The organism is Caulobacter sp. GW821-FHT09A05, from assembly GCF_059418465.1.
This window is the reverse complement of record NZ_JBWKPX010000001.1, coordinates 1-109,997: the sequence shown is the minus strand read 5'-3', so window position 1 is coordinate 109,997 and position 109,997 is coordinate 1. Positions and strand designations below refer to the sequence as shown.

Annotated in this window: 114 protein-coding genes, 2 tRNA genes and 2 pseudogenes (1 of these 118 running past the window's edge); 63 read left to right on the top strand and 55 right to left on the bottom strand. The window is 69.4% G+C overall.

The window, feature by feature from the left end; all coding sequences use genetic code 11:
- On the top strand, positions 1-684 hold the 3' portion of the coding sequence (locus AC07NX_RS00590) for a sugar-binding domain-containing protein (protein WP_494638184.1). Its footprint begins 2,463 nt before the window's first position; 684 of the gene's 3,147 nt are visible here — the last part of the coding sequence; its start codon lies beyond the left edge, outside the window; its stop codon occupies positions 682-684.
- Positions 685-697: 13 nt separating this feature from the next.
- Positions 698-1,936, top strand: coding sequence for a pectate lyase family protein (locus AC07NX_RS00585; RefSeq protein WP_494638182.1), 1,239 nt, complete (start codon positions 698-700; stop codon positions 1,934-1,936).
- Here the strand turns inward: AC07NX_RS00585 and AC07NX_RS00580 are convergent.
- On the bottom strand, positions 1,924-3,864 hold the full coding sequence (locus tag AC07NX_RS00580; protein WP_494638180.1) for a hybrid sensor histidine kinase/response regulator: 1,941 nt from the start codon (positions 3,862-3,864) through the stop codon (positions 1,924-1,926). The genes AC07NX_RS00585 and AC07NX_RS00580 overlap by 13 nt on opposite strands.
- Before the next feature lie 257 nt (positions 3,865-4,121).
- Between AC07NX_RS00580 and AC07NX_RS00575 the strand changes: the two genes are divergently transcribed.
- Complete coding sequence (locus tag AC07NX_RS00575) at positions 4,122-5,660, top strand: hypothetical protein (protein ID WP_494638178.1); 1,539 nt, start codon at positions 4,122-4,124, stop codon at positions 5,658-5,660.
- 28 nt (positions 5,661-5,688) lie between these two features.
- Positions 5,689-6,177, top strand: a complete 489-nt coding sequence (locus tag AC07NX_RS00570; RefSeq protein ID WP_494638176.1) for a hypothetical protein — start codon at positions 5,689-5,691, stop codon at positions 6,175-6,177.
- Positions 6,178-6,284: 107 nt separating this feature from the next.
- Here AC07NX_RS00570 and AC07NX_RS00565 read toward each other — a convergent pair whose 3' ends face one another.
- The 7 genes from AC07NX_RS00565 to AC07NX_RS00535 form a co-directional block, all read right to left on the bottom strand.
- A complete protein-coding gene (locus tag AC07NX_RS00565) occupies positions 6,285-7,100 on the bottom strand; it encodes a DUF1521 domain-containing protein (RefSeq protein ID WP_494638174.1) in 816 nt (271 codons plus the stop codon).
- Between the two features lie 119 nt (positions 7,101-7,219).
- Entirely contained in the window at positions 7,220-8,029 is an 810-nt protein-coding gene (sctT, locus tag AC07NX_RS00560; protein ID WP_494638172.1) for a type III secretion system export apparatus subunit SctT, read from the bottom strand.
- Entirely contained in the window at positions 8,029-8,301 is a 273-nt protein-coding gene (sctS, locus tag AC07NX_RS00555; protein ID WP_051963481.1) for a type III secretion system export apparatus subunit SctS, read from the bottom strand. Before sctS ends, sctT begins: the two co-directional genes overlap by 1 nt.
- Before the next feature lie 10 nt (positions 8,302-8,311).
- Positions 8,312-8,974 (bottom strand): type III secretion system export apparatus subunit SctR, encoded by a 663-nt coding sequence (gene sctR / locus AC07NX_RS00550; protein ID WP_477035587.1) that lies wholly within the window; start codon positions 8,972-8,974, stop codon positions 8,312-8,314.
- A gap of 6 nt (positions 8,975-8,980) precedes the next feature.
- Positions 8,981-9,970 carry a FliM/FliN family flagellar motor switch protein gene (locus tag AC07NX_RS00545; protein ID WP_494638170.1) on the bottom strand — a complete coding sequence of 330 codons (990 nt, stop codon included), beginning with the start codon at positions 9,968-9,970 and terminating at the stop codon, positions 8,981-8,983.
- The gene (locus tag AC07NX_RS00540) at positions 9,967-10,620 is read right to left on the bottom strand and encodes a response regulator transcription factor (RefSeq protein WP_494638168.1); all 654 of its coding nucleotides are present in this window, start codon (positions 10,618-10,620) and stop codon (positions 9,967-9,969) included. The genes AC07NX_RS00545 and AC07NX_RS00540 overlap by 4 nt, the downstream gene beginning before the upstream one ends.
- Entirely contained in the window at positions 10,617-11,702 is a 1,086-nt protein-coding gene (locus AC07NX_RS00535; protein WP_494638166.1) for a sensor histidine kinase, read from the bottom strand. Before AC07NX_RS00535 ends, AC07NX_RS00540 begins: the two co-directional genes overlap by 4 nt.
- Before the next feature lie 92 nt (positions 11,703-11,794).
- Here AC07NX_RS00535 and AC07NX_RS00530 point away from each other — a divergent pair, with 92 nt between their 5' ends.
- Together AC07NX_RS00530 and AC07NX_RS00525 are read left to right on the top strand one after the other, a co-directional pair.
- Positions 11,795-12,025, top strand: coding sequence for a hypothetical protein (locus AC07NX_RS00530; protein WP_494638164.1), 231 nt, complete (start codon positions 11,795-11,797; stop codon positions 12,023-12,025).
- An 18-nt stretch (positions 12,026-12,043) separates the two neighbouring features.
- Positions 12,044-12,703: a hypothetical protein gene (locus AC07NX_RS00525; RefSeq protein ID WP_494638162.1), complete on the top strand. Its 660-nt coding sequence runs from the start codon at positions 12,044-12,046 to the stop codon at positions 12,701-12,703.
- Between the two features lie 2 nt (positions 12,704-12,705).
- On the opposite strand, the gene AC07NX_RS00520 is transcribed toward AC07NX_RS00525, so the two are convergent.
- The 12 genes from AC07NX_RS00520 to AC07NX_RS00465 are packed head-to-tail and all read right to left on the bottom strand — an operon-like array spanning position 12,706 to position 23,418.
- Positions 12,706-13,368 (bottom strand): hypothetical protein, encoded by a 663-nt coding sequence (locus tag AC07NX_RS00520; RefSeq protein ID WP_494638160.1) that lies wholly within the window; start codon positions 13,366-13,368, stop codon positions 12,706-12,708.
- On the bottom strand, positions 13,365-13,844 hold the full coding sequence (locus AC07NX_RS00515; protein WP_494638158.1) for a hypothetical protein: 480 nt from the start codon (positions 13,842-13,844) through the stop codon (positions 13,365-13,367). The genes AC07NX_RS00520 and AC07NX_RS00515 overlap by 4 nt, the downstream gene beginning before the upstream one ends.
- On the bottom strand, positions 13,841-15,154 hold the full coding sequence (locus AC07NX_RS00510) for a FliI/YscN family ATPase (protein ID WP_494638156.1): 1,314 nt from the start codon (positions 15,152-15,154) through the stop codon (positions 13,841-13,843). The genes AC07NX_RS00515 and AC07NX_RS00510 overlap by 4 nt, the downstream gene beginning before the upstream one ends.
- Entirely contained in the window at positions 15,151-15,747 is a 597-nt protein-coding gene (locus tag AC07NX_RS00505; protein ID WP_494638154.1) for a FliH/SctL family protein, read from the bottom strand. The genes AC07NX_RS00510 and AC07NX_RS00505 overlap by 4 nt, the downstream gene beginning before the upstream one ends.
- Complete coding sequence (locus tag AC07NX_RS00500; RefSeq protein ID WP_494638152.1) at positions 15,744-16,334, bottom strand: hypothetical protein; 591 nt, start codon at positions 16,332-16,334, stop codon at positions 15,744-15,746. The genes AC07NX_RS00505 and AC07NX_RS00500 overlap by 4 nt, the downstream gene beginning before the upstream one ends.
- Positions 16,331-17,071 carry a type III secretion system inner membrane ring lipoprotein SctJ gene (sctJ, locus tag AC07NX_RS00495; RefSeq protein ID WP_494638150.1) on the bottom strand — a complete coding sequence of 247 codons (741 nt, stop codon included), beginning with the start codon at positions 17,069-17,071 and terminating at the stop codon, positions 16,331-16,333. The genes AC07NX_RS00500 and sctJ overlap by 4 nt, the downstream gene beginning before the upstream one ends.
- A gap of 11 nt (positions 17,072-17,082) precedes the next feature.
- Positions 17,083-17,478 (bottom strand): hypothetical protein, encoded by a 396-nt coding sequence (locus AC07NX_RS00490; RefSeq protein ID WP_494638148.1) that lies wholly within the window; start codon positions 17,476-17,478, stop codon positions 17,083-17,085.
- A 25-nt stretch (positions 17,479-17,503) separates the two neighbouring features.
- On the bottom strand, positions 17,504-17,809 hold the full coding sequence (locus AC07NX_RS00485) for a hypothetical protein (protein WP_494638146.1): 306 nt from the start codon (positions 17,807-17,809) through the stop codon (positions 17,504-17,506).
- Positions 17,810-17,835: 26 nt separating this feature from the next.
- Complete coding sequence (locus AC07NX_RS00480) at positions 17,836-18,978, bottom strand: SctD/MshK family protein (protein WP_494638144.1); 1,143 nt, start codon at positions 18,976-18,978, stop codon at positions 17,836-17,838.
- 5 nt (positions 18,979-18,983) lie between these two features.
- Entirely contained in the window at positions 18,984-20,894 is a 1,911-nt protein-coding gene (gene sctC, locus AC07NX_RS00475) for a type III secretion system outer membrane ring subunit SctC (protein ID WP_494638142.1), read from the bottom strand.
- A 13-nt stretch (positions 20,895-20,907) separates the two neighbouring features.
- A complete protein-coding gene (locus AC07NX_RS00470; protein ID WP_494638140.1) occupies positions 20,908-22,917 on the bottom strand; it encodes an FHIPEP family type III secretion protein in 2,010 nt (669 codons plus the stop codon).
- A 21-nt stretch (positions 22,918-22,938) separates the two neighbouring features.
- A complete protein-coding gene (locus AC07NX_RS00465; protein ID WP_494638138.1) occupies positions 22,939-23,418 on the bottom strand; it encodes a lytic transglycosylase domain-containing protein in 480 nt (159 codons plus the stop codon).
- Positions 23,419-23,902: 484 nt separating this feature from the next.
- Between AC07NX_RS00465 and sctU the strand changes: the two genes are divergently transcribed.
- From sctU to AC07NX_RS00440, 5 genes are all read left to right on the top strand, one after another.
- Entirely contained in the window at positions 23,903-25,075 is a 1,173-nt protein-coding gene (sctU, locus tag AC07NX_RS00460) for a type III secretion system export apparatus subunit SctU (RefSeq protein ID WP_494638136.1), read from the top strand.
- On the top strand, positions 25,072-25,452 hold the full coding sequence (gene fliO / locus AC07NX_RS00455) for a flagellar biosynthetic protein FliO (RefSeq protein ID WP_494638134.1): 381 nt from the start codon (positions 25,072-25,074) through the stop codon (positions 25,450-25,452). Before sctU ends, fliO begins: the two co-directional genes overlap by 4 nt.
- Before the next feature lie 98 nt (positions 25,453-25,550).
- Positions 25,551-26,189 carry a hypothetical protein gene (locus AC07NX_RS00450; protein WP_494638132.1) on the top strand — a complete coding sequence of 213 codons (639 nt, stop codon included), beginning with the start codon at positions 25,551-25,553 and terminating at the stop codon, positions 26,187-26,189.
- A 100-nt stretch (positions 26,190-26,289) separates the two neighbouring features.
- Positions 26,290-27,045 (top strand): DUF6683 family protein, encoded by a 756-nt coding sequence (locus AC07NX_RS00445; protein WP_494638130.1) that lies wholly within the window; start codon positions 26,290-26,292, stop codon positions 27,043-27,045.
- 74 nt (positions 27,046-27,119) lie between these two features.
- Positions 27,120-27,617 carry a hypothetical protein gene (locus tag AC07NX_RS00440; RefSeq protein ID WP_494638128.1) on the top strand — a complete coding sequence of 166 codons (498 nt, stop codon included), beginning with the start codon at positions 27,120-27,122 and terminating at the stop codon, positions 27,615-27,617.
- A 3-nt stretch (positions 27,618-27,620) separates the two neighbouring features.
- On the opposite strand, the gene AC07NX_RS00435 is transcribed toward AC07NX_RS00440, so the two are convergent.
- From AC07NX_RS00435 to AC07NX_RS00425, 3 genes are all read right to left on the bottom strand, one after another.
- A complete protein-coding gene (locus AC07NX_RS00435; protein ID WP_494638126.1) occupies positions 27,621-28,157 on the bottom strand; it encodes a hypothetical protein in 537 nt (178 codons plus the stop codon).
- Positions 28,154-28,759: a hypothetical protein gene (locus AC07NX_RS00430; protein WP_494638124.1), complete on the bottom strand. Its 606-nt coding sequence runs from the start codon at positions 28,757-28,759 to the stop codon at positions 28,154-28,156. Before AC07NX_RS00430 ends, AC07NX_RS00435 begins: the two co-directional genes overlap by 4 nt.
- 226 nt (positions 28,760-28,985) lie before the next feature.
- Positions 28,986-30,731, bottom strand: a complete 1,746-nt coding sequence (locus AC07NX_RS00425) for a LysM peptidoglycan-binding domain-containing protein (RefSeq protein WP_494638122.1) — start codon at positions 30,729-30,731, stop codon at positions 28,986-28,988.
- A gap of 147 nt (positions 30,732-30,878) precedes the next feature.
- On the opposite strand from AC07NX_RS00425, the gene AC07NX_RS00420 reads away from it, so the two are divergent.
- The 12 genes from AC07NX_RS00420 (at position 30,879) to AC07NX_RS00365 (ending at position 42,838) form a co-directional block, all read left to right on the top strand.
- Positions 30,879-31,817, top strand: a complete 939-nt coding sequence (locus AC07NX_RS00420) for a Tle-like phospholipase domain-containing protein (RefSeq protein ID WP_494638120.1) — start codon at positions 30,879-30,881, stop codon at positions 31,815-31,817.
- Positions 31,818-31,835: 18 nt separating this feature from the next.
- Entirely contained in the window at positions 31,836-32,729 is an 894-nt protein-coding gene (locus AC07NX_RS00415; RefSeq protein WP_494638118.1) for an ankyrin repeat domain-containing protein, read from the top strand.
- Between the two features lie 187 nt (positions 32,730-32,916).
- On the top strand, positions 32,917-33,318 hold the full coding sequence (locus AC07NX_RS00410; RefSeq protein WP_494638116.1) for a helix-turn-helix domain-containing protein: 402 nt from the start codon (positions 32,917-32,919) through the stop codon (positions 33,316-33,318).
- A gap of 290 nt (positions 33,319-33,608) precedes the next feature.
- A complete protein-coding gene (locus AC07NX_RS00405; RefSeq protein WP_494638114.1) occupies positions 33,609-33,908 on the top strand; it encodes an STAS domain-containing protein in 300 nt (99 codons plus the stop codon).
- Positions 33,905-34,270 (top strand): response regulator, encoded by a 366-nt coding sequence (locus AC07NX_RS00400; protein WP_494638112.1) that lies wholly within the window; start codon positions 33,905-33,907, stop codon positions 34,268-34,270. The genes AC07NX_RS00405 and AC07NX_RS00400 overlap by 4 nt, the downstream gene beginning before the upstream one ends.
- Entirely contained in the window at positions 34,267-36,255 is a 1,989-nt protein-coding gene (locus tag AC07NX_RS00395; protein WP_494638110.1) for a chemotaxis protein CheA, read from the top strand. Before AC07NX_RS00400 ends, AC07NX_RS00395 begins: the two co-directional genes overlap by 4 nt.
- Positions 36,256-36,269: 14 nt before the next feature.
- On the top strand, positions 36,270-36,770 hold the full coding sequence (locus AC07NX_RS00390) for a chemotaxis protein CheW (protein WP_494638108.1): 501 nt from the start codon (positions 36,270-36,272) through the stop codon (positions 36,768-36,770).
- 17 nt (positions 36,771-36,787) lie between these two features.
- A complete protein-coding gene (locus AC07NX_RS00385) occupies positions 36,788-38,581 on the top strand; it encodes a methyl-accepting chemotaxis protein (RefSeq protein ID WP_494638106.1) in 1,794 nt (597 codons plus the stop codon).
- Positions 38,582-38,626: 45 nt separating this feature from the next.
- Complete coding sequence (locus AC07NX_RS00380; RefSeq protein ID WP_494638104.1) at positions 38,627-40,315, top strand: methyl-accepting chemotaxis protein; 1,689 nt, start codon at positions 38,627-38,629, stop codon at positions 40,313-40,315.
- Positions 40,315-40,803 carry a chemotaxis protein CheW gene (locus AC07NX_RS00375; protein WP_494638102.1) on the top strand — a complete coding sequence of 163 codons (489 nt, stop codon included), beginning with the start codon at positions 40,315-40,317 and terminating at the stop codon, positions 40,801-40,803. The genes AC07NX_RS00380 and AC07NX_RS00375 overlap by 1 nt, the downstream gene beginning before the upstream one ends.
- 70 nt (positions 40,804-40,873) lie before the next feature.
- Entirely contained in the window at positions 40,874-41,734 is an 861-nt protein-coding gene (locus AC07NX_RS00370; protein WP_494638100.1) for a CheR family methyltransferase, read from the top strand.
- 3 nt (positions 41,735-41,737) lie between these two features.
- Positions 41,738-42,838: a protein-glutamate methylesterase/protein-glutamine glutaminase gene (locus AC07NX_RS00365; protein ID WP_494638098.1), complete on the top strand. Its 1,101-nt coding sequence runs from the start codon at positions 41,738-41,740 to the stop codon at positions 42,836-42,838.
- Between the two features lie 266 nt (positions 42,839-43,104).
- On the opposite strand, the gene AC07NX_RS00360 is transcribed toward AC07NX_RS00365, so the two are convergent.
- From AC07NX_RS00360 to gph, 4 genes are all read right to left on the bottom strand, one after another.
- Entirely contained in the window at positions 43,105-44,883 is a 1,779-nt protein-coding gene (locus AC07NX_RS00360; protein ID WP_494638096.1) for a hypothetical protein, read from the bottom strand.
- Positions 44,884-44,966: 83 nt separating this feature from the next.
- Positions 44,967-46,889, bottom strand: a complete 1,923-nt coding sequence (locus tag AC07NX_RS00355; protein WP_494638094.1) for a hybrid sensor histidine kinase/response regulator — start codon at positions 46,887-46,889, stop codon at positions 44,967-44,969.
- 214 nt (positions 46,890-47,103) lie between these two features.
- Positions 47,104-47,178 (bottom strand) — tRNA-Val (locus AC07NX_RS00350).
- A gap of 46 nt (positions 47,179-47,224) precedes the next feature.
- A complete protein-coding gene (gph, locus tag AC07NX_RS00345) occupies positions 47,225-47,956 on the bottom strand; it encodes a phosphoglycolate phosphatase (protein ID WP_494638092.1) in 732 nt (243 codons plus the stop codon).
- 69 nt (positions 47,957-48,025) lie between these two features.
- On the opposite strand from gph, the gene glmU reads away from it, so the two are divergent.
- From glmU to AC07NX_RS00295, 10 genes are all read left to right on the top strand, one after another.
- A complete protein-coding gene (gene glmU / locus AC07NX_RS00340) occupies positions 48,026-49,417 on the top strand; it encodes a bifunctional UDP-N-acetylglucosamine diphosphorylase/glucosamine-1-phosphate N-acetyltransferase GlmU (RefSeq protein ID WP_494638090.1) in 1,392 nt (463 codons plus the stop codon).
- Positions 49,414-50,094, top strand: coding sequence for a ribose-5-phosphate isomerase RpiA (gene rpiA / locus AC07NX_RS00335; RefSeq protein WP_035071070.1), 681 nt, complete (start codon positions 49,414-49,416; stop codon positions 50,092-50,094). The genes glmU and rpiA overlap by 4 nt, the downstream gene beginning before the upstream one ends.
- Positions 50,095-50,172: 78 nt before the next feature.
- Positions 50,173-51,567, top strand: a complete 1,395-nt coding sequence (gene gor / locus AC07NX_RS00330) for a glutathione-disulfide reductase (protein WP_494638087.1) — start codon at positions 50,173-50,175, stop codon at positions 51,565-51,567.
- Positions 51,564-52,826, top strand: coding sequence for an O-antigen ligase family protein (locus tag AC07NX_RS00325; RefSeq protein ID WP_494638085.1), 1,263 nt, complete (start codon positions 51,564-51,566; stop codon positions 52,824-52,826). The genes gor and AC07NX_RS00325 overlap by 4 nt, the downstream gene beginning before the upstream one ends.
- An 84-nt stretch (positions 52,827-52,910) precedes the next feature.
- Positions 52,911-54,290, top strand: a complete 1,380-nt coding sequence (locus tag AC07NX_RS00320; RefSeq protein WP_494638083.1) for a class II 3-deoxy-7-phosphoheptulonate synthase — start codon at positions 52,911-52,913, stop codon at positions 54,288-54,290.
- 219 nt (positions 54,291-54,509) lie between these two features.
- Positions 54,510-55,319, top strand: a complete 810-nt coding sequence (locus AC07NX_RS00315) for an aspartyl protease family protein (protein ID WP_494638081.1) — start codon at positions 54,510-54,512, stop codon at positions 55,317-55,319.
- 46 nt (positions 55,320-55,365) lie between these two features.
- Positions 55,366-57,156, top strand: a complete 1,791-nt coding sequence (locus tag AC07NX_RS00310) for a long-chain-acyl-CoA synthetase (RefSeq protein ID WP_494638079.1) — start codon at positions 55,366-55,368, stop codon at positions 57,154-57,156.
- Between the two features lie 225 nt (positions 57,157-57,381).
- Complete coding sequence (locus tag AC07NX_RS00305) at positions 57,382-58,485, top strand: class I SAM-dependent methyltransferase (protein WP_494638077.1); 1,104 nt, start codon at positions 57,382-57,384, stop codon at positions 58,483-58,485.
- 205 nt (positions 58,486-58,690) lie between these two features.
- On the top strand, positions 58,691-59,047 hold the full coding sequence (panD, locus tag AC07NX_RS00300; protein WP_035071061.1) for an aspartate 1-decarboxylase: 357 nt from the start codon (positions 58,691-58,693) through the stop codon (positions 59,045-59,047).
- A 2-nt stretch (positions 59,048-59,049) separates the two neighbouring features.
- Positions 59,050-59,511: a hypothetical protein gene (locus AC07NX_RS00295; RefSeq protein WP_494638074.1), complete on the top strand. Its 462-nt coding sequence runs from the start codon at positions 59,050-59,052 to the stop codon at positions 59,509-59,511.
- 175 nt (positions 59,512-59,686) lie between these two features.
- On the opposite strand, the gene AC07NX_RS00290 is transcribed toward AC07NX_RS00295, so the two are convergent.
- Positions 59,687-60,442: an SIMPL domain-containing protein gene (locus AC07NX_RS00290; protein WP_494638072.1), complete on the bottom strand. Its 756-nt coding sequence runs from the start codon at positions 60,440-60,442 to the stop codon at positions 59,687-59,689.
- A 197-nt stretch (positions 60,443-60,639) separates the two neighbouring features.
- On the opposite strand from AC07NX_RS00290, the gene AC07NX_RS00285 reads away from it, so the two are divergent.
- Positions 60,640-60,715: transfer RNA gene (locus AC07NX_RS00285), tRNA-Ile, on the top strand.
- Positions 60,716-60,843: 128 nt separating this feature from the next.
- On the opposite strand, the gene AC07NX_RS00280 is transcribed toward AC07NX_RS00285, so the two are convergent.
- Together AC07NX_RS00280 and AC07NX_RS00275 are read right to left on the bottom strand one after the other, a co-directional pair.
- On the bottom strand, positions 60,844-61,341 hold the full coding sequence (locus AC07NX_RS00280; protein ID WP_494638070.1) for a hypothetical protein: 498 nt from the start codon (positions 61,339-61,341) through the stop codon (positions 60,844-60,846).
- Positions 61,342-61,383: 42 nt separating this feature from the next.
- Positions 61,384-62,262: a 3-keto-disaccharide hydrolase gene (locus AC07NX_RS00275; protein ID WP_494638068.1), complete on the bottom strand. Its 879-nt coding sequence runs from the start codon at positions 62,260-62,262 to the stop codon at positions 61,384-61,386.
- Positions 62,263-62,330: 68 nt separating this feature from the next.
- On the opposite strand from AC07NX_RS00275, the gene AC07NX_RS00270 reads away from it, so the two are divergent.
- The gene (locus tag AC07NX_RS00270) at positions 62,331-63,839 is read left to right on the top strand and encodes an ethanolamine ammonia-lyase subunit EutB (RefSeq protein ID WP_494638066.1); all 1,509 of its coding nucleotides are present in this window, start codon (positions 62,331-62,333) and stop codon (positions 63,837-63,839) included.
- Positions 63,836-64,642 (top strand): ethanolamine ammonia-lyase subunit EutC, encoded by an 807-nt coding sequence (eutC, locus tag AC07NX_RS00265; RefSeq protein WP_494638063.1) that lies wholly within the window; start codon positions 63,836-63,838, stop codon positions 64,640-64,642. The genes AC07NX_RS00270 and eutC overlap by 4 nt, the downstream gene beginning before the upstream one ends.
- Here the strand turns inward: eutC and AC07NX_RS00260 are convergent.
- Together AC07NX_RS00260 and AC07NX_RS00255 are read right to left on the bottom strand one after the other, a co-directional pair.
- A complete protein-coding gene (locus AC07NX_RS00260) occupies positions 64,593-65,576 on the bottom strand; it encodes an AEC family transporter (protein WP_494638061.1) in 984 nt (327 codons plus the stop codon). The two genes, eutC and AC07NX_RS00260, sit on opposite strands and share 50 nt — an antisense overlap.
- A 123-nt stretch (positions 65,577-65,699) precedes the next feature.
- Positions 65,700-66,272 carry a DUF2939 domain-containing protein gene (locus AC07NX_RS00255; RefSeq protein ID WP_494638059.1) on the bottom strand — a complete coding sequence of 191 codons (573 nt, stop codon included), beginning with the start codon at positions 66,270-66,272 and terminating at the stop codon, positions 65,700-65,702.
- A 279-nt stretch (positions 66,273-66,551) separates the two neighbouring features.
- Here AC07NX_RS00255 and AC07NX_RS00250 point away from each other — a divergent pair, with 279 nt between their 5' ends.
- Positions 66,552-67,511 (top strand): glucokinase, encoded by a 960-nt coding sequence (locus AC07NX_RS00250; RefSeq protein ID WP_494638057.1) that lies wholly within the window; start codon positions 66,552-66,554, stop codon positions 67,509-67,511.
- Positions 67,512-67,519: 8 nt separating this feature from the next.
- On the opposite strand, the gene AC07NX_RS00245 is transcribed toward AC07NX_RS00250, so the two are convergent.
- Positions 67,520-68,728 carry a hypothetical protein gene (locus AC07NX_RS00245; protein ID WP_494638055.1) on the bottom strand — a complete coding sequence of 403 codons (1,209 nt, stop codon included), beginning with the start codon at positions 68,726-68,728 and terminating at the stop codon, positions 67,520-67,522.
- A 173-nt stretch (positions 68,729-68,901) separates the two neighbouring features.
- The gene (locus AC07NX_RS00240; protein ID WP_494638053.1) at positions 68,902-70,119 is read right to left on the bottom strand and encodes an NADP-dependent isocitrate dehydrogenase; all 1,218 of its coding nucleotides are present in this window, start codon (positions 70,117-70,119) and stop codon (positions 68,902-68,904) included.
- A gap of 199 nt (positions 70,120-70,318) precedes the next feature.
- On the opposite strand from AC07NX_RS00240, the gene AC07NX_RS00235 reads away from it, so the two are divergent.
- Positions 70,319-72,844, top strand: coding sequence for an ATP-binding protein (locus tag AC07NX_RS00235; RefSeq protein ID WP_494638051.1), 2,526 nt, complete (start codon positions 70,319-70,321; stop codon positions 72,842-72,844).
- Between the two features lie 105 nt (positions 72,845-72,949).
- Complete coding sequence (locus AC07NX_RS00230; protein ID WP_494638049.1) at positions 72,950-74,617, top strand: glycosyl hydrolase family 28-related protein; 1,668 nt, start codon at positions 72,950-72,952, stop codon at positions 74,615-74,617.
- A 72-nt stretch (positions 74,618-74,689) separates the two neighbouring features.
- On the opposite strand, the gene AC07NX_RS00225 is transcribed toward AC07NX_RS00230, so the two are convergent.
- The gene (locus tag AC07NX_RS00225) at positions 74,690-75,703 is read right to left on the bottom strand and encodes a serine hydrolase (protein WP_494638047.1); all 1,014 of its coding nucleotides are present in this window, start codon (positions 75,701-75,703) and stop codon (positions 74,690-74,692) included.
- Positions 75,704-75,806: 103 nt separating this feature from the next.
- Here AC07NX_RS00225 and AC07NX_RS00220 point away from each other — a divergent pair, with 103 nt between their 5' ends.
- The 9 genes and pseudogenes from AC07NX_RS00220 to AC07NX_RS00180 all read left to right on the top strand — a co-directional run.
- Complete coding sequence (locus AC07NX_RS00220) at positions 75,807-76,604, top strand: RNA methyltransferase (protein WP_035071034.1); 798 nt, start codon at positions 75,807-75,809, stop codon at positions 76,602-76,604.
- Positions 76,605-76,679: 75 nt separating this feature from the next.
- Complete coding sequence (locus AC07NX_RS00215; protein ID WP_035089068.1) at positions 76,680-77,789, top strand: S-(hydroxymethyl)glutathione dehydrogenase/class III alcohol dehydrogenase; 1,110 nt, start codon at positions 76,680-76,682, stop codon at positions 77,787-77,789.
- Positions 77,790-77,956: 167 nt separating this feature from the next.
- Positions 77,957-78,790, top strand: a complete 834-nt coding sequence (gene fghA / locus AC07NX_RS00210) for an S-formylglutathione hydrolase (RefSeq protein ID WP_494638044.1) — start codon at positions 77,957-77,959, stop codon at positions 78,788-78,790.
- Positions 78,791-78,869: 79 nt separating this feature from the next.
- The gene (locus AC07NX_RS00205; RefSeq protein ID WP_494638042.1) at positions 78,870-79,358 is read left to right on the top strand and encodes a hypothetical protein; all 489 of its coding nucleotides are present in this window, start codon (positions 78,870-78,872) and stop codon (positions 79,356-79,358) included.
- Positions 79,359-79,542: 184 nt separating this feature from the next.
- Positions 79,543-80,160 (top strand): 30S ribosomal protein S4, encoded by a 618-nt coding sequence (gene rpsD / locus AC07NX_RS00200; protein ID WP_035071025.1) that lies wholly within the window; start codon positions 79,543-79,545, stop codon positions 80,158-80,160.
- Between the two features lie 250 nt (positions 80,161-80,410).
- Entirely contained in the window at positions 80,411-80,728 is a 318-nt protein-coding gene (locus tag AC07NX_RS00195; RefSeq protein WP_035071023.1) for a zf-TFIIB domain-containing protein, read from the top strand.
- 15 nt (positions 80,729-80,743) lie between these two features.
- Positions 80,744-81,673 (top strand): zinc metalloprotease HtpX, encoded by a 930-nt coding sequence (htpX, locus tag AC07NX_RS00190; protein ID WP_494638039.1) that lies wholly within the window; start codon positions 80,744-80,746, stop codon positions 81,671-81,673.
- Positions 81,674-81,788: 115 nt separating this feature from the next.
- Entirely contained in the window at positions 81,789-82,133 is a 345-nt protein-coding gene (locus tag AC07NX_RS00185; RefSeq protein ID WP_494638037.1) for a DUF8776 family protein, read from the top strand.
- Between the two features lie 71 nt (positions 82,134-82,204).
- Positions 82,205-82,351: pseudogene (locus AC07NX_RS00180) on the top strand (hypothetical protein); the annotation flags it as partial.
- 31 nt (positions 82,352-82,382) lie between these two features.
- Here AC07NX_RS00180 and AC07NX_RS00175 read toward each other — a convergent pair.
- The gene (locus AC07NX_RS00175) at positions 82,383-83,537 is read right to left on the bottom strand and encodes a serine hydrolase domain-containing protein (RefSeq protein ID WP_494638035.1); all 1,155 of its coding nucleotides are present in this window, start codon (positions 83,535-83,537) and stop codon (positions 82,383-82,385) included.
- Positions 83,538-83,613: 76 nt separating this feature from the next.
- On the opposite strand from AC07NX_RS00175, the gene AC07NX_RS00170 reads away from it, so the two are divergent.
- Entirely contained in the window at positions 83,614-83,979 is a 366-nt protein-coding gene (locus AC07NX_RS00170) for a hypothetical protein (protein ID WP_019848483.1), read from the top strand.
- Positions 83,980-84,039: 60 nt separating this feature from the next.
- Here AC07NX_RS00170 and AC07NX_RS00165 read toward each other — a convergent pair whose 3' ends face one another.
- The 5 genes from AC07NX_RS00165 to AC07NX_RS00145 form a co-directional block, all read right to left on the bottom strand.
- Positions 84,040-84,456 (bottom strand): acyl-CoA thioesterase, encoded by a 417-nt coding sequence (locus AC07NX_RS00165; protein WP_494638033.1) that lies wholly within the window; start codon positions 84,454-84,456, stop codon positions 84,040-84,042.
- Positions 84,453-84,932 carry a hypothetical protein gene (locus AC07NX_RS00160; RefSeq protein WP_494638031.1) on the bottom strand — a complete coding sequence of 160 codons (480 nt, stop codon included), beginning with the start codon at positions 84,930-84,932 and terminating at the stop codon, positions 84,453-84,455. Before AC07NX_RS00160 ends, AC07NX_RS00165 begins: the two co-directional genes overlap by 4 nt.
- Entirely contained in the window at positions 84,929-85,282 is a 354-nt protein-coding gene (gene grxD / locus AC07NX_RS00155; RefSeq protein WP_035071016.1) for a Grx4 family monothiol glutaredoxin, read from the bottom strand. The genes AC07NX_RS00160 and grxD overlap by 4 nt, the downstream gene beginning before the upstream one ends.
- A gap of 77 nt (positions 85,283-85,359) precedes the next feature.
- Positions 85,360-86,256: an aldo-keto reductase family protein gene (locus AC07NX_RS00150; protein ID WP_494638029.1), complete on the bottom strand. Its 897-nt coding sequence runs from the start codon at positions 86,254-86,256 to the stop codon at positions 85,360-85,362.
- Between the two features lie 5 nt (positions 86,257-86,261).
- Positions 86,262-86,498, bottom strand: a complete 237-nt coding sequence (locus AC07NX_RS00145) for a BolA/IbaG family iron-sulfur metabolism protein (RefSeq protein WP_012287488.1) — start codon at positions 86,496-86,498, stop codon at positions 86,262-86,264.
- Between the two features lie 158 nt (positions 86,499-86,656).
- Here AC07NX_RS00145 and AC07NX_RS00140 point away from each other — a divergent pair, with 158 nt between their 5' ends.
- Entirely contained in the window at positions 86,657-87,598 is a 942-nt protein-coding gene (locus AC07NX_RS00140) for a M20/M25/M40 family metallo-hydrolase (RefSeq protein WP_494638026.1), read from the top strand.
- A 64-nt stretch (positions 87,599-87,662) separates the two neighbouring features.
- On the opposite strand, the gene AC07NX_RS00135 is transcribed toward AC07NX_RS00140, so the two are convergent.
- Positions 87,663-87,866: a hypothetical protein gene (locus AC07NX_RS00135; protein ID WP_494638024.1), complete on the bottom strand. Its 204-nt coding sequence runs from the start codon at positions 87,864-87,866 to the stop codon at positions 87,663-87,665.
- A gap of 149 nt (positions 87,867-88,015) precedes the next feature.
- Positions 88,016-88,825, bottom strand: a complete 810-nt coding sequence (locus AC07NX_RS00130) for an SDR family NAD(P)-dependent oxidoreductase (RefSeq protein WP_494638022.1) — start codon at positions 88,823-88,825, stop codon at positions 88,016-88,018.
- A gap of 124 nt (positions 88,826-88,949) precedes the next feature.
- Between AC07NX_RS00130 and AC07NX_RS00125 the strand changes: the two genes are divergently transcribed.
- On the top strand, positions 88,950-89,453 hold the full coding sequence (locus tag AC07NX_RS00125) for a winged helix-turn-helix transcriptional regulator (RefSeq protein WP_494638020.1): 504 nt from the start codon (positions 88,950-88,952) through the stop codon (positions 89,451-89,453).
- A gap of 229 nt (positions 89,454-89,682) precedes the next feature.
- On the opposite strand, the gene AC07NX_RS00120 is transcribed toward AC07NX_RS00125, so the two are convergent.
- Entirely contained in the window at positions 89,683-90,558 is an 876-nt protein-coding gene (locus tag AC07NX_RS00120; RefSeq protein WP_494638018.1) for an oxidoreductase, read from the bottom strand.
- Positions 90,559-90,667: 109 nt separating this feature from the next.
- Here AC07NX_RS00120 and AC07NX_RS00115 point away from each other — a divergent pair, with 109 nt between their 5' ends.
- Entirely contained in the window at positions 90,668-91,588 is a 921-nt protein-coding gene (locus tag AC07NX_RS00115; RefSeq protein ID WP_494638016.1) for an AraC family transcriptional regulator, read from the top strand.
- A 54-nt stretch (positions 91,589-91,642) separates the two neighbouring features.
- On the opposite strand, the gene AC07NX_RS00110 is transcribed toward AC07NX_RS00115, so the two are convergent.
- On the bottom strand, positions 91,643-91,999 hold the full coding sequence (locus AC07NX_RS00110; protein ID WP_494638014.1) for a hypothetical protein: 357 nt from the start codon (positions 91,997-91,999) through the stop codon (positions 91,643-91,645).
- A 12-nt stretch (positions 92,000-92,011) separates the two neighbouring features.
- On the bottom strand, positions 92,012-94,225 hold the full coding sequence (gene purL, locus AC07NX_RS00105; RefSeq protein ID WP_494638012.1) for a phosphoribosylformylglycinamidine synthase subunit PurL: 2,214 nt from the start codon (positions 94,223-94,225) through the stop codon (positions 92,012-92,014).
- Here purL and AC07NX_RS00100 point away from each other — a divergent pair.
- The 4 genes from AC07NX_RS00100 (at position 94,194) to AC07NX_RS00085 (ending at position 95,793) form a co-directional block, all read left to right on the top strand.
- Positions 94,194-94,559, top strand: a complete 366-nt coding sequence (locus tag AC07NX_RS00100) for a type II toxin-antitoxin system VapB family antitoxin (RefSeq protein ID WP_494638010.1) — start codon at positions 94,194-94,196, stop codon at positions 94,557-94,559. The genes purL and AC07NX_RS00100 overlap by 32 nt on opposite strands.
- Positions 94,556-94,951, top strand: coding sequence for a type II toxin-antitoxin system VapC family toxin (locus AC07NX_RS00095; RefSeq protein WP_494638008.1), 396 nt, complete (start codon positions 94,556-94,558; stop codon positions 94,949-94,951). Before AC07NX_RS00100 ends, AC07NX_RS00095 begins: the two co-directional genes overlap by 4 nt.
- The gene (locus tag AC07NX_RS00090; RefSeq protein WP_494638006.1) at positions 94,948-95,544 is read left to right on the top strand and encodes a peptidylprolyl isomerase; all 597 of its coding nucleotides are present in this window, start codon (positions 94,948-94,950) and stop codon (positions 95,542-95,544) included. Before AC07NX_RS00095 ends, AC07NX_RS00090 begins: the two co-directional genes overlap by 4 nt.
- Positions 95,545-95,628: 84 nt before the next feature.
- Positions 95,629-95,793, top strand: a complete 165-nt coding sequence (locus tag AC07NX_RS00085; RefSeq protein ID WP_494638004.1) for a hypothetical protein — start codon at positions 95,629-95,631, stop codon at positions 95,791-95,793.
- Between the two features lie 66 nt (positions 95,794-95,859).
- Here the strand turns inward: AC07NX_RS00085 and AC07NX_RS00080 are convergent, their stop codons facing one another.
- Positions 95,860-97,770, bottom strand: coding sequence for a CocE/NonD family hydrolase (locus tag AC07NX_RS00080; RefSeq protein WP_494638002.1), 1,911 nt, complete (start codon positions 97,768-97,770; stop codon positions 95,860-95,862).
- Between the two features lie 171 nt (positions 97,771-97,941).
- Here AC07NX_RS00080 and AC07NX_RS00075 point away from each other — a divergent pair, with 171 nt between their 5' ends.
- Entirely contained in the window at positions 97,942-98,202 is a 261-nt protein-coding gene (locus tag AC07NX_RS00075) for a type II toxin-antitoxin system VapB family antitoxin (protein ID WP_494638000.1), read from the top strand.
- Complete coding sequence (locus AC07NX_RS00070; protein WP_494637998.1) at positions 98,202-98,597, top strand: type II toxin-antitoxin system VapC family toxin; 396 nt, start codon at positions 98,202-98,204, stop codon at positions 98,595-98,597. The genes AC07NX_RS00075 and AC07NX_RS00070 overlap by 1 nt, the downstream gene beginning before the upstream one ends.
- Before the next feature lie 166 nt (positions 98,598-98,763).
- Here the strand turns inward: AC07NX_RS00070 and purQ are convergent, their stop codons facing one another.
- The 3 genes from purQ to purS all read right to left on the bottom strand — a co-directional run bounded on the left by purQ (position 98,764) and on the right by purS (position 100,514).
- On the bottom strand, positions 98,764-99,426 hold the full coding sequence (gene purQ / locus AC07NX_RS00065) for a phosphoribosylformylglycinamidine synthase subunit PurQ (RefSeq protein ID WP_494637996.1): 663 nt from the start codon (positions 99,424-99,426) through the stop codon (positions 98,764-98,766).
- A 246-nt stretch (positions 99,427-99,672) separates the two neighbouring features.
- Positions 99,673-100,158, bottom strand: a complete 486-nt coding sequence (locus AC07NX_RS00060; protein WP_494637994.1) for a DUF3291 domain-containing protein — start codon at positions 100,156-100,158, stop codon at positions 99,673-99,675.
- A 116-nt stretch (positions 100,159-100,274) separates the two neighbouring features.
- Entirely contained in the window at positions 100,275-100,514 is a 240-nt protein-coding gene (gene purS, locus AC07NX_RS00055) for a phosphoribosylformylglycinamidine synthase subunit PurS (RefSeq protein ID WP_494637992.1), read from the bottom strand.
- Positions 100,515-100,531: 17 nt separating this feature from the next.
- Here purS and AC07NX_RS00050 point away from each other — a divergent pair.
- Positions 100,532-100,615, top strand: a pseudogene (locus AC07NX_RS00050) (hypothetical protein); the annotation flags it as partial.
- 88 nt (positions 100,616-100,703) lie between these two features.
- Here the strand turns inward: AC07NX_RS00050 and purC are convergent.
- Positions 100,704-101,462, bottom strand: coding sequence for a phosphoribosylaminoimidazolesuccinocarboxamide synthase (gene purC, locus AC07NX_RS00045; RefSeq protein ID WP_035070989.1), 759 nt, complete (start codon positions 101,460-101,462; stop codon positions 100,704-100,706).
- A 291-nt stretch (positions 101,463-101,753) separates the two neighbouring features.
- Here purC and AC07NX_RS00040 point away from each other — a divergent pair, with 291 nt between their 5' ends.
- Positions 101,754-102,071 (top strand): DUF1476 domain-containing protein, encoded by a 318-nt coding sequence (locus tag AC07NX_RS00040; RefSeq protein WP_132088472.1) that lies wholly within the window; start codon positions 101,754-101,756, stop codon positions 102,069-102,071.
- Between the two features lie 242 nt (positions 102,072-102,313).
- On the top strand, positions 102,314-102,733 hold the full coding sequence (locus tag AC07NX_RS00035; protein WP_035070987.1) for a DUF1842 domain-containing protein: 420 nt from the start codon (positions 102,314-102,316) through the stop codon (positions 102,731-102,733).
- Between the two features lie 72 nt (positions 102,734-102,805).
- On the opposite strand, the gene AC07NX_RS00030 is transcribed toward AC07NX_RS00035, so the two are convergent.
- Positions 102,806-104,821, bottom strand: a complete 2,016-nt coding sequence (locus AC07NX_RS00030) for a M13 family metallopeptidase (RefSeq protein WP_494637989.1) — start codon at positions 104,819-104,821, stop codon at positions 102,806-102,808.
- A gap of 140 nt (positions 104,822-104,961) precedes the next feature.
- On the opposite strand from AC07NX_RS00030, the gene AC07NX_RS00025 reads away from it, so the two are divergent.
- Entirely contained in the window at positions 104,962-105,216 is a 255-nt protein-coding gene (locus AC07NX_RS00025; RefSeq protein ID WP_494637987.1) for a type II toxin-antitoxin system Phd/YefM family antitoxin, read from the top strand.
- Positions 105,213-105,599 (top strand): type II toxin-antitoxin system VapC family toxin, encoded by a 387-nt coding sequence (locus tag AC07NX_RS00020; protein WP_494637985.1) that lies wholly within the window; start codon positions 105,213-105,215, stop codon positions 105,597-105,599. Before AC07NX_RS00025 ends, AC07NX_RS00020 begins: the two co-directional genes overlap by 4 nt.
- Here the strand turns inward: AC07NX_RS00020 and AC07NX_RS00015 are convergent.
- The 3 genes from AC07NX_RS00015 to AC07NX_RS00005 all read right to left on the bottom strand — a co-directional run bounded on the left by AC07NX_RS00015 (position 105,583) and on the right by AC07NX_RS00005 (position 109,678).
- Positions 105,583-106,083: a DNA-deoxyinosine glycosylase gene (locus AC07NX_RS00015; RefSeq protein WP_494637983.1), complete on the bottom strand. Its 501-nt coding sequence runs from the start codon at positions 106,081-106,083 to the stop codon at positions 105,583-105,585. The genes AC07NX_RS00020 and AC07NX_RS00015 overlap by 17 nt on opposite strands.
- A gap of 169 nt (positions 106,084-106,252) precedes the next feature.
- Positions 106,253-107,563: an adenylosuccinate lyase gene (gene purB, locus AC07NX_RS00010; RefSeq protein ID WP_494637981.1), complete on the bottom strand. Its 1,311-nt coding sequence runs from the start codon at positions 107,561-107,563 to the stop codon at positions 106,253-106,255.
- A 78-nt stretch (positions 107,564-107,641) separates the two neighbouring features.
- The gene (locus AC07NX_RS00005; RefSeq protein ID WP_494638592.1) at positions 107,642-109,678 is read right to left on the bottom strand and encodes a family 43 glycosylhydrolase; all 2,037 of its coding nucleotides are present in this window, start codon (positions 109,676-109,678) and stop codon (positions 107,642-107,644) included.
- Positions 109,679-109,997: the final 319 nt, after the last annotated feature.

The following is a 109,997-nucleotide window of genomic DNA, read 5'->3' as shown; positions in this document are numbered from 1 at the left end:
CGCATCGGCGTCTCGGGCGTCGCCCGCAGCCTGCGCGACCAGCTGGCGGCCGTGCCGGGCCTCGTCCTCGAGAACTTCAAGCCGGGCGTCCGCTACGACGGCATCATCGCCTCGGGCCTGAAGAGCGACGAGATCGTCCGCCGCCAAGTCGGGGAACAGACCGGCCTGGAGGCCCAGCCCAAGAAGGGCGACAAGCCCGTCGTGATCCTGGGCGAGCTGCCGTCCGAGGTCCTAGCCGCGGTCAAGGCTGGCGCGCCGCTGCTGGCCATGGTGCAGGAGGACGGCCTGGCCGAGGGCGTGGCCAGGCAGCTGTCCGGCCTGGGCCTGTTCGACTACGCCGGCCAGGTGGGCGGGCTGCGCGCGCCCTGGATGGGCAACTGGAACTATGTCCGCGCCCATTCCACCTTCGCCGGCCTGCCGGTCGACCGGGGCCTGAGCGTGCTGCACCAGGTCGAGGGGCAACCGTCCAACGGCTTGCTGATCGATGGCCCGAAGGGCGAAAGGGCCGGGGTCGAGGTGATCGCCGCCTACAGTCGCGACCATGACCGCAGGAACGGCGCGGCCAGCTTCATCGCGCGCAGGGACGGCATGCGGGTGCTGGTGCATCGGTTGCCGGACATGGCCGGCCCGTTGCAGCGGCGCTGGCTGGCCAACGCCGTCGACTGGCTGACGCGCGGATCTTGAGGAGGCTGACGTGATGGGTGTGACCAGGATCGGGCGACGGGCGCTGCTGGGCGGCGCCCTGGCGCTTCCGACGTTCGGCGTGGCGACCGCGGCGCCCAAGCCGCGGATGTTCGAACGCCTGGGCTGGGCCAGCGGCACGCCCGGCGGCGACGGCGGAACGGTCATCCGGGTCACCACCTTGGCTGGCTCCGGCCCGGGCTCGTTCCGCGAGGCGCTGGCGGCCAAGGGTCCGCGCACCGTGGTCTTCGACGTGGCCGGCGTCGTCGACCTGGGCCGACAGGGTCTCAAGGTCACCGAACCCTTCCTGACCATCGCCGGCGAGACCGCGCCGTCGCCCGGCGTCACGCTGATCAAGGGCGGCCTGGCGATCGAGACCCACGACGTCATCGTCCGCCACCTGCGGGTGCGGGCGGGCCGCGACGGCGCGGCCTCGCGCAGCGGCTGGGAGGTCGACGGCATCACCTGCTGGAAGGCCCATGACGTGATCGTCGACCACTGCTCGATCAGCTGGGCCACCGACGAGAACCTCTCGGCCTCGGGGCCGCGCTTCACGGGCGGCGAGGACCCGAAGGGCTGGCGGGAGGGGACCTCGCACCGGATCACCTTCAGCAACAACATCGTCGCCGAGGGCCTGTCGAACGCCAGCCACGTCAAGGGCGAGCATTCCAAGGGCAGCCTGATCCACGACAACGCCACGCAGGTGCTGATCGTCGGCAACCTCTACGCCCACAACCGCGAGCGCAACCAGCTGTTCAAGGGCGCGGTCGAGGCCGTCTCCGTCAACAACCTGGTCTATGATCCGGGCACGCGGGCCATGCACTATGCGCTGAACGCCTCGGAATGGGTGGGCCACGCCTGGCGCGCCGGACGCCTGGCCCTGGTCGGCAACGTGGTCAAGGGCGGCGCCTCGACCGATCCGAAGCTGCCGTTCCTGATCGTCGAGGGGCAGGGCGACCTGGATCTCCATGCGCGCGACAACCTGGCGATCTATGCCGACGGCCGCGAGATGCCGCCCGTCCGCGTGCTGCCGACCGCCCCCCTGCCAAAGGTCAGGCTGCTGGACAGGCCGCCGCTATGGCCAGAGGGATTGCAGGCGATCGACGCCCGGCGGGTCGAAGGCAAGGTCCTGGCCAACGCCGGCGCCCGGCCTTGGGATCGTGATGCTGTCGACCGCCGTATCGTCCGGGAGGTCCGCGAGGGAACCGGTCGGGTGATCGACGACGAGAAGGAGGTCGGCGGCTATCCGCGCTGATCCGGCCGCGAGGCCAGTATCGCCAGCAAGCCGTCGATCGAATAGGGCTTGCGCACCAGCGGAAAGCCCTGGGCGCCCTGTTCGGCGATGACGTGGCTGTAGCCGCTGGTCAGCACGATCTGCAGGTCGGGCCGCTGCCGCTGAATCATCTGGGCCAGTTCCAGGCCATTGATGCCGGGCATGACCACGTCGGTGAACACCAGGTCGAAACCGTTGGGGTCGTTGTTCAACTGCTTCAGCGCGGCTTGTCCGTCGCCGACCCAGGTGACCGCCTGGCCCAACTCCTTGAGAAGGCCCGCCGCGAACTTGCCGACCCCCTCGTTGTCCTCCACCAGCAGCACCCGCCGCCGCGGAACGTTCGACGCTTCCGACAGGTCGCCGGTGGGGGCGGAAACGGTCGGCGCCTGTCCGTCGGCGCTGGGCAGGTAGAGCGTGAAGGTCGTGCCGACGTTCAGCTGGCTCCTGGCGTCGATTTCACCGCGCGACTGCTTGGCGAAGCCGTAGACCTGGCTGAGGCCCAGGCCCGTGCCCTTGTCGACCGGCTTGGTGGTGAAGAAGGGCTCGAAGATCTTCTGCAGCGTCTCGGGCGACATTCCCTCGCCGTCGTCGGAGATGTCGACGGCGACGAACGTCCCGGTCGCGCCGGCGTGGCCCCGAACCGCGGGGACGCCGCCGACGGTCCGCGCGCCTATCCTGATCGTTCCGCCGCGCGGCATCGCGTCCCGGGCGTTGATGACCATGTTGAGGATCGCGGTGTCGAACTGGGTGGGATCGGCTTCCACGACATGCTCGACCTCGGCCAGGTCGTTCTGGATGGTCACCGACGAACCGATCATGCTGCCGATGATCCGCTGCAGGCCCCTCAGGCGCGTGCAGACGTCGAAGACCTCGGGCTGGAGGGGCTGGCGGCGGGCGAAGGCCAGAAGCTGCCCGGTCAGGGTTGCGGCCCGTTCGGCGGTCTCGGCGATCGCCTCGACATAGCGCACGCGCTTCTCTTCGGAGATATTCGGCCGCCGCAGGAAGTCGGCCGAGGCGCGGATCACGGTCAGCAGATTGTTGAAGTCGTGGGCGACGCCGCCGGTCAGCCGTCCGATCGCTTCCATCTTCTGGGCCTGGACCAGGGCCGCGCGCGAGCGTTCGAGTTCCTCCTCGGCGCGGCGCTTTTCCGTGATGTCGCGGGTCACCTTCGCGAAGCCCAGCAACTTGCCGGTTTCGTCGCGGATCGGATCGATCAGGACGCTAGCCCAGAACCGTTCACCGTTCTTGCGGACGCGCTGGGCCTCGCCGGAGAACTTGCCCTCGCGCAGCGCCGTGGCCAGGGCCTTCGCCGGCGCCCCGGCGTCACGGTCCTCCGGCGTATAGAACAGGGAAAAGTGGCGACCGATGATCTCGGCGGCGGCGTAGCCCTTGATGGCCTGCGCGCCCGAGTTCCAGTTGGTGATGTTGCCCTCGGGGTCGAGCATATAGATGGCGTAGTCCTTGACGCCCTGGACCAGGAGCCGAAAGCGCTGTTCGCTTTCGTATAGCGCCCGGTCGGCCGCGCGCTGCTCGGAGACGTCGCGCGTGATCTTGGCGTAGCCGATCACCTCGCCGTCTTCGATCACCGGGTCGATCACCACGTGGGTCCAGAACCGCGTGCCGTCCTTGCGAACGCGCCAGCCTTCGGACTCGAACCGGCCATCGGTCGCCGCGGTGTGCAACGCACGCTCGGGCAGGCCCGCCGCGCGGTCCTCCTCTGTGTAGAAGGTCGAGAAATGTCGGCCGATGATCTCGTCGGCGGTATAGCCCTTGAACAGCTGGGCGCCGGTGTTCCACGTCGCCACGCGGCCATCAACGTCGAGAAGATAGATCGCGTAGTCCTTCACCGCGTCGACCAGCAACTGGAAGCGGTCGGCTTGCGCCAGGTCGGTCACGCGACGAGAGAGCATTAAGTCCGACATACAAAGCATTAAGTCCGACATACCTGGAAGCGCTGGTGTTGGAAGTGGAACCCCACCGCTCCCGATGAGTTCCGTGAGGCGAGGATATCGCCGGCGCCGACCATCGCGCGCTGCGCCGTCGCGCGCAACCTGACGGCGCGACCGCTCATCACCGCGACTAGGGAATTCCCTAGCTGGCGATCGTGACCCCCACGGTCGAAACTCCAGGCGCCGCCGAGGTTGGCGGCCAGTCAGGAAGTTTCGCCATGCTCGACGCCGCGTCCTCGACCACGGTTCGCCAGGCGCCCCCGCCGCCGCCGCCCTCGCTCCAGCCGTCCAAGGACGCGGTCGACACCGTCCACAAGGCGATGGAAAGCGGCTTCTTCAACCCGATCACCAACGGTGACGTGAAGAACGCGGTCGGCGCCTTGAAGGATCTGGACGCGACCAATGCCCGGGCGGCGATCAGCGAGCTGGCCAAGGACGGCGGGCTCGACAAGCTGGTCTCCGAGATCAACGACGGCAAGAGTTTCGGCCTGGGCGGCCTGTCGGCCGACGAGAAGCGCGACTTTTTCGCCGAGATGGCCAAGGACCTGGGCGGGGCCGAACTGAAGTCGCTGTCGGACGCCTTCGCCAAGGCGGGCGGCGACTATCACGGCAAGGCCGACGTGGAGGCCCTGGGCAAGGCCATCGCCACCCACGCCACCGCCGACGCCAAGCTGGACTACGTCAAGGCGCAGGCCGGCTCGACCCTGGACCACGCCGCCGACACCACCAGCCCGTTCACCCTGGGCGGCTCGATCCGGGTGACCAGCCATGGTGACGCCGAGGCCGCCGCCGTGGGCCAGGTGCTGGCCAGCCTCAAGGGTAATCCGGCCGTCGCCGAGCAGGCGTTCAAGGCCCTCAGTCCCGAACAACTGCGCGGTGTGCTGTCCGCGTCCATCCACCGCGAGGAGATGGACACCACGACCGTCTCGATGGGCGGCGCGGCGCACAGCAACAGCACCACGCTCGACACCTCGACCTACAAGGCGATCCTGGAGGCCGGGGCCCAGTCGACCGACGCCGACTTCAAGGCCAAGCTCTTTGCCGAAGGCTCGGCGGTGCTGAAGGAGGTCCCGCAGCAGAACCTGCTGCTGGGTGTCAGCGTCATGGACCGCGACGCGGCCACCCGGACCATGGCCGAGGGCCTGACCGCGGTGCTCAGGAGCGACGTGTCGGGGGTGATGCGCGAACTGTCGTTCAACGCCGAGACCCGCGATGGCACGGCCTTCGCCACCTACGCCAAGCAGATGCTCAACGACAAGCAGACCGAACCGCTGGCCGACATGATGCAGCAGTTGCAGGTGGGCGGGACCAAGAACGAGAACCCGATCAACCGGTTCGAGGCCACCGAGCAGGTCACCCTGCCCAACGGGACCAAGGTCGACCGCTATGAGAACGCCACGGCCTTGGGCCACTATGCGGGCGGGGTGCAGGCCGCCGCCGCCTCGATCACCACCGACCGCAAGGAACAGGCCGAGCTGCTGAGCGCCGTGCTCAAGAGCGGCCTGACGATCATCGACAAGTCGGGCGTGGGCGGCCGGGGCGTGGGCACGGCCGCGGCGGTGGCCAAGGAGTGGGTGACCATCGGCACGAACGCCGCGCTCAAGGCGATCCAGGACGATCCTTCGGCCGCCGGAAAGGCCCTGGACCTGGCCGCCGTGCCGACCGACCGCAACACGGGCGAGGAGGCGGTGGGCAGCAATTCCAAGAGCGCCTACAACACCGCCTTGGACACCGTCGTGCGGCAGGCCAAGCCCTGACGCCGCGACTCGTCGACGTCGAGGCCCGATGACGCGATCGACCGCCTTCGCCCCGCCCTTGCTGGCGGCGGCCTTCGCCACGATCCTGGGCCTGGCCGCGTGCGGCCGGGCGCCGGCGGTGCGGACCCCCGCGCCGCCGGCGCAGTTCGTCGACGCCCGCACCCTGCCCCTGAGCCAGGCCTCGGCCGGCGATTACGATCGCGTGCTCGAAACGGGCCTGGCCGCCGAGCCGCAGATCTGGCGCACGCCGAACGTCAGCACCAAGGTTTATCGCGCTCCCGTCGGGCTGGGGCGTGAGGCGATCGCCGCCTACTATCGCAAGGCCGCCGCCGAGGGCGGCTGGGTCGCCGACCCCGCCTTGACGCCGCCCGCGCGGTCCGCCCTGGCCGGGCAGTACTGGTCGTTCGGCTACAAGGCCGGGACCCGCCGGTTCATGGTCGCCGGAGTCGAGCCGGGCCCCGCCCTGGCCCCGCCGCCGGCGGGCCTGCCGGTCGTGGTGCGCACCAGCGCGGACTAGAGGGCGCGCCGAGCCGCTGCTTCACCGGCAGGACCTGTCTTTCGGACACGAAAAAGTCCCGGACCCGCGTGAGCGGATCCGGGATCGGACGCGGTCTCGGCGAGGGTTCAGAACCGGGCCGCGTTCACCAGGGGCAGGGCTGCGAAGGGCTTGGCCGCGACGGTCGCGGCGACGTCGGTGTCCGCCTTGACCAAGGCGCCCAGCAGCCAGCCGGTGAGCATCAGCCCGAGGGTGGCGTTGAAGGCTTCCAGCGCCTCGCGCAGGCCCTCGGCGCCCGGCTTGGTCAGGTTGAAGTCGGCCTGGCCGACGGCGGCGCCGGTGATCGAACTGGTCCAGCCGCTGCTGGCGCCGTCGTTCTCGTTGATCACCAGGCCGTCATCATGGGCCGCGTCGAGGGCGTAGCCGTCGCCGCCCAGCGAGACCGTCAAGTCGCCCTTGGTCTGCTCGCTGACCCCGTCGATCACCAAGGCCTGATCGCCGCGCGTGACGACGATCTGCTCGGCGTAGGTCATGTTGTTCCATTTGGAGGTTTCGGTGTTGATCGTGATCTTCGTCCCGTTTTCGAGCACGAAGGTGGTCGTGCCCCAGAAGTCCCCGACCTGCTTGCCATTGTAGCTGACGTGGGGGTCGCCCCAGATGCGGGTGGCGTTGCCGTCGGCGTCGCGGATGACGACCTCGGAGCTGGCCTCGTTGATCGACAGGGTGTTGCCGTCGCCCAGGTCGATCTCGGCCTTGCCGCTCTCGGGCATGGCGGCGGTGAACTTCGGCTGGCTGGGCGCGGCCTGGAAGGCGCCGCCGGCCATCAGGCCGAGCGTGAACTGCATGGCCCCGAACGTGCGCAGGCCCTGGCCCATCTGAGCGCCGATCTCCGTCAGCAAGCTGGCGTTCACGGCGGTCGCCAAGGCCGTGTTGATGCTGGTCATCCTTCAACCCCTGTCCAATCGTGCCGGCCGCGTCCTGCGGCCTCGATCGACAGTTGGCTCCAGACGCGACGGCCCCGCTAGCTGGGGCGTACCCCATCAGGGTATTCCCTAGCGGCGCTTCAGAGCGGCTTCCCCGACATCGCCCGCAGCGCCTGCAGGACGGTCGAGGGCCGCGCGCCGATCTCGTTCAGCAGCAGCTGGACCAGGCCGGTCAGCATGGCCAGGACGACCGCCGTGGCGATCCACGACTTGATGGCCAGGCCCAGCGAGAAGACGTTCAACTGCGGGGCGTAGCGGTTGATCAGGCCCAGGCCTCCGTCGACCAGGTAGAGGATGGCCAGGGCGGGGGTGGCCAGCATCACCGCCAGCACCATCAGCCGCGAGAACTCGCCCTCGAACAGCGACAAGCTGCGCAGGGACAGCACCGGCGTCAGGCTGCCGATCGGCCAGACCGCGTAGCTGTCCAGGACCGTGCCGACCAGCAGCAGCAGCCCGCCGGAGAACATGAAGACGAAATTGGCCAGCCGGGCCAGGAACTCGCCGTTCAGCGAGGTCTGGTGGCCGCTCAGCGGATCGACGACCTGGGCCATGGTCGCCCCGACCTTGGCGTCGATGATCTGGCCGGCCGCCTCGAAGGCCCACAGCATGGTCCCGAAGAAGAAGCCGATCACCACCCCGATCAGCGCCTCCTTGCCGAAGATCAGGATCCACTGGACGGTCGGCAGGTCGCTGTGGGCGATCTGCGGCTGCAGGGTGACGACGATCACCCCGAAGGCCAGAAAGATCGAGTTGCGCACCAGGGCCGGTACGGTCTCGGGCGACAGCAGGGGCAGCAGCATGAACGCCGCGGCGATCCGCGTGGCGCCCACGGCCAGCACCAGGGTGTTGGCGAAGATCGCGCTGAGCCAGTCCGGCGCCGTTTCCGGCATCAGCGGCGGACCATGGCCGGGAACTCGGTGAACACCCGGTCGCCGAACCGGTAGAGCGTGCCGCCCAGCAGGCTTGCGGTCAGGAAGATCGTCAGCACGATGGCGAAGAACTTGGCGGCGTACTGCAGGGTCTGCTCCTGCAGCTGGGTGGCCGACTGGACGATGGCCACGGCCACGCCGACCACCGAGGCGGCGACGATCGGCGGGGCCGACAGCATCAGCACCATCCACAGGGCCTGGTTCACCAGCTCGATGGCCTGGGCGTTCATCATGGGAAGCTCCTCAGGTGTAGGATAGGACTAGGCCGTGAGCCAGCTTCACCCAGCCGTCGATCAGCACGAACAGCAGCAGCTTGAAGGGCAGGGACACCGTCGTCGGCGACAGCATCATCATCCCCATGGCCAACAGGATGTTGGAGACCACCAGGTCGATGATCAGGAAGGGCAGGAAGATCAGGAAGCCGATCTGGAAGGCCGCCGCCAGCTCCGAGACGGTGAAGGCCGGCACCACCACGATGAAGTCGCGCTGGGTCATCGTCCGGGCCTTCTCCGGCCCGTTGATGCGCTGGGCGGTCTTCAGGAAGAAGGCCCGCTCGCGCGGCGTCGAGTGCTTCATCAGGAAGGCGCGCAGCGGCTCCTTGGCCTTGTCGGCGTAGGTGAACAGGGCCTGGGTGTCGCTGCTGACGGCGGCCACGGGTTTGACGCCCTGGTTGGCGGCGGCCATCTGCTGGCCGACCGGATACATCACGTAGAGGGTCAGGATCAGGGCCAGGCCGTTGAGCACGATGTTGGGCGGCACCTGCTGCAGGCCCAGGGCGTTGCGCAGCAGGCTGAGGGTGACGACGATCTTGGTGAACGAGGTGACCATCACCGCCACGAACGGCGCCAGGGCCAGCAGGATGACGGTGATGAGGGCCGAACCGGGCGTGAACGACGACAGGTCCATCCGGGGTCAGGCTCCCGTCGCCAGTTGTTCGATCAGCACGCCATAGGCCTCGCCCACGGCCACCAGCTTGCCGGTGGCGATGGGATGGTCGCCGGCCAGCAGCACGGCGCGGGTGTCGCGCGCCGAGCCGCCCAGCATTACCGTCGAGCCGGGGCGCAGGCCGGTCAGCTCCGACAGCGGCAGGCTGACCTCGCCCAGCATCACCCGCAGGGCGACGGGCAGGTCGGCGGGGGCGAAGGGCGGGATGTTGGGACCGGGGGCATCGGCCGGCTGGACGGCGGCGTCCATGGGTGGCGCGGTCATGGCGCTGTCCTCCAGGGTGATGACGGTGAAGCGGCGGTCGGCGGGGTCGAAGCGGCCGACCAGCCGGCGGTCGGGCAGGACCAGGCGCGCGTCGCCCGGCTGCCGGGGTCCCCAGGCGGTCAGCACGATGTCCCCGGTCCGCAGGGCGGCGACGCGGGCGGCGGTCACCGTGGCGGCGTCCAGCACCAGGCGGCAGGCGATGGGCGCGGCCATGTGGGCGCCGTCGGCGGAAAGGTCGATTGCAGGAGCCGGCCAGGCGGCGGGCGCGTCGGCGGCGACGTGCAGGACCAGGCGGCTCGGCGCCGCCTCGGCCTCCCGCGTCACGTCCAGGGCGATGGCGACGCCCGCCTCGGGAGGCTGGCCGGAGATATCGCTGGGTTCGAGGTTCAGGCCCGTAGCCGCCTCGATCGCGGCCAGCACCGGTTCCAGGCGGTCCAGGGCGACCAACAGAGCGGCGTCGTCCGCGGGGGCGAACGGCGCGCCGTCCAGCGCGACGACCGCCAGGCGGGGAGCGTCGGGCTCCTGGCCGCACAGGATCCACGAGCCGGGCGGCGGCTCGACCAGGCTGGCGGCGATGCGCAGGCCGGGGGCGGGGAGGGCGGACATTACCGCCAGGGCGCGGTTGCGGGCCGCGACCTCGGCGGGGTCGAAGGTTTGCAGATCCTGGACCAAGGGGGCCGCGAGCACGGTCATGCGTCGCCGTCCGTCGTGCCGGTGATGGCCATGCGGACCAGTTCGGTCAGGCTGGCCGCCTCCATCTTGGTCATGATCCGCGAGCGGTGCAGCTCGACGGTCTTGGGGCTGATGCCCAACTCGTAGGCGATGATCTTGTTGACCCGGCCGGCGACGACCAGGGCCATCACTTCCCGCTCGCGCTCGGTCAGGCTGGCGACGCGGCGGGCATAGAGGTCCTGGCCGGGCGTGGTGGCGGGGCGCAGGCGGGCGAAGGCCAGGCCCAGGGCCTCCTCCAGCGCCGCCTCCTGGAAGGGTTTCTCCAGGAAGGTGATGGCGCCCTTCTTCATCGCCTCCACCGCCAGGGGCACGTCGGCGTGGCCGGTCATGAAGATCACTGGCCGCTCGCAGCCCCGCGCCTTGACCGCGTCCAGCAGCTCCAGCCCGGACATGGTCGGCATGCGCACGTCGAACAGCAGGCAGGCGTCGGCGGGAGGATCGCCGGCGTCGAGGAAGGCCTGCGGATCGTCGAAGGTCCTCACCTCGTAGCCCAGGCTCTCCAGCCACCAGGCGGCCGACTGGCGGAACTCGCCGTGGTCGTCGACCAGGCAGACCGCGCCGAGGCTGCGCGGCGGCTCCGAACGGGACGCGGCGGCGTCTTGAACGGTCATGGTTCATCCTCCCGGCGCGCCGTCGGCAGCGCGATGTGGAACACGCTTCCCCCCGAAGACTTGGGCCCCCCTTCCTCGCGGGTGTGCCAGAGGCGGCCGCGATGCAGCTCGATGATCGAGCGGCAGATCCCCAGCCCCACGCCCATGCCGCCGGGCTTGGTCGAGAAGAACGGCGAGAACATCCGGCCCGCCGCCTCTTCCGAGACGCCGGGGCCCGTGTCGGCCACGGTCAGTTCGACCATCCGCGTCGAGCCCTCCAGGCGGCGGCCGGCGATGGCCAGGCGGCGGGGCTGGGGCTCGCCCCGCATGGCGTCCAGGCCGTTGCGGGCCAGGTTGACCAGCACCTGCTGGATCATCACCGCATCGCCCAGCACCGGCGGCAGGTCGTCGTCGAACAGGGCCTGGGCCGAGACCCGGTCGCGGGCGATCTCCCAGTCCAACAGGTCCAGGGTGGCGCGGGCCAGGCGCGGCAGGTCCAGGGGCTCGACCTGGGGCTGGCGCTGCTCGACGAAGGAGCGCATGCGCTGGATCACGCCCGAGGCGAACAGCGCCTGGTCGGCGGCCTTGTCCAGGGCCTCGACGCCGTCGGCCACAGTCAGGGCGTCGCGTGACAGTCTTGCCTTCAGGCCGCGCACGATATTGGCGATCGAGCCGATCGGCTGGTTCAGTTCATGGGCGATCATGGTGGCCATCTCGCCGACCGACATCACCCGCGAGGTCAGCAACAGGCGTTCGCGATCGGCCAGGCGGCGGGCCTCGGCCTCCTGGCGCTCGGCGGCGTCGGACAGCTTCAGGTACAGCCGTCCGCCGAGGCCGCGGCCCGGCCGGACCTCCAGAACGGTCTCGCCGCCCTCCAGCGACAGGGGCGCGGTCTCGCCGCGGCCCGCCGCCTCCAGCGCGGCGTCCAGGGCGGGCGGGGCGACGTCGCCGGGCGAGACCTCGGGCATCAGCCGGGCGAAGGCGTCGGTGCGCCAGACCAGACGCGGCGGCGCGCCCTCGAACGCTCCGACCGCCAGGTCCAGCGCGGCGAAGGCCGCCTCGGCCGGATCCAGGTCCGGCGCGTGCAGGCGCAGCGCCCTCATGACCGGCCCCCTGCGACGGGCGGTCTCACTAGGGAAAACCCGAATGGCGTCCGCGCGTTCTCAGCCGTATCCAGGGTGCGAAGGAGTCCGCCATGTCCACCATCCGCATCGACGCCAACGCCGTCTCCGGCGTCTGGGCCCGGGGCCTGGACAGCGCCTCGCCGTCCGCCGCCGGTCGCCAGGGCCAGGCGTTCGGGGACTTCTCGGCCTTCTCGCGCCAGGAGGGGGCCCTGAGCCTCTCCGCCACCCATCGCGACCTGGACGACACCGCCCGCGCGGTCAGCGATCGCCTCACCGACACCCGCGACAACGGCTTCGGCTGAGGCTAGCTTCCCGGCGTCATGGCCGAACGCATCCTCAAGGCCGAACCGGACTGGTTCGGCGCCGCCCAGGCCCTGGTCGAGGGGCTGCAGGCGCAATCCACCCTCGACGGCCGGGTCGACGTGCTGGAGCGCGTGTGCCTGGACCTGGGCGAGGCGCTGTACCCCGGCTTCGCCAAGCTGCTGGCCGCCGTCGACCACTTCGGCGACCGTGACGTCAAGGTCCTGGTCGCCGACGCCCTGGCCCAGGCCCTGATGACCGCGCGCCTGCCCTCGACGCGGCTGCCGGCCTGGGGCGCGGGCGGCTTCGCGGGGCTGGGACTGGACGGTCCGCTGCGCACCAACAGCCGCAATGTCGGGCCGCTGGAATTCCTCTGCGTGTGGCTGGTGCGCGACGTCAGCGACGAGGCCCTGGGCGGCGAGGCCTTCGAGACCGCCGCCACCTATCTGATCGACCTGGTCTCGGCCTCGCCCCGGGCCGCCGCCCTCTATGTCGACAAGCTGCGCGCCGACGCCGGCGACCCGACCGAGGGCCTGCACAACGCCCAGACCCGCCGGCTGATCGAGACCCTGGCCGAGCGCTGGGCGGCCGGCGACGCGCCCGCCGAGGTGGCGCGCGCCGTGGCCCGCGCGGCCGAGGCCGACCGGGGCGCCACGCGCTGGGGTCTGCCGCCGCGCTGACATCAGCCCACCTTCGGGATCAGGCGTTCGAAGTCGCCGTCGTCCGCCTCGACCTGCAGGTCGGCCAGGGCCAGGCCCCGCACCTCCAGGCGCTTGCGCAGGGCTTCCAGCGCCTTGGTCACCTCGGGCGTGGCGTTGGGGTGGGCGGCCAGGATCAGGGACAGCGAGCCGTCCGCGCCGCGCGCCAGTCCCAGGCCGGTCAGCGGCGAGCCGCGATCGGCCAGACCCATGGCCACGCCCTTGGAGGCATTGCCCCCGGCCGCCAGCCACGCCTTCTCCATGGCCGCGGCGAAGGCCTCGATCTCCGCGCCCGTGGCCCCGGCCGGCAGCTGGACGACGACGGGTTCGGCCGCGCCGTAGGCCGCCGCGCCGGGCGCCCCGACGCCCTCGACCGGCGCCTTGTCGGCCGAGGCGAGGTCGGCGCCCTTGAAGTCGTGGGCGGGGCCGAACAGGGCGGACAGGTCGCCGCCGTCCTCGGTCCTGTCCTCGTCTTCGCGTTCGGCGCGGGACGCCGGCTGGCGGGCCACCGGCGCATGACGCTCGGCGGCCCGTTGCAGGGCGGCGTTGAACTCGGCGCCGCGCCACGGCGTGGCCGGTTCGCCGGCGGAACGGTGCTGGGGCGTGGTCGAACGCTCGGGGGGCGAGACGTCGCGGGTGGTGGTCATCGCGTGGCCCTCCGGACGGATTGTTCCTCGGTCTCTTGCTGCTGGCGCTCGTCGCGCCAGGCCAGCAGGGCCGAGCGGGCGCGGTCGCGCTGGCCGTTCATCGCCTCGAACCGGCCCTGGGCGCGCACGAGCAGGCGCAAGGCCGCCTCGAGACCCTCTCGCGCCAGCTGGACGGCCCCGCGTTCCTGGTCGCGCTGTTCGACGTCGCGGTCTCGGGCGTCGACGACCATCTGGCGGCGAGCCAGGGCGGTCTCGACCATGGCGGCCGAGCCGGACAGGCCTTCGGCGAACCAGGCGTCGAGACGGGCCAAGGCGGCGTCGTGGGCGGCGATGGCGCGTTCGCGGGCCGCCAGGGCGTCCTCGGCGAGGGCCAGGGCGTCGCGGGCGGCGACGGCCTCCAGGCGGGCGACCTCGACCCGCCGTTCGCGCAGGCGGACCACGGGGGTCAGGATGTCCAGCTGACGGCGCGGGTTCATGCGGCGGCCTCCGCCAGGGCGGCGAAGGCGTCGGGGAGGGCGACGCGCTCGTGCGGGCCCTGGCGCAGCAGGGCCTCGATCGCCGGCCGCTTGGCGATGGCGACGTCGGCCAGCGGATCGCCGCCGGCCTTGTACTCGCCGATCTGCAGCAGGAATTCGATGTCCGCGTACTTGGCCATCCAGCCACGCACCCTGGCGGCCTGGGCCTGATGCGCGGTCGAGGTCACGCGTGGGAAGACCCGGCTGAGGCTGGCGGCGATGTCGATCGCCGGATAATGGCCGGCCTGGCCCAGCTTGCGCGACAGATAGATGTGGCCGTCGAGGATCGAGCGGACCTCCTCGCCGACCGGGTCGCCGCCGTCCTCGTCCTCGACCAGTACGGTGTAGAAGGCGGTGATCGCCCCGCCTTCGGCCGCGCCCGCCCGCTCGAACAGGCGCGGCAGTTCGGCGAAGACCGAGGGCGGGAAACCCCGGCGCACGGCCGGTTCGCCCACCGACAGGCCGATCTCGCGCAGGGCGCGGGCGAAGCGGGTGACGCTGTCCATCTGCAGCATGACCTTGCGGCCCCGGGCCCGGAAACCCTCGGCGATGGCGGTGGCGACGTGGGCCGCGCGCACCCGTTCCATGGCCGGCCGGTCGGAGGTCGAGACGATCACCACCGAACGCGCCAGGCCCTCGGGACCCAGGCAGTCGTCGAGGAACTCGCGCGCCTCCCGCCCGCGTTCGCCGATCAGGGCGATGACGTTGACGTCGGCCTGGGCGTGGCGGGCGAACATGCCCAGCAGGGTCGACTTGCCGCCGCCGGCCATGGCGAACACGCCCACCCGCTGGCCCTCGCCGGTGGTCAGCAGGGTGTCGACGCTGCGCACCCCGGTGGCGAAGACGGTGTCGATCGGCGCGCGCGCCAGGGGATTGGGGGCCTCGCCATAGACCGCCTGCGGGCGCAACGGCCCGGCGATCGGGCCCAGGCCGTCCAGGGGCTCGCCATGGGCGTCCAGCACCCGGCCCAGCAGGCCGTCGCCGACGCCGATCTCGCTGCGGCGCGGGCCGGCCAGAACCTCGGCGTCGATCGACAGGCCTTCCAGACGGGTCAGCGGGGTCAGGATGGCCGCGCCGTCCTGGAAGCCGACCACCTGGGCCTTCACGCGGCCGCCATTGGCGCGGTCGACGATCTCGCACTCCTGGCCGATGCGGGCGTCCAGGCCCGTGGCCCGGATCGTGGTGCCGAACGCCTGGACGACCCGGCCGCGCCGCTCGACGGTGCGGGCATGGCGCAGGGCGTCGCGCAGGACGGCGTCGGGCGCGTTCATGTGGCGGCCTCGTCACGGGCGGCGAACACGGTCTCCAGGGCGCGAAGCTGGACTTCGAGCCCGGCGTGGGTGCGGCCCGATGGGGTGTCGAGCACGCAGTCGCCAGCCGCTAGGTCCGGATCGCCCTGCACCTCGATCCGAGCGCCGATCGGCCACAGGTGGCGGCTGACGGCGCCGACCGCCTCGGGCGCGACGCGGACGCCGATCGGCTCTTCCGGCAGCAGGTCGCGCGCGGCCTGCTCGGCCAGGGCGGCCAGCACCTCCTGCGGGGCGAGGCCGGCGGCGATGCGGCGAACGATGTCCAGGGCCAGGGCGGCGGACGAGGCGCGCAGACGGGCCCGCTCGGCCTGCAGGGCGTTGTGCACGCCGGCCAGGGTCTCGGCGGTTTCGCGCGCGGCCTTGGCGAGGCCTGCGGCGTGGCCCTGGACGAAGCCGTCGGCGACGGCGGCCTCGCGGACGGCCTGGCGATGGGCCTCGAGTCCGGAGACGATCTCGGCGGCCTGGGCCAAGTGGGCGACGTCCTCGCGGCGCAGGATCGGGTCGTCGGTCAGCAGGACCGCGGAGGGGGCGGAGGCGAGCAGCAGGTAGCTCATGCGGCCGCCTCCTTCTGGCCGGCCTCGAGAGCCAGCAGGCTTCCGCGCGCCGCGTGCAGGGCGGCCTGGCCGACGGCGGCCGGCAGCGGCCAGGGCTGGGCGTCCAGCAGGTGGGCCAGGCGGATCGACAGGGCGGGGCGGTCGGCGAGTTCGGACAGCAACACCGCCGCGCCCAGGTCGCGCAGGCCCTGGTCGCTGGCCAGGGCGGTGTCGCAGGGCGAGGGCGGAACCAGGCCGGGCAGGGTGGCCAGCACGGCGTCAAGGGTCGCCTCGCCCAGCAGGCGCGCCAGGCGGGCCAGCACGCGGCCGTCGATCGTGCGGCGCAGGGCCGGCGCGCAGGCCGTGGCTCCGGCCAGGTGGACGAACAGGTCGCGGCGCCCGGCCGGCCAGGACGCCCAGTCGGGGAGGGCGGCCACATCAGCGAAATCGACCGCGGGGGCAGGACCGCGTCCCGCCCGCTCGGCCAGCCTACGCGACAGGCGGCGCGCCCGGGCTCCCAGGTCGACTTCGAACCCGGCCGGCGCGCCGGCGGCGTCGAGCACGCGCGCCTGGGCGACGATCCGGGCTCGGGCGTCCGCGCCGCTCATGCCGCCGGCCTTTCAGGCTCGACCGCGCGCAGGCGGGGCCGGGGCTTCTTCTTCGGACGGCGGGTCAGCAGGTAGGCGCCCACCCCGCCCACGGCCAGCACCACGGCGATGGCCGGCACGGTCAGGGACTTGACGGCGGAGGGCTGGGCCTGGGTCATCACCGGCCGGGCCGGAAACATCACCACCGTCACCTTGTCGTAGGGCAGGCCCTCGATCGAGTTGGTGACCAGCGCCTTGATCGAGCCCACCTGGCCCGACAGGTCGACGTCGGGATTGTGGCGGATGAACACCGAGGCCGAGGACGGCTTCTGGGTCTCGGCCAGCGGATCGGCCTCGGGCACGGCGATGTGCACCCGCGCCTGGACCACGCCGTCGATCGACGAGATGGTCTGGCTCAGTTCCTGGCTCAGGCCGTACATCAGCCGGGCCCGCTGCTCCATCGGCGAGGAAACGAAGCCCTCCTTCTTGAAGACGTCACCCAGGCTCTCGAACTTGTCGCGCGGATAGCCCTGGTCGTGCAGCACGGCCACGGCGGACGAGAACTGCTCAGGCCGGGTCTTGAGGGTCCAGACCTTGCCGTCCTTGGTGCTCTTGGCGGCCGAGACGCCGGCGTTCTGGAGCACGGCGACCATCTCGTTGGCCTCGCGTTCGGAGAGATCGCCGTAGAGCTCCTTCTCGGCGCAGGCCGAGAGGAGCAGCGACGCCGCGGCCAGGGCGGCCATGAGGCTCCTGCGCATGGCTCGCCTCCTCAGGCCTGTTGCCGGAACAACTGCTGCAGGCCGTCGGACGTGCGGTTGGCGATGTTCGAGGTCAGCTGGCAGTTGAACATGAACTCATGGCACTGGACGGTCAGGCCGATCATCTCGCCGGGCGTGATCGCCGCGCCCTTGGCCTCGGCGGCCTTGGCGTGGGCCGCCAGGTTCGAGGCCTGGCCGTTGACGAACTCCAGCTGGTTGAAGATGCCTTTCATGGCCGGAGCCAGGGCTTCCGGCCCGCCCAGCCCCGAGGGGGCCTGGGCGCCGGCCACGTGCAGCGCGTTCTGGAACTGGACCGCGTCGGTCAGGGTCGCGCCGTAGCCGACCTGGGTGACCTGGGCTTCCTGCGGGGCGGCCAGGGCCGCCGCCGAAACGGGATCGAAGGACATGACGTCTCTTTCGACTGAAGGGCCGCTAGTTCTTGCGGGCCATGGTTTCGAGGGCCCGGCCGACGCTGTCGACCGAGGTGGATTCCGAATTGGCCATGAAGTTCATGCGCAGGCTCTCGGCGGTGAGCATGGCCATGACCGAGGGCTTGTCCTCGCCGCCCGGGCCGATCTGCTCGGCCAGCTCGGTGATCTTGACCGCCTGGGCGTCGAGGGTCTGGCCCCAGGCGTGGGCCATGGCCTCGAACCAGGTGCCGGGGCGGTTCTTGTTGTTCGTGCCCTGGAGGGTGGAGGCCAGGGAGAGGTTGCCAAACCCCTGGATTTCGTCGGCCATGGTCGTTCTCCTTCTCGGGTTGGATTTCAGAACATCAGCTTGGTCTGGGCGCCGCCCTTCTCGACCGTCACCGCCTGGCTCTCGACGGCGACGATGCGGTCGCCGGTCGGCAGCATCGCGCCGGCGAAGTAGCGGGCGCCGTCGGCGGTGGCGACGTAGCCGGCCTCGCCCCCGACCACCGACACCACGCGCTTGCCGGGACCTTCGTCGAACACCTTGCCGAAGCGGTCGCCGCCGCCGTCGGCGCGCGAGATGTCGAGGGCGCGCAGGCCGCGGACGTCGGTCAGCGCCACGTTCCGCACCTTTGCGACCTCTTCGGCGGGACCGGTGACCTGCACCTGGACCCGCGCCAGGCCGTTGGGCCGGGCGGTGGCGGCCAGGCCGTTGGCCATGAACACGTCCTCGACGTTCTGGGCCAGGGACTCGCTGGTCTGCACCTCGATGCGGGCCGGCACCTCGCGGGCGTCGACGATCTGGCGCAGGCGGTCCTTGTCGGCCTCGCGGTTCAGCACGCCGGCGATCACCAGCTTGTCGCCTTCGCCCGGCTTGACCGCGAGGGCGCCGTAGCCCTCCTCGCGCAGCAGGGCGTGGACCTGGCTGGCGCTGGCGTGGCGGCCGTTCCAGATCGGGGCGTTGGCGGCCGCGTAGGTCACGCAGGCCAGGGCCGCGCCGAACACCAGGCCGGGCACGAGGTGCGGCGTGCCGCGCACGAGGGCCAGGCCGCGGTCGAACAGGCGGCGGGCGATCGTCTCGCCATAGTCGTGGTCGAGGTCGGTCAGGTCGTGGGCGGCGCCGGGCGGGGCGGTGGTCAGCAGCCGCTCGGCCTCGGCCCAGCGGGGACTGCCCTCCAGCCCGATGGCCACGGCGTTGTCGCCGATCAGCAGCGGCACGTAGAAAGGCAGAACCGCCTTGCTGGGCGCGACCAGCAGGTGGCCGAGCATTTCGGCGCGGCCTTCCAGGATCTCGAGGTCGGCGGCGTCCTCCCGCGCCGTCAGCCGTGCGCGGACCCCCTTGGCGCTGGGGTCGCGCAGCACGATGTCGGCGTCGAAGCCGTGGCCGAGATCGACCGGCTCGCCGTCGTCGAGCCGAGCGGAGGCGCCCCGCGCGCGGCCGGCCAGCACCTTGAGGACGAGGGTTTCCGAGGAGGTTTCGAGGGCTGTGTCGAACATGGCGCCTAACTCGGGTTGGGGATGGGTTGCATCGTGCCGCTCGGCGGCGGCGCCGGCGGCGTGGCGGGAGGCTGAGCCGCGCGGCTGGTCCTGGCCGCGCGCGGCGGCTTCTTGCGATCGACGGGCAGGGGCGGGGCCGAAGGCAGGGGAGCGTTCTCGAAGCCCGAGGCCGGGGCGTCGTAGCGCAGGCCCGCCTGGGTCGTGGACCGCGCCGCGCCGATCGAGGCCAGGCGGGGCGTGATCAGGAACATCCGCTCGAGGCGGCCGCTGCTGCGCGACTGCACCTTGAACAGGTTTCCCAGGCCCGGAATGCTGCCCAGCACGGGGATCTTGTTGGAGCCGGTGGTGTCGGCCTGAACCGTCATGCCGCCCAGCAGCAGGCTCTGGCCCTCGACGATCAGGGCCTGGGTGTTGAGCGCCGAGCGTCGGACCACCGGAATGTTGTCGACGCTGGCGTTGGTCAGCGAACCATCCTCGATGCTGACCAGCATGCGGATCCGGGTCTGGTTGTTGTCGCGCGTGACGTGCGGCGTGACCCGCAGGGTGGTGCCGCTGCTGACATTGAACAGGTCGACGTCGCGTTCGCCGGCCAGGCGGACATAGAAGTCGCGGGTGTTCTGGAACACCGCCTCGACGTTCGACAGGGTGACGATCTGGGGCCGCGAGACCACCCGGGCCACGCCCTCGGTCTCCAGGGCGTTCAGCCGGGCCGAGAAATAGTCGCCGTTGCCGATGATGGTCGAGGCCACCAGGCCGGCGGCCGACTTGGGCGAGGTGGCGCCGCGCACCAGGTTGCTGTCTTCCAGGCCGGCCGGCGCGTTGGGGCCGCGGCCGAACTGGACGCCGCCGTTGCCGTCGTCGAACCGCCAGTTGATCCCCAGGTCGCGGGCCTTGGTGGTGTCGATGTCGATGATCGCCGCCTCGATCTCCAACAGCTGCGGCTCGACGTCGAGGGCCCGGACCAGTTCCTCGTAGGCCGACATCCGTTCGGCCACGTCGCGGACGATGACGGCGTTGAGGCGAGAGTCCGCCTGGATCCGGACCGGGTTCTGCGGCGAATAGACGCCGGTCTGCTCGTTGGCCAGGGGCATGCCCAGAGTGCCCTGGTCGTTGGCGTAGCCCGGGCCGGCGGGATTGGGCGTGCCCAGGGTCGCCAGGCCCTGGCCGCGCAGACCCTGGACGGCGGCGGGGATCAGGTTTTCGCTGCGGGCGCTGGCGCCGGCGCGTTCATTGGGATCGGAATTGACCAGCGAGCGCACGATCGAGGCGACGCCGGGAATGGTCACCTGCTTGGAGCCCACCGTCAGGTTCACGTCGTCGGCCCAGCCGTAGCGCAGGTAGAACACGCGGTACTGCAGGGTCGGCGAGGCCGCCTCGGCCTGGGCCCCGCCGCGCGCCAGCTCGTCGATCTGCTGCAGGAAGCGCGGCGCGCCCGAGGCCAGCAGCATGTCGCCCGTGGCGCGCAGGGTGTTGCGGCTGTCCAGCATGCCCAGCTGCCGGGCCGCCCGGTCGACGCGTCGCGAGGCCGAGGCCGAGATCGGAAAGCTGCGGCTGGACAGCTGCGAGGCGGTGTAAACATAGGCCGCGCCGCCGTCGTAATAGGTGACCAGGTCGAAGGCCTTGGCGACGTCGGCGTCGATTTTGGCGGCCGGCCCCTTGAAGACGCCGTTGATCGTGCCGGCCACCGAGGACGAGATCACCACCGGCACGCCGACCTGGTTGTAGAAGTTCTGCAGGAACTGGCTGATCGGCTGTTCGCGCGCCGTCAGGTCCACCATGCGCGCGCCCAGGGGAACCTCGCCGGCGACCGCGGCGGGCGGCGGGATCAGCAGGGCGGCGCCGAGGCCGGCCGCGAGGAGGGTCTTTCGCCAGGAGCCTTGGCTGGCGGCGGTGGCGTAGTCCGGTCGTAGGCGCATTCCGTCTCCAGGTTCAGGCCGCCGCGGGCGCGGATTGGGGCGGTTCGGGATCGTTCGGCACGACGGTCAGCGGCTCGCGCGGGAAGGCGACGCGACCGACGATGTCGAGCTTCAGGGTGGGCAGCAGCTCGTGGAACGACAGCACGCCCAGGTCGAAGCGGGCGGGCTCGACCAGCTTGCGCACGTGCCGGCGCAGGTCGATGGCGGCCAGCAGGACGGGCGCCTGGGTGTCGTCGACCTTGGCCAGGATGGCGTCGATGATCCGGCGCGACATCTCCGGATCCAGCGCCAGCTGTTGGGCGCCGCCGCCGGTGCGGATCGCCTCGCGCAGGTGCTGTTCCAGCGGCGGCTCCAGCACGACCGCCCGCAGGGCGCCGTCCGGGGCGTAGCGATGGCTGATCTGGCGGCGCAGGGCCACCCGCGCGAACTCGGTCAGGGCGAACGGATCCTTCTCGCGCTGGCCGGCGTCGGCCAGGGATTCCAGGATGTCGCGCAGGTTCCGCAGCGGCACCTCCTCCTCGGCCAGGCGGCGCATGACCTCGGCGATGCGGGCCAGGGGCAGGGCGCGGGCGGCTTCCTTGACCACCTCGGGATAGTCGGCGCCGGCCCGGTTCAGCAGGGTGCTGGCCTCCTGGATGCCGACGAACAGGCCGGTGTTGCGGCGCAGGGCCTGGCGCACGGCCTCCTGCAGGGCGGACAGGTCCGACGGGTCGGCCAGTTCGCCCGCGCCGATCGGCGCCTCGAAGGCCAGCAGCCGCCAACGGGCGGGGCCGGCGGGTTCGCCGTAGTGGAACGAGGCGCGGGGCAGGGCGACGCCGAGCCGGACCTCGAAGCCTTCGAGCACCTCCTCCAGGGCCTGGGCCAGGACCGCGCCCTCGTGGCGGCGCACGCCGTCGCCGTCCAGCTCCAGCAGCAGGGGCACGATCGGCTGGGCGTCGAGGGTCCGGGTCTGGGCGGCGACCGGCGGGGCCTTGGTCTCGTCGGCCAGGACCCGGCCGGGCAGGAACCGCTTGGTCAGCCTGGACCGCAGGTCGACGTCCAGCAGGGCCCCGGTGACCAGCGCCACGCCGCCCAGCAGCAGGAACACCGGAGCCGGGAATCCGGGGATCAGGGCCATCAGCCAGCAGATGCCGCCCGACACCAGGAAGACGCGGGGCTTGGCCGCGAACTGCTTGCGCACCGCGTCGCCCAGGTGGCTGTCGCTGTCCTCGTCGGTGGTGCGGGTGACGATCAGGCCGGCGGCCATGGCGCCCAGCAGGGCGGGGATCTGGGTGACCATGCCGTCGCCGATGGTCAGGATCGAGTACTTGTGGATCGCCGCGCCGAACTCCAGCCCCTGCTGGATCATGCCGATGGCCAGGCCGCCCAGCAGGTTGATCACCACGATGATGATGCTGGCGATGGCGTCGCCCTTGACGAACTTCATGGCGCCGTCGAGGCTGCCGTGGAGCTTGCTCTCCATCTCCAGCACGCGCCGGCGGCGCTTGGCCTCGTCCTTGTCGATCATGCCCGAGCGCAGGTCGCTGTCGATCGACAGCTGCTTGCCCGGCATGGCGTCCAGGCTGAAGCGGGCGGCCACTTCGGCGACCCGTTCGGCGCCCTTGGCGATGACGATGAACTGTACGACGGTGATGATCAGGAACACCACCAGCCCGACCACCAGGTTGCCGCCGGCCACCAGGGAGCCGAAGGTGTCGATGATGTGGCCGGCATGGCCCTCGATCAGGATCATCCGCGTCGTGGCGATCGACAGGGCCAGTCGATACAGCGTGGTGATCAGCAGCAGGCTGGGAAAGACCGAGAACTCGACGATGGTCGAGATGTAGATCGCGACCAGCAGCAGCATCACCCCGAAGCAGATGTTGACGGCCACCAGGGTGTCCAGCGCCAGGGCCGGCAGCGGCAGGATCATCAGCCCGACGATGGCCACCACGCCGGCGACCAGGAACAGGTCGCTGAACCGCGCCACAAGGCCCTGGTCGGGGCGGCGCTGCAGGCGCTTGAGATAGGATTCGACGCTCATCGCTTGGGCCCTTCGTCCCGCCTACTGGCTGCCGCGTGCCGAAACGAGGGCGTGGTACCGGCCCATGACGCTGGTCACGTAGCCCTGGGTCTCGCGATAGGGCGGGGTCTTCAGGCCGTACTTGATCACCGCGCCCTCGCCGGCGTTGTAGGCGGCCAGCACCAGTTCGAGATTGTTGCCGAAGCGGCCCTGCAGGGTCTTCAGGTAGGCCGCGCCGGTGCGGATGTTGATCATCGGGTCGCTCAGTTCGACCAGCGGTTCGCGGACCCCGAAGCGCTTGGCCGTGGCGGGCATGATCTGCATCAGGCCGCGCGCGCCCTTGGGCGAGACGGCGGCGGCGTTGCCCCTCGATTCCACGTGCATGACGGCGCGCAGCAGGTCGGGGTCGATGTCGTAGTCGCGGGCGACCGCGGCGGTCTGGCTGGCGTAGAGCGCGGTTCCCGCCAGTCCCCGCGAGGCGACGACGATCGGCGTTGGAACCATCCGGCCCGCAGAGATCACGGCGGTCGCCGTGACGGGCGCGTCATAGAGCCTGAGCTGTTCGGATGCCGCCGTTGGTTGAGTTTCAGCCCTGCAATCGGCCAGCGCCAAGGAAAACTTCTCGTTGAGCGCTTGGGGCGAGCTGAATTTCAGTCCGTCTTCCGTCTCGCATTCATAAGCAAGTGTTGGGCTCGATGTGATTAATATCAAACAGGCAACAGTCGGCGCTACGCAGAACTTGCGCATACATTGATCCCCTCGTGTAGCGCCCCGTCTGTTTTCCCAACGATTTAAAGGTTAACTTTAGGCTGTCTGACCTGTCAACTGTGCATTCGTGACAATTTTTAAGCGTGGTATACTGATTTAATGGCGAGATAATCTAAGCTTAAGCTTATCGTGATCTATGGCTCAGGTTGTCATCTTTCCGCCCCATTTGGGCATGAACTCGTTAATTTCGTAGGCCGATCAACGGTCAAGGACCCGCGTTTCTTCATGAGCACACGCTATGGCTGAGAAGAACGACGGCGGTGACAAGACCGAAAAACCGACGCCCAAGCGCCTGTCCGACGCCCGCAAGAAAGGCGACGTTCCCAAGAGCAAGGACGTCACCTCGACGGCGGTCCTGGGCGCCTGGCTGCTGCTTGGGCTGATGACGGCCGGCCTCATGCTCGACCGGCTCGGCGGGCTGTTCGACGAGATCTTCGCCGTCATGGACCGGCCGTTCGCCGAAGCCTGGCCGATCGCCGGCGCGGCCGCAGGAAAGGCGTTCGTGTCCATCACCGCGATGCTGCTGCTGCCGATCGCGATCTTCGGCATGCTGGCCGAGTTCGCCCAGGTCGGGCCGGTCTTCACGCTGGAGAAGATGAGCCCGAAGATGTCGCACATGAACCCCGGCGAGGGGCTCAAGCGGATGTTCAACACCGACAACCTGTTCGAGGTGGTCAAGTCGCTGGCCAAGACCCTGCTGCTGGCGGTCCTGACCTGGATCGTCGCCGCGGCGGCCTTCGACAAGCTGATGGCCGTGCCGACCGGCGAGGCCGACGGCGCCCTGGCGGCCTATGGCGGGCTGACCTTCCAACTGCTGGCCGGCACGGTGGGGGTGTTCCTGTTCGTGTCGATGCTGGACTTCGCCTACCAGAAATTCTCGTTCACCAAGAAGATGCGGATGAGCCGGCGCGACATCCGCCAGGAGATGAAGGATTCCGAGGGCGACCCCCACGTGAAGGCCCATCGCCGCCAGCTGCACCAGGAGTGGGCGCAGCAGAACGCGGTGCAGGCGGCCCGGGACGCCTCGGTGCTGGTGGTCAACCCCACCCACATCGCCTGCGCCCTGGCCTACGACCCCGCCGAGCACGCCGTGCCGGTGCTGCTGGGCAAGGGCGAGGGGCTGATCGCCCAGGCCATGCGCGAGGCGGCCGAGGCCGGCGGCGTGCCGATCATCCGCAATGTCGAGCTGGCCCGGGCGCTGCGCGACAAGGTCGCCGTCGACGACATCATCCCGCAGGACCTGTTCGCCGCGGTCGCCGAAGTCATCCTCTGGGCCCGCCGTCTGCGCGAGGAGGCGGCGGCTGAACCTTCGCCGGGCGAGGCGCGTTCCGGTCCGGACGGCGCCGTCTCGGGCCCCATCTTCCCGCCGCCGCCAGAGGGCGGCTTCCGGCCTGATCAGGAGCCCTCGTGAACCTCGCCAGCGCGCTGCTCGAACTGCTGACCGTCGCCTTCGCCCTGGCCATCGTGCTGGGCCTGGCGTTCTTCTCCCTCAAGCTGCTCAAGCGCTTCCAGGTCGGCGCCCCAAGCGACGACCAGATCCGCTATCTGCGCGCCCTGCCGGTCGGCCAGCGCGAGCGCCTGACCCTGGTGGCCTATCGCGACGAGGTGTTTCTGCTGGGGGTCACCGCCGGCCAGATCACCGTCCTGGATCGCCGGCCCCGTTCGCCCGAGGAACTGGCGGCGGAAAGGGCGGCCGCCGACCAGGCGAGGCGCCGCGCCGCCCAGCCGTCGATGGCGATGCGCCGGCTGATAGGGAAAACCCTAGCTAGGGAACGCCCCGACTTCTGACGAACGGCGCGGGATGGTTGTCTCAATAGCGCCAGGTCACGGCGATGAGCGCCAGGCAGACCCAAGGCGCCAGATTTCACATCGCGGAGTTCCAAATCATGTCCGGTATCTTCAGCGGCGGCGGTCTCAACATCGGCAGCCTGTTCAGCACCGTCGCCCTCGCGGCCCTGACGGGAGGCGCTTCGCTGGCCTTCCAGTCGATCTTCCAGCAGATCATCAGCTCGGTCGCCAGCCAGGTGATCCAGCAGGTCGGCCAGCAACTGGGCCTGCCGCAGGGCGTGATCGACATGGCGCAGGGCGTGTTCCAGGCGGCCAGCGGCAATCCGGGCGGCGTCGCCCAAAGCCTGACCGACGCCGTGCAGAACGCGGGCGACACCTTCAACCTGAATCCGCAGCAGCAGGGCGACCTGCAGCGCACGGCCGAGGACGTGGCGCAAAGCTGGACGCGGTCGATCCTGGATCAGGTCCGCGACGGCGGCGAGGCCAAGTCGACCAAGGGCGACAGCTTCCTGGTCGCCCTGGCCAAGGCCCTGGGCAAGGTCATGGACAACAAGATGGGTCAGATGAAGGCCAAGACCGACCAACTGGGCGGCCTGGACTCCAAGGACTCCAAGTACGGCCAGCTGACCGCCGAGATCCAGGCCCTGGGCCAGGAAATGAACATGGTCAGCCAGGCGCTGAACAACTCGATCAAGTCCATCGGCGAAGCCGGATCGGCGCTGGCCCGCAAGGGTTAAGTCCAAGCTTTGCAGTACAGAAAGACAGGCGGTCCTTGGACCGCCTGTCGTTTTGTTGTCAATATTGCACGTCAGGGTTGGAAAAACTGGAGAAAGCCGGATGAAACGCTGCCTTGTCCCCGCATTCAGCGCCGTCGTGTTGGCCGTGGGCCTGCCCGCCGCGGCCCAGGATTTTCCCAGCATTGGCAGCCAGTACATCGACTTCGGTTCGTCCATGATGGCGGTCGGCCAGATGAACAACGTGCTGGGCAACACCGTGCGGGGCGGTGGCGGCGCCGCGCGCCGGGGCGCCAGCGCCGGCGCTGGACTGTCGGCGTCGAGGCCGGCCGCGTCCGTCAACACCCGCTATCGCGCCTCGCCCGCCGTCACGACCCGGGTCAGGGGCCAGTTCGCCGACTTCGTGGCCAAGACCGACCCGGCCAACGGCCCCCGCCTGCGCCAGGCGGTCCAGCAGAACGACCTGCTGGGCGCCTGGGAAAAGCACGTCTCGGTCGACGGCCTGCGCCGCGGCGACGTGGCCGACGCCATGGCCGCCTACTGGGTGCAGAATTGGCAGATCGCCAACAAGGTGCCCTTCACGGACCGCACCCAGGTCCAGGCCGTTCGGGGCCAGGTCTATCGGGCGCTCGGGTCCAACCCGCAGTTCGCGCGTCTCGACGACGCGGCCAAGCAGGAGATGGCCGAGGTGTTCATGTACAATTTCGTCGCTCAGGGTTCGGCCTTTTCGGACGCCACCGCCAAGGGCGACAGAGGCTTGAGCAATAGGCTCTCCGACGCGGCGGTGGCGCGCTTCCGCGGCGAGATGAACATCGACCTGCGCCAGCTGAAGCTGACCCCGGCCGGTTTCGCGCGCTGAGGCAGGGTGCTGGGGAAAACCCCAATAGTCACGCCCGTCCGCGTGGCGCAGGCTCGGATCAGGAGGACATCGCCATGATCGTGCAAGACCTGTCTGGCCCGGGCCGCGCCGCGGCCGCCCCTGTCCGCGACGGCCGTCTCGACGACGCCGTCGAGCGCTTCCAGCGCAGCGGCGCACTGGACCCGGCCGCCTTCGCCGGAGCCGATCCCGCACAGGCGGCCGCCGTGCTGAGAGGTCTGCCGCCCGCTCAGCGCGGCGTATTGGAAGGGGCGCTGCTCGCCGAGGGGCTGGGCGGCCTGCTGGACGGGGTCGGCGGCGCGGTGGACGACACCGTGGGGGTGATCGAGGACACGGCCGACACCGTCGCCGATCCGGCGATCGAGACCCGCTCGGAGCGCACCAATGGCAATTTCCAGGCCGCCGTCCATGACCAGTGGTGGACGCAGATGCGCGGCCAGGCCCAGATGGATCTCACCCTGGCCTTCCACGACAAGCTGGATCGACCGGTCGCGGCCCTGGCGAGCCTGACCCGCACCGACGCAACCGCGCCGGCGACGGAGTCCAAGGCTTGACGTTCACAGGATCGACGGCCCTGGACGCATGGCGCCGCCCAGGTCCTGGGTCGCGCCATCGATGATCCGCACGAACTGCTCCACCGCGTCGGCGCGGGCCGCGCCGGGAGCGGGCTCGCGCTGCAGGCCGGCGGCGATGGCCCGCATCAGCGGCTCGACCAGGGCCGCCGGCGTCATGTGTGGCTTGTCCGTCGCCTGGGCGCGCAGTTCTCGGGCGAAGTCGGCCAGCACCCGCTCGATCCGCCCCGCGTCGATGGGCGAGGTGGCCGACAGCCGCCCAGCGACGGTCTGGCCGCTCTGGGCCGCCAGGGTGCGCAGGTCGCCGCCGACCTGGGCCATGCTGCTTTGACCATGTTCGGACCAGGTTTGGGCCAGGGCGCCGCCGCGATCGCCGCCGCGCAGCGGATCGACCAGGGCCGCGCCGGCGATGGTGGCCATCGCCTCCAGCGCCAGCCGCGCCACGCCGGCCCGCGCGGCGGTGGTCGACGGAGAGGAGGTCGAGAACTCGGCGCTGGCGGCGCGTTCGACCGGACGGATCATGAGCTCGCCGCCTCCACCTTGGTGACCCGCAGGGTCGGCTTGAGCGCGTCCCAGCCCACCACGGCGCCGATGGCCTGGATGCTGTTGCGGCCGTCCGCCAGCTCCTCGTTCTCGCCGTCGAAGGTGAGGATGGCGGTCGCGCGACCGCCTTGCCGTACGGCAAAGCGCGCCCAGGGATAGCCCTCGACGATCTCCAGCCGGGCGTCGGGATAGGCGGCGCGAAGGTCGGCGACCGAGGCGCCCGGCCGCAGGGTCGCGGTTCCCTTGGGCGCCGTTCCGGCGCGGGCGTAGCGACCCGACAGGTCGGCGCCGACGCCGCAACCCTGGAAGTCGGTGCTGACGATGGCGCCTTGCGGGTCAAGATCGACCTTCACGCCGGCGGGGCGGGCGGCCAGGTCCTGGGCGCTGACCGACAGGTCGGTCCCTTCGAAGGGCACGACCCGGGCCTCGATCGTGCGGCCGTTCAGCGGGCCTTCGGCCTCGATCTCGCAATCGGCCGCGGCGCCGGCGCCGTCGGCCGGGCTGGAGCCGCCCTTGAGGCTGACGCGCCATCCGGCTCCGGCCGGAGCGAGGGTCAGGGTCGCGCGGCGGTCGCCTTGCATCGCATAGGTCCCCGTGGGAGTCCCCGCGGGCGAAGCCTTGGCGGCCTGCGCCTGTTCGGGAGCGGATCCGGCGGCGGCATCAGGCGGGGGGGAAGCGACCGCCGCCGCCGGGCGCTCGCAACTGGCCAGGGCCAGCGCAAGGACAAGCAGGGGAAACAGGCGAGGGGGCATGACGCCAGAACGCGGCGCGGACCCAAGGGTTCTCGACGCGGCCTTCACGCCGCGCTCATCGGCCGAGCATGGCCAGGGCGTCGCGCCGCTCGTCGCCGAACCGGGCGGCGACCGAGGCCTGGACCTGGGCCGAGGCGCTGGTGAAATAGGCTAGGCCGCCGCTGGCGTCGCGCTTGCCGCGCTCGTCGTAGATCGCGTTGATCAGCGCCCGGTCATAGGCCTGGCCGTCGGACGGCTTGACGCCCTGCGCCTCGACCTTGGCCATCGCCTTGACGATGGCGTTGGTCTCCGGGCCGTGCTGCACCGAGGTGGACCAGGCCACGTCCTTGAGGGCCGCCGAGCGGGTCGATAGGTCCAGCCCCGTGGCCGCTTCAACGTGGGCGACCTGCACGTCGTAGTGGGTGCGCTGGATGTAGGCGTGCTGGGCGGCCTTGAACGCCTCGGGCTCGCGCGCCGCGATCGCCTTCCACGTGGCCGTGAAGTTGGCCGAGCCGGGGCTGGCGCCGCCGAACTCCGCCGCCCAGGTGCGGCCCTCATTGGCCAGGAACTGCTGTGGACGTCCCAGATTACCGGCCAACTGATAGCTGCCGTAGGACACTCCGCCCGGATCGCCGACCCCCGACGACACCGTGCCGGGACCCCGTCCGCCGGTTTCGTACCGCTCGGACAGGGCGCCCAGCGAGGCGTTGTCGCTGGACACGGGCTGGACGGTCGTGGCCCTGTCGGACGCTGCGTGGCGATCGACGTCGACCAGCACGTAGTTGAAGGTCTTCTGGTCGCCCAGCCCGTTCCAGAAGGCGCGGAAGTCGCCGGGCTTCAGGGTCTGGCAGCCGGCCGAGCCGGTGTTGGTGGTACCCCCGGCGTGGAACAGGAACGAGTTGTCGGTGCTCTGGCCCTTGCCCCGGGGATCGGCGGCGTCGATCCGGCCGTCGTGATTGGTGTCGCGCTCGACGCCCAGGGGACCGGTGGGGCGCAGCACGTCGCCCAGACTGTCGCTGTGGCTCTTGCGGAAGCTGACCGTGCCCTCGGCCATGCGGCCCAGCTCCAGCCGCCCGTCGCCGTTGAAGTCCGAACCGAAGCGGCCGTCGTACTGGCTGGACGGTTCGGTGTTGGCCGAGAACTCCTTCACGGTTCCGCCGGCTGCGTTGGCCTGCAGCACCACGATCCGATCGTCATAGGCGCCCTTGCCACCGTTGGCGTTGACGGCGGTGTCGGCGCGCAGGCCCAGGATCACCTGCCGGCCGGCGGCCAGGTCGGCCTTGGCTTCGGCGCTACCATGAGTGTTCACATAGCTGGCGTAGAGCTCGTACTTCTGGCTGGCGCTCAGCCCTGCCGTCGAGGGCAGGGCGCCCGTGGCGCGGGTCGCGGCCTGGGTCTGGACCGACGTGGCGGGAGAGACGGCCGCCGTCTCCGTCCGCACGGGCGCCGCGCCGCCGCCCGGGACGAGCAGCTCCTGGCCCACATGGATCAGGTTCGGATTGGCCAGACGGTTGGCCTGGGCGATCGCCTGCCAGGAGACGCCGAGCTTCTCGCCGATCTTCGACAGGTTGTCGCCGTCGACCACGCGATAGGAACGCGGCTCGCCGCCGCCGGCCGGAAGGGTGAGGACCTGGCCTGGCCGGATCAGGTTGGCATTGATGATCTGCGGGTTGGCGCGGACCAGGGCGTCCAGCGACACGCCGCGTTCCGCCGCGATGCCCGACAGCGTCTCGCCCGGCTTGACCAGGTGCTCGTCCGGAGAAGAGCCGGACCGCCCGCCGCCGGCCACGGAGGCCTGGGTGTTCAGGGACACGCTGGTCATCGGGACGCTCCTCGCACGGACAACTGCCCCGAACGCTACGCCCCGCGACCGCGCCGCATAACTAGGGAAGACCCTAGCTAGGCGTTCGTCGTCCCGGCCTTCAGCATCCGATGGTCCCGACAACCCATGCCGACCCAGGGAGGCGTCATGCGCATCGAGAGCGGATCAACGACGGCGATCGGCGCGGCGCGGGAGTCGCGGGTCGCGGCGGCGTCCGTCGATGCGGCGGTCATCGCCGACTGGGCGGCCCCGACCGCTCGCCCGGCGGTCAGCGTCGCGCCGGTCGCCAAGGCTCAGGCCAACGCGGCCGTCACGGCGACCGCCGGCGGCCAGGCCGAGGAACTGGCCCGGGCCAAGGTCCACTTGGCCCTGGCCGACGACGTCTACAACGACACGCCCAACCCACCCGCCGGCTGGCGGGTGGCGGACGGGGATGACCTGGCGCGGCTGGGCCTGGACGCCACCGACCTGGAGGAGCCCGGCTCCAGCTTCCGGGCCCGGGTCTACGCCAACGCGGACGGCGGCTATGTGGTCGCCTTCCGGGGCTCGGCGACCGCCGAGGACTGGCGCAACAATTTCCAGCAGGGGCTGGGCCTGGACTCCGGCCACTATGACAAGGCCCTGGTCATCGGCGAGCGCCTGCGCACGGCGGGCGAGGACGTCACCCTGACCGGCCACTCGCTGGGCGGCGGCCTGGCCTCGGCCGCTGCGGTGGCATCCGGCCTGGAAGCCGACACCTTCAACGCCGCCGGCCTCAGCGACGACACCCTGGAGGCGGCGCGCGCGAACGGCGCGGCCATGCCTCACGTCGACGCCTACTATCTGGACGGCGATCCCCTGAGCCGGGTGCAGGACGGCGGCGACCGCTGGCTGGGCGCGGGGCTGGGCGGGCTGTTCGGCGGCCCCGTCGGCGGAATCCTCGGCGCCTTGCTGGCCGACGCGCCGGCCGCCTACGGCGATCGCCATCAGCTGCGGCCCGTCGGGCCGGAGGGACAATCGGGCGACGACGCCTCGCTGGGCGACCTGCATGGCCGCGCCTGGTTGATCTCCAGCCTTGACGCCGCCTATCGCGCGGCGGTCCACTAGGCCGATGAGGCCTTTCTCATGCTGTTGAGGCTCGCCATCCTGGTGGCGACGATGGTGATGGCGGACAGCGCGCAGGCGGCGTGTTTCGTGAGCGGCACGGCCCTGCCCGATCCCCGCCAGGCGCTGGCGGCGGCCGACCACGGCCAGGCCGGGCGCGAGGTGATGTCCGCGGTGCTGGACGGCGACGTCGCCGGCGCAGAGCGCCGGCTGGCCGTGGACAAGACGCTGGTGGCCACCCGCGGCGGTCCGAACGGCGACCTGCTGAGCCTGGCGATCGCGCGGTGCGACAAGCCGATGGTCGAGCGGCTGCTGGCCCTGGGCGCGCGCGCCGACGGCGCGCCGGGCGCCATCCCGCTCAGCCTGGCCCTGCGCGCGACCGACCCCTGGTTCGCCGATCGGCTTCTGAAGGCCGGCGCCGGGGCGGGGCGGCGAGCCGACGGCGCCTACTGGCCGTTGAAGGCGGCGATCGGACTGAACTCGCTGGGGGCGGTGCGGCTGCTGGTCGCCCACGGCGCGCCGGTCGAGGAGCACGACGCCGGCGGCGCCACGCCGCTGCGCCTGGCGGTCGAGCAGCAGAACTTCCGCATCGCCGAGTTCCTGCTGGTCCAGGGCGGCAATCCCTGGAGCGTCGGCGCCAACGGCGAGACGATCGGCGCGGTGGTTGACGGTCCCGTGCGGCCGGGCGAACCGGAGGAGCAGGCGGCGCGCCGGCGTGTCGTGCCGATGCTGGAGAAGGCCGGCTGGCGCTTCCCGGGCGACCTGGACGCGCGCGAGACGCGCCGCCTGGTCCTGGCCGACGCCTGGCCGCCCGCCACAGCGCGCGCCGCGGGATGGACCGCGCCGCCGCCGGCGGCGGTCAAGGCCCGCATGGCCCGCTACTGGACGGCCGACGGCGGAAAACGCCCGCGTTAGATCGCGGCCCGAACCGCGCGTCGACCGCCCGCGAGCGCCGCCCTTCGAAACCCTGGCGGTCGACATTGAGGCGATGCTCGCCTGCGACGATCCGCCCGCAACCAAGCCGCAACCTTGGCTTTATAGTAGCGACAGTGGCGCTTATCTGGAGGCTTTGGCGTCAGGAGTTTTAGGGAAGGTTAAGACCATGCAAGTCACGTCCGTTTCCGAACCGCATCATGTGGACAAGCACGTGGGCGCCTTGATCCGGGCCAAGCGAAAAGCCATGGGCATGTCGCAGAGCGAACTGGCCGAGGCGCTGGGCATCACCTTCCAGCAGATCCAGAAATACGAGCGCGGCGCCAACCGCGTCAGCTCCTCCAAGCTCTACGAGATCGCCCTGAAGCTGAACACGCCGCTGGCGGACTTCTTCGAGGGCCTGGACCACCCCGGCATCCGTGGCGACACGCCCGCGGGCGGTCTGATCGACTTCCTTGGGGAAAGCGGCTCCCAGGACCTGGTGGTGGCGTTCAAGGCGATGAATCCCAACCTGCGCCGGCGCCTGGTCGCGCTGGCCAAGGCCATGGCCAACACCGACGACGACGCCTAGTCGCGTCCACGCCGCCCCGGCGCGTCCGGGCGCGGCGTCGACCAGCGTCCGGAAGGGGCGGGGCCTCGTCGTCCCGCCCGCCGGACAACCTGCCGTCACCCCCTGCTACAGGCGTCGCGCGATCGAAATCCGGCGCACATCCTTCGCGACAGTTTGACGCTCCCCCTGAGGTTGTCCGATTTACGGTAATTTAAGAGCCGCATCGGAGGTTATGATAAGTAGTGGTATCAGATAACGCTGGTACCTGCGCGCGGCGGGGGCCGACGTTATTGTTTAGTTCAGGTAAAAATATGATTTCGTTCGCCGGAGAGGTGACGATTTCAAATATCGTCGCGGCTCGCGACGATCTTGCCGCGGCGTTTCGCGAGAACGACCCGGTCATCGTCGATATCACCTCGGTGAACGAGGCGGACCTGACGTTTATCCAACTCATCGAATCCGCGCGCCGCAAGGCCGCCGAGACTGGGCGTGACTTCAGGTTGCGTCACCCGGCGGGCGGCGCGGTGCTGGAAGTGCTGCGCCGCGGCGGCTTCCTCGACGACGAAAACTCCGAGCGCGCCAAGTTCTGGCTTCAAGGGACCGCCCAATGACCTCGATCCTCACCGTGGACGATTCCGCCAGCATCCGGCAGGCGATCAGGATCGCCTTGAGCGGCGAAGGCTATGTCGTCACCGAGGCGGTGAACGGCCAGGACGGCTTGGACAAGGGGTCCGCCGGCGGCTTCGACCTGATCGTCACCGACCTGAACATGCCGGTCATGGACGGCCTGGCGATGATCCGCGCGCTGCGCCAGCGCCCGGCCGGGGCCGGCGTGCCGATCCTGTTCCTGACCACCGAATCCGACGCCGAGATCAAGGCCCAGGCCAAGGCCGCCGGCGCGACCGGCTGGCTGACCAAGCCCTTCGACCCCGAGCAGCTGATCCGCGTGGTCAAGAAGGTCCTGGCCAAGTGAACGGCCTCGATCCCATCGAGACCTTCCGCCAGGAAGCCCAGGATCTGCTTGAGGAAATCGAGCAGGGGCTGCTCGACCTGGCGCATCGTCCCCAAGGGAACGGAACGGGGGATCGCGATCTGGTGGACGCGGTGTTCCGCGGCCTCCACACCCTGAAAGGCTCGGGGGCGATGTTCGGCTTCGACGCCCTGGCCGCCTTCACCCATCACTGCGAAACCGCCTTCGACCGCGTCCGCAAGGGCGAGGTCGCCGCCACGCCCGAACTGGTCGGCGCGGTCCTGGCCGCCCAGGACCACATGCGCGCCCTGGCCGAGGGCCGTTCCGCGTCCGAAGCGGACGGGGAGGCCCTGCTGGCCGACCTGCACCGCGTGGTCGAGGCCGCGGGTCGCCCGGCGTCCGCCGAGACCGTTCCAGACCCCGGCCTGAACCGGTGGCGGGTCAGGTTCAGCCTGCCGGCCGACGCCCTGGTCAACGGAACCCGGCCTCTGCCCTTGCTGGACGAGCTGCGCGAGCTGGGCGAATGCACGGTGGCCGCGATCACCGATGCGACGCCTGACTTCGACGTGCTGGTTCCCACCGAATGCCACCTGGCCTGGGACGTGACCCTGGCCACCCGTCACGGCCGCGACGCGATCGAAGACGTCTTCATCTTCGTGATCGACGACATGACCCTGGACATCCAGGACATGAACGCCGCCGTCGAACCCGAGGTCGTCGCCGAAGCCGTCGAGACCGTCGTTGCGCCCCCGGCCGTCGCCGTCGCCGTCGCCGTCGAAACCGCGGCCGGCGAAGTCCGGGGGGCCAAGGCCAGCGGCGACACGGTCCGCGTTCCGGCCGAGCGCCTGGACGAGATGATGGACCGGGTGGGCGAGCTGGTCATCGCCCAGTCCCGTCTCAAGCAACTGGCCGCCTCCAGCAGCGACATCGCCCTGCGCGCCGTGGCCGAGGAGATCGAACGCCTGGCCTCGGAGATGCGCGACACCATGATGGTGGTCCGCATGGTGCCGATCGCCCAGCTGTTCGGCCGCTTCCGCCGCCTGATCCACGACCTGGCCCGCGACACCGGCAAGACGATCGAGCTCTCGACCGAGGGCGAGGCGACCGAGCTGGACAAGACGGTGATCGAGCGCCTGGCCGATCCGCTGATCCACCTGGTCCGCAATGCGGCCGATCACGGCCTCGAAACGCCGGAGCAACGCCTGGCCGCCGGCAAGCCGGAGGCGGGCCAGGTGATCCTGGCCGCCCGCCAGTCCGGCGCCGAGGTGGTGATCACCATCACCGACGACGGCCGCGGCGTCGACCGCGCCCGGGTCCGCGCCAAGGCCGAGGAGAACGGCCTGATCCAGCCGGGCCAGGTGCTGAGCGACAACGAGCTGCTACAGTTGATCTTCGCCCCGGGCTTTTCGACCGCGGCGACGATCACCAACCTGTCGGGTCGCGGCGTCGGCATGGACGTCGTCAAGAAGACCATCGAGGGCCTGCGCGGCTCGATCGAGCTGACCAGCACGCCGGGCCAGGGCTCGGTCGTCTCGCTGCGCATCCCGCTGACCCTGGCGATCATCGACGGCCTGCTGGTGCGGGTCGGGACCAGCCGGTACGTCATCCCGCTGGCCTCGGTCGAGGAGTGCGTGGAGCTGTCGGTCGAGCAGGACGTCCGCTCGACGGGCCGCAGCCTGATCACCCTGCGCGACCAGTTGGTGCCGTTCATTCGCCTTCGCCAGATGTTCGCCACCGGCCTGGAGCCCGATCCCCACCAGAAGATCGTCGTGGTCTCCACCGGCCAGGAACGCGTGGGCCTGGTCGTCGACCAGATCCTCGGGGACCACCAGACCGTCATCAAGGCGCTGTCGGCCTTCCATGCGGAGGTCGGGGCCTTCTCCGGGGCGACCATCCTGGGCGACGGCGGCGTCGCCCTGATCCTCGACATCGCCCATCTCGTGGCCGCCGGCCAACGCCAGGACGCGCCGCTGCGCGCCGCCAGCTGATGAAGAGCCCGGACATGAACGCCGAACTTCCGACCGGGGCGATCGAGGCCCTGACCTTCGACCTGCGCGGCGAGACCTTCGCCCTCGAGGCCGGCCTGGTGCGCGAGGTGCTGGACCTGCTGCCAGAGACCGCCGTGCCGGGCGCCCCGTCGTTCGTAAGCGCCGTGATCAATTTCCGCGGCCGGGTGATCCCGCTGGTCGACCTGCGCGTGGCCTTCGATCTGGACGCCGCCGAACCCACGATCGACAGCCGCATCGTGGTCATCGAGCACGACCTGGACGGCGAGCCGGCCCTGATCGGCCTGCGGGCCGACAAGGTCCACGAGGTCACCTCGATCGAGCGCGCCGTCACCGAGGCGGCGCCGCGCGTCGGCCTTCGCTGGCGACCCGACTTCATCCGCCTGCTGGCGCGACGGGGCGGCGACGTGATCGTCATCCCCGACCTCGAGCAGATCTTCGCCGCCCGCGGCCGATCCGGCGCGTCGGTGACGAGCCTTCATACGATTCAGTCCTGAACGAACGGGGTCTTCCAGTGCGTTTCACCATCAAAGCCAAGCTGATCGCGGCGTTCGGACTGCTGATCGTCCTGATGACGGCGGCGGCCCTGCTCGGCGTCACCGAGCTGAACAGGCTCAACACCGCCCAGAGCGCCATGATCGCCGGGCCGGTGTCCCAGCTGCAGCGCGCCCAGTCGCTGAGCATCACTCTCCTGCAGATCACCCGGGCCGAGAAGAACATGGCGTTGGCCGACGACGACGAGGAGGTGGAAAGCCAGAACGCCAAGGCCGAGAGTCATCGGCAGGCCTTTCAGGACCTGGTGGCGGGCGGCGTTTCCGCGGCGACCAATCCGGAGTCCAAGGCCAAGTGGACGGCGCTCCAGGCCGACTGGGAGGCCTATGCCGCCTCGGACACGGCGATGCGCCAGGAGATCCTCGCCCACCAGCGCGCCGACGCGATCCGCCGGATGCACACCTCGCATCGGACGATCACCAACCAGATCACCGAGAAGGTCGACGGGCTGGTCGTGTTCAACCAGGGACTCCTGAAGACGACCGAGGAAGAGGCGGATACGGCCTATGTCGTCGCCCGCAACCTGATGATCGGCCTGGTGGTCGTCTCGCTGCTGATCGCCGTCGCGGCGGCGGCCTGGATCGCCCTGTCGATCGGCCGGGGCCTGTCCAAGATCGCCGCCCTGGCCGACGCCGTGGCGCTGGGCGACCTGGACCAGAAGGTCGAGGTGGCCACCAACGACGAAATCAAGGACCTGGTCGAGACGGTCAACCGCATGACCGAGAACCTGCGGGCCACCGCCGCCGTCGCCGACAAGGTGGCCGACGGCGACCTGACGGTCGAGACCAGGCCGTTGTCGGACAAGGACACCCTGGGCATCGCCCTGCAGCGGATGGTCGAGCGCCTGCGCGGCGTGGTCTCCGACGCGATCTCGGCCTCGGAGAACGTCTCGGCGGGCAGCCAGGAGCTGTCGGCGGCCTCCGAGCAGGTGTCGCAAGGGGCCACCGAGCAGGCCTCGTCGGCCGAGGAGGCCTCGGCCTCGATGGAGGAGATGGCCGCCAACATCAAGCAGAACGCCGACAACGCCGCCCAGACCGAGAAGATCGCCCGCCAGTCGGCGCGGGACGCCGAGGTGTCGGGCGAGGCGGTCAACCGCGCCGTCGAAGCCATGCGCACGATCGCCGAGAAGATCGCCATCGTGCAGGAGATCGCCCGCCAGACCGACTTGCTGGCCCTGAACGCCGCCGTCGAGGCGGCCCGGGCCGGCGAGCACGGCCGCGGCTTCGCCGTCGTCGCCTCGGAAGTGCGCAAGCTGGCCGAGCGGTCCCAGACCGCCGCCACCGAGATCGGCGCGGTGTCGTCCGACACCGTGAAGGCCGCCCAGTCGGCCGGCGAGATGCTGGTCACCCTGGTCCCCAACATCCGCAGGACCGCCGAACTGGTCACCGAGATCAGCGCCGCCTGCCGCGAGCAGGACATTGGGGCCTCCCAGATCAACGAAGCCATCCAGCAGCTGGACAAGGTGACCCAGCAGAACGCCTCGGCCTCCGAGCAGATGTCGGCCACCTCCGAGGAACTGGCCGCCCAGGCCGAGGAGCTGCAGGCTTCGATCGCCTATTTCCGTCTGTCGAACGCCGCCCAGGCGCCGCGCAGGCCGGCCCCGGTGGTGCGCCTGCCGACCCGCGGGTCGAAGGCCGCGCCGCGCAAGGCTCCAGCCCGCGCCGTCGCGGTCCAGCAGGCCCGGGCCCAGGGCTTCGCCCTCGACCTGAGCCAGGGCGGTCCCGACGCCGACGACCGCGACTTCACCGAATACTGATCCGCTTCGACGCCACGCCCTTCGATCACGTCCAAGGACAAGACCATGCGCTTCACGATCAAATTGCAGCTCGGCCTCGCCTTTGGCCTGATCATCGCCCTGCTGTTGGCGGCGACCCTGTTCGGGATCAACAGCCTGTCGACCACCAACCGCGACATGAACGCCATGGTCGACGGCCCAGCTGTTCGCCTGCAGGCCGCCCAACAGTTGAACATCCACATGCTCAATGTGGTGCGGACCGAAAAGAACATGGTCCTGGTCGACAGCCCTGAAGAGGTGAAGGCGTTCGAGGCCTCGATCGAGAAGGAGAAGCGGGCCTTCGAGGCCTTGCTGGCCAAGGCCGAGGGGCTGGCGACCGCCGAGGGCAAGCCCAAGTGGCAGGCGCTGGGCGGCGCCTGGGAACGACTGATCGCCGCCCACGACCGTGTCTACGTCCTGGCGGTCGCCGACAACGACGTCGCCGCCGCCGCCGTCTCGATGGGCGACGGGCGCAAGGCGGTCACCGAAGCCGCCGATCGGGTGCAGGAGCTGGTCGAGCTGTCGCAGGCCCAGCTGAACGCCGCCACCGACAAGGCCGACGAGGACTTCGCCTCGGTGCGCAACAGCCTGGTCGCCCTGACGGTGGTCTCGCTGCTGATCGCGGCCGGCGCGGCGCTCTACATCTCGATGGCGGTCGGCAAGGGCCTCAACCGAGCCTCGGACGCCGTGCGCGCCGTGGCCGACGGCGACCTGACCAGGACCGCGGAGATCACCACCAGGGACGAGATCGGCGACCTGCTGGGCCATGTGAACGTGATGATCGAACGCCTGCGCGGCGTGGTCTCCGACGCGATCTCGGCCTCGGAGAACGTCTCGGCGGGCAGCCAGGAGCTGTCGGCGGCCTCCGAGCAGGTGTCGCAAGGGGCCACCGAGCAGGCCTCGTCGGCCGAGGAGGCCTCGGCCTCGATGGAGGAGATGGCCGCCAACATCAAGCAGAACGCCGACAACGCCGCCCAGACCGAGAAGATCGCCCGCCAGTCGGCGCGGGACGCCGAGGTGTCGGGCGAGGCGGTCAGCCGCGCCGTCGAGGCCATGCGCACGATCGCCGAAAAGATCACCATCGTGCAGGAGATCGCCCGCCAGACCGACTTGCTGGCCCTGAACGCCGCCGTCGAGGCGGCCCGGGCCGGCGAGCATGGCCGCGGCTTCGCCGTCGTCGCCTCGGAAGTGCGCAAGCTGGCCGAGCGGTCCCAGACCGCCGCCACCGAGATCGGCGCGGTGTCTTCGGATACGGTGAAAGCCGCCCAGTCGGCCGGCGAGATGCTGGTCACCCTGGTCCCCAACATCCGCAAGACCGCCGAGCTGGTGGCCGAGATCAGCGCCGCCTGTCGCGAGCAGGACATCGGGGCCTCGCAGATCAACGAAGCCATCCAGCAGCTGGACAAGGTGACCCAGCAGAACGCCTCGGCGTCCGAGCAGATGTCGGCCACCTCCGAGGAACTGGCGGCCCAGGCCGAGGAGCTGCAGGCCTCGATCGCCTATTTCCGCACCAACGCCAGCGGCGGCGTCCGTCGCTCCGCCCCGCGCCCCGCCGCCGCGCCCAAGCGCCCGGCCGCGACGTCCGCCCGCAAGCCGTCCGCCGCGGCGCCGCGCCAGACGGTCGCCGCCCAGCAGGCCCGGGTCGGCGGCTTCGCCCTGGACCTGACCAGCGGCGGTCCCGACGCAGACGACGCCGATTTCCGGGAATATGCCTGATGGCCGGTCCCGCCGATCGCCAGTTCGTCACGCTGGGCCTGGGCGCCGAGGTCTTCGCGGTGTCGGTCGCCCATGTGCGCGAGATCCTCGACTACCAGCCGCCGTTCGCGATCCCGGAGGGTCCCGACTACCTGATGGGGCTGACCGACGTGCGCGGCCGGGGCACGCCGACCATCGACCTGCGCCTGAAGCTGGGCCTGCCCCGCGCCGAGCCGACCGGGGCCACGCGCATCCTGGTGCTGGACGTGCCGCTGGAGGACCGCGTGCTGTCCCTGGGCCTGATCGCCGACCGGGTGATCGAGGTGGTCGCCTTCTCGGCGGACCAGATCGAGGGGGCTCCCGACATCGGCGTGCCATGGCGCTCGGAGTACATCCAGGGCGTGGTGCGTCGCGAGACCGGCTCCGGCAAGAGCGGCTTCGTGGTCATCTTCGACCTGGGCCGCCTGCTGACCAGCCAGGACGCGGCCGCCCTCAGCCAGGCCGCCTAGAACGCGCCCGGCGGCCCGGACGGCCGCCCGTACAGCCAGCGGCGCGCCGACGCCGCGAACGGAGACGCCCGTGTCGAGACAAGTCGCCGCCGCGCTGCAGGCCCCCGAAGTCGAACAGTTGAGCGCCCGGAATTTCCAGCGCCTGGCGACGTTCATCCACGACTACAGCGGCATCAAGATGCCGGCCAACAAGCGCACCATGCTGGAAGGCCGCCTGCGCCGCCGGATGCGGGCGACGCGGATCGACGACGTCAACGCCTACTGCCGCTATCTGTTCGACGAGGACGGGATGGAGGCCGAGGTCATCCACCTGATCGACGCGGTGACCACCAACAAGACCGAGTTCTTCCGCGAGCCGGCCCATTTCGACTTCCTGGTCGCCAAGGGGTTGCCGGCCCTGGCCGCCCGGGGCAAGCGCGAAATCAAGATCTGGAGCGCGGCCTGCTCGACCGGCGCCGAGCCCTACACCATCGCCATGATCCTCGACGAGTTCTGCGAGAAGCAGCGCGGGATGGACTATTCGATCCTCTGCACCGACATCTGCACCGAGGTGCTGGGCCAGGCGATCGCCGGCCGCTTCTCCGAGCAGATGATCGAGCCGGTCTCCATGGCCCGCCGCCAGCGCTACCTGATGCGGGCGCGCGACGCGTCGCGCAACGAGGTGCGGATCAAGCCCCAACTGCGGTCCAAGCTGGCCTTCGGTCGCCTGAACCTGATGGACGACGCCTATCCGATCGAGACCGGCCTCGACATCGTCTTCTGCCGCAACATCCTGATCTATTTCGACAAGGCCACCCAGGCCAAGGTGCTGGGCCGGCTGTGCAACCATCTGGCGCCTGGCGGGTATCTGTTCCTGGGCCATTCGGAGTCGATCGTCGGCATCGACCTGCCCGTCGTCCAGATCGCCAACACGGTCTTTCAGAAGCGATAGCTCATGTCCGTGGTTCGCAAGATCCGTGTCCTGATCATCGACGACTCGGCCACGGTGCGTCAGACCCTGGCCTCGATCCTCGAATCCGATCCGCAGATCGAGGTCCTGGGCGCCGCGTCCGATCCGTTCGTCGCCGCCAAGCGCATCGCCGAGGAGATCCCCGACGTCATCACCCTGGACGTCGAGATGCCGCGCATGGACGGCATCACCTTCCTGCGCAAGCTGATGGCCCAGAAACCGATCCCGGTGGTGATGTGCTCGTCCCTGACCGAGGCGGGGTCGGAAACCCTGCTGCAGGCGCTGGAGGCCGGGGCGGTCGACATCATCCTGAAGCCGAAGGTCGGGGTGGCCGACCACCTGCTGGAATCCAAGATCCGCATCTGTGACGCGGTCAAGGCCGCCGCCGGGGCCCGCCTGGCCGGCTCCCGGCGCCCGGTTCCCCAGTTCACCCGCTCGGGCCACGAGCCGGAGAAGAAACTGACCGCCGACGCCATGCTGCCGCCGCCGACCGGCGTGAGGGCCATGGCGCGGACCACCGAGAGCGTGGTCTGTGTCGGAGCCTCGACCGGCGGCACCGAGGCGCTGCGCGTCCTGCTGGAAGGCCTGCCGCCGGACTCGCCCGGCATGGTCATCGTCCAGCACATGCCCGAGAAGTTCACCGCCTCGTTCGCCCGGCGGCTGGACAGCCTGTGCGCCGTGGAGGTCAAGGAGGCCGAGGATGGCGACACCGTGCGGCGGGGCCGGGTGCTGATCGCGCCGGGCAACAGGCACACCCTGCTCGAGCGCAGCGGCGCCCGCTACTACGTCTCGGTCAAGGACGGCCCGCTGGTGTCGCGCCATCGGCCGTCCGTGGACGTCCTGTTCCGTTCGGCCGCCCGCTCGGCCGGGTCGAACGCGGTCGGCGTGATCATGACCGGCATGGGCGACGACGGCGCGCGCGGCCTGGCCGAGATGAAGCAGGCCGGGGCCTTCACCCTGGCCCAGGACGAGGCCAGCTCGGTGGTGTTCGGCATGCCCAAGGAAGCCATCGCCCTGGGCTGCGTCGACCGGGTGCTTCCGCTGCAGGGCCTGGCGGGCGAGGTGTTGCGGGCGGTGAACAGGTAAGGATCGCCCGCGACGCGGATCCGCTGGAGTCCCAGGGGAGGGCTCCTTGCGCGCCTGCCTGTCGGAGAAGGGCTACGTCAGATTTTCCCTGACCCCCGTCCAGTCCGCGGAGCTGAGCGGATACAAGAAGGGAACCTGAAGGACGCTTCAGGTTTCTGCACGCCCTGGCCGGCAACGGAGCGGTCCTTCGGCGGCAATGGTACGCGCCGTAGCCCGGCGGGCGTCCAGGTGACTGTCGTTCGCGCCTGAAGGATCGCGCCGCTTGCCTAGAACAGCACGTCGTCTTCGTCCTCGACCGCCGCCGCCGCGGCGGGCGGCGTGTGGACTTCGGACTCGACCAGGCCTTCGGTCAACGCCCGATGCACCTCGCGCTCCTGGGCCATGGTGTACTGCTTGGCCAGCCGGTCGAGCAGCGGGCGCAGGGCGGGGGCGACGTCGTCGCTGAAGATCTCGTCGTCGCCGGCCTTGTCCAGCAGCGCGCTGGCGGCGGCGTCGAGCACCGAGCCGATCTGCTTGTGGAAGTCGAAGCGCTCGGCGGCGCGGCGCAGCATGTCGACCACGTCGGCGCCTTGCCGGGCCACGGTGGTCAGGGCGCTGTCGACGCCGTCCCCGGCCTTGCCGATCCGGGCGACCGCGCCGCTCAGCACCGTGGCGGCGGCCGCGGCCTTGCCGTCCTTCCCCTGGCGCTGGCCCAGCGCCTCGGCCGCGTCGAACAGGCCTTCCAGCGAGCTGGTGGTCTGGGCGGCCGATTTCTCCAGGTGGATGGCGTGCTGGCGCAGTTCGACGGCGATGACGCCCAGCGGCTTGCCGGTCTCGCCGATGCGGCTGCATTTGAGCGTGGTGTTCAGGGCCATCATCTGCACGTCGGCACGGATGTTCTGGATGCCGGCGATGCGCTCGGTCAGCTCGCGGGCCGACACGACGGCCGCGCGGCTGACCTCCTCGGCGGCCCGCTCGCCGGCGGTCATGTCGCCGACCAGGCCCAGGGCCTGCCCCACATTGCCCTCGAGATCGCGCAGGAAGTTGGTCTCGCCCCCGTCCGGCCGGCCGGGTCCCTGGCCCGAGGCCAGGTCGCGCAGGCGCAGCAGTTCGGTCGCGTCGGCGGCCATGCCGATCATGTTGTGGCCGATGCGGGCGACCTCGCGATGGAAGTCTTCGGCCATCGCGGACAGCTGAGCGCCGAGCAGGCGGTGGACGAAGGCCCGGGCGCGCTGGCGCGGCTCGGGGGCGAGAGCGGCGATCTCGCCCGCCTCGTCCAGGAAGCGCAGGCCGGCCTGGACGTGCTCGATCCGCTGCCGGGTGATGTCGCCGATCTGCAGGGCGGCCAGGCCGCCGCCGACCTTCTTCTGGACGTCGCGGGCCAGGGCGGCGACGCTGACGGCGACGCTGGCGATCCGCCGGTGGTGGTCGGCGATGGCGGCGGCGCTGGCCGCCAGGGCGTCCGGCACCGCCGGCAGCAGGGCGGCGCAGCTCTTGGCCAGGTTCTGTTCGTGCGCCAGGGCGCCGCGCAGGGTCTGGTCCAGGCCCGTCAGGTCGTTGGCGAGGGCGTCCAACTGGCCGCCGCCCATCTCGATGCAGTCGTAGATTTCCTGGGCGAAGATCGCGAATTCGGGGCCGGCCGCGGCGATGCCGCCGGAGGTGATCTTGATGTTGATCGCGAAGACCCGGAGATAGGCCAGGTGCTGGCGCATCTCGGCGATGCGGCCGGCCAGGCCGTCGCTGAACTTGACCAGCTCGCCGACGCGGCCGCGACGGGCGTCCAGGCTCTCGGGCAGCGACTTCAGGGTTTCGGCGGCCTGCGCCAGTTCGCCCGTGGTCGCCGTCACCGTCTCGGCGTCGAGATTGGCGCGGATCGCGTCCAGGCCGGCGATCAGCGAGCCGACGCCGTCGACGGCCCGCGACAAGACGTCGCCGGCTTCCAGGAAGCGGGCTTCCACCACCTGGCGAGCGGCTTCCAGGCGCGCGCCGATCCGCGCGCCCTCGTCGGCCTCGACAGGGGCCTGGAAGGTCGTTGCGAAAGCCGCCGAGGAAGACGCCAAGCCCATGAAATCGCCGATTGATTGCTGTTGCCCCACCATGCCGGAAGATGTGCGAAGGGCGGGTAAAGATCGGACGCTTTTGTCGTCGATCAGGCGTCCGCGGACAGGACCTCCGGCGCGCCCTGGGCGGCCTCGAAGGCTTGGGCGATGGCCGAGAACAGCATGGCGCTGGTGATCGGCTTTTCCAGGTGCAGGTCGGCCCCGGCCTGGCGGCTGGCGCGAACGTGCTCGGGGCGGGCGTTGGCGGTCAGCATGACGATCGGCGTCCGCGCCGCGCCTGTCGCCGCCTCGCGCGCCCGGATCGCGCGGACGGCGTCCAGGCCGTCCATGACCGGCATCTGCATGTCCATCAGAATCAGGTTCGGCGTCACGGCGGCGCACAGCTCGACGGCGTCGCGCCCGTTCTCGGCGGTGAAGATCTCGGCGACCTCGGCCAGCATCAGCTCGACGATCTTGCGATTGGTCGGGTGATCGTCGGCCACGAGGACCCGGGGCATGGCGGGGACGTCCGGCGGGGCGTCGGCCGTTTCCCCGACCGGCGCCGCGTGATCGAGGGGAAGCGGCAAGGTGAACCAGAAGGTCGATCCCAGGCCCGGCGCGCTGTCGCACGACAGGACGCCGCCCATCAGCTCGACCAGCTCGCGCGAGATGGCCAGCCCCAGGCCCGTGCCGCCGAAGCGGCGGGTGAACGAGGCGTCCGCCTGTTGGAAGCGCTCGAAGATCCGGCCTTTCTCGGCGGCGTCGAAGCCGATCCCGGTGTCGCGCACCGAGAAGCGCACGCCGCCGTCCGTGTCCGGCGCGACATCCAAGGTCACCCGGCCATGGTCGGTGAACTTGACCGCGTTGCTCATCAGGTTGGTCAGCACCTGGCGCAGCCGCGCGCCGTCGCCGATCACGGTCCGCCGGGCGGCCGGATGGACGCGGGTTTCGAGCCCCACGCCCTTCTCCTCGGCGCGGAGGGCGCACAGGGCGCCGACCGACCGGGCCAGGTCGTCCAGGTCGAAGGGTCGGTTCTCGATGACCACCTGGCGCGCCTCGATACGCACCAGGTCCAGGATGTCGGACAGCAGCCGTTCCAGGCTGCGGCCCGAATTGACGATGATCTCGACCAGTTCGCGGGCCCTGGCCGACAGCTCGCCCTTGGCCAACAGGTCTGCGCCCGCGACGATCCCGTTCAGCGGCGTGCGGATCTCGTGGCTCATATTGGCCAGGAACGCGCTCTTGGCCTGGCTGGCCTGCTCGGCCTGGTCGAGGGCCGCCCGCAGCGACGCCGCGGCCAGCTTGCTGGCGGTGACGTCATCGCCCAGGGTGATCAGGTGGCGCGCGCCGATGTCGTCGTAGGTGGCCAGGGTCTTGGTCAGCAGGTAGCGCGGCGCGGCGCCGGACCCGTGCTCGACCTGCTTTTCGCAGACCTGCATCTCGCCGGTCTTCAGGACCCGGCTTTCGATCCCGGTCAGGACCTGGGCGAGCGCGGCGGGCAGCACGTCCGGCGCCGTCCTGCCCAGGGCCTCCTCGGCGACCAGGTCGAAGGCGTCCTCGGCGGCCCGGTTGACCAGGACATAGCGGCCGTCCTGCGCGTTCTTGACCGTCAGGGGAGAGGGGAGGAGCTGGATGACCGTCTTCAGGAACCCCTGGGTCTCGACCTCGTCGGTGACGTCGCGCGCGCAGGCCAGCAGGCGGATCACCGCGCCGGTCCGGTCGCGCATCGGCGAGATCGTCGTATCGCAATAGGCCCGGCGACGGCTGTCGCCCAGGAAGGCGCGGAAGTGGGCCACCTGGCCGGCGCGGGCGATGTCGAAGGCCCGGTCCAGCGAGAACCGGCTCTCCTCGGGCCAGATCTCGCGCCAGGAGGCCGAACCTTCAGGCCTGGCCGCGAACATCGCCTGGGCATGGTGGTTGGCGTGCTCGATCGCGCCGTCGAGACGCAGGATCCAGGCGCATTCCTGGCTGGCGTCCAGGATGTCGAGCGCGCCGTAGGCCCCGTCCTGTTCGCTGGAAGCCTGGCCCTGCACCCTGATGCCCTTACGAGATGACGCGCGCCGCCACGATAGGCGGCTTCGCCGTCGCCATATGCCCAGTTCGTATTGAAAGGACCGTTAAGTCAGGGGTGGCGTCCGGCGGAAAGGCGCAGGATCCGGCATGGGACATCGGCGGCTCGCCCGCTGGCGGCGACCCGTCGGGCGCCGCGTCCGTCCGTCGAGGAGCGGCCCATCGAGAAAGGGAAAATGGTGGATGCGACAGGGATTGAACCTGTGACCCCCTCGGTGTGAACGAGGTGCTCTCCCGCTGAGCTACGCATCCGCCGTGTCGGTGAGGCCCGAAGGACCCCGCCGCGAGAGGGACGGGCCTATAGCCCGGCGTTTCCGCGACCGCAAGAGGTCAAAAGCGTGATGCAGGCCGAGGGTACGTCGGAGAACGCATCTATCAACAGATCTCCGCCCAGGGTCTCGACCGGGGCCTCGGTGTAGCCGAACGTGACCAGCAGGGTCGGCACGTTGGCGGCCTTGGCGGCCAGGGCGTCGTTGATGCTGTCGCCGACCATCACGGCGCGGGCCGGGTCGCCGCCCGCCGCCGCGATCGCGGCCAGCAGGTGCCGCGGATCGGGCTTGGCCGCCGGAGCGCTGTCGGCCCCGACCACCGCGTCGAAATACTGGGTCAGGTCCAGGGCGTCGAGCAGGGCCACCGACAGGTGGGTCAGCTTGTTGGTGCAGACCGCCAGCTTGGCGCCGGCCGCGCGCAAGGCGACCAGGGCGTCGACCACGCCGGGGAAAGGGCCGCTCTCGTGGGCGATGCGGCCCAGATAGAGAGCGACGAAGCGCTCGACCAGGGCCGGGGCCTGGTCGGCGTCCAGCGGCGCGCCGGCGGCGGCGAAGCCGCGCTCCAGCAGGGCCTTGGCGCCGCGGCCGACCATCCTGCGCACGTCGTCGAACGGCAGGGGCGGCAGGCCTTCCTCGGCCAGGATCAGGTTCAGCGAGGCCACCAGGTCCGGGGCGGTGTCGACCAGGGTGCCGTCGAGATCGAAGGCGATCGTCGCGCCCCTCAAAATCTCGGCCTTGGGAATGTCGTTCTGGGCATGCATGGCTCTGGCCTTTCGGCTAAACGCGCGGCTAATGCAACTTTGGTCCGCGCTTCGGGAGTCGCTTCGCCCATGACCAACGCCGTCTCTTCGCCTCGTCCTCGCGCCGCCGTCATCCTGGCGGCCGGCCAGGGCACGCGGATGAAGTCGCCGACGCCCAAGGTACTGCATAGGATCGGCGGCCGGACCCTGCTGGACCATGCCATCGACACCGCCGAGGCTCTGAACTGCGAGCGCATCGTCGTGGTGGTCGGCGCCCACAGCCCGCGGGTCGGCGAACAGGCCCGCAAGCGCCTGGGCGAGGGGGCGACCGTGCTGCAGGACCCGCCGCAGGGCACCGGCCACGCCGTGCTGGCCGCCCGCGAGGCCCTGGCCGACTTCGACGGCGACGTGGTGGTGACCTTCGCCGACTGTCCGCTGCTGAGCGCCCCGGTGATCGAGCCCCTGTTCGACCTGCGGGCCGGGGGCGCGGACGTGGCCGTGCTGGGCTTCGAGGCCGCCAACCCCGGGGCCTACGGCCGGCTGATCCTGGCTCCCGGCCAAGTGCTGCTGCGCATCGTCGAGGCCAAGGACGCCGACGACACCGTCAAGCAGGTCAGGCACTGCAATTCCGGCGTGCTGGCCGCCGACCGCGCCCTGCTGTTCGACCTGCTGGCTCACGTCGGCAACGACAACGCCAATAAGGAATACTACCTGACCGACGTGGTCGGCCTGGCCCACGACCGGTCGCTGTCGACCCGCGCGGCCTTCGCGCCCGAGGCTTCGGTCCAGGGCGTCAATTCCCAGGCCGAACTGGCCGCCGCCGAGGCGGTATGGCAGGCCGGTCGCCGCTCCGCCTTCATGGTCGAGGGCGTGACCATGCCGGCCCCGGACACCGTGCACCTGAGCTGGGACACCCAACTGGCGGCCGGCGTCACGGTCGAGCAATTCGTGGTGTTCGGGCCCGGCGTCAGCGTCGCGACCGGCGCGCAGATCAAGGCGTTCAGCCACCTGGAAGGCGCGACGGTCGGCGAGGCCGCCCTGATCGGTCCCTACGCCCGCCTGCGGCCGGGGGCCGAGATCGGCCCGGAGGCCCACATCGGCAACTTCGTCGAGGTCAAGAAGGTCCAGGTCGGGGCCGGCGCCAAGGCCAACCACCTGTCGTATCTGGGCGACGGCTCGGTCGGGCCGAAGGCCAATATCGGGGCTGGGACGATCTTCTGTAACTACGACGGCTTCGACAAGTTCGAGACCCATGTCGGCGCCGGGGCCTTCATCGGTTCCAACACCGCCCTGGTGGCGCCGGTGCGGATCGGCGAGGGGGCGATGACCGGCTCGGGCTCGGTGATCACCCGGGACGTCGAGGACGGTGCGCTGGCGCTGGGACGCGGCGTGCAAAGCGACAAGCCGGGCTGGGCGACCAGGTTCCGGGCCATGAAGGCGGCCCAAAAGACTAAGACGCAAGCCAGGAAGGACAGCAAATGAGCGCCGACGATCAGAAGCGGATTTCGGGCGAGGCGGCCGCCGAGCTCGTGGAGGCTGGCATGGTCGTCGGCCTGGGCACCGGCTCGACGGCGGCCTGGTTCGTCAAGGCCCTGGCCGCGCGCAAGCTGGACATCCGCGGCGTGCCGACCTCGGAAGCCACCGCCAACCTGGCGCGCGAGCTGGGCATTCCGCTGGCGGCCCTGGACGACGTCAAGTCGATCGACCTGACCGTCGATGGCGCCGACGAGGTCGGGCCGGGCCTGTCCCTGATCAAGGGCGGCGGCGCGGCCCTGCTGCGCGAGAAGCTGGTCTGGGAGGCGTCCAAGCGCTGTGTCGTGATCGCCGACGCCGCCAAGAAGGTCGACGCCCTGGGCAGGTTCCCGCTGCCGATCGAGGTGGTGCGCTTCGGCCACGTCCACACCGGTCATCGCCTGGCCGACATCGCCGCCGAGTTCGACCTCCTGCCGCCGCGCCTGCGCATGGCCGACCGGGGCATCGTGGTCACCGACGGCGGCAACGTGATCTACGACCTGCCCTCCGGCGTGATCGCCGAGCCGGCCGCCCTGGGCGCGGCGCTGAAGACGGTGACGGGCGTGGTCGACCACGGCCTGTTCCTCGACCTGGCGGACGAAGCGCTGGTGGGAACCGACCAGGGGGTGGTCAAGCTGGTTCCCTAGGCCCATATCCGCCCTCTTTCGGGTTCATGGCCAAGCCGGGACCCGAGCCCGTCCCCCAGTGAGCCTGGAGCGCCCGCGATGGCTGAGTACGACTTCGACCTCTTCGTGATCGGCGCCGGTTCGGGCGGCGTGCGCGCCGCGCGCGTGGCCGCGATGAGCGGCGCCAGGGTCGCCGTGGCCGAGGAGTACCGCGTGGGCGGGACCTGCGTGATCCGCGGCTGCGTGCCCAAGAAGTTCATGGTCTACGCCAGCGAGGTGAAGGCCCAGCTGAAGACCGCCAAGGGCTATGGCTGGACGATCGGCGAGGCCAACTTCGACTGGAAGAGCTTCCTGCACGACAAGGACGTCGAGATCGCCCGCCTGTCGGGGATCTATGTCACCAACCTGCAGAAGGCCGGCGCGCATCTCTTGCACGGCCGGGCCGAGATCGTCGACGCCCACACCGTAGAGGTGCTGCCGAAGGCCGGGAGCAAGGACGCGGGCCGCTACACCGCCCGCAAGATCCTGATCGCCACCGGCGGCCGGCCCTGGCGGCCGGACTTTCCGGGGGCGGAGCTGGGCATCACCTCGGACGAGGCCTTCCACCTGCCGGAGCTGCCCAAGCGGGTGATGGTGGTCGGCGGCGGCTATATCGCCGTCGAGTTCGCCAGCATCTTCAACGGCCTGGGCGTGCAGACCACGCTCTGCTACCGCGGCGCCAACATCCTGCGCGGCTTCGACGACGATGTGCGCTCGCACCTGGCCGACGAGCTGGAGAAGCGCGGGATCAAGGTGGTGCTGGGCTGCTCGCACGAGAAACTGGAGAAGACCGACACCGGCCTGCTCAGCACCTTCAACAACGACCTGACCTTCGAGACCGACGCGGTGATGTTCGCCACCGGCCGCGACCCCTATGTGGCGGGCCTGGGCCTGGAGAAGGTGGGGGTCAAGCTCAACGATCGCGGCGCGATCATGGTCGACGACTATTCCCGGACCACGGTCGACAACATCTGGGCGGTGGGCGACGTCACCGATCGCATCAACCTGACGCCGGTGGCGATCCGCGAGGGCGCGGCCTTCGCCCAGACCGAGTTCCATGACAATCCCACCACCTTCGACCACGACATGGTCGCCTCGGCGGTGTTCTCGCAGCCGCCGGTCGGCGCGGTGGGCATGAGCGAGGCGCAGGCCCGGCAGGCGTTCGGAAAGGTCGATATCTATCGCGCGGTCTTCCGGCCCATGAAGAGCACCTTCTACGGCGGCCAGGACCGCTGCCTGATGAAGCTGGTGGTCAAGCAGGACAACCAGCGGGTGGTCGGGGTGCACGTGGTCGGGCCGGACTCGCCGGAAATCATCCAGATGGCGGCCATCGCGGTGAAGATGGGCGTGACCAAGCCGCAGTGGGATTCCACCTGCGCGGTGCACCCGACCCTGGCCGAGGAGCTGGTGACGATGCGCGAGAAGTACGTGCCGTCCGAAATGGGAACCGTATGACCGCCACGCCCTTGCCCGAGCCAAGCGATGCTTCGGCCCGCCGCACGCCCTGGCTGAGCGGCGTGGCGATCTTCGTCGCGGTGATGACGCCTCTGCTGGCCTATCTGGCGCCGCTGGGTTTCGCGCCGCTGCTGGCCCTGGCGGGCCTCCTGGCCTTGCCGGGCCTGAGGCTGACCCGCGCCGCCGCCCCGCCGCTGCTGATCCTGGTGGCCATGGCCCTGTGGGCGGCGGCCAGCATGACCTGGAGTCCGGTGGCGATCGACGTGTCCAAGCTGAAGGACTACGGCGACATCGAGAGCCTGACGGCCCTGAAGCTGTTCCTGCAGTTGGCGACCTACGGCGCGGCCGTGGTGGCCCTGCGCGGCCTGTCGCGGGCCGGCGCCCGGCGCGCGGCGACGGTGCTGGCCTATGGGATAACGGCGCTGGCCGGCGTCGCCGCCGTGGATTCGCTGACCGGCGCGGCGATCTACCAGAAACTGCACCAGGTGACCGGCGAAGCGATCCGGCCGGACCTGGCCATGGTCAAGGTCTCGCTGTCGACCTACATCCTGGCGCTGCTGTTCTGGCCGACGGCGCTGATCCTGGCGCGACTCTGGCGTCGTGGACTGATCTGGTTGATGGTCATAGGGACGGTTGTGACCTCGGTGATCTGCAGCTCGGACGCCTGTCTCCTGGCCCTCGCGGCGGGCGGGCTGGCCTGGTTGCTCGTCTATTTCGCCAGGCAGGCGGGCGCGAAGGTGCTGGTTGGGCTGGTGGCCGCGCCTTTCGTGCTGGCGCCCCTGGCGGTGCTGGTGGCCGTCCAGACCGGCGCCATCGCCTGGCTGCACCGGATGGTCCCGGCCTCCTGGGACGCCAGGCTGAACATCTGGACCTTCGCCGCGGATCATATCCAGAGCCATCCGTTCCGGGGCTGGGGGCTGGACGCCAGCCGCACCTTCGGCTCGGCGATCCCGCTGCATACCCACAACGCCCAGCTTCAGCTGTGGCTGGAGCTGGGCGCGATCGGCGCGGCTCTGGCGGGGGTCTTCTTCTGCTGGCTGGCCTATGGCGTGGTGCGATTGAGCCAACGGTCGCGGACCGAGGCGGCGATGGCCGCCGGGGCCCTGGTCAGCTACCTGGTGATCGGGGGGCTGAGCTTCGGGGTCTGGCAGGAGTGGTGGCTGGGCCTGGGCGCCCTGTCGCTGATCGCTTGCGGCCTGGCCCGCGCGTTCGACGAACCGCAATGGGTCGCCTTGGACGAACTTACCCCGCTGGGCTGATTTTTCCGTTTTCGTCGCAACGATTTTGCCTTTGGGTCGCGGTTAGGATAAAAGCCGCTCCCTTTTGAGAAGTTCGAGACCGTCATGACCAGCCGCTGGACCCCGTCGTCGTGGAGAGCCCTGCCCGCGAAACACGTCCCGACCGACTATCCGGACATGGGCGCGGTCGAACGCGTCGAGCAGACTCTTCGGCAGATGCCGCCGCTGGTTTTCGCGGGCGAGGCGCGCCGCCTGAAGTCGGCCCTCGGCGAGGTGGCGGAAGGCCGCGCCTTCCTGCTGCAGGGCGGCGACTGCGCCGAGAGCTTCAAGGAATTCCACGCGGACAACATCCGCGACACCTTCCGCCTGATCCTGCAGATGGCCGTGGTGCTGACCTTCGCCGGCGGCAAGCCGGTCGTGAAGGTGGGTCGCATCGCCGGCCAGTTCGCCAAGCCGCGCTCGGAGCCGATCGAGACGATCGGCGACGTGACCCTGCCGTCCTACCGGGGTGACAACATCAACGGCATGGAGTTCACGGCCCAGGACCGTATCCCGGATCCGGACCGCCTGCTGCGCGCCTACGGCCAGTCGGCCGCGACGCTGAACCTGCTGCGCGCCTTCGCCAGCGGCGGCTACGCCGACCTCTACAACATCCACCGCTGGACGCTGGGCTTCGTGGGCGACAGCCCGCAAGGCGCGCGCTATCGCGAACTGTCGGAAAAGATCAGCGAGGCCCTGACCTTCATGGCGGCGGTCGGCGTCACGCCGGAAACCCAGCCCGACCTGCGCCGGGTGGAGTTCTTCACCAGCCATGAGGCCCTGCTGCTGGGCTTCGAGGAGGCGATGACCCGCGTCGATAGCACCTCGGGCGACTGGTACGACACCAGCGCCCACCTGCTGTGGATCGGCGAGCGCACCCGCCAGCTGGACGGCGCCCACATCGAGTTCATGCGCGGCGTCAAGAACCCGATCGGCCTGAAGTGCGGTCCGACCATGGAGGGCGACGACCTGCTGCGGCTGATCGACGTGCTCAACCCGCAGAACGAACCCGGCCGCCTGACCCTGTACGGTCGCTTCGGCTCGGACAAGATCGCCGACCGCCTGCCGCGCCTGATGAAGGCGACCAAGGCGGCCGGCCGCTCGGTGGTCTGGGCCACCGACCCGATGCACGGCAACACGCTGAAGGCCTCGACCGGCTACAAGACCCGGCCGTTCGACCGCATCCTCTCGGAAGTGAAGACCTTCGTCGAGGTGGCCCACGCCGAGGGCGTCCACCCCGGTGGCGTCCACCTGGAGATGACCGGCCAGAATGTCACCGAGTGCCTGGGCGGCGCGCGGGCGGTGTCGGAGGGTGATCTGGCCGATCGCTACCACACCCATTGCGACCCGCGCCTGAACGGCGAGCAGGCCCTGGAACTGGCTTTCCTGGTGGCCGAGAAGCTGAAGTCGGCGCGTGACGACCAGCGCCGCCTTGCGACCGGATAACGCAGGTCTCCGATTTTCTGGCGAGCGCCTCGCCAGGGGTGTAGCCTCCTTCCGTGGAAGGAGGCTGGTCCCGTGGACAGTCCCATACTTCGCCGGCGGGCCTTGGCCGGCATGCTCGCCCTAGTCGCCGTGCCGGGCGGGCCAGCGCTCGCTCGCTCGATTCCCGACCCTCCTCGGCCTGACCTTGCTCAAACGGCGAAGACCGCCCCGCTCGGCTATATGCGCCGCCTGACGGTGAAGGTGCGGATCAACGACCAGGGTCCCTATCCCTTTCTGGTCGACACCGGCGCCAATGCGTCGGTGATTTCCAGCGAACTGGCCGCCCTGCTGCGCCTGCCCGGCGGGCGGCCGGTCAACCTCCACGGCATAGCCGGCCCTGAAATGGTCGACACCGTGACCGCGGCGTCGGTCGCGGTGGGGCGCAGGGTGCGCAAGGGCCTGACGCTGTCGGTCCTGCCAGGACGCTACATCCAGGCCCCGGGTATTCTGGGGCTGGATTGGCTGGGCGCCCAGGGCCTTGTCCTGGACTTCGCCCGCGACGAGATGCGGGTGGGCTCGATCGCGCCGCGAACGGACGATCAGACGGTGTCGGTGCCGGTCAAGGCCATGCGCAGCGGCCTGCACCTGATCGAGGCCTCGGTGTCGGGCGCGGCGACCCTGGCCTTCCTCGACACGGGCTCCACCACCACCGTGGGCAACATGGCCCTGATGCGGCGGGCGATCCGCCAGAAGGCGGTCAGCAGCGACTGGGCCGATATCGAGCTGCAGAGCCTGACCGGTCAATCGATGACGGGCCGCCTGGCGGCCCTGAAGAGCGTCAGCCTGGGCAAGGTCAATCTGCGCAACCTGCCGGTGGTGTTCGGGCCAGTGCATACCTTCGACTACTGGGGGCTGTCCGACCGGCCGGCGATCCTGATCGGAATAGACGTGCTCAACGCCTTCGAGTCGGTGGCCCTGGATTTCACACGGGGCCAGGTGCACTTCCGATTGTCGGATAGTTCTACGGATCGAGGCGCCGCCACGTCTTGACCGGTCGCTCGCCGCTCTCCAATGGTTGTTTGAACGGAGTGCGTCGATGAGTTTGCCGGCCAGGTTGAAACGCGAGTTGAAGTTCCTGAAGGGGCTCTCGCGCACGCTCAAGCGCGTGAAGTCCATCGCGCCGGAGAGTTCCAACCTGATCTGCGACGATCTGGAGGCCGCCGTCGACAAGTGGCCGGGCAGCCAGGCCATCGTCTTCGAAGGCAAGTCGGTGACCTATGCCGAGCTGGACGCCATCGCCAACCGCTACGCCCACTGGGCCAAGGGGCAGGGCATCACCCGCGGCCAGACCGTGGCGCTGTTCATGCCCAACCGCCTGGAATATCTGGCGATCTGGTACGGCCTGTCGAAGGTGGGCGTGGCCACCGCCCTGATCAACAACCAGCTGACCGGGCCGGCCCTGGCCCACTGCCTGAACATCTCCCAGGCCCTGCACTGCATCGTCGATCCCGAGACCTCGCCCTGTTTCGAGCAGGTGAAGGGCGGGCTGGAACGCCACGTCCAGCAGTGGGTGCTGGGGCCGGCGCACGGCGACCAGCGCGACCTGGCCAATGCGCTGAAGAGCTGCAGCCAGCTGCGCCCCGACCGCCTGACGGCCCGCAACGGCCTGGTCGCCAAGGACACCGCGCTCTACATCTTCACCAGCGGGACCACGGGTCTGCCCAAGGCCGCGCGCATCACCCACATGCGGGCCCAGCTCTACATGCGCGGCTTCGCGGGATCGACCGACGCGCGGGCCACCGACCGCATCTATGTGACCCTGCCGCTCTACCACGCCACCGGCGGCCTGTGCGCCATGGGCGCGGCCCTGCTGAACGGCGGGGCGGTGGTGCTGCGCAAGAAGTTCTCGGTCAGCGCCTTCTGGGACGACGTGGTCGCCGAGAACTGCACGATGTTCGTCTATATCGGCGAGCTGTGCCGCTACCTGGCCAACCATCCGGAAACGCCGAACGAGCACGCCCACAAGATCCGGCTGATCTTCGGCAACGGCCTGCGTCCGGACGTCTGGGACGTGATGCTGGACCGCTTCAGGGTCGGCGGCGTGCTGGAGTTCTACGGCGCGACCGAGGGTAACGTCTCGCTGTTCAACTTCGACGGCCGGCGCGGGGCCATCGGCCGCGTTCCGCGTTATCTGCGCAAGAAGTTCAACATCCGCATCGTCAAGTTCGACGTCGAGACCGAGACCCCGGTGCGCGGCCCCAACGGCTGCTGCATCGAGGCCGCGCCGGGCGAGATCGGCGAATGCATCGGCCACATCGCCAGCGACGCCCGCTCGAACTTCACCGGCTACGCCGACAAGGCCGCCACCGAGAAGAAGATCCTGCACGACGTCTTCGACAAGGGCGACGCCTGGTTCCGCACCGGCGACCTGATGCGCGCCGACGGCGACGGCTATCTCTATTTCGTCGACCGCATCGGCGACACCTTCCGCTGGAAGGGCGAGAACGTCGCCACCAGCGAGGTGTCCGAGCGCCTGTCGGCGGTGGCCGGCGTCAAGGAGGTCAATGTCTACGGCGTGCCGGTGGGCGAGCTGGACGGCAAGGCGGGCATGGCGTCGCTGGTCGCGGGCCCGGAGTTCGAGATCGCCGCCCTGGCCGAATATGTCGATCGCGAGCTGCCGGCCTACGCCCGGCCGATCTTCGTGCGGCTGCAGCCCGAGATCGAGACGACCGGCACCTTCAAGTACCGCAAGATCGATCTGGTCCAGGAAGGCTTCGACCCGGCCAAGATCAAGGATCCGCTCTACTTCCGCGACCCGGCCAAGGGCTATGTGAAGCTGACCAAGGCCGTGCACGCCAAGATCCTGGCCGGCGGCTACCGGCTGTAGAGCCTTGTTCGGGAGGGCTTGACCGCCACTTTCCGGCGATCCCCGGCCGGCGCATATCCAGGGCTGCGGGCGACGATGCGAAAAGCGCCTCTGGCCCCCGGCCGCGCGGTGATTGACCTTGGGCGTTCCGGTCGCCAGGCGTAGGATCAGCGTCCTTTCGCGTCTTCGGGCCGAACAGTGTGACCACGGCCCGGCCGCGCCATGCGCCGATGATCGGAGGTCATCATGCTCGAACAACATCCCCCACCCACCGACCGCTCGGGGCCGCTTCCGCAGCCCAGTCCGGCCGCCCTCGACGATTTCATGGGCAAGATGGTCGGCGACATGGGGGCGGCGATGTCGGCCGCCCTGGTGCTGCTGGGCGATCACCTCGGGCTCTACCGCGCCCTGGCGGACGGCGGCCCGGCCACGCCGGCGCAGCTGGCGGCCCGCACCGGCACGACCGAGCGGTACGTGCGCGAATGGCTGGCGGGGCAGGCCGCCGCCGGCTACGTGACCTATGACGAGGACGAGCACCTGTTCTTTCTCGACCCCGTCCAGACCATGGTGTTCGCCGACGAGGGCGGGCCGGTGTTCCTGGCCGGCGGCTTCGACGTGATCGCCGCCATGTTCCGCGACGAGCCGAAGATCGCCGACGCCTTCAAGTCCGGCGACGGCGTCGGGTGGCACGAGCACAACGCCTGCCTTTTCCGGGGGACCGAGCGGTTCTTCCGGCCGGGCTACAACGCCAATCTGCTGTCGAGCTGGATACCGGCCCTGGAGGGGGTGGAGGCCAAGCTGAGGCAAGGGGCGGTGGTCGCCGACGTGGGCTGCGGCCACGGGGCGTCGACCCTGCTGATGGCTCAGGCGTTCCCGAATTCCCGGTTCTTCGGTTTCGACTACCACGCCGCGTCCGTCGAGCGGGCTCGCGAGACCGCCCAGGCCGCCGGACTGGGCGACCGCGCGGTGTTCCAGACCGCCATGGCCAAGACCTTCCCCGGCGACCACTATGACCTGATCTGCATCTTCGACGCGCTGCACGACATGGGCGATCCCGTAGGGGCGGCGGCCCATATCCGCGCCTGCCTCGGTCCCGACGGCACGTGGATGCTGGTCGAGCCGTTCGCCAACGACGAGATGACCGACAACCTCAACCCGGTCGGCCGGATGTTCTACGCGGCCTCGACCATGCTCTGCACCCCGGCGTCGCTGAGCCAGGAGGTGGGGTTGGGCCTGGGCGCCCAGGCGGGCGAGGCGCGCCTGCGCCAGGTCTGCATGGACGCGGGCTTCACCCGCTTCCGTCGCGTGGCCCAGACCCCGTTCAACCTGGTGTTCGAGGTCCGGCCCTGACCCTGGGGGACGTGCGGGGGCCCACGCCCCGCCGCGCGTCCCCGCGTTCAGCGTCCGCGGAGAGACCCGCCGGGAGCGACCGCTTTGTCGCACCCTGATTGAACGCGCGCCGCTTCCTGGCTATATGGCCGGGACTGATCGCGGGTCATGTGTGTGGCGGCCCGGGAAATCCCGAAATGTTTCAAAAAGATAAGGGGATATCGCCATGCTGCTGACGATGATGAAGGCCAAGCTTCACCGGGCCACCGTCACCCAGGCCGACCTCGACTACGAAGGCTCGATCGCCATCGACACCGACCTGCTGGACGCCGCCAACATCCTGCCCAACGAACAGGTCGACGTGCTGAACATCACCACCGGCGCCCGCTTCACCACCTACGCCATCGCCGCGCCGCGCGGCTCGAAGGTGATCGGCGTCAACGGCGCGGCCGCCCGCCTGGTGCAGAAGAACGATATCGTCATCGTGGTCAGCTACTGCCAGATGCCGGCCGAGGAGGCCCGCAACTACGCCCCGACCGTGGTGCTGCTGGAAGACGGCAACCGCATCAAGAAGGCCGCCTGAGCGTGCGAATCCCGACCGTCCTGCTGATCGCGGCGGGGCTCGTCCTCGCCGGCTGCGCGCCCAAGCTGCCCAAGGGCGTCGACGAGCAGCAGCTGTCGGAAGCCGTCGGCCGCGCCATCGGCGGGCCCAACACCTGCGTCCTGCTGGCCGACAAGGCCGGCAAGGTGGTCTGGACCGGCGGCGGCTACATCACCTGCGCCCGCAACCTGCCGACCTGTGGCGGCGCCGTCACCACGGCCCAGACCGTGCTGGAGGGCGCGGTCGGCAAGCCGGCCCGCTTCGTCAGCTGCCCGTCGGGGCCGGGCGTCAACACCGTCGGCTGGGCCATGGGCCCCGTGCCGGTCGGCGAGGGCAAGCCGGACCCGGGCCTGTCCTATGTCGCGGTGATGGAGGGCGAACGCGCCCTGCCGGGCCGCGAGGTCGGGGAGCGGGTCGAGGAAGCGTTCGCCAAGGCGGGGCTTTAATTTCCTTCTCCCCTTGCGGGAGAAGGTGTCGGCGAAGCCGACGGATGGGGGGCTCTCAAAGGCAAAAGCCGCGTCCGGTCTTTCGATCGGACGCGGCTTCTTTCGGCCTTAAACCCCTCACCCGACCTCGCTCCGCGAGGCCACCCTCTCCCGCAAGGGGAGAGGGATCTGGAGCCTACTTCACCAGTTCATAGGTCGCCGAGACGTCGACCCGCACCTTCAGCTCGCCGGCCGAGACCGGGCTGCTGTCGGCGGCCCGTTCCATCTTGGCCATGGCGTACATCGGCATCGGCGGGGCGGGCGTGTAGCCGCCGCCTTCGCCCAGGCTGACCAGGCGGACGATCTTGTAGCCGGTGGCGCGGGCGTAGAGGTCGGCCTTGGCCTGCAGGGCCTTGACCGCGTCGAGCCGCGCCGCGTCCTCGGCCGCCTTGGGGTCCTGCAGGCCGAAGCTAATGCCGCCCACATTGGTGGCCCCGGCGTTGACCGTGGCGTCGACGGTCTGGCCCAGCCTGGCCAGGTCGCGCACCTGGATCGTCACCTGGTTGCTGGCCTGGTAGCCGTTCAGCTTGGGCGGCTCGTTCTGGACGTAGACATATTGCGGATTGACGTTGAGGGTCGAGGTCTGGATGTCGCGCTCGGCGATCCCGGCCTTCTTCAGCGCCGCGACGACCTTGGTCATCTGGGCGGCGTTGGCCGACAGGGCCTGGGCGGCGGTCGCGCCGTCGGTCTGGACGCCCAGAGTGATGGTCGCCAGGTCGGGGGTGACCTTGCTCTCGCCGAAGGCCGACAGGTTCAGGGTCGTGGCGCGGAAGGCCGCGTCCGCCGTCTGGGCCTTGGCCGGCAGGGCGGCCGCGGACGCCAGCAGGGCGGCCGCCAGGGCGAAGGAGGCCGCCAGGGGAATCGAAGGGCGGGCGGCAGTCAGGGCGGTCATGATCGTTATTCTCCATGCGGCTGGGGGACAGGCGCCGCGACCTTGATCGTCCCGTCCGCCGGCCACGGCAAGCGCGGCCGACGACGGACGGTGGCATTCCTGACAGGCTCAACCTGAACCGGACCTTTAAGCCGCGTGCAGCCCATGCTAATCGACCCGTCCTCCCGAAGGGGCCGCGCGCCTTTTTCGAGTCTCGGGGGCCTGTAGCTCAATGGTTAGAGCCGACCGCTCATAACGGTCTGGTTGGGGGTTCGAGTCCCTCCAGGCCTACCATCTTCTCTGCGGATATCCCGGGATGCAAACCGGGGGATACCCCGATGGACCGGGGCGGGCGGGACCGCACATTCTCGCGGCGATCGCCAACATGGTCTTCAAGGTGGCGGTGTTCGGGTGATCGCCGACTAGGACGGGCCGCCTGACCCGGCCCCGAAATCCTCGTTCGTCAGGCCCGAGGTAAAGCGCAGCAAGGCGCGAAGGTCGGTCTGGCGAAAGGTGCGTCGCGGTGCGCCGCACGCGTCGGCCGCCGCGTCGAAGGCGCGCTGGAGACGGGTCACGGCGGTCTTGGCGGCCAGATCGCGGCGCTCCAGCGAGGTGGCGGGCGAGGGCGTCAGGGGAGGGGTCTTCCGGCACCAGGCGCCGTGGATGTAGACGTGCATGCGGTCATAGGTGCGCCAGGCGTTGATCCCGTTGGCGCCCTCTTCGATCCAGATCCGGCATTCCTCGTGATCCAGTCCCGACAGCGTGCCGGCCCGGGCGCACCAGACCGAGAACGGGCCGACCTGGCGGGTGTTTTCCGCCCGCGCGCCTCGGTACGCCGTCTCCTCCGCCCGGATCGCGGACGCGGCGAGCAGACCTGTCAGCAGGAGGGCGGCTGCGAGGCGGTGCGACGGGCGGGGCATGTCGCGAGCTTGCCACGGTCAGGCTTGCGGTCAAGTTGAGGCTTACGGGGCGGCGATCTTCGGCAAGGCCGTGATCGGCTCCAGCGTGATGTCGCGGAAGAAGGTCTCGGCCCCCTCCGACTGCAGCTGGATCGCGCCGTGGGTCAGGGGCGCGCCGTCGGCCTTGAGGTCGCGGACCTCCATGACCGGCACGCCGTTGACCACGTGGATGGCGCGGTCGCCCAGCACGTAGAGGTCCAGGGTGTTCCATTCACCGGCCGGCTTCTCGGCGTCGCTGTAGGCCTCGACGTTCCACAGCGCCGTGTCGCCCTTGGCGGTGACGGCGCGGCCGGCGGGCGAGAACCGCAGCTTGGGCTCGATCAGGGCCGGGTCGTCGACCGCCGTCGTGGTGGCGCTGATCGCCTCGCCCACCGGCACGACCATGCCGATCGAGCCGGTCATGATCTCGAACTCCACCGCCTGGCTCCAGGTGCCCCAGACCGCGCCGGGCGCGCCGTGCGAGTGGTAGAGCAGGCCGTTGTTGGGCGCCTGGGCCTCGCGCGGCGCCCAGCGACCCTTGCCCCACTTGTACTGGAGCCGCAGGTGGTAGTCGCGGAAGTCGCCCCGGTGGACCAGGCTGCCCCAGGTCTTGCCGTTGACATAGATCGCCGGGCGGCCGTCCTCGACCACCACCTTGAAGATCTCGGCGCTCCGGGGACCGGCCCCGATCGGGGCGACGGGCGGATGCCTGTAGGTCAGGGCCGGGTCGGCATAGCCGAGCCAGGCGTCCCAGTCGCCCAGGTCCTTGCCGTTGAACAGCGAGGTCGCGGGGCCGGCGGGCTCGGGGACCTCGGCCAGGGTCAGGGGCGGGGTCACGGCCGGGGCGGCGAGGGCCGGGGCGGCGGCGAACAGCGCCAGGGTGAAGGCCAGGGTCTTGAGCATGGGTCCTCCCGCATCCCGTCCGGAGCGCCCGGCAAGGTATCTGACAGCGTTGTCGGCGCAAGCCTCGCATGGTCGTAGACCGACCCGGGTTTCCGGGCCGGGCGGCGCCCGCCAAATCGGCAGGTCGGTTTTGTCGGGCCCGGGTCCAGGCCGGCCGCTTCCCAGCCGTCGCCAACGGCGCCACCTTCGCCGTCATGGCCTATCGCGCGACCCTGGGCGGAACCACCTGGACCTTCGGGACCCTGGCCGAGCTGATGGCCACGGCCTCGCCGCCGCGCTCGGGCGACGCCCTGGCGGGGATCGCCGCCCACGGCGCCCAGCACAACGTCGCCGCCAAGACGGCCCTGGCCGACGTGCCGCTGAAGACCTTCCTGAACGAGGCCCTCGTGCCCTACGAGGCCGACGAGGTGACCCGCCTGATCCTCGACGGGCACGACGCGGCGGCCTTCGCCCCGGTCGCCTCGCTGACGGTGGGCGAGTTCCGCGACTGGCTGCTGTCGGAGCTGGCGACGCCCGCCGCCCTGGCCCGCCTCGCGCCCGGCCTGACGCCGGAGATGGTCGCGGCGGTCAGCAAGCTGATGCGCAACCAGGACCTGATCCTGGCGGCCTCGAAGTGCAGGGTGACGACCCGCTTCCGCAACACCATCGGCCTGCCCGGGACCATGGCCGTGCGCCTGCAGCCCAATCACCCGACCGACGACCCGGCCGGGATCACCGCCTCGATCCTGGACGGCCTGCTCTACGGCTGCGGCGACGCGGTGATCGGCATCAACCCGGCCAGCGACAGCCTGAACGTCCTGGGCGACCTGACGCGGCTGATGGACGAGCTGATCCGGCGCTTCGAGATCCCGACCCAGTCCTGCGTGCTGACCCATGTGACCACGGCGATCCAGCTGATCGAGCGCGGCGCGCCGGTCGACCTGGTGTTCCAGTCGATCGCCGGAACCCAGGCCGCCAACGCCAGCTTCGGCGTGACCCTGGACCTGCTGCGCGAGGGGCTGGACGCCGGCCGCTCGCTGGGCCGCGGGACGGTGGGCGACAACGTCATGTATTTCGAGACCGGCCAGGGCTCGGCCCTGTCGGCCGGCGCGCATCATGGCGTTGACCAGCAGACCCTGGAGGCCCGCGCCTACGGGGTCGCCCGGACCTTCGAGCCGCTGCTGGTCAACAGCGTGGTCGGCTTCATCGGCCCCGAATACCTGTACGACGGCAAGCAGATCATCCGGGCCGGGCTGGAGGACCATTTCTGCGGCAAGCTGCTGGGTGCGCCGCTGGGGGTGGACGTCTGCTACACCAACCACGCCGAGGCCGACCAGGACGACATGGACAGCCTGCTGACCCTGCTGGCGACGGCGGGCGTCACCTTCGTGATGGGCGTGCCGGGCGCCGACGACGTTATGCTGAACTACCAGTCGACCTCGTTCCACGACGCCCTCTATGTGCGCGAACTGCTGGGCCTGAAGCGGGCGCCGGAGTTCCAGGCCTGGCTGGAGCGGGCGCGGATCCTCGGGGCGGACGGACGCCTGGCGCCGCGCGCCGCCGGCCATCCGCTGCTGACCGCGGGAACGGGCGGGTGAGCGCTCCGGTCACCCCCGATCCCTGGACCGCCCTGCGCCGCCACACTCCGGCGCGCATCGCCCTGGGGCGGACGGGCGCGAGCCTGCCGACGTCCGAGGTGCTGGGCTTCGCCCTGGCCCATGCCCAGGCCCGCGACGCGGTCCATGCGCCGTTCGAGGCCGAGGCCACCGCGGCGGCGATCCAGGCCCTGGACCTGGAGACCGTGCTGGTCGCCAGCGCCGCCCCGGACCGGGCGTCCTATCTGCGGCGGCCGGACCTGGGACGAACCCTGTCGGAGGCCGGCCGCATCGCCCTGGCCGCGCGGACGCGGGGGACGTGCGACCTGGCGATCGTCATCGCCGACGGCCTGTCCAGCACCGCCGTCCACGCCCACGCCGCCTCGCTGGTCGAGGCCCTGTTGCCGGCGGTTCGCGAGGCCGGCTGGCGGCTGGCGCCCGTGGTCGTCGCTCGCCAGGCCCGCGTGGCGCTGGGCGACGCCGTGGGCGAGCTCCTGGGCGCGCGGCTGGTGATCCTGCTGGTCGGCGAGCGGCCGGGCCTGTCGTCGCCCGACAGCCTGGGGGCCTATGTCACCTTCGCGCCCAAGGTCGGCCGCACCGACGCCGAGCGCAATTGCGTGTCCAACATCAGGGGCGAGGGGCTGAGCTACGAGGCGGCGGCGTTCAAGCTGGCCTGGCATGCCCGCGAGGCCCTGCGGCTGGGCCTGACCGGCGTCGGGCTGAAGGACGAGAGCGACCTGGCCTTCCCAAGCGCGGTCACGCCCCCGCGTATCGCTCCAGAAGGATCGCGATCGCCGACAGGCTGACGCAGGAGATGGCGGTGGTCAGGGCCACGATCCGCGCCCCGCCGCGCTCGAACACGCTGTAGGCCTTGGTCTGGATGAAGACGTTGACCGCGGTCGGGGTGGCGGCCAGCAGGGTGGCGCCCAGGCGGAAGGTCAGGGGCGCGTCGACCAGGCCGGTGGCGAACCAGGCCAGCGTCGGCATGACCATCAGCTTGCCGACGGCGGCGACGATGATCGGGCCCCAGCGCGGGATGGGCGAGGGCTCCTCGTCGGTCGGCTCGCAGGGCACGCCGGCGGCCGGCAGGCCGGTCAGGCCCAGGGCGACGCCCAAGGCGACCAGGGCGACGGGGCTGCCCGAGGCGGCGGCCGCGGCCACCGCGCGGTCCAGCACGCCGGGCAGGGACAGGCCGGCCAGGGCCATGGCCGAGCCGGTGATCGCCGCCAGCACGATGGGATTGCGCAAGGCCTGCATCAGCGAGCGCCAGGTCGAGCGGCCGCCGGCCCAGCCCAGCAGGCCCACGCCGATGGCCGCCACGACCACGAAGTCCACCGCCACCACGCCGGCCGAGACGCGCGCGGCCTCGGGGCCGAGCACGGCCAGGGCGATCGGCAGGCCCAGGAAGGCGCTGTTGCCCAGGCTGGCCGACAGGGCTCCCCCGGCCCGCTCCTCGCGCGTCCAGCGCAGGACGATGCCGATCGCCACCATCAGGGCCACCACCAGCAGGGCGCAGGCCCCGTAGGTCAGCAGGCCCAGGGTCAGGGCGCGGTCGGGAACGCCCACGCGCGACAGCGAGTGCACCAGCAGGGCCGGAAAGCCGATCCAGTAGACATAGGTCGACAGCCCCGCCGACATCCGGGCGTCGAACAGCCGCAACCGGGCCAGGGTCACCCCGCCCGCCACCAGCAGGAAGAACGGCACGACCCGCTGCGGCACGTCGAGCAACAGGTCGTTCACTGGGTCACCGGCATAGGGCGCAAGGCGTGGCGGTCTCCGCCCGAAGGGGCCGCCCGTCGATAGCATCGGTCGCGGGCGGCGGTCAAAGTTCGGCCGTTTTCCGGATCCCCAGCCGAGCGGCCTCTACCGTTCGTCCAGGGGCAGGCGGATGTGCACCAGACGCCAGGTGAACAGCTTGTCGCGGCGGAAGGTGAAGACCGTCGCCTTGGAGGGCTGGCCCGGCCGCTTGACCGAGATGCGCACGCGGTTGGGATCCCAGTAGACGATGGTGGGGTGCGGGCCGGCGACGGCGGTCTTGACCTTGTCGAAGGCGGAGGCGGGCTGGGATGCGATGGCCGGTGCGGTCCCGGGCGCATAGCCCCGCGTCAGGGCCGCCAGGCCCGGGACGGTCAGGTAGCGGTCGACCCTGGGCTCCGGCGGGGCGATCGGCCCCATGGCCCGCTTGAAGACGCTCAAGGGATCGCGCCAGATCGACGGCGGCTCGGCGGGGGCGGCGGCCGGGGTCTCCTTCAGCTCGGCGGTCAGGCTCCCGCGCACCGCCGGGAAGTCGACCAGTTCGGCGATCGCCTGCACGTCCTCGTACTGGGCGGCGGCCTTGAGGGCGCGAAAGGCGAACCACGGGGCGGTGGCGAAGGCGGCGGCGAAGATCACGATCGCGAGGACCACCAGGTCCCAAAGCCGCTTCTGAAAGGTCATCGCCGCCCCGCGCGAAGGTGCAAGGCCGCAAGACACCCTATTCCCCCGCCGCGGGCAAGCCGCCTCGGGTTCCGCCCATGGCTCGGGCCCGGCTGCGGGAGCGAATCTCCTGGCCCTGGCCCATCGCGCGGAAAAAGGGAGGCGGGTTTTCCGCGAAAGCGACGCGACAACGAAATCCGCGGCGCGTCGTGCGATTTCCCATATCGCACGGCTTGCTCTAGTCAGGGAAAATGCGCGTTTCTTGGCGCGCAACGCCCCGGCGGCCAGTGAGGTGTGTCCGTGCCCGATAAGTTTCTGTTGGTCGATGCGGATGGAACCCATGCGCGTTTCGCCGTCGTCGAAGCCGGCGAGCCGCCCGCCACGATCGAGGTGGTCCCGGCCAGGTCCCTGGACGAGTTGATCGAGGCCCTGGGCGAGGAACTGTCGAAGCGGGGCGGGCCTGCCCTGCGCGGGGCGGCCTTCTCGGCGCCGGGCCCGATCTTCGGCCAGACCCTCCAGGTCACCCATGCCAGCCTGAGGCTCGACGCCGACGTGCTGTCGGAGCGGCTGGGCGTCGTCGATGTGCGCCTGGTCAACGACTTCACCGCCCGCGCCATGGCGATGCCGCTGCTGGGGCCCGAAGCCCTGGAGCAGATCGGCGGGGCGCCGCCGAAGGGACAGGCGCCGGCGGCGGCCCTGGGGCCGAGCACGGGCCTGGGGGTGTCGATCCTGAACCCGGACGGGTTCGTGGGCTGGGTAGCCACGGCCAGCGAAGGCGGGCACGCCGCCCTGGCGGCGGGCAACGGTCGCGAATGCGCGATCATCGAGCATCTGCGGCTGGCCAATCCCTATGTCTCGGCCGACCGGGTGCTGTCGGACGATGGCCTGCTCGAGACCGCCGCCGCCATCGCCCACCTGGACGGCCATGTCCCGCGGACCGGGGATTTCGCCCAGCTGGTCGCGGCGGCGCGCGCCGGGGACCCGATCGCGCGTGAGGCCTTCGCGCTGTTCTCGGGCTGGCTGGGGGCGGTCTCGGGCGATCTGGCGCTGGTGGCCGGGGCCCGCAGCGGCGTCTACATCTTCAGCCCGATGATGCTGGGCTGGACCGACCTGTTCGACCGGGACCTGTGCCGAGCCCGCTTCGAGTCCAAGGGGCGGATGGACGTCTATATGAAAGACATCCCGCTCTACCTGGTGCTCGAGGCCGACTGCGGCCTCCTCGGCCTTTCCGCCCTCTACACGGAGCGCGGCCCCTTCTAGGGCTGGCCCTAGACGGTATGGCGGTAGGGGAGGTTGAGCGACGGGCACGCCGCCTCGCCCGTGAATTTCGCCGAGACCGGCGCGACGATCGGGCCGCTGAGGAAAGGGGCCTTCAGCCGGCGGCAGAGGTCCAGTTCGCGCAGGCTTCCGACCCCGGCGATGCCCTGCCAGACCTTCTTGGTCCGGTAGATGGCCGGATCGCGCAGGAAACGGGTGATCGCCGCCGCGCGCTGCCGTTCGTCCTCGCCGCTCAGCACCAGGGTCACGCTGTTCACCGCGCCGACCTGCAGGCTCTCGATCCGGAAACCCGGGTCGGAAACGTGCAGGTCCAGCAGCGAGAAGCGGTCCATCAACAGCGAACGCACCTTGTTGATCGCGCCGTAGCTGGGCTCGCGGGGCACGTCGTAGATGTTGGCGGCCAGCCTGGGCCGCAGGGCGCGCGGCAGTTTCTGAAGGCTGGTCTCATAGGTCCGCTGCAGGCTGGGCTTGATCAGGGCCGAAAAGCAGAAGGGCAGGAACAGGTATCCGGACGGGCCGGATTTCGCCTCGACAAGGGCGGCCTCGTGGCAGGCCTGGTCGCGCTCCACCGCCTCGACGAGGTCCGTGACCGGACCGCCGTTGATCTCGGCCCCCCAGCCCACGCCGCCGCCGACGAACCGCTCCTTGGGCAGGTAGTAGATGCCCCACCAGCCGGTCCGGGGCGACTCGACCTGCAGGAAGTCGTCGATGTCGCCCGGATCCGGCGAGAGGGCCGCCAGTTCCTCGGCCGGCGGGGCCCCGGCCGTCGGGCCGTCCGGCGGCGCGAGGCTGACCGCGCCCTCCGGCGTGATCTTGCAGACGCGCCCGGCGAAGGCGCCGTCGTCGAGACCGTCCAGCAGGGTCTTGAGCGCCAAGGCGGGCGTGCCCGCGAACCGCATGACCTCGGCCTGGTCGCCCTCCAGCATCAGCAGCGTGACCTCGCCCGCGCCGTTCTCGCCGAACAGCTTGTACTGCAGGTCCCGGGACATCCGGCACAGTTCCTCGGCGTCCAGGCTGGTCGCCCTGGGATCGGCGAGGACGAAGGAGAACGGGGCCACCAGGCCATACCGGCGCGGCCAGGTCCAATGGGTTTCCAGGTAGGCGGAAGCGACCTTGGCGACCACGCCGGCCATGGTTTCGGTGTCGGCGAAGACCAGTTCCTCGCCCACGAAGATCTTCAGACAAGCGATCGCGGTCATGCGGGGACCATAGGGAAACTTCTCGATCGGAGGCGCCACGTCGAGGTCGTGGAACGCGCGGCATGAGGTCGCGGCGCCAGAAGACCCTACCTTAGTTGTACCGGCGAGGGGCTGAAACGCAAACGCCTCCCCCTTGCGGGAGAGGCGTCGCGAGAGTCCGGGACCTTGAAGGCTCAGGCCGCGGCCATCGCCTTTTTCAGGTTCTCGTCGATCTTGTCGAGGAAGCCCTCGGTGGTCAGCCACGACTGCTTGTCGCCGACCAGCAGGGCCAGGTCCTTGGTCATGAAGCCGCTCTCGACGGTGTCGACGCAGACCTTCTCCAGCGTGTGGGCGAAGGCCGCCAGTTCGGCGTTGTCGTCCAGCTTGGCGCGGTGGGCCAGGCCGCGGGTCCAGGCGAAGATCGAGGCGATCGAGTTGGTCGAGGTGCTCTCGCCCTTCTGGTGCTGGCGGTAGTGGCGGGTGACCGTGCCGTGGGCGGCCTCGGCCTCCACCGTCTTGCCGTCCGGGGTCATCAGCACAGAGGTCATCAGGCCCAGCGAGCCGAAGCCCTGGGCGACGATGTCCGACTGCACGTCGCCGTCATAGTTCTTGCAGGCCCAGACGTAGCCGCCCGACCACTTCAGCGCCGAGGCCACCATGTCGTCGATCAGGCGGTGCTCGTAGTGAATGCCAAGGGCTTTGAACTGCTCGGCGTAGTGGGCGTCGTAGATCTCCTGGAAGATGTCCTTGAAGCGGCCGTCATAGGCTTTCAGGATCGTGTTCTTGGTCGACAGGTAGACCGGATACTTGCGGTTCAGGCCGTAGGCGAACGAGGCGTGGGCGAAGTCGCGGATCGAATCGTCGAGGTTGTACATGCCCATGGCGACGCCGGCCGACGGGCTCTTGAACACTTCGTGCTCGATGGTGGCGCCGTCTTCGCCGACGAACTTGATCGACAGCGTGCCCTTGCCCGGGAACAGGAAGTCGGTGGCCTTGTACTGGTCGCCGAACGCGTGGCGGCCGACGATGATCGGCTGGGTCCAGCCCGGCACCAGACGCGGCACGTTCTGGCAGATGATCGGCTCGCGGAAGATCACGCCGCCCAGGATGTTGCGGATCGTGCCGTTCGGCGACTTCCACATCTTCTTCAGATTGAATTCGGTGACGCGTTGCTCATCGGGGGTGATGGTCGCGCACTTGACGGCCACGCCGTGCTTCTTGGTCGCCTCGGCCGCGTCGATCGTCACCTGGTCGTTGGTGGCGTCGCGGTTCTCGACGCTGAGGTCGTAATAGTCGAGCTCCAGGTCCAGGTACGGGAAGATCAGCTTATCCTTGATGAGCTTCCAGATGATCCGGGTCATTTCATCGCCGTCCATGTCGACGACGGGGTTGGCGACTTTGATCTTGGCCATTGCGGGGTCTTTCCTCTCGCGGTGGCGCGCCTGTGACTCTTTGGCGCACAGGGCCAAGGAGCGGCGCGGACGGCGTGCCTATAGACTGTTGCGAGCCGGGGGGAAAGCCGAGGTCGCCGCGAAGCTGTCCCGAACAGACGACGAAGCCATTCTCGCGCGCTAAGTGTTTGATCCGCGTGTAAATCCTTGTTGAGCCTTCTTGAGGTACGAACCAGGCGTGGAGAAGCGGGCCGCCATAGCCGACGTTACTTCGCCGCTCGCGCGGCGACTGCTGGCGATCGTCGCGATCCTGTCTATCGCGGTGACGGGCGTGGCCACGGCCGTGACCTTCGTCTTCGTGCAGCGGTCGGCTGCCGACGCCCAGATGCGCCACCTGGCCGAATATGCCGCCGAGCGGGTCAAGACCGAGGACCGGTTGTTTTCCGACCTGGTCAAGGTGCACGAGGCGGCGTCCGACTCCCTGGCCCGCCGGCTGCAGGCGCTGGATCCCCGAACGGTGGAGCGCGAGTTCGACGCCCAGTTCCCCAGGCGGGGCGACGGCACCCGCCGTACGGCCGACGCGCTCTACGACGGCGGCGTGGTCGGCGGTGACTACACCTACGGCGTGGGCGGCTACCTGCGCGACGCCGACAAGCTGACCCCGCAGCAGAAGGCGTTGTTCCTGGCGGCGACCCAGGTGGTGTCGCACACCGGCGAGGCCGAGCTGAACCGCTACGACAACTTCTACTTCTTCACGCCGGACACCCGGCTGGTGATGTTCGGGCCGCGGCGACCCGATCGGCTGACCTACTATCGCCACAAGGCCCCGCCGACCTTCGACGTCAGCGGCGAGGAGATGACCCTGCTGACCCTGCCCCAGCAGAATCGCGAGCGGGTGATGAAGTGCACCAAGCTGCGCAAGCTGCTGTCGGACCCCAGTGGCCGGGGACTGAACTCGGCCTGCATGACGCCCTTCGACTATCACGGCGAGCAGCTGGGCGCCTGGGGCACCAGCCTGTCGCTGGATTCCTACCTGCTGCGGGCCGTCGAGGACGCCCTGCCGGGCGGGCGCAACATGATCGTCTCGTCGGACGGCGAACTGATCGCCGCGCCCGGCCTGGCGAGGAACGGCGTCGTCGACGCCCAGGCCCTGGTCCGGGTGCAGGCCCGCGAGGGCGTCGCCGACGTCGTCGGCCAGATCCGCGCCCTCGGCGCCGACGTGGGCGCCATCCGAAACGGCGACCGGGTGATCGCCTATGGCCGGCTCAAGGAGCCCGACTGGTATTTCCTGATGAGCTTCCCGTCCGGCGACCTGGTGTGGTCCGCCGTCAAGACAGCCTCCTGGGTGCTGCTGTTCGGGGTGCTCGGGGTGATCATCCAGGTGGCGCTGCTGTATCGGGTGATGCGCCTGACCGTGGAGCGGCCGCTGCGGGTTCTGGCCGAGGCCCACCGCACCGGCGCCGTCGTCGAGGCCGAGCCCATCGAGGATCGCGCCGACGAGATCGGCGCCCTGGCCCGCACCCTGCGCAGCCAGCGCGACGGCAATATCGACCTGTTGCGTTCGCTGGAGGAGCGGGTCGCCGAGCGTACCGCCGAGCTGGAGCGGGCCAACCAGGCCAAGTCGGTGTTCCTGGCCAACATGTCCCACGAGCTGCGCACGCCGCTGAACGGCGTCATCGCCATCGGCGACCGCCTGGCCGAGGAGGCCGACCCCGAACGCCGCCGCGAGCTGTCCGCCCTGGTGACCTCGTCAGGCCGTCTGCTGGAGCAGGTGCTCAGCGACATCCTCGACGTCTCCAAGATCGAGGCCGGCCAGTTCCAGCTGACCCCCGCGCCGTTCGACCTGGCCACCCTGGTCGGCGGCGTCGCCGAGCTGCACCGGGCCTCGGCCCAGGCCAAGGACCTGGACTTCAGGTGGTCGATCCAGCCCGGTCTGGCGGGCAGCTATCTGGGCGACGCCGGGCGCATCAGCCAGATCCTCAACAACCTGCTGGCCAACGCCGTGAAGTTCACCGCCATCGGCGAGGTGGCGCTGAGCGTCGAACCGGCGGACGACGGCCTGAGCTTCATCGTCAGCGACACCGGGGTCGGGTTCGACGACACCGTGCGCCGGCGGCTGTTCAAGCGTTTCGTCCAGGCCGACCAGTCGATCACCCGCCAGTTCGGCGGCTCGGGCCTGGGCCTGTCGATCTGCGCCGCCCTGGCCGAGATGATGGGCGGCCGCATCGACGCGCGCGCCGTGCTGGGCCGCGGGGCGATCTTCCGGGTCGATCTGCCCCTGGCCCGCATCCGGGCCGTCGAGGACGCGGCGCCGGACGAGGAGGAGGAGGTCTCGCTCGAGGGCCTGCGCGTCCTCGTCGCCGAGGACCACCCCACCAACCAGAAGGTGGTCGAGATCGTGCTCCAGCCGTTCGACGTCGCCCTGACCATGGTCGAGGACGGCCAGGAGGCGGTGGACGCCTTCGCCCCCGGGGCTTTCGACGCGATCCTGATGGACATGCAAATGCCCGTCATGGACGGCCTGACCGCCACCCGCCTGATCCGCGAGCGCGAAGCCGCCGCCGGCGCCCCGCCCGTGCTGCTGATCATGCTCACCGCCAACGCCATGGAGGAGCACGTCGCGGCCGCTAAGGCGGTCGGCGCCGACCTGCACCTCGCCAAGCCAGTGCGCCCGGCCCAGCTGCTGGAGGCTCTGGCGAGGGCGCGGATGGCACGCGGGACTGCGGCGTCCACAGCGGCGGAATAGGTCTTTTCGAAAGAGAACAAAAAGAGAACATGCGTCCGAGTCTGACGGGATCGGCGGCTAGGGTCGAAGGACGCTCAGATGGAGCGTTCTTCACGGGAGAACCCTATGACAACCCCTGCAAGTGATGTGATTTTCACGCCTTCCGGCGTCGGCGCGACGCCACGCGTCCTGTCCGATCGTTTGACCGAGCAATTCAGCGTTCGCGACTATGGCGCGATCGGCGATGGCGTCGCTGACGACAGCAGCGCTTTCGTCAACGCCCTCGCGCCCGGCCGCAATCTCTACGTGCCCCCCGGGCTCTACAGGATTGCTCACGACTTCACCGTTCCCCGTGGCGTGGTCATGACCTTTGACGGCGGCGCGATGTTGTCGGTGGCCAGCGACGTCACGGTCACCGTGCGCGGCCAGGTTGTCGCGGGGCAGCACCAGATCTTCGGCGGCGCCGGCGCCACGATCGGCCTGCGCGATGTCATCCCGGAGTGGTTCGGCGCCGTGGGCAACGGCGTCGCCGACGATCTCGGCGCCTTGCAGCGCGCGATCGACAGCATTCAGGCATCCTACGATTCAGACGGTTCGCAGCAGATTCTGCGGCTTTCCGCCAAGACATACGGCGTGTCGGGGACGCTGCACCTGCGGCCCTCCCACACGGTCGCTCTGCGTATCCTGGGCGCGGGCACGGTGTTCGGATCGCGCTTCGCCACTTTGCCGGGCTTCAGCGGCGCCGCGGTGATCGTTATCCATGGCCAGACCGACGGTACGGCCCAGATCTTCGATTTCAACATTGCCGGGTTCGCGATCAACAATGCGACCGGACAGGCGAACGTGATCGGCCTGCTGGTCGGCGACGCGACCGCCTACACCAACGTCAGCGGCCTGCAGCAAAGTCTTGTCAGCGACGTCGCCATTCTTGAGTTCGACGTCGCGGTGAAGATTCAGCGTGCGCGTCAGCTCAAGTTCGAGCGGTGCTCGTTCTGGTGCGAGAGCCGACTCAACGGCATCTGCGTGGTCGTGGCGAGCGCGCCCGCGACGGCGCCGGATCTGTCGTTCACCGGCGATCTCGACTTCGAGAACTGTCAATTCGTCGGCTCCTATGTCGCCGGCAACGGAGGCTTCTCTCGCGGCGTTGCCACCGAGATCGCCTCGGCGTCTAACGCCGGCATCGCGGGCATCCGCTTCGACAAATGCATCCTCTACCACATGCACTACGCCTTCATTCTTCAGTCCGACCACAATGTGAACGTCAGCGACATCTGGATCCAGAACTGTCAGCTCGATGGGAAGATGCAGACCGGACTGCTGCTGAAGTCGAGCGCCAACGCTACCAAGACCGGCTTCGTGTCGAACGTGCAGATCCGCGCGAATTATTTTCAGGGCTACGACGGCCCGTGCATCAGCATCCAATCGCCCGATGCCGTGAACTACCAAGGCGCCGTGAGGTCGATCAACGTTCAGAACAACTGGGCGAACGGTGTCTCTCACTCGTTCGTCGACTCTTACAAGTCAGTCGCGGTGACCGTGTCAGGCAACCAACTCAGCGATTTCAACTATGCCGGGCCGGTGCTCGAGTTCCATTCCATGCGGAATGTGATCTGCGCCGACAACAGCCTCTGGACGACGGGGGGGAATAGCGCCACCCACCTCGTCCAGATCGACGGACCCAGCGATTGGTACGTCGTCACCGGCAATTCCAGCGGCGGCGCGATCTCGGGCGCGGCCGTGCAGGATAACGCCAGCGGGACCCACAAGGTGCTGGCCGCCGTCTCCAATATCTAGAACCTGACAAGGGGCGGCCAGGTCGCGGACAAATGTCCGGCGGCTTGGTCGCCTGTGTCGTCTTGATGGACCCTACCTCGCCGCCCTGATCACCACCCGCCCGACATCGGCGATCGCCTTTTCCTGCGCGGCGACCGGCAGGGTCGAGCCCGACACGAAGGCCACGACGGCGAACTTGCGGCCGTCCTTCAGTGTGTAGACCCCGATGTCGCCGACCAGCGGGGTGAAGGCCTGGTCGGTGCGGGCCGTGGCCGGCGCGTGGGCCAGGCGGGCGCCGTCGGGCAGGGCGGCGCGCAGGCGGCCCGAACCGCCTTGGGCCTGGCTGGTGATCCGGTCCAGCAGGCGGCGCGAATCCGACCCCACCAGCTCGGCCTGGTTCAGGGCTTCCAGGAGCCGCAGGGCGCCCAGGGGCGTGGCGGTGTCGCGCGGGTCGGCCAGGGAGGCCAGCGCGGCGCGCCGGCGATCGGCGGGTGGAACCTTGTCGAGGGCGGCGCGGTAGGCGACCTCGCCCCTCCAGCCGGCGCGGAACGAGGCCAGGCCCAATCCCTCGGGCAGCAGCTGGCGCTGGTAGCGGGCGATGTCGAGGTCCTGGACCTTGCGGCCCTGCAGCCAGGCGGTGACCGCGCCAGGGCCGCCGACCCGCTTCATCAGCACGTCGGTCGCGGTGGTGTCGCCCTGGACGACCGCGCGCTCCAGCAGGTCCTGGACGGTGTAGGTGTTGCGGCCGGGCCAGGCGTCGGCGACGGCGCTGGGCGGCGGGGAGAGATCGACGTCCTCGATCAGCACGACGTCGTCCAGCCGCAGCCGCCCGGCCTCGACCTGGTCCATCACCGCCACGGCCAGCGGGGCGACGACCGCGCCCTGCAGGGGAAAGCGCCTGTCGCCATTGAACGAGATGACCTGACCCGTGTCCAGGTCCTCGACGGCCACGCCCAGGCTGCCTGGCGCGAGGCGGTCGGCGATGGGCTGGAACTGGGCCGTCATCGTCTGGCGGTCGAACAGCGGATCCTCCTGGCCCAGCATCGGCGGCTCGCCGCAGCTGGCCAGGGCGAGGATCAGGGCGAGGGCGGCGGCGGGGCGGAACATGGGGGGCTCGACGAGCTTCAGCGCGAACTGGACCGACGCTAAACGCACGAACCGCCATCGTAGGGGCTTGCACCGCGCGGTGGTCCGGCGGCAAAGGGGGGCGATGACCTCCAAGCCCTCCCCGCCCTGCGTGATCCTGAACCAGCCGCAACTGGCCGAGAACATCGGCGCGGTCGCCCGGGTGATGGCCAATTTCGGCCTGTCGGACCTGCGTCTGGTCAAGCCGCGCGACGGCTGGCCCCAGGAGCGCGCCTGGGCCAGCGCCTCGGGCGCCAACTGGCCGCTGGACGACGCCAAGGTGTTCGAGACCCTGGAAGAGGCCATCGCCGACCTGAAACTGGTCTTCGCCACCACGGCCCGCCCGCGCGAGACCCGCCTGCCGGTCTACACCCCGCGCGAGGCCGCCGCCCACCTGTCGGCCGACGTCGCCCAGGGGCGCGCGGTGGGCCTGTTGTTCGGCGGCGAGCGGGCCGGGCTGGAGACCGACGACATCGCCCTGTGCCAGGCCATCGTCTCGATCCCGATCGACGAGCGCTTCCGGTCGCTGAACCTGGCCCAGGCCGTGTCGATCAACGCCTACGAATGGAAGATGACGGTCGATGACCGGCCGTGGTCGAAGTTCGAGTACAACGTCGCCGAGCCCGCCGACCAGTCCAGCCTGCTGGGCCTGTACGGCCAGCTGGAGGACGAGCTGGAGAAGGCCGGCTTCTATCATCCGCCCGAGAAGAAGCCCTCGATGGTCCGCAACCTGCGCGCCCCGCTGGCCCGGGCCCGGCTGACCGAGCAGGAGGTGCGCACCTTCCGCGGCGTGGTCACGGCCCTGTCGAAGGGACGCGGCCGGGTGCTGGCCAAGCTGGCGGAGCAGAAGGCCAGGGCGGCCAAGCCCGAGGCGGAAGGCTAGGGACGGAAGAGGGGCTCGACCCCGCCGCGCCGCGAAGGCAAAGTCCGGCCGACTCGACATCCGGAGACCTGACCGATGAAAACCCGCGCCGCCGTCGCCTTCGAGGCCAAGAAGCCGCTGGAGATCGTCGAGGTCGACCTGGAAGGGCCCAAGGCGGGCGAGGTGCTGATCGAGATCAAGGCCACCGGGGTCTGCCACACCGACGCCTACACCCTGGACGGGCTGGACAGCGAGGGCCTGTTCCCCTCGATCCTGGGGCACGAGGGCGCGGGCGTGGTGGTCGAGGTCGGGGCCGGCGTCACCAGCCTGGCGGTCGGCGACCACGTGATCCCGCTCTACACCCCCGAATGCCGCCAGTGCAAAAGCTGCCTTTCCGGCAAGACCAACCTCTGCACGGCCATCCGCGCCACCCAGGGCAAGGGGCTGATGCCGGACGGGACCAGCCGCTTCTCCTATAAGGGCCAGACCATCCACCACTACATGGGCTGCTCGACCTTCTCGAACTTCACGGTGCTGCCCGAGATCGCCGTGGCCCGCATCCGCAAGGACGCGCCATTCAAGACCGCCTGCTACTGCGGCTGCGGCGTGACCACCGGCGTCGGGGCGGTGACTAACACCGCCAAGGTCGAGCCCGGCGCCAACGCCATCGTGTTCGGCCTGGGCGGCATCGGCCTCAACGTCATCCAGGGCCTGAAGCTGGTCGGCGCCAACATGATCGTCGGCGTCGATCTCAATCCCGACCGCGAGGAATGGGGCCGCAAGTTCGGCATGACCCACTTCGTCAATCCCAAGACCGTCGACGGCGACCTCGTCGCCCACCTGGTGGCCCTGACCGACGGCGGGGCGGACTACACCTTCGACGCCACCGGCAACACCACGGTCATGCGCCAGGCGCTGGAGGCGTGCCATCGCGGCTGGGGCGAGAGCATCATCATCGGCGTGGCCGAGGCCGGCAAGGAGATCGCCACGCGGCCGTTCCAGCTGGTCACCGGCCGGGTCTGGCGCGGCACGGCCTTCGGCGGCGCCCGCGGCCGCACCGACACGCCCAAGATCGTCGACTGGTACATGGACGGCAAGATCCAGATCGACCCGATGATCACCCACGTCCTGCCCCTGGACCGCATCAACGAGGCCTTCGACCTGATGCATCGCGGCGAGAGCATCCGGACGGTGGTGACGTTCTAGAACCTCTTCCTTCTCCCCTTGTGGGAGAAGGTGTCGCCGCAGGCGACGGATGAGGGGTTGAAGATCAGTTCAGCCGCGCACGGCGCCGCCGGTGCGCCCCCTCATCCGACCTGCTTCGCAGGCCACCTTCTCCCGCAAGGGGAGAAGGGATCGTTCGGGTGATTTGAATGACTGTCGAAACCACCGCCACCCACCGCACCCAGGGCGGGACCCTGCGCTACTGCCGGCACGACAGCGCCAGCACCGGCACGCCGATGAGGTTCACGGTGTGGACCCCGGACGGGGAGGGGCCGTTTCCCTACCTCGTCTGGCTGTCGGGCCTGACCTGCACCGAGGACAACTTCACCACCAAGTCGGGCGTCTACGCGCACGCGGCCCGGCACGGGATCGCCATCGTCGCGCCCGACACCTCGCCGCGCGGGGAAGGCGTCGCCGACGACCCGGCCTACGACCTGGGGCAGGGGGCGGGGTTCTATGTCGACGCCGCCCAGGCGCCGTGGACGCCGCACTTCAGGATGTATTCCTACGTCACGAAGGACCTGCTGGAGGCGGTCGACGGCGCCTTTCCGCTGGCCCCGGCGCGGCGAGGGATCTTCGGCCATTCGATGGGCGGCCACGGGGCCCTGACCATCGCCCTGCGCAATCCGGACCTGTTCAGATCAGTCAGCGCCTTCTCGCCGATCGTCTCGCCGCTGAACTGCCCTTGGGGCGACAAGGCGATGAGCGCCTATCTGGGTCCCGACCGCGCCGCCTGGCGGGCGCACGACGCCGCGGCCCTGATCGAGGACGGGGCGGGGGCGAGCTTCGACGAGATCCTGATCGACCAGGGCCTGGCCGACAGCTTTCTGGACAGCCAGCTGAAGCCCGAGCTGATCGAGGCCGCCGCCGCCCAGGCCGGCCGCAAGGTCACGGTGCGACGGCAGGAGGGCTACGACCACAGCTACTTCTTCATCGCGACGTTCATCGGCGACCATGTGGCCTGGCACGCGGGGAGACTCTGAGCCAGCCAACTCCAGCGGGCGGCTTGCTCGAGGACGACTTCCCCGACACTCTTGGAGGCGTCTGCTCTGGGAAACTCCTGTGACCCCATCCGATCCTAACCCGGCGACGGATCCGGACATCGACGAGGATTTCGACGACTGGGCCCGCGTCGAGCGGGACCTCAGCGAGGACGTCGGCGAATCGATCGTAAACCCCGTGACGGCCGATCCCGGTCCGCGCTGGCTCATCTATGCCCTGGGCCACTTGCTGTGGATCGGCGCGGTCTACGGATTGCTGGCGTTAAATGGACAACTTGTTCCCTACATAGTCCTACTGGCGGCGTTGGGTTCAGGCATGAGGCTGTTCACGCTGGAGGGCAGTCCATGGCGTTTGGCAGGCTGGCTTGTCTGGATTGTCTCTGTAGTCGGCGTTTGCCGTTGGTTGACGCTTGACGGACGCACAGGGCCGCCATGGTGGATCGGGCCTGGTCTGATCGTCACCATCGTGGTCTGCGCCTACGGTCTGTGGCGATGGGGGCGGATGCGGCTGAAGCGCGACCGGCGCCAGCCTCCGCTGGTCATCGATTGACGCCGTAAAGCCGTGGCGGCTGTTGGAGACGTTGACTCCCCGCCGCCCCTCCGCCATAAACCGCCCCTTCTCGCCGCCGGCTTGCCGGACGGCGCGAAAATCGCATGACGGAATGACCCGAAGCCGCCGTTGAGATCGCACCCTTTCGGGGGAGCCGGCCCGGATCGAGCTAAAAGAGTGACTTATGTCCAAGCGCCATAGCGCCAAGTACAAGATCGATCGCCGCATGGGCGAAAACCTCTGGGGCCGGCCGAAGTCGCCGGTGAACCAGCGGTCCTACGGCCCCGGCCAGCACGGCCAGCGCCGCAAGCAGAAGGTTTCGGACTTCGGCCTGCAGCTGCGCGCCAAGCAGAAGCTGAAGGGCTACTACGGCAACCTGACCGAGAAGCAATTCTCGCGCACCTACGAGGAAGCCGCCCGCCGCAAGGGCAACACCTCGGAAAACCTGATCGGCCTGCTCGAGTCGCGCCTGGACGCCGTCGTCTACCGCGCCAAGTTCGTGCCGACCCCGTTCGCGGCCCGCCAGTTCGTCAACCACGGCCACGTGCTGGTGAACGGCAAGCGCGTCAACATCGCCTCCTACCGCGTGAAGGCCGGCGACGTGATCAGCGTCCGTGAAAAGTCGCGCAACATGGCGCTGGTGATCGAGGCCCTGGCCTCGTCGGAACGCGATTTCTGCGACTACATCACGGTCGAAGCCAAGGCGATGACCGCCACCTTCGTCCGCGCCCCGGAACTGGCCGAAGTGCCGTATCCGGTGAAGATGGAACCGAACCTCGTCGTCGAATTCTACGCTTCGTAAGCGTCGACCTCGAAGACGATCGGAAAGGCCCCGGAGCAATCCGGGGCCTTTTTCGTTTCGCGCGCCCTTGAACCGTTTTCGCGGGCGCCTAGATTTCGTGAGCGGGCCGGGCCCCTCTGGCGAGTGATGCAAGCACTCGTGATGTCGGACCGCATCGGGTGTTCTCGATGTCTGGGTCCGGCTGTCCCCCTCCCTCCGCCGCCGGCCCAGCTTCGGGGACACCCGTCCATCAACAGGACAGGGATCCGAAATGCCGCTTCTGATGTGCCCCAACTGCGACGCCTCCATGCAGGCCGTGCAGCGCGCCAGCGTCGAGTTCGACATGTGCCCTCAATGCCGGGGCGTGTGGCTGGACCGCGGCGAACTGGAGAAGCTGATGGCCATGGAGCGGGGCGAGCCCCAGGCCGCGACGCCGCGCCTGCCCGACTACGACCGGCCCCGCGAGCGTCCGGACCATCGCCCCGATCGCCGCCCGGACTATCGTCACGACGACGAGCGCCGCCATCACGGCCAGGGCCACTACGGCCACAAGAAAAAGCGTTTCGACCTGTTCGACATCTTCGACTGATCCACGATCCAAGCCATGAACCACATCAAGACCTTCGTCCTGCTGGCCGGCCTGACGGCGCTGTTCGTCGGGGCCGGCTACCTGATCGGCGGCCCGACCGGCATGCTGATCGCCCTGGTGTTCGCCGTCGGCATGAACCTGTTCAGCTACTGGAACGCCGACAAGATCGTGCTGCGGATGTACGGCGCGGTCGAGGTCGACGCCAGCCATCCCGAGCCGCTGGTCCGCGCCTATGTCGCCGACATCGAGGACCTGGCCCGCCGGGCCGGCCTGCCGCGTCCGCGCATCACGGTGATCGACAGCGAGCAGCCCAACGCCTTCGCGACCGGTCGTGATCCCGACCACGCGGCGGTGGCCGCCAGCACGGGCCTGCTGGGCCTGCTGGACCGCGACGAGATCCGCGGCGTCATGGCCCATGAACTGGCCCACGTGAAGAACCGCGACACCCTGACCATGACCGTGACGGCCACCATCGCCGGCGCGATCTCGGCCCTGGCCAATTTCGGCCTGTTCTTCGGCGGCGGGCGCGACGACGACGAGCGTCCGGGCGGGCTGATCGGGACCATCGCCCTGGCCATACTGGCGCCGATCGCCGCCATGCTGGTGCAGATGGCCATCAGCCGCTCGCGGGAATACGAGGCCGACCGGGTGGGCGCGCAGATCGCCGGCGACGGCCGGGCCCTGGCCCGGGCGCTGGAGAAGATCGAGGCCTACGCCCGCGGCGGCGCGGTCAATGTCGAGGCCGAGCGCAATCCGGCCACGGCGCACCTGTTCATCATCAACCCGTTGTCGGGCAAGGGTGGCGACAGCCTGTTCTCGACCCACCCGGCCACCCACAACCGGGTCGAGGCCCTGCTGCGGCTGGGCGTGAGCCAGGCCACGCGCGGCCGGATCGGCACGGCCGTGCCGGCCGGCGACGGGCGCCGGATCGGTCCCTGGAGCTGAAATCCGCGACAATCTGTCGCCCTGGCCCCGGTTTGCCCGGGGCCGGGTTTTCTTCAGCCTTAACTATGCGACAAGGGCCCAGGCGCTATCGGTTTGAAACGCTTGGGGGAAAGCCATGACCATGACGCGCGAAGTCCAGACGACCGCCGGTATCGCCGGCCTGCTGGAAGCCTTGTCGGCCGAGTTGTCGATCGCCGCGGTCTCCTGCGGCCACCTGGACAGCGCCCTGGGGCAACTGCTCGAAGCCGTTCCGCTGGAGAGCCGGCTGAAGGTAATGCAGGAACTGCACATGGTCGACATGCTGGCCCAGCACATCACCGCCATCACCGACTTCACCGCCGGCCTCGCCAGCTCGATCGCCGCCGAAGGCCAGCCCGACGTCGACGGCGCCCTGTCGCGCATCACCCTGGGCGACGTGGCCGCCCGTCTGCGCGAGACGCTGGACGCCAAGGCGGCCTGACACGCGGTCATCCCCGCCTGAAGCGGGGGTGACGAGCTTGGGACGGGCCTAAGGCCAATCGACATTCAAATATTATAACTCCGTCATTCCCGCCCTTGTGGCGGGAACCCCTCTGTCGGCCGCAGGTGCAGTAGGGGCGAACCGCTGGCGGTTCGCCTGGGTTTCACGTGGCCGCTGAACCAGGGGTTCCCGCCACAAGGGCGGGAATGACGAAAGGTTTGGTGGTCTTCGGCTGAATGTCGATCCGTCCTAAGGCGCCGCCACCGGCCGCAGGGGATTGTACTCCCACGTCCAAGGCATGCCCACGTCGCCCAGCGCCGCCTTCAGCAGCGGCGGGAAGATCCGCGCGCCGACACCGCTGTTGGTCAGCATCACGAGGCATCGCTCGCCGCGCTCGACGCAGATCAACTGGTTGTCGGTGATGTCGTTATGGCCGCCCTTGAAGAAGGCGTGGCCCTGGGGGCCGTCGAACACCACCACGCCGATCCCCGCCGCCAGGCCGATCCTGGCGTTGTCCGGGTTTCCACCCGTCAGGGTCGGCGGGAACTGGTGGGCGTTGACGATCGGGAAGCTGGACTTGGTCCGCTCGGCGGCGGCCTTGGCCGAGAGGCCTCGGCCCGAGACCATGGCCGCGGCCAGCTTCGACAGGTCGGAGATCGTGGTGTCCAGGGAGCCGGCGGCCTTCACGCTGCTGCGCTCGTCGTGCTCCTCGAACTTGCCGTCTTCATGATAGCCGTCGGCCAGGTTGGGGCGAAAGTCGGGCCGCCAGCTCATGGCGCTGCGGGTTATGCCCAGGGGTTGGAAGATCCGCCGGTTCATCTCATCGCCGACCTTCAGGCCCAGGCCCTGCTCGATGACGAACTGCATCAGGTTGATGCCCTCGCCCGAATAGATGTAGCGCGTGCCTGGCTCGGCCTTGATGTCCAGCTTCTCGTCGGGGTTCAGCCAGCGGAAATTGGGAAAGCCCGCCGTGTGGGTCATCAGCATGCGCGGGGTGATCGTCTCCCAGCGCGGGTCGCCGGCCAGGTCCTTGTAGGCGTCGTAATCGGGCAGGGGCCTTGGCAGATAGGCCTTGATCGGCGTGTCGAGGTCCAGCTTGCCGTCGTCGACCAGCATCAGCACGTACTGGCCGAACGCCGCCTTGGTGATCGAGGCGCCGTACATGATGGTGTCGGGCGTCAGGGGCAGCTTCTTCTCGACGTTGCGCCAGCCCTGGGCCGAGACGTGGACCACCTTGCCGTGCTCGATCACCGCATAGGCCAGGCCGGGAATCTTGCCGACCGCCATCAGCCGGGCCGCCTCGGCGTCCAGCGCCTTGTAGTCGGCGGGCTGGGCGAAGGCGGGGGAGGTCAGGGCGGTCGCCATCAACGCGGCGCCGGCGATCGAAGCGAATTTACGGGGCACGGGGGTCTCATCGGTTGCGCGCGGCTGGGCCGTGGGCAAACTAGGGCCCAGTTTCCCGTTCTTGCCAAGGTTGTACATGGCCCTCGATCGACGCCGACTGCTGGCCGCCGGGCTGTTGCTGGCCCTGGGCGGCTGCGCGGGGCGCGGAGGCGTGACCCTGGTCGTGCGGCCGGGGCCGGAAACCGGCGAACTCGAGACGCTGAAGGGTGCTCAAGCGGGCGCCACGGGGCTGGCCCTGAAGGTCTTGTCGCATGGCTGCACGACGAAGGCCGATTTCACGTTCTATGCGGGGCGAGACGGTCATGCCCGAACGATCGCCTTCGCCCGCAGGCGACTGGATGTCTGCAAGGCCGCGCCGAACGTGGTGGAGGTCAGCTTCAGCTACGACGAACTGGGTTTGGCCGGGGCGCGCGCCGTCCGGCTTCTGAACCCGGTGAACTGAATGCTTTTCCGCCCATCCAGGCGTTCGCAGGGATGAGTGGATCTGAACGGATGAAAGGTCCTAGCCCTTCGGCGTGAACCGCTCGACCATCCAGGGCGGCACGCGCGCAGGGCGCTTGGCGGCGACGTCGATCAGCACCCAGTCGGTGCGGCACTGGGCGCACATCTCGCCGTCGGGGCCGTCGATGCGGATGTAGCGCTCGAAGCGCGGACCTTTCAGCTCGCCCACCCAGGTGTAGCCGGTGGCGATCTCGCTGGGCAGCAGCTCGCGGCGGTAGTCGATCTCGTGGCGGCGGGCGACCCAGCTCCACGGGGCCCGTTCCTCGGGCGTGGCCCAGGCGTCCCAATGGGCGATGGCCAGGTCCTGGGCCCAGGCCAGATAGACCACGTTGTTGACGTGGCCGTTGGCGTCGATGTCCGACGCTGTCGGTTCGAACGGCATGTGGAAGGCGTCGCCGGCCGGATGGAAAATCTTCATCGCGCGGCTCCAAGACGCCAACCGTCCGCGTCGGAAACCAGGATGGCGTTCGAGCGATCCACGCAGGTGTTCAGCGCCCCGCCAGAGAGGATATGCGGCTTCGCCACCGGGCGAACCCGAGCGCCGTCTTTGGTCACGAAGACAAAGGCGCTGCTGGCTTCATCGAGAAGGGAGGCCGAGCCGTCGTCGAAGAATTCGCCGAGTTCGCTTTCGCCGGTCGCGGGTTTCGTCGGCAGACCGGCGTCCTTGAGCCTTTCGAGGGGTGAGCCCTCGCCAACGCCGCAGACCTTGGTCCAAGCGCCAGGCTCAAGAGCTCGCAAATCGATCGCGACGCCGCGATCCATCGCGCGCCGCAGCGCCTGGTCGAAAGGTTTGTCCGAGGCGTTGATCCTGTAACCGGTTGGGAACGTGACCCAGACCACAAAAACGACCAAACCGACCGCGCCAAGCCCCACGATCAGCGAGCGTCGGCTCAAGCCTCGATCAGGCCCTGCTCGGCCAGCAGGGTCTTCAACTCGCCCGACTGGAACATCTCGCGGACGATGTCGCTGCCGCCGATGAACTCGCCCTTGACGTAGAGCTGGGGAATGGTCGGCCAGTCGGTGAAGGTCTTGACGCCCTGGCGCAGGTCGTCGTCCTGCAGCACGTCGACGCCGACGAACGACACGCCCAGGTGGTCGAGGATCTGGACGGTGATCGACGAGAAGCCGCAGCGCGGCTGGTCCGGCACGCCCTTCATGAACAGGACCACGGGGTTTTCGGCCACGGTCTTGGCGATGAAGTCGAGGGCGGGGGAGGAAGCGGCTTCGGTGGTGGTGGCGGTCATGGAACAAGATCCTTGGGCGTAGGCTCTCAGCTAGGCGCCGCGCCCCTCCGGGTCAAGTCTTGGCGCGGCCGAAGGCCTCAGGCGCGACGCTTTGCCTTGGCGGCTTCCTGGGCCGAGAACCGGGCCATCTCGATCTGGGCGGCGCAGCCGGTGGGCAGGTCGCGCTCGACGATCGCGGCCAGGGCCTCGAGCTCGGCGGGCGAACCGGCCGTGACCTGGACGGAGGCCAGGGACGGCTCGGTCAGAGCGTAGGCCAGGCAGATCTGCTGGGCGTTCCAGCCGGGCGTGTTGCGCAGGAAGTCGTAGCCGCCGACGTCCGCCAGCGGGTCGGTGCGGCGCCGCCACAGCGAGGGCTTGGGCAGGAAGGCGTGCTTCTGCGCCTCGCGCAGCACGTCCGGCCAGTAGTCCAGGCCGATCACCGCCATCTCGCGGCTGACGGCGGATCGCACGCGGTTGCGCTCCACCCAGCCCGAGGCCGAGTTGAACGGCGTGGCCATGGCCTCGAACTGGCCCGAGGCGACATAGGCGTCGAACTTGTCGCCGGCGCCCGCCACGCCCAGCAGGCGGATCAGCCGCGCGTCGCGCAGGGCCTTCAGCTGTTCCAGGGTTTCGGCGGAAAAGGCGTTGGCGTCCGGGTCGTCCAGGGTGGCCAGGTCCAGGTGGCCCAGGCCCGTGCGGTCCAGGGCCTGGTCGATCATGTCGTGGACCGCCTGGGCCTTCAGGGCCCGGTCCAGCGAGCCCCGCAGCCGCCAGCCGATGAACAGCAGGCGTCGCTCGACCGTGGAGAAGGCCTCGGCCGCGCCCTCGATCAGGGCCGGCGAGACGCCGTCGATCTCGAAGCTGTTGATCCCGCTTTCCAAGGCCGCGAAGATCAGCTTGCGCCAGTCGGACCCGCGCAGGCGCGGCTGGTCCTCCAGCCTCAGCGTGATCGCCGAGACCGCCACGCCCGCGCTGCCGAAGGGGCGATAGCGCATGGCCGCTACTCCGTCGGGGCGGCGGTTTCGAGGGCCAGGGCGTGCAGCGCCCCGCCCAGCACGTCGGCCAGGGCCCGGTTGACCATCTGGTGCTGCTTGACCCGGTTCAGGCCGCGGAAGGCGGGAGAGACGATCCGCGCCTTGTAGTGGTCGCCGTCGCCGGCCAGGTCGGTCAGCACGATCTCGGCGTCCGGAAAGGCGTCGTGCAGGCGGGCTTCGAGGTCGGGGAAGGACATGGGCACGGCGGTGGTCTCCGAATCTCTCAACCTCGGTATGCGGCGTAAACCTTAAGAACGGGCATACGTGAAAATGCCCGTTCGGGCTGAAATGTTGCTTTTACGCCGACTATGCGCTGGCTGCGCGATTGCCGACCAGGGAATCCGGTCGCATTGAAGGGGACATGAGCTTCCTAGCCTTCCGCCACGTCGTCGCCGTCTCGGCCGTTTTCATCGCCCTGACTGGGCCCGCCCACGCCGCGCCCAAGCCCGGCGCCCGTGCGCTGGACGACGTCCGCATCCTGTCGGCCGACGACATGGAGGGGCGGGGTGTCGGCACGCCGGGCGGGGCCAAGGCGCGGGCCTATATCGTCAAGCGCTTCGGCCAGATCGGTCTGCGGCCGCAAGGCGCGACCTTCGAGCGGCCGTTCACCTTCAAGCCCCGGTTCGGCAGGGAGGTCACCGGCGTCAACCTGGTGGCGCGGATCGAGGGCACGTCCAGCTCCGACAAGGTGCTGGTGGTCTCGGCCCACTACGACCACCTGGGGGTGCGCAGGGGGCAGGTCTATAACGGGGCCGACGACAACGCCTCGGGGATCGCCGGCCTGCTGGCCGTGGCCGAGGCGTTCAAGGCCAGGCCGCCGCGCCACACCGTGCTGATCGTCGCCTTGGACGCCGAGGAGAGCGGGCTGAAGGGCGCCAAGGCCTTCGTCGCCGATCCGCCCGTGTCGCTGGCCAGAATCGGGCTGAACGTCAATTTCGACATGCTCAGCAAGAACGCCAAGGGCCAGCTCTATGTCAGCGGCGCCGGCCCGCAGCCCTATCTGAAGCCGGTGCTGCAGGCCGTGGCCAGGACCGCTCCGGTCAAGCTGCTGCTGGGCCACGACACCGACGCCCAGGGCAAGGAGAACAACTGGACGGCGCAGTCCGATCAGGGGGCCTTCGCCGAGAAGGGCGTGCCCTGGGTCTATTTCGGGGTCGAGGACCATCCCGAATACCACCAGCCCACCGACGACTTCGCCACGGTGCCGCAGGACTTCTTCAAGCGCGCGGTGGCCACCGTGGTCACGGCGACGCGGGCGCTGGACGACGACCTGGACGGGATCGGCAGGGCGGCGGGGCGGTAGACCATTTTTTGAATCCGCTCATCCCGGCGAATGCCGGGATGAGCGGATCAGTGGAAAACCCGGATCACCCCGCGCTTTCGTCCACCGCTTCGGCCTCGTCGTCCTCCTCCAGCCCGAAGACATCGTCGATGACCTCGACGATCTCCTCCAGGTCGTCCAGCGTGACCCGCAGCTTGAGGGTCTGCTCGTCGTCGCCGGTGACGGTGAGGAAGATCCCGTCGGCGGTTTCTTCGAGAATGAACTCGTCCAGGTTCGGAATGACGGCCATGTCGGTCTCCTTGGCTGCCGGGCAAGCGGCCGGGCGCGACGTTCGTTCCCGGGCGGCCACGAAAGATAGATAGGGTCGCGATGCGCCAGTGTCGTGACGGCCGGGAAGGTCCGGGCCGGAACCACGAAAGGCCCCGGCCCGCTCGCCGATCAGGCCGGTTCGCTTACCTTGTAGCGGTCGGCCGGGCGGTTGCGCGACAGGTTCGGCAGCAGCTTGGCCCGGGCCGCGTCATAGGCGGCGAAGTCGGCCGGGTCGGGCAGGGACGGGATGGTGATCAGTTCGCCCTGGAAGAAGCCGGCCAGGGCCGCGTCCACCAGGTCGTCGACCTCCATCAACCCGTTGGGATCCAGCGCCTCGGCGCCGCCGCTGCCCGAGCGGTCCCAGATCTCGGTGCGCGTCGCGCCCGGCAGCACCGCCTGGAGACGGACCTTGGGGCTCAGCTGCTGGCGCAGGGTCTGGGTGAAGTAGGTCACATAGGCCTTGGTCGCGCCGTAGACGGCCATCTGCAGCTCGGGGGCCAGGCCGACCACCGACGAGATGTTGACGATCGCGCCGCGGTCGCGGGCCGCGAAGGTCTTGGCGGCGGCGTGGGCCAGGCGGGTGACCGAGACGACGTTCAGCTGGATCATGCTCTCGATCCGCTCCAGGTCCTGGTCGACGAAGGCCCCGGCCAGGGCGACGCCGGCGTTGTTGATCAGGATGTCGATCGTGGCGTCCCCGGCCAGCCGGGCCTCGACCCTGGCCAGGTCGGCCTTGTCGGTCAGGTCGGCGGTGATGATGTCGATCTTGACGCCCGTGGCGGCGGTCAGCTTGGCGGCCAGCGCCTCCAGCCGCGCCGTGTCGCGGGCCACCAGCACCAGGTCATGGCCAAGGCGGGCCAGGCGGTCGGCATAGGTCGCGCCGATGCCGGTGGAGGCGCCGGTGATCAGGGCCGCGCCGCGAAGGTCTTGCTTGCTCATCGTCTTCATCCCGTAGGGGGTTGGCCAAGGCCCCATGGCCCGGTCGTGGAGCTGAAGTGGTTAGTCACTTTCAAAATGCAAGTGACTAACTTTCGATTTGCTAGCGATCACCTATATTGAACCCATGACCCGACGCGCCTTCGATCCTGGACAATGCCCCGTGGGCCGCACGCTGGAGCGGGTGGGCGACACCTGGAGCCTGATGATCCTGCGCGACGCCTCCCAGGGCCTGACCCGGTTCGACCAGTTCGAAAAGAGCCTGGGCGTGGCGCCCAACGTCCTGACCCAGCGGCTGGCGGCCCTGGTCGCGGCGGGGTTCCTGGAGCGCCGCCCCTACCAGGAGCGCCCTGTGCGTCACGAATATGTGCTGACCGACCTGGCGCGGGATTTCGCGCCGGTGATGACGGCGCTGATGGCGTTCGGCAATCGCCACTTCGCGGTCGAGGGCATAGCCAGCCAGATGGTCGACGCGACGACCGGCCTGCCGGCCGAGCCGGTGCTGGTGGACCGCCGCAGCGGCAAGGCGATGGACAGCCCGGACTTCGTCTACGCCGCCGGTTCCGCCGCCGGCCCCGTGGTGCTGGAGCGCGTGGCCCAGGTCGCGCGGGGGCGAGGAGCGCGGGTCTAGCTGAGCCATTTCCGATTGCGGTGGCGAGGTTGCAGCCTGCGGGTGTAGGGTTCCGGCTCGGCTAAGAGGCGAAGACCCGCCCTGGGAGGGAGCGATGATCTTGACCCTGCTGTGGAGATGGCTGCGCGACCTGTGGCGCGACGCCCATCCGGCGTCCGCCCTGGACAGCGATACGGCGCTCGAAAGCGACGGGTCCCGGCCCGCGCAGTGACCGGGACCCGCCCTTGGATCAGCCCCAGGTTCCGGCCGAGGCCGCGGCGGGGGCGGGAACGTCGTCGCCGTCGGTGGTGACCGACAGGGCGCGCCAGGCGTCCAGCTCGGCCTGGAGCGCGGCGATCTTGCCGCCGATCATCGCCACCGCGTCCGAGCCGGCGGCGAAGCGCAGCGGCGGGTCGGTCCGGTCGGCCAGGTCGACCAGCACCCGGCCCAGCTTGGCCGGATCGCCCGCCTGGGTATGGTTGCGCGCGTCCCAGAAGGCCTTCATCTGGGCCGAGATCGCGGCATAGTCCTCGATCTGGCGCGAGCCGTAGCGGACCGAGCGTTCGTCCAGGAAGTCGGTGCGGAAGAAGCCGGGCTCGACGATGGTCACGTGGATCCCGAACGCGGCCACCTCCCTGGCGATCGATTCCGAGAACCCCTCGACCGCGAACTTGGTGGCGCAGTAGAGCGAGCCGCCTTCGCCGCCCAGCAGGCCGCCCACCGACGAGATGTTGAAGATCCGGCCGGACCGTTGGCGGCGCAGGACCGGCAGGACGGCGCGGGTGACGTTGTAGAGGCCGAAGACGTTGGTGTCGTACTGGGCCCGGGCCTCGGCGTCGGTGGTCTCCTCGAACAGGCCCAGATTGCCGTAGCCGGCATTGTTGACCAGCACGTCGATGCGGCCGAAGCGGGCCAGGGTCGCCTCGACGGCGGCTTCGGCGTCGGCCTCGCGGGTGACGTCCAGGGACAGCGACAGCAGGTGGTCGCTGTCCGGTCCGAAGGTCGCTTGCAGCGCCTCGCGGCGGCGTCCGGTGACGACGACGCGGTCGCCGGCGGCCAGGGCGGCCTTGGCAATCTCGGCGCCGAGGCCGCGGGCCGCGCCGGTGACGAACCAGATCTTGCTCATGGAAAATCTCCTTGTTGGTGGCGCTATTGAAGGCCTCCAGCGTCCATCAGCGTTAGGGCGTTGCTCGCAGGCTCTTGCACGATCCGATCAGTCTGGCCTCCAACGCTTGATGCGCGCCGTCGCCCGGGCGCATGTGTCGAGCATGGAACCGTTGTTCGAAATCCGCGCGGTGCTCGACCGCCACGCCCGCGAGGGAACCTGGGAAACCCAGGTCCCCGGCCTGACGCTGTACCGGGCCAGCGCGCCGACCGAACCCATGCCGGTCGTCTACCAACCCCTGCTGTGCCTGATCGCGGCCGGGGCCAAGCATGCGGTCCTGGGCGATCGGCTGTTCCGCTACGACGCGGGCAAGTTCCTGACCGTGTCGGTCGACCTGCCGGTCTGCGGCCAGGTCGTCGAGGGACCCTATGCGGCGCTGAGCCTCGCCCTGGATCCGGTCAAGATCGCCCACCTGATTCTCGAGGCGCCTATACCGGCGTCTCCGGCGGCTTCGGCGGGCGGCCTGCAGGTCAACGAGGCGGGACCTGACCTGGTGGACGCGGTTCTGCGGCTGGTGCGCCTGCTGGACCGGCCCGCCGACATTCCGGTGCTGGCGCCGATGCTGGAGCGGGAGGTGCTGTGGCGGCTGCTGCAGGGGCCCACCGGCCCCACGGTCCGGCAGATCGGCCTGGCCGAAAGTCGCCTCTCGCAGATCAACCGGGCCATCCAGTGGCTGCAGGCGAACTTCGCCGCGCCCATGCAGGTGGAGGCGCTGGCCCGGCTGGCGGGAATGAGCCCGGCCTCGTTCCATCGCCACTTCAAGGCGGTCACCGCCATGAGCCCGTTGCAGTACCAGAAGCAGTTGCGTCTGCAGGCGGCCCGGACCCTGCTGCTGAGCCAGCCGGGCGACGTGGCCGGGGCGGGATTCACCGTCGGCTACGACAGCGCCAGCCAGTTCAGCCGCGAATACGCCCGCCTGTTCGGCGCGCCGCCAGGGCGCGACGCCGCCCGGCTGCGGGCGTCTCCCCAGGCCGCGTTCGCCGTGGCCTGAGATATATGCCCGCTCATCCCGGCTTTCGCGGGGATGAGCGGATCTTGAAGAATCCTAGTCGATGCAGATCGCGCCGGTCGACTTGCCGCCGACGATCTTGGCGTAGCAACCGAACTGGACGTTGGTCTTCTGGCACTGGCCGGTCGTGGCGCCCTGGGCTTCCAGGTTGCCCTCGGCGATGCAGGCGCCCTGGCAGTCGGCCTTGTCCGAGCAGATCTTGCCGGCGTCGGCATAGGGCACGACGCAGGTTTGGCGCTGCAGGCGGCCGACCGGCCGCATCGTCCCGCCGCGCGCGGCGCACGAGGCGTCGGCGCTCTGGGCGGCGGGGGCCGGGGCCTGGGCGGCCGGCGCGCAGGCGGCCAGCAGCGACAGGGCGAGGCTGGCGGTCGCCAGCAGGGAAGTCATACGCATACTGAGGGTCCTTTAGCCGGCCGCGCCCATGAAGCCCGGCAGCCAGGCCTCGTGGGCCGTGCGCAGGGTTTCCAGCGGGATGCTGAACAGGTCGGTTGAGGCGAAGGCGTCGCCGCCGGCCACGCCGGCCACGATGGCGTGGACGCCGGCCTCCTTGGCCGCCGCCAGCACCGCGTCCGGATCGGGGGTGGCGACCAGGTAACGGGCCTGGTCCTCGCCGAACAGGTAGGGATGGGCGTGGGCGTGGCTGGTGGCGTTCAGGGTGACGCCGACCTTGCTGGCCAGGGCGATGTCGGCCGCGGCGATCAGCAGCCCGCCGTCCGACAGGTCGTGCAGGCCGGCGACCAGGCCCGTGCGGATCAGGCCGCGCACGAAATCGCCGTTCTTGCGCTCGACGGCCAGGTCGACCGGCGGCGGAGCGCCGTCCTCGCGGCCCAGGATCTCGCGCAGATAGATCGAGGCGCCCAACTCGCCATGGGTCTCGCCGACCAGCACCAGGGTGTCGCCCTCGGCCACGTTGCCGAAACCCATGCGCAGGTCGTAGTCGTCGATCAGGCCCACGGCCCCGACGGTGGGAGTCGGCGGAATGGCGACGCCGTTGGTCTCGTTGTAGAGGCTGACATTGCCCGACACGACCGGGAAGTCCAGGGCCCGGCAGGCCTCGGCCATGCCGTCGGTGGCGCGGACGATCTGGCCCATGGTCTCGGGCTTTTCGGGGCTGCCGAAGTTCAGGTTGTCGGTGATGGCGATCGGCGTCGAGCCGGCGGCCGTAAGGTTGCGCCAGGCTTCGGCCACGGCCTGCTTGCCGCCCTCGTAGGGGTCGTTCTGCACGTAGCGCGGGGTGACGTCGCTGGTCACGGCGATGGCCTTGCCCTTGCCGTGGATGCGCACGATGCCGGCGTCGCAGCCAGTGGCGCTGTCTTCCAGGGTGTCGGCCATCACGTGGCGGTCGTACTGCTCCCACAGCCAACGCTTGGAGGCCATGTCGGGGCTGCCGACCACCTTCAGCACGGCGGCGTTCCAGTCGGCCGGGGCGGGGATCTTGCCCGGGTCGAGGTGCGGATGCAGCGTTGGCTGGACCCAGGGACGGTCATACAGCGGCGCGTCGTCGAACAGCGGAGCCAGAGGCACGTCGCAGACCACCTGGCCGTGGTGCTTGAGCACCAGGTGGCCGGTGTCGGTGGTGTGGCCGATGACGGCGGCGTCCAGGCCCCATTTCTCGAAGATGGCGTGGCCGTCCTGCTCGCGGCCGGGCTTCAGCACCGCCAGCATGCGCTCCTGGCTTTCCGAGAGCATCATCTCGTAGGCGCTCATGCCCTCTTCGCGCTGGGGCACCATGTCCATGTTCAGCTCGATGCCGACACCGCCCTTGCCGGCCATCTCGACCGACGAGGAGGTCAGGCCCGCGGCGCCCATGTCCTGGATGGCGGCGACGGCGCCGGTGGCCATCAGCTCCAGCGTGGCCTCGATCAGCAGCTTCTCGGCGAAGGGGTCGCCGACCTGGACCGTGGGGCGCTTCTCCTCGGAGTCCTCGGAGAACTCGGCCGACGACATGGTCGCGCCGTGGATGCCGTCGCGGCCGGTCTTGGAGCCGAAATAGACCACGGCCAGGCCCGCGCCGGGGGCGGCCGAGTAGAAGATCTTGTCGGCGTCGGCCAGGCCCACGCACATGGCGTTGACCAGGATGTTGCCGTTGTAGCCCTTGTGGAAATTGGTCTCGCCGGCGACCGTGGGCACGCCCACGCAGTTGCCGTAGCCGGCGATGCCAGCCACCACGCCGTCGACCAGGCGCTTGGTCTTGGGATGGTCGGGCTCGCCGAAGCGCAGGGCGTTCAGCAGGGCGATCGGCCGCGCGCCCATGGTGAAGACGTCGCGCATGATGCCGCCCACGCCGGTCGCCGCGCCCTGGTAGGGCTCGATGTAGGAGGGGTGGTTGTGGCTCTCCATCTTGAAGATGATGGCGTCGCCGTCGTCGATGTCGATCACGCCGGCGTTCTCGCCGGGGCCGCAGATCACCCGCGGTCCGGTGATCGGGAATTTCTTCAGCTGGTTCTTCGACGACTTGTACGAGCAGTGCTCGGACCACATCACCGAGAACACGCCCAGCTCGACCAGGTTGGGCTCGCGCCCCAGGCGGTCGAGGACGACGGCGTACTCCTCCGGCTTGAGGCCAAATTCGGCGGCCGTGTCGGCCATGGACTTCGCGGGGGAGGACGGCGTGCTCATGGGCGGGCCTTCTAGCGTGGCCCGGGGGATTCCGCTATATTCTAGAAACGTCAAAGGTGGTTCTAGAATGGGGATCAGCATCAAGCGGGCCGAGACCGAGGCCTTGGCCCGGCAAGTGGCGGACGCGACGGGAGAAAGCTTGACCGAAGCCATCCATCAGGCCTTGGTCGAGAAGGTCGCGCGGCTGTCCAAGCCCTATGCCTTGAGCGAGGCCGAGGAAGCGGCCAAGCAGGCCTTTTTCGCCGAACTCGACGCTCGGCCGGTGCTTGATCATCGCGACTGGCGCGAGATCGAGGCCGAGCTCTACGACGAGCACGGTCAGCCGATCGGATGATCGTCGACACCTCGGCCCTGATGGCCATTTCGCTGCGCGAACCGGAGGCGGACGCCTTCTACGCCTTGATGCTGCGAGCCAAGCGTCGTCTGATGTCGGCCGCGTCCTATGTGGAGGCGGCCGAGGTCTATATGCGGCGATGGACGGCTGAGGCCGGCATCGCCTTGCTGAACCGCGACATCGCCCGGCTGCGGATCGAGATCGTCGCGCTCACGGCTGAGCAGGCCTACGGCGCGGCTGAAGCCCGGCGGATATTTGGCAAGGGCCGGCATGACGCCGACCTGAACTATGGCGACAGCTTCGTCTACGCCCTGGCCAAATCCCTGGACGAACCGCTGCTGTTCAAGGGAAATGACTTCATCCACACCGACGTCAAGCGAGCCGCCCCATGATCTCCCGCCGCCATCTGCTGGCGCTCGCCGCCGCCCTGCCGCTGACCGCCGCCGGGGCCGCGCCCGTCCGGGTGCGGATGGTCACCGAGCTGGGGCCGATCGTCATCGAGCTCTATCCGGACAAGGCGCCGATCACCGTGGCCAACTTCCTGGCCTATGCGGACCAGCATCTGCTGGACGGTGGCAGCTTCTACCGGACCGTCTCGCCGAAGAACGACAACAACCCCGCCACCATCAGCGTCATCCAGGGCGGGCTGAACCGCGACGACAGTCCGCTGCCGGCCATCGCCCACGAGACCACCCAGATCACTGGGATTCGGCACACCAGCGGCGTGATCTCGATGGCCCGGGACAAGCCTGGCACGGCGGGGTCGGAGTTCTTCATCTGCATCGGCGATAACCCCGCCCTGGACTTCGGCGGGGCCCGCAACAAGGACGGCCAGGGCTTCGCGGCGTTCGGCAAGGTGGTCCAGGGCATGGACGTGGTCCGCAAGATCCATGACGCCCCAACCGCGGCCAAGGCCGATGATCCCTACATGAAGGGGCAGATCATCGAAAATCCGGTGAAGATTCAAAAGCTAAGCCGGAACTAAGGCAGCTTGGCTCTAGGAACGATGCGACTCCCGAGCCGTTTCCTTGTTCGTGCGCGATCGGCGCGCTGTGCAAGGAGAAATCTCATGGGCGACAACAAGACCCGAGGCCCGGAACAGCAGCAGAACGACCCGCAGCGACAGTCCCCGGGCCAGCAGCATCAGCAAGGCGACCGCGACCGCCAGAACGAGCAGGGCCGCAATCCCGGCGGCCAGGCCAAGCCGGAGGACCCGCAGCGCCGCGAACGCTGACAAACTACGCTCCGTGAATGTGAAGGAGGGGCCGGCGGTTTTCCGCCGGCCCCTTTTTGTTGGGGCCTACCGCCCCACCACGGGCAGCTCGATGAAGCTGGCCGTGTCGCCCGCGTGATAGACCCGCTGCGTGGCCTTCACATAGTCCGCCGGCTTGGCGAAGAAGATGTTGGGCGTGAAGGTCTGCGGGTTGCGGTCGTAGAGCGGGAACCAGCTGGACTGCACCTGCACCATGATCCGGTGGCCCGGCTGGAAGGTGTAGTTCGCGGTCGGCAGGATGAACTGGTACTTCAGGGGCGTGTTGGGCTTGAGCGGCTTGGGATCGCTGAAGCTCTCGCGATAGCGGCCGCGGAAGATGTCCATGCCCACGGCCAGTTGGTAGCCGCCCAGCTCGGGCTGGCTGGGGACCTCGTCGGGGAAGACGTCGATCAGCTTGACCACCCAGTCGCTGTCGCTGCCGCTGGTCGAGGCGGTCAGGTTGACCTTCGGCACGCCGGCGATCTTCAGCGGGGCGGTCAGGGGCTCGGAGACGTAGCTCAGCACGTCGGTGCGGTCGGCCACGGCGCGCTGGTCGGTCAGCAGCCAGGGCGTCCAGCGGTCGCGGTCGCCGAACTTCATCGGGCGGGGGATGTAGGGCACGGGCTTGGCCGGGTCGGAGACGTATTCGTCATAGGCCGCCGCGCCCTTGGCCGGGGCCGGGGCGCTGAACGACAGCCCGCCCGCGCCGGTCAGGTAGAGGTTCTTGGCCCCGCCCTGCGGCCAGCTCTTGTAGCGGTCCCAGCGGTTCTGGCCGGGATCGTAGATCAGCACCGGCGGGGTGTCGGCCTTGGGCGCGCCGTCCTTCAGGTACTGGTTGAAGAACGGCAGCAGCACGTCGCGACGGAACTGAAGGGCGGTGTCGCCGTCCCACTTGAACACGCCCAGGCTGGCGCCGTCGTAATTGACCTGACTGTGCCGCCAGGGGCCCAGCACCAGATAGCTCTTGTCGTTGTCGGCGTCCTTGGGCTCGGTCGCGGCGTAGGCGTGCACCGCGCCCCACATGTCCTCCTGGTCCCACAGGCCCTGGATCCACATGGTCGGCACCTTCAGCGGCTGCTCGGCCATGGTCTTGTCCAGCGCCTGCTGGCTCCAGAACGGCGTGTAGGCGGCGTTCTCGGTCAGCTTCTTCCACCAGGGCAGGACATCCAGCCCGTTGGCCTTGGCGTAGTCGCCGGCCGAGCCGGCGCGGCGGAAGTTCTCGTAGTCGTCGGGGCTCTGGCGCGCGACGCTGTCGCCCGCCCCGCGCTTGGTGGTCTGGCCGGTGAAATAGTCGAAGTTCACCTGCCGGAAGGCCCCGAAGTGGAACCAGTCGTCGCCCATCCAGCCGTCGACCATCGGGCTCATCGGCGCGGCCACCTTCAGGGCCGGGTGCGGATTGACAAGGGCCATCACCACGGTGAAGCCCTCGTAGGACGACCCCAGCATGCCGACCTTGCCGTTGCTCTCGGGCACGTTCTTGGTCAGCCATTCGATGGTGTCGTAAGCGTCGGTGGCGTGGTCGACCTCGCTGTTGTTCAGCGGCCCCTTCAGCGGGCGGGTCATCACATAGTCGCCTTCCGAGCCGTACTTGCCGCGGATGTCCTGGATCACGCGGATATAGCCGTCCCTGACAAACACCTCGTCGCCCTGGGCCAGGGTGGCCAGCATGGAGGGGCTGTCGTTGCGGGCCGTGCGCTTGGCGGCGTTGTAGGGCGTGCGGGTCAGCAGGATCGGGGCGTTCCTGGCCCCCTTGGGCACGACGATCACGGTGTAGAGCTTGGTCCCGTCGCGCATCGGGATCATCACCACGCGCTTGTCGTAGTCGTAGCCGACCTTGGGGGCGACGTACTTGCCGTCGATGTCGGGGGTCAGGGCCGGGGTCTGGGCCTGCGCGACGCCGGAGAAGGCGGTCAGGGCGGCGGCCAGCAGGCCGGCGCGCAGGTTGGACGCGAGACTCATGGAAAGCTCCCCAAAAGGTGCGGGGAGCTTAGGAGTGGTTTGGGTGGGGCGCTATAGTGTAACACCGCCTGCGGTCTTCTTATCCGTGAAATAGGAGAAGCTCCGATCGGACACTCCGGGATGGTCGGCCCGTTCTGGCCGTGATATTTCTAGAAATGAGGAGATTTCTAGATGGCTTTCAGCATCAAGGACGCCGAGACCGACCGTATCGTGCGAGCCCTGGCCGAGCGCACGGGACTTGGCCTTACCGAGACCGTTCGGGTCGCGGCCGAAAATGAACTGAAGCGTCGGGGCGGCGACGCCACGCCCCCGGCCGCGCGGGCGGCGGAGATCATGCGCTGGCTCCAGGCTCGAGACCTAGGACCCGATACGGGTTTGGGCCGGGCCGAGATCGAGGCCGATCTCTATGACGAGGCCGGATTGCCGCGCTGATGGTCATCGACACCTCGGCGATCATCGCCATTGAGTTTGGCGAGAGCGAACGCGCCGCCTTTATCACCGCGATTCTCGCTGACGACGCTCGGCTGGTTTCGGCGGCCAGCTATGTGGAATGTGTCGCGGTGCTGTCGCGCCGCTATCCCGAGGCCGACGCCTCGGCGACCATCGACGAGACCTTCCGCCGCCTCGGAGTGGTGGTGGTGGATGTCACGTCGGAACAGGCCAGAGCCGCCGCCCAGGCCTTGGAGCGCTACGGGCGAACCCGCCATTCGGCCAGCCTGAACTACGGCGACAGTTTCGCCTATGCCCTGGCCAGGATTACGGGAGAGCCGTTGCTGTTCAAGGGCGACGATTTCAGTCGCACCGACATCGTCCGCGCGATGCTCTAGGTTCTGTGGACCGTTAGGCGTTAGGCGTTAGGCGTCGAGGCCGCGCCCTCGTCCTTCGACAGGCTCAGGATGAGGGCTACTGGTAAGGCGGTTGAGTAGAATTCCTCATCCTGAGCTTGTCGAAGGACGAGGAATTCGGCCCAAGACCGCCAACTCTCCACAGACCCTAGGCGCTGGCGAAGATGCTGCGGAACAGCAGGGCGCCGTCTTCCGAACCCAGGTCGGGGTCGAAGGAGCGGTCGGGGTGGGGCATAAGGCCTAGCACGTTGCCCTTGGCGTTCATGACGCCGGCGATGTCGCGGGCCGAGCCGTTCGGATTGTCCTGGTAGCGGAACACCACCTGGCCCTCGCCCTCGATCCGGTCCAGCGTCGCCTCGTCGGCGAAATAGTTGCCCTCGCCGTTGCCGACCGTCATCACCGCCGAGCGCTGCTCGCCGAAGCTGGCGGTGAAGCGGGTCTGGCTGTTGACCACGTCCAGGGCCACCGGCTTGCAGACATATTTGAGCTTGGCGTTGCGCAGCAGGGCGCCGGGCAGCAGGCCGACCTCGGTCAGCACCTGGAAGCCGTTGCAGATGCCGACGACGGCCACGCCGCCCTCGGCCGCCTTGACGACTTCGCGCATCACCGGGCTTTGGGCGGCCATGGCCCCGCAGCGCAGGTAGTCGCCGTAGGAGAAGCCGCCGGGCAGGACGATCAGGTCCAGGTCGTCCGGCAGGGCCGTCTCCTGGTGCCAGACCATCTCGACGCGGGCTCCGGCGGAGCGCTCGATGGCGACCTTGCAGTCACGATCGCAATTGGAACCGGGGAAGACGACGACGGCGGCTTTCATGGCGCGGGCCTGTAGCACCGTTCGCGAGGGATGTCAGCGGTATTGGAAGTGAAACGCCCCTCGTCTTGCCGTCCTCTCATTTTCACCGTCATCCCGGGCCTTGTTGTGCCCGGGACCCCTCTGTCCGCCGCAAGGGCGGGGGTGTGGCGCGCCAGCGCGCCACTGCGCTTCACCGTCGGCTGAACCAGGGGTCCCGGGCACAAGGCCCGGGATGACGGTGGCTAGGAGGTCTGAGGTGACACCCCCTCAGGCGCACTCGTCCAGCACCGGCTCCACGCTCGCCTCGTCCGGGGCGGGGAAGGGGACCTTGAACGTGAAGGCTTCCGGCGTCGGGCCGTGGGCCTCCAGCAGGGCCAGCTTTGCCTTGGCTTCCTCGATGGTCGGGCGGTGGCCGGCCGGGACCCACCACAGGACCATGTAGAGGTCCATGTGCTCGAACCACTCGCGGCGGCGGCGCATGAACTGCACGTGGCCGCTGCGATAGACATAGGCCCCCAGCGACGGGATGTCGGTCCAGACCGACATGTTGATGGCGATCAGGGCGTCGTCGAACGGCTGCAGGTCGGTGGCGTTGTTGCCCTCGCCGGTCAGGCGCCAGACGAAGCCGGGCGAGGCCTCGGCCAGGGCGTTGATCGGGTCGAGGTTGTCGGCGAAGTCCTTGATCATCGGGTGATCGATCGGCGCCCGCAGGCGGCCGATATTGACCTGGGCCAGATGGAACTTCGCGCTCATGGAAACCCTCCGATTTCACCGAACATGGGGCGGCGAAGCCGGAGTGGAAGGCGCCCCGCAAAGAAAAAGCGCCGCTCCCGGAAGAGGGCGCCTGATCTCGTGTCCGGCCTCGATCTTCAGGCGATCTCGACCCGGTAGCTTTCGATGACCGTGTTGGCCAGCAGCTTGTCGCACATGGCCTTGACCTCGGCCTCGGCCTTGGCGGCGTCGGCTTCCGTCAGGTCGAACTCGATGGTGCGGCCCACCCGCACGCCCGACACGTCGGCCCAGCCCAGGCCATGCAGGGCGGCTTCGACGGCCTTGCCCTGGACGTCGAGGACGCCGGGCTTGAGGAACACTTGAACCTTGGCTTTCATGTCTTTCCTGACCTTTTCACCCTCTCCCGGAGGGGAGAGGGAGGGGCCCGCCGCGAAGCGGCGGGAGGGTGAGGGGTGAAGGCGTTCGACGGCGCGCCGGCGGAGCGAAACGGGAGAGGGCGTAACCCTCATCCTCCCACGCCTGCGGCGCGGGCCCCTCCTTCTCCCCTCCGGGAGAAGGTGACGTCGCTAATGCACGCCGCCTTGGATGACGGTGGGCATTTCCTTCATGATGCCGAGGCGGCGGGCCACCTCGGTGTAGCTTTCGATGACATTGCCCAGGTCACGGCGGAACCGGTCCTTGTCCATCTTCTCGTTGGTGGCCGAGTCCCACAGGCGGCAGCTGTCGGGGCTGATCTCGTCGGCCAGGATCACGCGGCTGAAGTCGCCTTCGTAGACGCGGCCGAACTCGATCTTGAAGTCCACCAGGGTGATGCCGACGCCGCTGAACAGGCCCGACAGGTAGTCGTTCACTCGCAGGGCCATGGCCATCATGTCGTCGATCTCCTGGGTGGCGGCCCAGTTGAACGCGGTGATGTGCTCCTCGGAGACCATCGGGTCGCCCAGCTTGTCGTCCTTGTAGTAGAACTCGATGATCGAGCGCGGCAGCGGGGTGCCTTCGGTCAGGCCCAGGCGCGTGGCGATCGAGCCGGCGGCGATGTTGCGCACCACCACCTCGAGCGGGATGATCTCGACTTCCTTGATCAGCTGCTCGCGCAGGCTGAGCCGGCGGATGAAGTGGTTCTGCACGCCGATGCCGTTCAGGCGAGTCATGATGTACTCGCTGATGCGGTTGTTGATCACGCCCTTGCCCTCGAGGACCGCCTTTTTCTGGGCGTTGAAGGCGGTGGCGTCGTCCTTGAAGTACTGGATGAGGGTGCCCGGCTCGGGACCCTCGTACAGGATCTTGGCCTTGCCTTCGTAGATCTTCTTGCGGCGGGTGGTCATGGCTCTCGTCGAGGCCCTTCTGGTTGCGGCGCGCCCCCTGTCCGGAAACCGGTCCGGAAAATCTCCGGAGAAACGAAAAGCGCGCGCGGCGGATAGCTGCGCGCGGCGTTCGACTCAAGGCCGCTCACGAAAAATGTCGTCCCGAAACTAGCCGAACGCGGCCTGTGGCGCAAACAGCCCTAGTCGGAACCGCGGGATTGTGAGCGGATCGGTGACGCTGTGGCGTTGCTTCCGATTGCCCGGCGGCTCGCCAGAGGATATGCAGCCGGCTCAGAGACTATTGGGGCTTTCATGACCACCTTCGACGAACGCGAACAGGGTTTCGAACGCAAGTTCGCGCTGGAGCAGGAACAGGAATTCAAGGCGACCGCCCGCCGCAACCGCCTGCTGGGCGAATGGGCCGCCGAGCTGATGGGCCTGGCGACCGTCGAGGAGTACGCCCGCGCCGTCGTGAAGTCCGATTTCGAGCAGCCCGGCGACGAGGACGTGCTGCGCAAGGTCGCCGGCGACCTGAAGGGCTCGGGCGTCAATGTCAGCGAGGGTGAGGTTCGCCGGAAGATGGACGAACTGCTGGCCCTGGCCCGCGGCCAGATCGCCGCCGGCGAGTAGGCCGCGCTTCGGCGAAATAATCTAACACCGCCCGCAAGGCCCGGCCGCGACGCCCGTCGCCGCCGGGCCTTGTCGTTTGCGCGTTCCGACGACCGCGCGGCGACGTACGCGGACTGAATTCTCGTTTTGGTTGATAGAAAACGAGAAGACCCGTCAAGGTTTTCTTGGGTTCCGTCAATGATAGGATGTATCACGCTCGCATAAGGCGACCGGAAGGGTCGTCACCGCAAGGAGGATGCATCATGGCCGACGATATCGGTACGCTTCACACCCAGAAGGCAGGCGACGCGGTCGGCCTGTATTTCGTCAAGGCGGTGGTCGGCAACGTGGGGACGCCCGGCGCGCCCATCGTCAACCTGGCCCTGACCGTGCAGGCCGCCTCGGGCCATGTCAGCGGCATCGCCGAGATCAACCAGGCGATCGTCGGCGGCCAGCACCGCTTCCCGGTCACCGGCCAGATCTACCAGACCGGCTTTGGCCCCAACCACCAGCTGGTCTCGCTGAGCGGCGAATTCGTCTACAGCGTGCCGCCGCCCGCCATCGGCTCGTTCCTGGCCAAGTTCACGGCCGCGCTGTCGGTCGACCAGGCCTGGAACGGCTCGGGCGGGTTCAACTATCTGAACACCCACGTCGAGCACGTGCCGGTCAAGAAGATCGCCTGATCGCGATCGTCTGACCGCGCGGGCCCGCGTCGCCTTCCGCCCCCCTCGGCGGGCGGCGCGGGCCTCTTCGCGTCACCAGACCCGCGAGCGGGCCTCCGGCGGCAGGTAGTAGGTCTGCCCCGGCTTGACCCCGAAGGCGTCGTACCAGGCGTCGACGTTGCGGGTGGGCCCGACCACGCGGAACGACGACGGCGAATGCGGGTCCGACGCCATCTGCTGCTTGAGCGAATCGTCGCGCGATTTGTCCTGCCAGGATTGGGCGAAGGCCAGGAACAGGCGCTGGTCGCCGCTCAACCCGCCGATCACCGGCGCCGGCTTGCCGCCCAGCGAGGCGTGGTAGGCGTCCAGCGCCACCTGCAGGCCGGCCAGGTCGGCGATGTTCTCGCCCATGGTCAGCTTGCCGTTGATGTGCGCGCCGGGGACGGGCTCGTAGGCGTCGTACTGCTTGCCCAGCACCTCGGCCTGGGCGTCGAAGCGCTTGGCGTCCTCGGCGGTCCACCAGTCGCGCAGCTTTCCGGTGGCGTCGATCTTGCGGCCCTGGTCGTCGAAGCCGTGGCTGATCTCGTGGCCGATCACCGCGCCGATCGCGCCGTAGTTCACCGCCGGGTCGGCGGCCGGGTCGAAATAGGGGGCCTGCAGAATGCCGGCCGGGAAGACGATCTTGTTCTCCAGGCCGCCGTTGTAGGCGTTGACCGTCTGCGGGGTCATGCCCCACTTGCCGTGGTCGACCGGCTTGCCCAGGTCGCTCAGCGTATAGGCCCATTCGAAGCGCCGGCTGGCCGCGACATTGCCGTAGAGGTCGTTGGCGTCCAGCTTCAGGCCCGAATAGTCGCGCCACTTGTCGGGATAGCCGACCATCACCTGCATCTTGCCAAGCTTGGTCAGGGCCTCGGCCTTGGTCGCCGGGCTCATCCACGGCGCCTTCTCGATCCGGGCCGCCATGGCCGTCTTCAGGTTGGCGATCAGCGCGACCATCTGGGCCTTGGAGCTGGGCGGGAAGTACTTGGCGACATAGGTCTGGCCGACCACCTCGCCCAGGCTGCCGTCGACCAGCTGCACGCCGCGCTTCCAGCGGGGCCGCAGGGCCGACTGGCCGCTGAGGGCCTTGGTGTACTCGAAGCGGCTGTCGACGAAGCGCTTGGAGAGGTAGGGCGAGGTCTCGGCCACGATGTTGAAGGTCTGCCAGGCCTTGAGCGTCTCCAGCGGGGTCTCGTCATAGACCTTGGCGATGTCGCGCACGGCGGTCTTCTCGCCCAGCACCAGCTTGGTCAGACCCGGCATGCCGGCGGCGGACAGATAGGGCGTCCAGGGGAACGGCGCGTAGGTCGCCAGTTCGGCGGTGGTGGTCGGGTTGTAGGTCTTGTCGATGTCGCGGCGGTCGGCGACGGGCCAGCTGACCTTGGCGATCCGGGTCTCGAAGGCCACGACGTCGGCGGCGCTCGTGGCCGAGTCGGGATAGCCGGCCATCTTCAGGGCCCGCTCGACGAAGGCCGTATAGGCCGCCAACTGCGGCTTGAATCCGTCGGTCAGGTAGTAGTCGCGATCGGGCAGGCCCAGGCCGGCCTGGCCGACATAGAGGGTGTTGATCTCCGGGTTCTTGGCGTCCGGATAGATGTCCAGCGAGAAGACGCCGCTGCCGAACCCGCTCTGGGCCTGGCCCATGGCGGCGGCGAAGTCGGCCTTGGTCTTGATCGCCGCGATCCGGGCCAGGTCCGCCTTCAGCGGCTTGTCGTCGACCGCCTCGACCTTGGCCTCGTCGATGAAGCTCTTGTACAGCGCGCCGATCTGGGTGGACGGCTCGGCCGTCTCGATCAGGGTGCGCAGCTGGTCCTGCGAGCGGTTGTAGACGTCGTAGCCGACGCCGGCCGAGGCCTGGTCGTCGGGGATCTTGGTGCGCGCGGCCCAGGCGCCGTTGGCGTACTTGTCGAAATCGTCGCCGGGCTTGACCGACGTGTCGCCGGCGGTCAGGTCGACGCCCCAGTCGCCGTACATCGCCTTGGCGGGCGGATCGGCGGCGAAGGCCGGGGTGGTCGAAACGGTCGTGGACAGGGCGATCGCCGAGACGGCCGCCAACAGGAACATGCGCATAGGAAAGTCTCCCCTCAGAACGAGGATGCTGCCCTAGTTGCGCGGCGGGCGCAGATGAAAACGCTGTAATGTCCGGGGAAGACGTCCGATTTGCCTTTTCGACCCGCTTAGCTAAGATGCTTAGCTAAGCGGAGGCTCCCATGACGGTCGTCACCATCCACTACGCCAAGACCAACCTCTCGCGCCTGCTGGCCGAGGTCGAGGCCGGCGGCGAGGTCGTGATCGCCCGCGGCAAGACCCCGGTGGCTCGGCTGGTGCTGGAGCCGGTCGAGGCGCCCAAGCCCAAGCGTCAGGCGGGGATGTGGAAGGGGCGGGAGGGTTTCGGCTTCTCGGAAAGCTTCTTCGATCCGCTGCCGGACGATGAGCTGGCGCTGTGGAACGGCGAGGGCGATTGAGGCTGCTGCTGGATACGCACGCCTTGATCTGGTGGGGCCACCAGGATCCGCGTCTGGGCGCGGCGGCGATGGCCGCCATCGCCGCCGAAGGGGCGACAGTCTTCGTCAGCGCCGTCTCGGCCATGGAAATCGCCGCCAAGCACCGGATCGGCAAGCTCCCAGAGGCCGCCGTCCTGGCGGCGCGGTTCGAGAGCGAGATCGAAGCGCTGGGCTTCCGTCCCTTGTCGGTGACCCTGGCCCACGCGCGGATCGCCGGCTCGTTGTCCATCCCGCACAGAGATCCTTTCGACCGCCTGCTGATCGCCCAGGCCATCGTCGAGGATCTGCTGCTGGTCTCGAACGAGGCGGTGTTCGACGGCTATGGGGTCAGCCGGCTCTGGTAGGCAGGAAAGCCCGCAGCCCGGCCCAGAGTTCAGCCTTCTGCGTGAACGACCGCGCCGCGTGGGCCGGGCTGGAGGAGGGCAGGGCCAGGGTGGCGATCCGCTCGCCGACCAGCCGGCCGCCCAGTTTCGCCGCCGTTCCGCCGTTGAACGCCACGGCGCGCAGGTTCGGCAGGGTGTCGATCAGGGCGGCCAGGTCGTTGGCGGCCGGATCGCGGATGGCGGCGTCGAGGCTGCCGGGCCGTTCGGCCTGGGCGATCACGTCCCACAGGCCCACGCCGCTGGAGAGCAGGGCGGCCAGGCGGTCTTCATAGGCCAACGCAACCAGCGGCGTGTCGAGTACGCCCTCCATCAGCCGCCAGAAGGCGTTGCGCGGATTGCCGTAGTACTGCCCCGCGGCCAGCGAAGCCTCGCCCGGCAGGCTGCCCAGGATCAGCACGCGGACGTTCGCGTCGACGACCGCCGGGAAGCCCGCCTTGCGGGTCATGTCCGACGCTCTTGCATCATCGTTGACCATTCCCAGAGCCTGTCATCCCGGACAAGCGCGCAGCGTGCAGATCCGGGACCGACGCCTGAACTCGGCGCTTCCGGCGGTCCCGGATCCGCGGCCCTTCGGGCCTTGTCCGGGATGACAGGAAGAGCGAACGAAAACGCCTTCAGCCCTGCTCGCCGAACACCCGCTTGAAGATCACGTCGACGTTCTTGGTGTGGTAGCCGTAGTCGAACAGCTCCTCGAGCTCGGCGTCGGTCAGGGCCTTGGAGACCACCGGGTCGGCCTTCAGGAAGTCGATGAACCGGCCCTCGCCGCGCCACACCTTCATGGCGTTGCCCTGCACGGCCGCATAGGCGTCCTCGCGGCTGACGTCCTTGTGGGTCAGGGCCAGCATCACCCGCTGCGAGAACACCAGCCCGCCCAGCTTGTCCAGGTTCCTGGCCATGTTGTCGGGATAGATGTTGAAGCGCTCGATCACCCCGGCCAGACGGCGCAGGGCGAAGTCGAGGTGGATGGTGGCGTCCGGCCCGATGCCGCGCTCGACCGACGAGTGGCTGATGTCGCGCTCGTGCCAGAGGGCGACGTTCTCCATCGCCGGGGTCACGGCCGAGCGGACCAGGCGGGCCAGGCCGGTCAGGTTCTCGGTCAGGATCGGGTTGCGCTTGTGGGGCATCGCCGACGAGCCCTTCTGGCCCGGGTCGAACGGCTCCTCGGCCTCCAGCACCTCGGTGCGCTGCAGGTGGCGGATCTCGACAGCCAGTCGCTCGACCGACGAGGCGACCACGCCCAGGGCGGCGAAATAGGCCGCGTGGCGGTCGCGGGGGATCACCTGGGTCGAGACCGGCTCGACCGCCAGGCCCATCTTGTCGGCCACGTGCTGTTCGACGCGCGGATCGACATTGGCGAAGGTGCCCACCGCGCCCGAGATGGCGCAGGTGGCGATCTCGAACCTGGCCATGGCCAGGCGTTCCTTGGCGCGCTGGAACTCGGCGTAGTAGCCGGCCAGCTTCAGGCCGAAGGTGATCGGCTCGGCGTGGATGCCGTGGCTGCGGCCGACGCAAACCGTCATCTTGTGCTCGAGGGCCCGGCGCTTCAGGGCGGCCAGGATCAGGTCGACGTCCTCCAGCAGCAGGTCGGTGGCCTTGCTGAGCTGCACGGCGAAGCAGGTGTCCAGCACGTCGGAGCTGGTCATGCCCTGGTGCAGGAAGCGGGCCTCGGGGCCGACGATCTCGGACACGTGGGTCAGGAAGGCGATGACGTCGTGTTTGGTGACGCGCTCGATCTCGTCGATCCGGTCGCTGTCCCAGACCGCGTCGCGGCCCTTTTCCCAGATCGTCTGCGCCGCCAGCTTGGGGATCACCCCCAGCTCGGCCATGGCGTCGGCGGCGTGGGCCTCGATCTCGAACCAGATCTTGTACTTGGTCTGGCTGGACCAGATGGCGGCGGCTTCGGGGCGGGAATAGCGGGTGATCATGAGGCGGGCGTTTGGTCCCGTCCGCCGGGGGAGTCAAGGGAAGGGGATTATTACTTGGACGGCGCGGCGCTGTCCTTCCTACTGCGACCAGACAAAGCGCGCGCCGTCGCTGTCGTCCGGCATGGGGCCGGGACTGTCGGCCCGGATGTCCTTGGTCCGCGGATCGATGCGCAGGAAGCGGTTGGTGGCCAACGACATCAGCACCAGCTCCCCCGTCGGCGTTTCAATCCATTGGAAGTTCTGCGCGGCGCCCGATGGGCCGGCGGCCAGCGTCACCCCGCCATCGGCGCCGACCGTGACATAGCGCCCGCCCGATCGCAGGGCGACGCGGCCCAACCGGCGGTCGACGACCTCGAACCGCGTCGGGACGCCCGAGGCCAGGCCGCTCCCGGGGCCGGCCGCCAGTCCGGTCGTCGCGTGAAACGACGTCAGCCGGATCGATCGGCCATGGGGAATGGGCCGCATCAGGCCGCGGGTATGCGGCTGATGGACGTCGATACTGTCGAAGTCGGCGAAACCGCCCTCGGCGCCGGTCGCATTGTAGTTGAACAGCCCGTAGCGAACGCCCTGGAAGGTGAAGGTCTGGTAGAACAGTTCGACCTCGTCGCCGATCCGGGTGAAGGCGACGCCGTCGAACGAATAGCTGAAGCGCGCCCGTTCGGTGAGAAAGTCGCAGTCGGCCCGAAGCCAGACGCGCGTCCCGGCCATCTTCACCCGCACCGTCTTGTCGGGGCGCTGGTCATAGAGGACGACGTCGAGCCCGTCGGCGCGCCTTTCGACGCCCAGGGTGGCATAGGGCAGGTTGAGCAGCCCCAGGCCGGCCGTGTCGCCCGGCTTCAGGTTCGCGGCGTCGAGCAGGACGGTCGGCGTCGACATCGGACCGATCGCCCGCTGCGTCAGAGTGTTGCGCGCGTCGTAGAACGAGGTCGCCGGCAGGGCGTGAAGCCGCAGGAAACCCGGCCTTTCCGACAACGACCACTTGCCGTCGACCGGGACATGGTTCCACTGCCACAGGGGCTGGAGCCGCCGCCCCGAAAAATCATCGCTGCGCCGGAAGGGCGTACGCACCGGCTGCGGCGTGGCGGTCTTCGGCTTCACCCAGGTGCGCGGCGTACGCTTCAGGTTGCCGGGCAGTCCGAAATAGGGCCAGCCGTCCTTCCAGGTGATCGGAGACAGGCCGAGCAGGCGACCGACGGAATTGAAATCCATCATCGAAAAGCCCCACCATTCGCCGGCGGGCGTCTGGATGACGCCCCCCTGGTGCAGCGCCAGGCTATGTTTGGCGGCGGGGTCGGGCCCCCAGAACGTGAACGGCGGCTTGGGCGCGCCCGTGCGCCTGCTCGACGCCATGCCGAAGTCCTCGTGCTGGCTGATCGCGCGATTGACCTCATAGGGCCCCAGCACATGGTCGGCCCGCGCCGCCGGCATGCGAAAGCCGCCGGCGTAGTTGGCGCTGATGATGTAGTACTTGCCGTCGATCTTGTAGAAATGCGCGCCCTCGCCCATGCCGGCGTCGTCGGCGAACAGGACGCGTTCGGTGCCCGGAACGATGTCGGTCAGGTCGTCCGTCAGCTGGGCCAGGCGCATCCCCTGGTGACCCCAGACGACATAGGCCTTGCCGTCGTCGTCGAACAGGACCGAGAGGTCGTGAAAGCTGCGCTTCATCGGCGTGCGCGTCCACGGCCCCTTCGGATCGGTGGCCGTGAACATCTGGGTCATCTGACGGTTGACGTTCGAGAAGATGTAGAACTTGCCGTCGTGGTAGCGGAAGGACGGCGCCCAAATACCCTGACCATAGATGTTCTGGCCGTCCTCCAGCCGGTAGGCCGGGCCGAGGTCGAGCTTGTCCAGGGCGTAGGCGACGAATTCCCAGTTGACCAGGTCCTTCGAGCGCAGGATCGGCAGGCCCGGCATGGTGTGCATGGTGGTGCCGGTCAGGTAGAACCAGTCGCCGACGCGGATCAGGTCCGGATCTGAAAATTCGTCGTAGAACAAGGGATTGGTGAAGGTGCCGTCGCCGTTGTCCGGCGTCCAGGTCGCGGTCGACAGGCCCTTGGACGCACCCGCCGCCGGATCGGCCCGTTCCAGCGCGGAGGACGGCGCCGCGCATAGCATCAGCGTCAAGGCCGCGCATGACGCCAACCCGGAGGCGACAAGTCCGCGCGATTTCGACCCGTGTCGCATGACGCTTCCCCCTCTTTGCGCCTTGCTACCGCACTTGAGGCGGCGTCCACAAGACGCGCGCCTCATTTTTGTCAGACAATTAGCGCCGCGGTCGGCGCTCTCCTTGCTTTGGGGTTCCGTGGACCGTCAGGCGTTTGGCGTCGAGGCCGCGCCCTCGTCCTTCGACAGGCTCAGGATGAGGGCTACTGGTAAGGCGGTTGGGCAGAATTCCTCATCCTGAGCTTGTCGAAGGACGAGGAATTCTGCCCAA

Coding starts and splice junctions, on each gene's coding strand:
- AC07NX_RS00525 (WP_494638162.1), top strand. CDS start 12,044: ATGGCCGAACGCATCCTCAAGGCCGAACCGGACTGGTTCGGCGCCGCC.
- AC07NX_RS00435 (WP_494638126.1), bottom strand. CDS start 28,157: ATGATCCGTCCGGTCGAACGCGCCGCCAGCGCCGAGTTCTCGACCTCC.
- AC07NX_RS00535 (WP_494638166.1), bottom strand. CDS start 11,702: ATGAGGGCGCTGCGCCTGCACGCGCCGGACCTGGATCCGGCCGAGGCG.
- AC07NX_RS00485 (WP_494638146.1), bottom strand. CDS start 17,809: ATGGCCGACGAAATCCAGGGGTTTGGCAACCTCTCCCTGGCCTCCACC.
- AC07NX_RS00360 (WP_494638096.1), bottom strand. CDS start 44,883: ATGGGCTTGGCGTCTTCCTCGGCGGCTTTCGCAACGACCTTCCAGGCC.
- AC07NX_RS00580 (WP_494638180.1), bottom strand. CDS start 3,864: ATGCTCTCTCGTCGCGTGACCGACCTGGCGCAAGCCGACCGCTTCCAG.
- AC07NX_RS00215 (WP_035089068.1), top strand. CDS start 76,680: ATGAAAACCCGCGCCGCCGTCGCCTTCGAGGCCAAGAAGCCGCTGGAG.
- AC07NX_RS00245 (WP_494638055.1), bottom strand. CDS start 68,728: ATGACCGCGATCGCTTGTCTGAAGATCTTCGTGGGCGAGGAACTGGTC.
- AC07NX_RS00505 (WP_494638154.1), bottom strand. CDS start 15,747: ATGAGCTACCTGCTGCTCGCCTCCGCCCCCTCCGCGGTCCTGCTGACC.
- AC07NX_RS00115 (WP_494638016.1), top strand. CDS start 90,668: ATGCGCGCCGTCGCCCGGGCGCATGTGTCGAGCATGGAACCGTTGTTC.
- AC07NX_RS00510 (WP_494638156.1), bottom strand. CDS start 15,154: ATGAACGCGCCCGACGCCGTCCTGCGCGACGCCCTGCGCCATGCCCGC.
- AC07NX_RS00540 (WP_494638168.1), bottom strand. CDS start 10,620: ATGACCGTTCAAGACGCCGCCGCGTCCCGTTCGGAGCCGCCGCGCAGC.
- AC07NX_RS00135 (WP_494638024.1), bottom strand. CDS start 87,866: ATGGCCGTCATTCCGAACCTGGACGAGTTCATTCTCGAAGAAACCGCC.
- AC07NX_RS00585 (WP_494638182.1), top strand. CDS start 698: ATGGGTGTGACCAGGATCGGGCGACGGGCGCTGCTGGGCGGCGCCCTG.
- AC07NX_RS00060 (WP_494637994.1), bottom strand. CDS start 100,158: ATGAGCGCGAAGTTCCATCTGGCCCAGGTCAATATCGGCCGCCTGCGG.
- AC07NX_RS00025 (WP_494637987.1), top strand. CDS start 104,962: ATGACGGTCGTCACCATCCACTACGCCAAGACCAACCTCTCGCGCCTG.
- AC07NX_RS00365 (WP_494638098.1), top strand. CDS start 41,738: ATGTCCGTGGTTCGCAAGATCCGTGTCCTGATCATCGACGACTCGGCC.
- AC07NX_RS00480 (WP_494638144.1), bottom strand. CDS start 18,978: ATGTTCGACACAGCCCTCGAAACCTCCTCGGAAACCCTCGTCCTCAAG.
- htpX (WP_494638039.1), top strand. CDS start 80,744: ATGAACCACATCAAGACCTTCGTCCTGCTGGCCGGCCTGACGGCGCTG.
- AC07NX_RS00090 (WP_494638006.1), top strand. CDS start 94,948: ATGATCTCCCGCCGCCATCTGCTGGCGCTCGCCGCCGCCCTGCCGCTG.
- AC07NX_RS00275 (WP_494638068.1), bottom strand. CDS start 62,262: ATGCTCAAGACCCTGGCCTTCACCCTGGCGCTGTTCGCCGCCGCCCCG.
- AC07NX_RS00570 (WP_494638176.1), top strand. CDS start 5,689: ATGACGCGATCGACCGCCTTCGCCCCGCCCTTGCTGGCGGCGGCCTTC.
- panD (WP_035071061.1), top strand. CDS start 58,691: ATGCTGCTGACGATGATGAAGGCCAAGCTTCACCGGGCCACCGTCACC.
- AC07NX_RS00110 (WP_494638014.1), bottom strand. CDS start 91,999: ATGCGTATGACTTCCCTGCTGGCGACCGCCAGCCTCGCCCTGTCGCTG.
- AC07NX_RS00375 (WP_494638102.1), top strand. CDS start 40,315: ATGGCCGGTCCCGCCGATCGCCAGTTCGTCACGCTGGGCCTGGGCGCC.
- sctU (WP_494638136.1), top strand. CDS start 23,903: ATGGCTGAGAAGAACGACGGCGGTGACAAGACCGAAAAACCGACGCCC.
- AC07NX_RS00280 (WP_494638070.1), bottom strand. CDS start 61,341: ATGCCCCGCCCGTCGCACCGCCTCGCAGCCGCCCTCCTGCTGACAGGT.
- AC07NX_RS00445 (WP_494638130.1), top strand. CDS start 26,290: ATGAAACGCTGCCTTGTCCCCGCATTCAGCGCCGTCGTGTTGGCCGTG.
- AC07NX_RS00005 (WP_494638592.1), bottom strand. CDS start 109,678: ATGCTATGCGCGGCGCCGTCCTCCGCGCTGGAACGGGCCGATCCGGCG.
- AC07NX_RS00035 (WP_035070987.1), top strand. CDS start 102,314: ATGGCCGACGATATCGGTACGCTTCACACCCAGAAGGCAGGCGACGCG.
- AC07NX_RS00220 (WP_035071034.1), top strand. CDS start 75,807: ATGACCTCCAAGCCCTCCCCGCCCTGCGTGATCCTGAACCAGCCGCAA.
- AC07NX_RS00170 (WP_019848483.1), top strand. CDS start 83,614: ATGGCCCTCGATCGACGCCGACTGCTGGCCGCCGGGCTGTTGCTGGCC.
- glmU (WP_494638090.1), top strand. CDS start 48,026: ATGACCAACGCCGTCTCTTCGCCTCGTCCTCGCGCCGCCGTCATCCTG.
- AC07NX_RS00230 (WP_494638049.1), top strand. CDS start 72,950: ATGACAACCCCTGCAAGTGATGTGATTTTCACGCCTTCCGGCGTCGGC.
- AC07NX_RS00130 (WP_494638022.1), bottom strand. CDS start 88,825: ATGAGCAAGCAAGACCTTCGCGGCGCGGCCCTGATCACCGGCGCCTCC.
- AC07NX_RS00320 (WP_494638083.1), top strand. CDS start 52,911: ATGACCAGCCGCTGGACCCCGTCGTCGTGGAGAGCCCTGCCCGCGAAA.
- gor (WP_494638087.1), top strand. CDS start 50,173: ATGGCTGAGTACGACTTCGACCTCTTCGTGATCGGCGCCGGTTCGGGC.
- AC07NX_RS00095 (WP_494638008.1), top strand. CDS start 94,556: ATGATCGTCGACACCTCGGCCCTGATGGCCATTTCGCTGCGCGAACCG.
- AC07NX_RS00015 (WP_494637983.1), bottom strand. CDS start 106,083: ATGACCCGCAAGGCGGGCTTCCCGGCGGTCGTCGACGCGAACGTCCGC.
- AC07NX_RS00410 (WP_494638116.1), top strand. CDS start 32,917: ATGCAAGTCACGTCCGTTTCCGAACCGCATCATGTGGACAAGCACGTG.
- AC07NX_RS00270 (WP_494638066.1), top strand. CDS start 62,331: ATGGTCGTAGACCGACCCGGGTTTCCGGGCCGGGCGGCGCCCGCCAAA.
- AC07NX_RS00030 (WP_494637989.1), bottom strand. CDS start 104,821: ATGCGCATGTTCCTGTTGGCGGCCGTCTCGGCGATCGCCCTGTCCACG.
- purB (WP_494637981.1), bottom strand. CDS start 107,563: ATGATCACCCGCTATTCCCGCCCCGAAGCCGCCGCCATCTGGTCCAGC.
- AC07NX_RS00120 (WP_494638018.1), bottom strand. CDS start 90,558: ATGAGCAAGATCTGGTTCGTCACCGGCGCGGCCCGCGGCCTCGGCGCC.
- AC07NX_RS00415 (WP_494638118.1), top strand. CDS start 31,836: ATGCTGTTGAGGCTCGCCATCCTGGTGGCGACGATGGTGATGGCGGAC.
- purL (WP_494638012.1), bottom strand. CDS start 94,225: ATGAGCACGCCGTCCTCCCCCGCGAAGTCCATGGCCGACACGGCCGCC.
- AC07NX_RS00150 (WP_494638029.1), bottom strand. CDS start 86,256: ATGCGCTATCGCCCCTTCGGCAGCGCGGGCGTGGCGGTCTCGGCGATC.
- sctC (WP_494638142.1), bottom strand. CDS start 20,894: ATGCGCCTACGACCGGACTACGCCACCGCCGCCAGCCAAGGCTCCTGG.
- sctT (WP_494638172.1), bottom strand. CDS start 8,029: ATGCCGGAAACGGCGCCGGACTGGCTCAGCGCGATCTTCGCCAACACC.
- AC07NX_RS00165 (WP_494638033.1), bottom strand. CDS start 84,456: ATGAAGATTTTCCATCCGGCCGGCGACGCCTTCCACATGCCGTTCGAA.
- AC07NX_RS00530 (WP_494638164.1), top strand. CDS start 11,795: ATGTCCACCATCCGCATCGACGCCAACGCCGTCTCCGGCGTCTGGGCC.
- AC07NX_RS00070 (WP_494637998.1), top strand. CDS start 98,202: ATGGTCATCGACACCTCGGCGATCATCGCCATTGAGTTTGGCGAGAGC.
- AC07NX_RS00490 (WP_494638148.1), bottom strand. CDS start 17,478: ATGTCCTTCGATCCCGTTTCGGCGGCGGCCCTGGCCGCCCCGCAGGAA.
- AC07NX_RS00310 (WP_494638079.1), top strand. CDS start 55,366: ATGAGTTTGCCGGCCAGGTTGAAACGCGAGTTGAAGTTCCTGAAGGGG.
- purS (WP_494637992.1), bottom strand. CDS start 100,514: ATGAAAGCCAAGGTTCAAGTGTTCCTCAAGCCCGGCGTCCTCGACGTC.
- AC07NX_RS00125 (WP_494638020.1), top strand. CDS start 88,950: ATGACCCGACGCGCCTTCGATCCTGGACAATGCCCCGTGGGCCGCACG.
- sctS (WP_051963481.1), bottom strand. CDS start 8,301: ATGATGAACGCCCAGGCCATCGAGCTGGTGAACCAGGCCCTGTGGATG.
- AC07NX_RS00400 (WP_494638112.1), top strand. CDS start 33,905: ATGACCTCGATCCTCACCGTGGACGATTCCGCCAGCATCCGGCAGGCG.
- fghA (WP_494638044.1), top strand. CDS start 77,957: ATGACTGTCGAAACCACCGCCACCCACCGCACCCAGGGCGGGACCCTG.
- AC07NX_RS00080 (WP_494638002.1), bottom strand. CDS start 97,770: ATGAGTCTCGCGTCCAACCTGCGCGCCGGCCTGCTGGCCGCCGCCCTG.
- AC07NX_RS00195 (WP_035071023.1), top strand. CDS start 80,411: ATGCCGCTTCTGATGTGCCCCAACTGCGACGCCTCCATGCAGGCCGTG.
- AC07NX_RS00290 (WP_494638072.1), bottom strand. CDS start 60,442: ATGACCGCCCTGACTGCCGCCCGCCCTTCGATTCCCCTGGCGGCCTCC.
- AC07NX_RS00140 (WP_494638026.1), top strand. CDS start 86,657: ATGAGCTTCCTAGCCTTCCGCCACGTCGTCGCCGTCTCGGCCGTTTTC.
- AC07NX_RS00085 (WP_494638004.1), top strand. CDS start 95,629: ATGGGCGACAACAAGACCCGAGGCCCGGAACAGCAGCAGAACGACCCG.
- AC07NX_RS00390 (WP_494638108.1), top strand. CDS start 36,270: ATGAACGCCGAACTTCCGACCGGGGCGATCGAGGCCCTGACCTTCGAC.
- purQ (WP_494637996.1), bottom strand. CDS start 99,426: ATGAAAGCCGCCGTCGTCGTCTTCCCCGGTTCCAATTGCGATCGTGAC.
- AC07NX_RS00325 (WP_494638085.1), top strand. CDS start 51,564: ATGACCGCCACGCCCTTGCCCGAGCCAAGCGATGCTTCGGCCCGCCGC.
- purC (WP_035070989.1), bottom strand. CDS start 101,462: ATGACCACCCGCCGCAAGAAGATCTACGAAGGCAAGGCCAAGATCCTG.
- AC07NX_RS00315 (WP_494638081.1), top strand. CDS start 54,510: ATGCGCCGCCTGACGGTGAAGGTGCGGATCAACGACCAGGGTCCCTAT.
- sctJ (WP_494638150.1), bottom strand. CDS start 17,071: ATGCGCAGGAGCCTCATGGCCGCCCTGGCCGCGGCGTCGCTGCTCCTC.
- sctR (WP_477035587.1), bottom strand. CDS start 8,974: ATGGACCTGTCGTCGTTCACGCCCGGTTCGGCCCTCATCACCGTCATC.
- AC07NX_RS00515 (WP_494638158.1), bottom strand. CDS start 13,844: ATGAACCCGCGCCGTCAGCTGGACATCCTGACCCCCGTGGTCCGCCTG.
- rpsD (WP_035071025.1), top strand. CDS start 79,543: ATGTCCAAGCGCCATAGCGCCAAGTACAAGATCGATCGCCGCATGGGC.
- AC07NX_RS00305 (WP_494638077.1), top strand. CDS start 57,382: ATGCTCGAACAACATCCCCCACCCACCGACCGCTCGGGGCCGCTTCCG.
- AC07NX_RS00565 (WP_494638174.1), bottom strand. CDS start 7,100: ATGACCAGCATCAACACGGCCTTGGCGACCGCCGTGAACGCCAGCTTG.
- AC07NX_RS00430 (WP_494638124.1), bottom strand. CDS start 28,759: ATGCAAGGCGACCGCCGCGCGACCCTGACCCTCGCTCCGGCCGGAGCC.
- AC07NX_RS00240 (WP_494638053.1), bottom strand. CDS start 70,119: ATGGCCAAGATCAAAGTCGCCAACCCCGTCGTCGACATGGACGGCGAT.
- AC07NX_RS00425 (WP_494638122.1), bottom strand. CDS start 30,731: ATGACCAGCGTGTCCCTGAACACCCAGGCCTCCGTGGCCGGCGGCGGG.
- AC07NX_RS00185 (WP_494638037.1), top strand. CDS start 81,789: ATGACCATGACGCGCGAAGTCCAGACGACCGCCGGTATCGCCGGCCTG.
- AC07NX_RS00255 (WP_494638059.1), bottom strand. CDS start 66,272: ATGACCTTTCAGAAGCGGCTTTGGGACCTGGTGGTCCTCGCGATCGTG.
- AC07NX_RS00100 (WP_494638010.1), top strand. CDS start 94,194: ATGGACTTCGCGGGGGAGGACGGCGTGCTCATGGGCGGGCCTTCTAGC.
- rpiA (WP_035071070.1), top strand. CDS start 49,414: ATGAGCGCCGACGATCAGAAGCGGATTTCGGGCGAGGCGGCCGCCGAG.
- AC07NX_RS00380 (WP_494638104.1), top strand. CDS start 38,627: ATGCGCTTCACGATCAAATTGCAGCTCGGCCTCGCCTTTGGCCTGATC.
- gph (WP_494638092.1), bottom strand. CDS start 47,956: ATGCATGCCCAGAACGACATTCCCAAGGCCGAGATTTTGAGGGGCGCG.
- grxD (WP_035071016.1), bottom strand. CDS start 85,282: ATGACCGCCACCACCACCGAAGCCGCTTCCTCCCCCGCCCTCGACTTC.
- AC07NX_RS00420 (WP_494638120.1), top strand. CDS start 30,879: ATGCGCATCGAGAGCGGATCAACGACGGCGATCGGCGCGGCGCGGGAG.
- AC07NX_RS00520 (WP_494638160.1), bottom strand. CDS start 13,368: ATGACCACCACCCGCGACGTCTCGCCCCCCGAGCGTTCGACCACGCCC.
- AC07NX_RS00440 (WP_494638128.1), top strand. CDS start 27,120: ATGATCGTGCAAGACCTGTCTGGCCCGGGCCGCGCCGCGGCCGCCCCT.
- AC07NX_RS00450 (WP_494638132.1), top strand. CDS start 25,551: ATGTCCGGTATCTTCAGCGGCGGCGGTCTCAACATCGGCAGCCTGTTC.
- AC07NX_RS00405 (WP_494638114.1), top strand. CDS start 33,609: ATGATTTCGTTCGCCGGAGAGGTGACGATTTCAAATATCGTCGCGGCT.
- AC07NX_RS00545 (WP_494638170.1), bottom strand. CDS start 9,970: ATGACCGTGCTCGCGGCCCCCTTGGTCCAGGATCTGCAAACCTTCGAC.
- AC07NX_RS00040 (WP_132088472.1), top strand. CDS start 101,754: ATGACCACCTTCGACGAACGCGAACAGGGTTTCGAACGCAAGTTCGCG.
- AC07NX_RS00225 (WP_494638047.1), bottom strand. CDS start 75,703: ATGTTCCGCCCCGCCGCCGCCCTCGCCCTGATCCTCGCCCTGGCCAGC.
- AC07NX_RS00470 (WP_494638140.1), bottom strand. CDS start 22,917: ATGAGCGTCGAATCCTATCTCAAGCGCCTGCAGCGCCGCCCCGACCAG.
- AC07NX_RS00575 (WP_494638178.1), top strand. CDS start 4,122: ATGCTCGACGCCGCGTCCTCGACCACGGTTCGCCAGGCGCCCCCGCCG.
- AC07NX_RS00075 (WP_494638000.1), top strand. CDS start 97,942: ATGGCTTTCAGCATCAAGGACGCCGAGACCGACCGTATCGTGCGAGCC.
- AC07NX_RS00500 (WP_494638152.1), bottom strand. CDS start 16,334: ATGAGCGGCGCGGACGCCCGAGCCCGGATCGTCGCCCAGGCGCGCGTG.